Origin of the sequence: Photorhabdus namnaonensis (assembly GCF_001684335.1) — a bacterium.
Classification (GTDB): domain Bacteria; phylum Pseudomonadota; class Gammaproteobacteria; order Enterobacterales; family Enterobacteriaceae; genus Photorhabdus; species Photorhabdus namnaonensis.
This window is the reverse complement of the sequence record NZ_LOIC01000034.1, coordinates 57672-143100: the sequence shown is the minus strand read 5'-3', so window position 1 is coordinate 143100 and position 85429 is coordinate 57672. Positions and strand designations below refer to the sequence as shown.

77 protein-coding genes and 1 riboswitch (1 of these 78 running past the window's edge) are annotated in these 85429 nt (G+C 44.5%); of the genes, 23 read left to right on the top strand and 54 right to left on the bottom strand.

Annotated elements, in window-relative coordinates:
- The first annotated feature begins 364 nt into the window (after window positions 1-364).
- Window positions 365-1954: a bifunctional phosphoribosylaminoimidazolecarboxamide formyltransferase/IMP cyclohydrolase gene (gene purH / locus Phpb_RS07130; protein ID WP_065389752.1), complete on the top strand. Its 1590-nt coding sequence runs from the start codon at window positions 365-367 to the stop codon at window positions 1952-1954.
- Between the two features lie 21 nt (window positions 1955-1975).
- Window positions 1976-3259, top strand: coding sequence for a phosphoribosylamine--glycine ligase (gene purD / locus Phpb_RS07125; protein ID WP_065389751.1), 1284 nt, complete (start codon window positions 1976-1978; stop codon window positions 3257-3259).
- An 18-nt stretch (window positions 3260-3277) separates the two neighbouring features.
- Here the strand turns inward: purD and Phpb_RS07120 are convergent, their stop codons facing one another.
- From Phpb_RS07120 to nudC, 6 genes are all read right to left on the bottom strand, one after another.
- Entirely contained in the window at window positions 3278-3919 is a 642-nt protein-coding gene (locus Phpb_RS07120) for a DUF1481 domain-containing protein (protein WP_065389750.1), read from the bottom strand.
- A gap of 68 nt (window positions 3920-3987) precedes the next feature.
- Window positions 3988-4260, bottom strand: a complete 273-nt coding sequence (gene hupA, locus Phpb_RS07115; RefSeq protein ID WP_012776594.1) for a nucleoid-associated protein HU-alpha — start codon at window positions 4258-4260, stop codon at window positions 3988-3990.
- Between the two features lie 186 nt (window positions 4261-4446).
- Entirely contained in the window at window positions 4447-5037 is a 591-nt protein-coding gene (locus Phpb_RS07110) for a YjaG family protein (RefSeq protein WP_036814772.1), read from the bottom strand.
- 76 nt (window positions 5038-5113) lie between these two features.
- Window positions 5114-5782 (bottom strand): deoxyribonuclease V, encoded by a 669-nt coding sequence (gene nfi / locus Phpb_RS07105; RefSeq protein WP_065389749.1) that lies wholly within the window; start codon window positions 5780-5782, stop codon window positions 5114-5116.
- A 4-nt stretch (window positions 5783-5786) separates the two neighbouring features.
- Window positions 5787-6851 (bottom strand): uroporphyrinogen decarboxylase, encoded by a 1065-nt coding sequence (hemE, locus tag Phpb_RS07100; RefSeq protein WP_065389748.1) that lies wholly within the window; start codon window positions 6849-6851, stop codon window positions 5787-5789.
- Window positions 6852-6960: 109 nt separating this feature from the next.
- A complete protein-coding gene (nudC, locus tag Phpb_RS07095) occupies window positions 6961-7728 on the bottom strand; it encodes an NAD(+) diphosphatase (RefSeq protein WP_065389747.1) in 768 nt (255 codons plus the stop codon).
- Window positions 7729-7889: 161 nt separating this feature from the next.
- On the opposite strand from nudC, the gene Phpb_RS07090 reads away from it, so the two are divergent.
- A complete protein-coding gene (locus Phpb_RS07090; RefSeq protein WP_065389746.1) occupies window positions 7890-8552 on the top strand; it encodes an HAD family hydrolase in 663 nt (220 codons plus the stop codon).
- A gap of 265 nt (window positions 8553-8817) precedes the next feature.
- Here Phpb_RS07090 and Phpb_RS07085 read toward each other — a convergent pair whose 3' ends face one another.
- Together Phpb_RS07085 and Phpb_RS07080 are read right to left on the bottom strand one after the other, a co-directional pair.
- On the bottom strand, window positions 8818-9732 hold the full coding sequence (locus Phpb_RS07085; RefSeq protein WP_065389745.1) for an Rpn family recombination-promoting nuclease/putative transposase: 915 nt from the start codon (window positions 9730-9732) through the stop codon (window positions 8818-8820).
- A gap of 281 nt (window positions 9733-10013) precedes the next feature.
- On the bottom strand, window positions 10014-10307 hold the full coding sequence (locus Phpb_RS07080) for a hypothetical protein (protein ID WP_065389744.1): 294 nt from the start codon (window positions 10305-10307) through the stop codon (window positions 10014-10016).
- 158 nt (window positions 10308-10465) lie between these two features.
- Window positions 10466-10591: riboswitch (TPP riboswitch) on the top strand.
- 104 nt (window positions 10592-10695) lie between these two features.
- Between Phpb_RS07080 and thiC the strand changes: the two genes are divergently transcribed.
- The 8 genes from thiC (at window position 10696) to Phpb_RS07040 (ending at window position 18025) form a co-directional block, all read left to right on the top strand.
- Window positions 10696-12633: a phosphomethylpyrimidine synthase ThiC gene (gene thiC / locus Phpb_RS07075; protein ID WP_065389743.1), complete on the top strand. Its 1938-nt coding sequence runs from the start codon at window positions 10696-10698 to the stop codon at window positions 12631-12633.
- A complete protein-coding gene (gene thiE / locus Phpb_RS07070; RefSeq protein WP_065389742.1) occupies window positions 12617-13267 on the top strand; it encodes a thiamine phosphate synthase in 651 nt (216 codons plus the stop codon). Before thiC ends, thiE begins: the two co-directional genes overlap by 17 nt.
- A 10-nt stretch (window positions 13268-13277) precedes the next feature.
- The gene (locus tag Phpb_RS07065; protein ID WP_065389741.1) at window positions 13278-14027 is read left to right on the top strand and encodes a HesA/MoeB/ThiF family protein; all 750 of its coding nucleotides are present in this window, start codon (window positions 13278-13280) and stop codon (window positions 14025-14027) included.
- Window positions 14024-14224 carry a sulfur carrier protein ThiS gene (gene thiS / locus Phpb_RS07060; protein WP_065389740.1) on the top strand — a complete coding sequence of 67 codons (201 nt, stop codon included), beginning with the start codon at window positions 14024-14026 and terminating at the stop codon, window positions 14222-14224. Before Phpb_RS07065 ends, thiS begins: the two co-directional genes overlap by 4 nt.
- Before the next feature lies 1 nt (window position 14225).
- Window positions 14226-14993 carry a thiazole synthase gene (locus Phpb_RS07055; protein WP_065389739.1) on the top strand — a complete coding sequence of 256 codons (768 nt, stop codon included), beginning with the start codon at window positions 14226-14228 and terminating at the stop codon, window positions 14991-14993.
- Entirely contained in the window at window positions 14993-16132 is a 1140-nt protein-coding gene (gene thiH, locus Phpb_RS07050; RefSeq protein ID WP_065389738.1) for a 2-iminoacetate synthase ThiH, read from the top strand. The genes Phpb_RS07055 and thiH overlap by 1 nt, the downstream gene beginning before the upstream one ends.
- A gap of 617 nt (window positions 16133-16749) precedes the next feature.
- On the top strand, window positions 16750-17226 hold the full coding sequence (locus tag Phpb_RS07045; RefSeq protein ID WP_036814783.1) for a carbohydrate binding domain-containing protein: 477 nt from the start codon (window positions 16750-16752) through the stop codon (window positions 17224-17226).
- Between the two features lie 313 nt (window positions 17227-17539).
- Window positions 17540-18025 (top strand): hypothetical protein, encoded by a 486-nt coding sequence (locus tag Phpb_RS07040; RefSeq protein WP_065389737.1) that lies wholly within the window; start codon window positions 17540-17542, stop codon window positions 18023-18025.
- A 62-nt stretch (window positions 18026-18087) separates the two neighbouring features.
- On the opposite strand, the gene Phpb_RS07035 is transcribed toward Phpb_RS07040, so the two are convergent.
- From Phpb_RS07035 to Phpb_RS07015, 5 genes are read right to left on the bottom strand one after another with little or no spacing between them, the layout of a single operon-like run.
- Window positions 18088-18669, bottom strand: coding sequence for a DUF1349 domain-containing protein (locus Phpb_RS07035; RefSeq protein ID WP_065389736.1), 582 nt, complete (start codon window positions 18667-18669; stop codon window positions 18088-18090).
- A gap of 14 nt (window positions 18670-18683) precedes the next feature.
- Entirely contained in the window at window positions 18684-19835 is a 1152-nt protein-coding gene (locus Phpb_RS07030; RefSeq protein WP_065389735.1) for an MFS transporter, read from the bottom strand.
- Between the two features lie 59 nt (window positions 19836-19894).
- Window positions 19895-20527, bottom strand: a complete 633-nt coding sequence (locus Phpb_RS07025; protein WP_065389734.1) for an HAD family hydrolase — start codon at window positions 20525-20527, stop codon at window positions 19895-19897.
- 13 nt (window positions 20528-20540) lie between these two features.
- Entirely contained in the window at window positions 20541-21602 is a 1062-nt protein-coding gene (locus Phpb_RS07020) for a zinc-dependent alcohol dehydrogenase (RefSeq protein WP_065389733.1), read from the bottom strand.
- Entirely contained in the window at window positions 21602-22852 is a 1251-nt protein-coding gene (locus Phpb_RS07015) for a class-III pyridoxal-phosphate-dependent aminotransferase (protein WP_065389760.1), read from the bottom strand. Before Phpb_RS07015 ends, Phpb_RS07020 begins: the two co-directional genes overlap by 1 nt.
- A 660-nt stretch (window positions 22853-23512) precedes the next feature.
- Between Phpb_RS07015 and Phpb_RS07010 the strand changes: the two genes are divergently transcribed.
- Entirely contained in the window at window positions 23513-24706 is a 1194-nt protein-coding gene (locus tag Phpb_RS07010) for a multidrug effflux MFS transporter (protein ID WP_065389732.1), read from the top strand.
- A gap of 8 nt (window positions 24707-24714) precedes the next feature.
- Here the strand turns inward: Phpb_RS07010 and malT are convergent, their stop codons facing one another.
- Window positions 24715-27429: an HTH-type transcriptional regulator MalT gene (gene malT / locus Phpb_RS07005; RefSeq protein WP_065389731.1), complete on the bottom strand. Its 2715-nt coding sequence runs from the start codon at window positions 27427-27429 to the stop codon at window positions 24715-24717.
- 423 nt (window positions 27430-27852) lie between these two features.
- Between malT and malP the strand changes: the two genes are divergently transcribed.
- Both malP and malQ read left to right on the top strand, forming a co-directional pair.
- Complete coding sequence (gene malP, locus Phpb_RS07000; protein ID WP_065389730.1) at window positions 27853-30255, top strand: maltodextrin phosphorylase; 2403 nt, start codon at window positions 27853-27855, stop codon at window positions 30253-30255.
- Between the two features lie 9 nt (window positions 30256-30264).
- Entirely contained in the window at window positions 30265-32352 is a 2088-nt protein-coding gene (malQ, locus tag Phpb_RS06995) for a 4-alpha-glucanotransferase (RefSeq protein ID WP_065389729.1), read from the top strand.
- 1651 nt (window positions 32353-34003) lie between these two features.
- Here malQ and Phpb_RS06990 read toward each other — a convergent pair.
- The 6 genes from Phpb_RS06990 to Phpb_RS06965 form a co-directional block, all read right to left on the bottom strand.
- Window positions 34004-34276, bottom strand: a complete 273-nt coding sequence (locus Phpb_RS06990; RefSeq protein WP_065389728.1) for a PAAR domain-containing protein — start codon at window positions 34274-34276, stop codon at window positions 34004-34006.
- Between the two features lie 5 nt (window positions 34277-34281).
- Window positions 34282-35427, bottom strand: a complete 1146-nt coding sequence (locus Phpb_RS06985) for a DUF3396 domain-containing protein (RefSeq protein WP_065389727.1) — start codon at window positions 35425-35427, stop codon at window positions 34282-34284.
- Window positions 35428-35464: 37 nt separating this feature from the next.
- The gene (locus Phpb_RS06980; RefSeq protein ID WP_065389726.1) at window positions 35465-36610 is read right to left on the bottom strand and encodes a DUF3396 domain-containing protein; all 1146 of its coding nucleotides are present in this window, start codon (window positions 36608-36610) and stop codon (window positions 35465-35467) included.
- 14 nt (window positions 36611-36624) lie between these two features.
- Complete coding sequence (locus Phpb_RS06975; RefSeq protein ID WP_065389725.1) at window positions 36625-37983, bottom strand: VRR-NUC domain-containing protein; 1359 nt, start codon at window positions 37981-37983, stop codon at window positions 36625-36627.
- A gap of 2 nt (window positions 37984-37985) precedes the next feature.
- Window positions 37986-40100 carry a type VI secretion system Vgr family protein gene (locus Phpb_RS06970; RefSeq protein ID WP_240492431.1) on the bottom strand — a complete coding sequence of 705 codons (2115 nt, stop codon included), beginning with the start codon at window positions 40098-40100 and terminating at the stop codon, window positions 37986-37988.
- A 651-nt stretch (window positions 40101-40751) separates the two neighbouring features.
- Window positions 40752-41627, bottom strand: a complete 876-nt coding sequence (locus tag Phpb_RS06965) for an arginase family protein (RefSeq protein ID WP_065389723.1) — start codon at window positions 41625-41627, stop codon at window positions 40752-40754.
- Between the two features lie 289 nt (window positions 41628-41916).
- Between Phpb_RS06965 and Phpb_RS06960 the strand changes: the two genes are divergently transcribed.
- Window positions 41917-43932 (top strand): LTA synthase family protein, encoded by a 2016-nt coding sequence (locus Phpb_RS06960; protein ID WP_065389722.1) that lies wholly within the window; start codon window positions 41917-41919, stop codon window positions 43930-43932.
- A gap of 55 nt (window positions 43933-43987) precedes the next feature.
- Here the strand turns inward: Phpb_RS06960 and malG are convergent, their stop codons facing one another.
- The 3 genes from malG to malE all read right to left on the bottom strand — a co-directional run bounded on the left by malG (window position 43988) and on the right by malE (window position 47769).
- Complete coding sequence (malG, locus tag Phpb_RS06955; RefSeq protein ID WP_065389721.1) at window positions 43988-44878, bottom strand: maltose ABC transporter permease MalG; 891 nt, start codon at window positions 44876-44878, stop codon at window positions 43988-43990.
- A 12-nt stretch (window positions 44879-44890) separates the two neighbouring features.
- On the bottom strand, window positions 44891-46447 hold the full coding sequence (gene malF, locus Phpb_RS06950) for a maltose ABC transporter permease MalF (protein WP_065389720.1): 1557 nt from the start codon (window positions 46445-46447) through the stop codon (window positions 44891-44893).
- Between the two features lie 122 nt (window positions 46448-46569).
- Window positions 46570-47769: a maltose/maltodextrin ABC transporter substrate-binding protein MalE gene (gene malE, locus Phpb_RS06945; RefSeq protein WP_065389719.1), complete on the bottom strand. Its 1200-nt coding sequence runs from the start codon at window positions 47767-47769 to the stop codon at window positions 46570-46572.
- Window positions 47770-48146: 377 nt separating this feature from the next.
- On the opposite strand from malE, the gene malK reads away from it, so the two are divergent.
- The 4 genes from malK (at window position 48147) to abiEi (ending at window position 52324) form a co-directional block, all read left to right on the top strand.
- A complete protein-coding gene (malK, locus tag Phpb_RS06940; RefSeq protein ID WP_065389718.1) occupies window positions 48147-49256 on the top strand; it encodes a maltose/maltodextrin ABC transporter ATP-binding protein MalK in 1110 nt (369 codons plus the stop codon).
- A 36-nt stretch (window positions 49257-49292) separates the two neighbouring features.
- Complete coding sequence (locus Phpb_RS06935; RefSeq protein ID WP_065389717.1) at window positions 49293-50579, top strand: maltoporin; 1287 nt, start codon at window positions 49293-49295, stop codon at window positions 50577-50579.
- Window positions 50580-50706: 127 nt separating this feature from the next.
- A complete protein-coding gene (gene malM, locus Phpb_RS06930) occupies window positions 50707-51639 on the top strand; it encodes a maltose operon protein MalM (RefSeq protein WP_065389716.1) in 933 nt (310 codons plus the stop codon).
- A 151-nt stretch (window positions 51640-51790) separates the two neighbouring features.
- Window positions 51791-52324, top strand: a complete 534-nt coding sequence (gene abiEi, locus Phpb_RS06925; protein ID WP_065389715.1) for a type IV toxin-antitoxin system AbiEi family antitoxin — start codon at window positions 51791-51793, stop codon at window positions 52322-52324.
- Window positions 52325-52335: 11 nt separating this feature from the next.
- On the opposite strand, the gene Phpb_RS06920 is transcribed toward abiEi, so the two are convergent.
- From Phpb_RS06920 to Phpb_RS06885, 8 genes are all read right to left on the bottom strand, one after another.
- A complete protein-coding gene (locus Phpb_RS06920; RefSeq protein ID WP_131817499.1) occupies window positions 52336-52533 on the bottom strand; it encodes a hypothetical protein in 198 nt (65 codons plus the stop codon).
- A 71-nt stretch (window positions 52534-52604) separates the two neighbouring features.
- Window positions 52605-53684: a lipopolysaccharide 1,6-galactosyltransferase gene (gene waaB, locus Phpb_RS06915; protein ID WP_065389713.1), complete on the bottom strand. Its 1080-nt coding sequence runs from the start codon at window positions 53682-53684 to the stop codon at window positions 52605-52607.
- A 10-nt stretch (window positions 53685-53694) separates the two neighbouring features.
- Complete coding sequence (locus tag Phpb_RS06910) at window positions 53695-54474, bottom strand: PIG-L family deacetylase (protein WP_065389712.1); 780 nt, start codon at window positions 54472-54474, stop codon at window positions 53695-53697.
- A 1-nt stretch (window position 54475) separates the two neighbouring features.
- Window positions 54476-55222, bottom strand: coding sequence for a hypothetical protein (locus Phpb_RS06905; protein ID WP_065389711.1), 747 nt, complete (start codon window positions 55220-55222; stop codon window positions 54476-54478).
- Window positions 55215-55859 (bottom strand): nucleotidyl transferase family protein, encoded by a 645-nt coding sequence (locus Phpb_RS06900; protein WP_065389759.1) that lies wholly within the window; start codon window positions 55857-55859, stop codon window positions 55215-55217. Before Phpb_RS06900 ends, Phpb_RS06905 begins: the two co-directional genes overlap by 8 nt.
- Window positions 55860-56124: 265 nt before the next feature.
- Complete coding sequence (locus tag Phpb_RS06895) at window positions 56125-57285, bottom strand: aminotransferase class V-fold PLP-dependent enzyme (protein WP_065389710.1); 1161 nt, start codon at window positions 57283-57285, stop codon at window positions 56125-56127.
- On the bottom strand, window positions 57267-57941 hold the full coding sequence (locus Phpb_RS06890; protein ID WP_065389709.1) for a hypothetical protein: 675 nt from the start codon (window positions 57939-57941) through the stop codon (window positions 57267-57269). Before Phpb_RS06890 ends, Phpb_RS06895 begins: the two co-directional genes overlap by 19 nt.
- Window positions 57942-57952: 11 nt before the next feature.
- Window positions 57953-58831, bottom strand: a complete 879-nt coding sequence (locus Phpb_RS06885; RefSeq protein WP_065389708.1) for a hypothetical protein — start codon at window positions 58829-58831, stop codon at window positions 57953-57955.
- A 294-nt stretch (window positions 58832-59125) separates the two neighbouring features.
- On the opposite strand from Phpb_RS06885, the gene Phpb_RS25700 reads away from it, so the two are divergent.
- Window positions 59126-59347 carry a hypothetical protein gene (locus tag Phpb_RS25700; RefSeq protein WP_131817498.1) on the top strand — a complete coding sequence of 74 codons (222 nt, stop codon included), beginning with the start codon at window positions 59126-59128 and terminating at the stop codon, window positions 59345-59347.
- 90 nt (window positions 59348-59437) lie between these two features.
- On the opposite strand, the gene Phpb_RS06880 is transcribed toward Phpb_RS25700, so the two are convergent.
- Together Phpb_RS06880 and Phpb_RS06875 are read right to left on the bottom strand one after the other, a co-directional pair.
- The gene (locus Phpb_RS06880; protein ID WP_205634745.1) at window positions 59438-59722 is read right to left on the bottom strand and encodes a helix-turn-helix domain-containing protein; all 285 of its coding nucleotides are present in this window, start codon (window positions 59720-59722) and stop codon (window positions 59438-59440) included.
- Window positions 59706-60032, bottom strand: coding sequence for a type II toxin-antitoxin system RelE/ParE family toxin (locus Phpb_RS06875; RefSeq protein ID WP_065389707.1), 327 nt, complete (start codon window positions 60030-60032; stop codon window positions 59706-59708). The genes Phpb_RS06880 and Phpb_RS06875 overlap by 17 nt, the downstream gene beginning before the upstream one ends.
- 291 nt (window positions 60033-60323) lie before the next feature.
- Between Phpb_RS06875 and Phpb_RS06870 the strand changes: the two genes are divergently transcribed.
- A complete protein-coding gene (locus tag Phpb_RS06870) occupies window positions 60324-60626 on the top strand; it encodes a transcriptional regulator ProR (RefSeq protein WP_065389706.1) in 303 nt (100 codons plus the stop codon).
- 269 nt (window positions 60627-60895) lie between these two features.
- Here the strand turns inward: Phpb_RS06870 and rpoC are convergent, their stop codons facing one another.
- The 17 genes from rpoC to fkpA form a co-directional block, all read right to left on the bottom strand.
- Complete coding sequence (gene rpoC, locus Phpb_RS06865; protein WP_065389705.1) at window positions 60896-65116, bottom strand: DNA-directed RNA polymerase subunit beta'; 4221 nt, start codon at window positions 65114-65116, stop codon at window positions 60896-60898.
- Window positions 65117-65246: 130 nt separating this feature from the next.
- Complete coding sequence (gene rpoB, locus Phpb_RS06860; RefSeq protein ID WP_046397661.1) at window positions 65247-69275, bottom strand: DNA-directed RNA polymerase subunit beta; 4029 nt, start codon at window positions 69273-69275, stop codon at window positions 65247-65249.
- 339 nt (window positions 69276-69614) lie between these two features.
- Window positions 69615-69980 carry a 50S ribosomal protein L7/L12 gene (gene rplL / locus Phpb_RS06855; protein ID WP_065389704.1) on the bottom strand — a complete coding sequence of 122 codons (366 nt, stop codon included), beginning with the start codon at window positions 69978-69980 and terminating at the stop codon, window positions 69615-69617.
- A gap of 63 nt (window positions 69981-70043) precedes the next feature.
- Window positions 70044-70541 (bottom strand): 50S ribosomal protein L10, encoded by a 498-nt coding sequence (gene rplJ, locus Phpb_RS06850; protein WP_065389703.1) that lies wholly within the window; start codon window positions 70539-70541, stop codon window positions 70044-70046.
- Between the two features lie 307 nt (window positions 70542-70848).
- Entirely contained in the window at window positions 70849-71550 is a 702-nt protein-coding gene (rplA, locus tag Phpb_RS06845) for a 50S ribosomal protein L1 (RefSeq protein ID WP_065389702.1), read from the bottom strand.
- A 3-nt stretch (window positions 71551-71553) separates the two neighbouring features.
- Window positions 71554-71982: a 50S ribosomal protein L11 gene (gene rplK, locus Phpb_RS06840; protein ID WP_036771650.1), complete on the bottom strand. Its 429-nt coding sequence runs from the start codon at window positions 71980-71982 to the stop codon at window positions 71554-71556.
- A 159-nt stretch (window positions 71983-72141) separates the two neighbouring features.
- On the bottom strand, window positions 72142-72687 hold the full coding sequence (nusG, locus tag Phpb_RS06835; protein ID WP_011144820.1) for a transcription termination/antitermination protein NusG: 546 nt from the start codon (window positions 72685-72687) through the stop codon (window positions 72142-72144).
- Between the two features lies 1 nt (window position 72688).
- Window positions 72689-73072, bottom strand: coding sequence for a preprotein translocase subunit SecE (gene secE, locus Phpb_RS06830; protein ID WP_036771654.1), 384 nt, complete (start codon window positions 73070-73072; stop codon window positions 72689-72691).
- 274 nt (window positions 73073-73346) lie between these two features.
- Window positions 73347-74531, bottom strand: coding sequence for an elongation factor Tu (tuf, locus tag Phpb_RS06825; RefSeq protein WP_049584863.1), 1185 nt, complete (start codon window positions 74529-74531; stop codon window positions 73347-73349).
- A gap of 71 nt (window positions 74532-74602) precedes the next feature.
- Window positions 74603-76711 (bottom strand): elongation factor G, encoded by a 2109-nt coding sequence (gene fusA, locus Phpb_RS06820; RefSeq protein WP_065389701.1) that lies wholly within the window; start codon window positions 76709-76711, stop codon window positions 74603-74605.
- 81 nt (window positions 76712-76792) lie between these two features.
- Window positions 76793-77263, bottom strand: coding sequence for a 30S ribosomal protein S7 (gene rpsG, locus Phpb_RS06815; RefSeq protein WP_011144816.1), 471 nt, complete (start codon window positions 77261-77263; stop codon window positions 76793-76795).
- Window positions 77264-77360: 97 nt separating this feature from the next.
- Complete coding sequence (gene rpsL, locus Phpb_RS06810; protein WP_011144815.1) at window positions 77361-77735, bottom strand: 30S ribosomal protein S12; 375 nt, start codon at window positions 77733-77735, stop codon at window positions 77361-77363.
- Window positions 77736-77870: 135 nt separating this feature from the next.
- Complete coding sequence (gene tusB / locus Phpb_RS06805) at window positions 77871-78158, bottom strand: sulfurtransferase complex subunit TusB (protein WP_065389700.1); 288 nt, start codon at window positions 78156-78158, stop codon at window positions 77871-77873.
- Between the two features lie 20 nt (window positions 78159-78178).
- Window positions 78179-78538: a sulfurtransferase complex subunit TusC gene (gene tusC / locus Phpb_RS06800; RefSeq protein ID WP_065389699.1), complete on the bottom strand. Its 360-nt coding sequence runs from the start codon at window positions 78536-78538 to the stop codon at window positions 78179-78181.
- A gap of 9 nt (window positions 78539-78547) precedes the next feature.
- Complete coding sequence (gene tusD / locus Phpb_RS06795) at window positions 78548-78943, bottom strand: sulfurtransferase complex subunit TusD (protein WP_065389698.1); 396 nt, start codon at window positions 78941-78943, stop codon at window positions 78548-78550.
- Window positions 78943-79665, bottom strand: a complete 723-nt coding sequence (locus tag Phpb_RS06790) for a helix-turn-helix transcriptional regulator (RefSeq protein ID WP_036779966.1) — start codon at window positions 79663-79665, stop codon at window positions 78943-78945. The genes tusD and Phpb_RS06790 overlap by 1 nt, the downstream gene beginning before the upstream one ends.
- Window positions 79666-79950: 285 nt before the next feature.
- Window positions 79951-80715, bottom strand: coding sequence for an FKBP-type peptidyl-prolyl cis-trans isomerase (fkpA, locus tag Phpb_RS06785; RefSeq protein WP_065389697.1), 765 nt, complete (start codon window positions 80713-80715; stop codon window positions 79951-79953).
- A gap of 296 nt (window positions 80716-81011) precedes the next feature.
- Between fkpA and Phpb_RS06780 the strand changes: the two genes are divergently transcribed.
- Entirely contained in the window at window positions 81012-81230 is a 219-nt protein-coding gene (locus tag Phpb_RS06780; RefSeq protein ID WP_036779968.1) for a protein SlyX, read from the top strand.
- 102 nt (window positions 81231-81332) lie between these two features.
- Here the strand turns inward: Phpb_RS06780 and slyD are convergent, their stop codons facing one another.
- The 4 genes from slyD to kefG form a co-directional block, all read right to left on the bottom strand.
- Window positions 81333-81911, bottom strand: coding sequence for a peptidylprolyl isomerase (gene slyD / locus Phpb_RS06775; protein ID WP_036813525.1), 579 nt, complete (start codon window positions 81909-81911; stop codon window positions 81333-81335).
- 88 nt (window positions 81912-81999) lie between these two features.
- Window positions 82000-82203, bottom strand: coding sequence for a YheV family putative zinc ribbon protein (locus tag Phpb_RS06770; RefSeq protein ID WP_036813523.1), 204 nt, complete (start codon window positions 82201-82203; stop codon window positions 82000-82002).
- Entirely contained in the window at window positions 82187-84031 is a 1845-nt protein-coding gene (gene kefB / locus Phpb_RS06765) for a glutathione-regulated potassium-efflux system protein KefB (protein ID WP_065389696.1), read from the bottom strand. The genes Phpb_RS06770 and kefB overlap by 17 nt, the downstream gene beginning before the upstream one ends.
- Window positions 84032-84034: 3 nt before the next feature.
- Window positions 84035-84586 carry a glutathione-regulated potassium-efflux system ancillary protein KefG gene (gene kefG / locus Phpb_RS06760; RefSeq protein ID WP_036813521.1) on the bottom strand — a complete coding sequence of 184 codons (552 nt, stop codon included), beginning with the start codon at window positions 84584-84586 and terminating at the stop codon, window positions 84035-84037.
- Between the two features lie 119 nt (window positions 84587-84705).
- On the opposite strand from kefG, the gene Phpb_RS06755 reads away from it, so the two are divergent.
- Window positions 84706-85429, top strand: the start of a protein-coding gene (locus Phpb_RS06755; RefSeq protein ID WP_065389695.1) for an ABC transporter ATP-binding protein. Its footprint extends 1202 nt past the window's final position; only the first 724 of its 1926 coding nucleotides appear in the window; the start codon lies at window positions 84706-84708; the stop codon falls past the right edge of the window.

Below are 85429 nucleotides of genomic sequence, written 5' to 3'. Positions count from 1 at the left end.
CGCTTTTTCTCTGCCTGACCTCACAATGTTTATCAGCGTTGTGTCGGTCAGTGGTGGCGCATTATAGGGAGTTCTTTGACGCTGGCAATAATTATTTTGAAAAAAATTGATCGTTTGATTAATTCCACAGCAACACACCACCTTATACCTACTTACCAACAGATTTATCCACAAATGGCTAGTTGGATGAAAATTTATCGAGCATCACGCAAACGTTTTCGTTACAATCCGGTGGTTAAAATCATCAAGCGATTTTATCTGACTATATTGAAATGTTATTGCAGTGCCCATTTTTTATGTCCTGATATAGTGGGTTCTTTCCAATAACATGTTACTGCCTTACAAAATCCAAGGGATCAAATCAATGCAACAGCTTCGTCCAATCCGTCGTGCCCTGCTTAGCGTTTCCGATAAATCAGGGGTTGTTGAATTTGCAAAAGCCTTATCTCAACGCGGTGTCGAATTGCTTTCCACTGGTGGCACAGCTCGTTTACTCGCTGAATCAGATCTAAAGGTTACTGAAGTTTCAGATTACACCGGCTTTCCTGAAATGATGGATGGCCGTGTTAAGACGTTGCATCCTAAAGTACATGGCGGAATCCTTGGCCGCCGTGGACAAGATGATAAAATCATGGCACAACACCAAATCTCACCGATCGATATGGTGGTTGTGAATCTATATCCATTCGCCCAGACCGTAGCTAAACCCGATTGCACTTTAGCAGATGCTGTTGAAAACATTGATATCGGCGGCCCAACTATGGTTCGTTCTGCGGCTAAGAACCATAAAGATGTAGCAATTGTGGTTAATAGTAATGATTATGAAAAAATCATTGAAGAGATGGACAACAATCAGGGTTCATTAACACAATCGACTCGCTTCGATTTAGCCATTCAGGCTTTTGAACACACCGCCGCTTATGACAGCATGATTGCTAACTATTTTGGCAAGCTAGTTCCTCCTTATTATGGCGATACTACTCAGCCATCAGGGCGTTTCCCCCGTACTCTGAATTTGAATTTTATTAAAAAGCAAGATATGCGCTACGGTGAGAACAGTCATCAGGATGCTGCTTTCTATATAGAAGAGAATCTCTCTGAATCATCTATTGCAACTGCAACTCAGTTACAAGGTAAAGCTCTTTCCTATAATAACATTGCAGATACAGATGCAGCCTTGGAATGCGTTAAAGAATTCACCGAGTCCGCATGCGTTATTGTTAAGCACGCTAATCCATGCGGTGTAGCAATTGGGAAAGACATTTACGAAGCTTATGATCGCGCATTCAAGACAGATCCAACCTCCGCTTTCGGCGGCATTATTGCTTTCAACCGTGAACTTGATGCTAAGACCGCTCAAACCATTATCGACCGCCAATTTGTAGAGGTGATTATCGCCCCCTCAGTGGATGAAGAGGCATTGCCGATATTGGCTACTAAGCAAAATGTCCGCGTTCTGGTATGTGGTGAATGGGAAACCCGAATTGCTGGCCTTGATTTTAAACGAGTTAATGGAGGTCTGTTGGTACAAGATCGCGATCTTGGGATGGTAGCAGCAACTAACTTACGTGTAGTTTCCAAACGTCAACCTACTGAGCAAGAAATGAAAGATGCTCTGTTCTGCTGGAAGGTTGCTAAGTTTGTCAAATCCAATGCCATTGTTTACGCAAAAAATGATATGACCATCGGTATTGGCGCAGGCCAAATGAGCCGTGTCTATTCCGCAAAAATTGCAGGGATCAAAGCAGCCGATGAAGGCTTGGAAGTTCAGGGATGTGCAATGGCGTCTGACGCATTTTTCCCATTCCGTGACGGTATTGATGCCGCCGCAGTTGTCGGCGTGAGTTGCATTATCCAACCCGGCGGTTCAATCCGTGACGACGAAGTGATTGCCGCGGCTGATGAACACGGTATTGCTATGATTTTCACCGGCATGCGCCACTTTCGCCACTAATCAATAACAGGAGTTAATCTGATGAATATTTTAATTGTTGGTGGCGGTGGACGCGAACATGCTCTGGCATGGAAAACAGCTCAATCTCCTTTAGCTGATCAAGTCTATGTTGCTCCAGGAAATGCGGGAACGGCTTTAGAAAGCAATCTCGAAAATATCGCCATCTCAGCGACAGATATCAACGGCTTGTTGGTATTTGCACAAAGCCATAATATTGGGCTGACTATCGTTGGTCCTGAAGCGCCATTGGTGATGGGTATTGTCGATGCATTCCAAAAAGCCGGGTTAACTATTTTTGGCCCAACTCAGGCGGCCGCTCAATTAGAAGGTTCAAAAGCCTTCACCAAAGATTTTCTGGCGCGCCATCAAATCCCAACTGCGGCTTACCAGAATTTCACAGAAATCGAACCGGCTCTTGCTTACCTGGATAAAGTCGGCGTCCCTATTGTTATAAAAGCTGACGGGCTGGCTGCGGGTAAAGGTGTGATTGTTGCGATGACACTGGAAGAAGCCCAAGCCGCCATAAAAGATATGCTAGCAGGAAATGCGTTTGGTGATGCAGGCCATCGTATTGTTATTGAAGAATTTTTAACGGGTGAAGAAGCTAGTTTTATCGTTATGGTCGATGGCAAAAATGTTATTCCAATGGCGACCAGTCAGGATCATAAACGCATAGGTGACGGTGACACGGGCCCAAATACCGGCGGTATGGGAGCCTATTCTCCCGCTCCGGTCGTCACCGATGAAACCCACCAGCGTATTATGGAAGAGATTATTTATCCTACCGTTAATGGTATGGCGGCTGAGAATCATGTCTATACTGGTTTTCTTTATGCCGGCTTGATGATCAACGAAAATGGCGAGCCAAAAGTCATCGAATTTAATTGTCGCTTTGGCGATCCGGAAACTCAACCCATCATGATGCGTATGCGCTCTGATCTTGTTGAACTCTGTTTAGCTGGTGCAAAAGGAGAACTCGCAGGTAAAACCTCTCATTGGGATGAACGCCCTGCTCTGGGTGTGGTACTCGCTGCCGGCGGGTATCCTGCTGATTATCACAAAGGGGATATTATTCATGGCTTGCCCCAACAAGAAAATGAAAGTAGCAAGGTTTTCCATGCAGGTACGGCAATGAAAGGTAGTGAAGTTATTACCGCCGGTGGACGCGTTCTGTGTGTTACAGCACTGGGCGAAACCATTATAGATGCACAGAAAAATGCCTACCAACAAGCAGAAGAGATTGAATGGAATAGCTATTTTTACCGTAAGGATATCGGATATCGGGCAATTAACCGATTGAAGTAATCATAAAACTGACGAAGGTCAGAGGCTGTCCTTCGTCGGTTCCCAACGACAAAAATCATTATTGGCTACCAACAATAATTCGCGGCCAACAGGCGCTTCCAACCAAGCAATGGTTAATTGGCCGTAGCTGCTTTTTTCGCGCTGTTCAAGCCATAACCTCGCGTAAGATTCAAACTCAACAGAAATCGTTTCACCTGCACAGGTAGTGACTTTACCGTTATTCCAGTGCCCTTGCATCAAACGTACATTTCCCGCGATCAACGCATCACTTAATTCAAGCGTCCGTTTAGCGTCAAACTGCATACGAACAATATCATCGCTGGAGAGGAGTTCACGCCGCGCTTTCGACTGCTTTTGCATAAAAATCACATCACCGGATTTATCCAAACGAAGCTGTTCAGACAGTGGATTTTTATCACTCAAAATTTCACGACGAATTTGGCGCAAATCGCCATGCTTATATTCATAAAAAGTCACGACGGTATTGTCATTACGGTAGGGGCTGTAAACTCTCATCAGCACCCGAGGTTTACTATCCTGATCGTTGAGGCGCCACAAGCGGACAACGCCATCATCGGCAATGAATCCACTTGCGCTGAAAGAAGGTTCTTTAAGTTGATTGGTACAGGCGCTGAGCGCGAAGACGAATCCTAGTGTCATCAGCCCCTGACGAACCAACAAAAGGGGATAAATAATACCCCTTCTATTTTTTCTTTTTTGCAATGAAATTATTTAACTGCGTCTTTCAGAGCCTTACCAGCGGAGAAAGCGGGTACGTTTGCAGCCGCGATTGTAATTTCTTTACCGGTTTGCGGGTTACGGCCAGTACGTTCTGCACGATGATTAACTTTGAAAGTACCAAAACCTACCAGTTGTACTGAATCACCCGCTTTCAGGGATTCGGTGATTGCATTCAAAGTTGATTCCAGAGCAGCCTTTGCCTGAGCTTTAGTCAGGTCTGTGCTTTCTGCGATTGCATCAACTAATTCAGTCTTATTCATAGATTATCCTTACAGTGTGTTTATCGTTTGCAAAGCATCGAGTGCGACGGATATGCCGAATGACAGCACCCCTGCATACACGCACCGATAGCCACTTCTTTTCACCCCCCAAATGTAGAACAGAGTGGGGGCAAAAGTGAAGCCTTTGAACATGGCATTTAAAGCATTAAATCACGTTTTTTCACTTTACTGCGTTAAATTTATGCCAATGTTACTCGTTCCTGACTCCCGGAGGTCAGCTTTCAATCCTTTAATCAACTCAATATCCCGCTCTTCGCAGCTAACCAATAAGCGATAAATTTCCCATTGGATATCCCACTCTTGTTCAATAGCAGGTAACATTTTCAGTTCTTCATCGGTCATTTCTTTCCCGGCCTGAGTCATTTCAAGCATAGCAACGGTGCGAATTGAAATTTCACTCACTGCAATTGCATGCTCCAATGTTTCACCACTCAGACGAGCATGAACAGTTTCCCCTAATGCAATACATGCATCAATTGCCGGGTACACACCGTAAATATCGTAATCATCCGCTGAGGGAATAGCTTGTTCCAACTTTTCCAACTGATTATCAAAATTCACTTTGGCATCTTTTACAACTAATATTTCCCACACCAAATCCAGAATACGGCGGTAAATAGCCGGTTCTGCAAACGCTGTCTGAAGACAGAACATCTGGTAATTTGGATACATCCGTTCGCACAGACTTGCCATAAAGGTCAGATGCTGCCAGCTTTCAAGTTTTTCCAGCCGTAAATGTATCGGGTTTCGTAACATTAGTTTTTACTCATTATGCACAATTTGCTCCGCAGTTTACCTGAAATTCAAGAATATCCACACGCTTACACCGAATTTAAGGATTTTTCTGTATCATTTGTTCAAAAAATGGTCTATTTGAGGCTGCGCCATCTGCCCAACGGGTTGTTTCAGGCAGACGATAACCTTTCATACAACGTTCCACCCATAACAATGCACTATCAAGACTGATTCGGTGCCCTGTAGAAATATACAACGGATTACAACGTTTTTTACTCCTCCATACCCAACCAATCTGCTCTTCTTTATCAATCAAAGGTTGACAACTGCCAGGCTGTTCTCCCAATAGTTCACTCTCACCACATAAACGACGTTTTGCCACACCAATTGTAGGTACATTTGCTAATAAACCAAAATGGCTGGCAACACCTAAACGGCGTGGATGAGCAATGCCATGACCATCCACCATCACTAGATCAGGTATGTGTTTCAACAACTGCCAAGCAGCCATTAATGCAGGGTATTCACGGAAAGAGAGTAAACCGGGAATATAAGGCAGAGTAGTTTCAATTCGGGCTATCTGATATTCCACCAGTTCAAGGGCAGGATAAGAGAGAACCGCTATCGCTGCCCGGGTAATCGCTCCTTGCTGTTCAAAGCCTACATCAGCACCAGCAATCAATTTAGGTGGGGGAAAATCATCATAACGGATAACCTGTTGAGCCTTTGCTATTTGCTCCTGACGTAGCGCTTTCGTATTAATCATATTCTTACTGATGATATTTAGTTGAAAGGTTATGTACAGCCTCAACAAATACACCTGCGTGTTCCGGCAGTACATCCTGATGGATACCATGACCAAGGTTAAAGACATGACCAGAACCCGCGCCAAAACCTTGTAAAATTGTCGAAACTTCCTGTTCAATCCGCTCTGGAGAAGCGTATAACATGGATGGGTCCATGTTGCCTTGCAAAGCAACTTTATTTCCCACACGACGACGGGCATCGGCAATATCTGTCGTCCAATCCAGACCAAGCGCATCACAACCGGTTTCAGCCATTGCTTCCAGCCATTGTCCGCCACCTTTAGTAAATAGTGTCACCGGCACACGACGACCTCCATTTTCACGGATCAGGCCATCAACAATCTTATGCATATAATGCAAGGAAAATTCCCGATAATCCCGCCCCGTCAGTACTCCGCCCCAAGTATCAAAAACCATTACAGACTGAGCGCCTGCTTTAATCTGAGCATTGAGATAAAGAATAACGCTGTCTGCCAGCTTATCCAGCAATAGATGCATTACGGCAGGTTCGACATACATCATTTTTTTGATTTTAGTGAATGCCTTACTACTGCCACCTTCCACCATATAAGTCGCCAGTGTCCACGGACTACCGGAAAAGCCAATTAGAGGAACCTGACCCGTCAGTGCCTTACGAATCGCACGTACTGCATCCATCACATAACCCAGCTCCATTTCCGGATCAGGCACCGGCAGTTTCTCCACATCCGCACGATTTAAAATAGGAGATTTAAAACGCGGACCTTCACCTGTTTCAAAATAGAGTCCCAGTCCCATAGCATCAGGGATGGTGAGAATATCAGAGAAGAGAATTGCCGCATCCAGTGGATAACGCCGCAAAGGTTGTAAAGTGACTTCACATGCAAGCTCAGTGTTTTTACACAAAGAAATAAAATCACCGGCTTCAGCGCGAGTAGCTTGATACTCAGGCAAATAACGACCAGCCTGTCTCATCATCCAAACAGGTGTAATATCAACGGGTTGACGTAATAAAGCTCGCAAATAACGGTCATTTTTCAGCTCATTCATGACAGGCTCCATCTATTTATTGGCCGCAATATAATCTGACTACAATTGATTAGGCGTCATTGTAACATGACAGGTAGATCTCTCCCGTTGAATTGCGCCAAACTGTAGATTACGCATTTCGGCACAGAACAATCGTATCTTCAATCAACCGACGAGCAATAGTATTGGGTGGTGGAATCAATGGCAGTTGCTCATAGTGATACCAATTCGCACTAATCAGCTCTTTCGGATCATGACGAATCTCCCCACTGTCATAATCAGCCAGAAATGCCATCATCAATGAATGAGGAAAAGGCCACGGTTGAGAAGCCACATAACGTAAGTTGCGAATTTTAATATTACTCTCTTCCACCACTTCTCGGGCCACAGCTTCTTCGAGTGTTTCACCGACTTCGACAAATCCCGCCAGTACTGTGTAAATGCCTCCACGATGGCGCTGATGTTGAGCCAGCAAAATATGATCATCCCGACGAATACCGACAATAATACAAGGCGCTATCTGCGGATAATAACGTTCTTGGCAGTGATGACACAGACAAACCCATTCACTGACACTATGGTGCATTTCATTACCGCAATAACCACAATATTGATGAGAGCGATAAAACTCCGCCAATTGTACTCCTCGACCAGCTAATTGAAACAAGCCACGATCACTTGCAACAATTTGCCGTAAAGAAACCATATTTGAAGCCATTTTCTGACGAATAAGCCAAACTTTCTCACCTTGCCACTCACCGATAGACAAAGCTATTTTTCCTTGCAGTGACCATTGAGTCGCCATGCCAAAAGGTAATTCGCCTTTAGGGAGCCAAATACGATTTTCATCGCTGATAACCCACCAGCCACGTTCTGTACCTGTAATTTGTTGTCGCATCATCACTATGACATATTAATTTTAATATCTGTATGAATCATACGCTTTTTAATCAAAAAAGCGTGCTTTATTACTATTGTCATAGACCATATTGCCCTCTTTGACAGTAATCAGCATTATTCTCAACTATTAATATGCTTTGGTCCGAGGAGCACAACACCATGTCACAACTGCTTGCCGTATTTGATCTGGATGACACTTTAATCTCCGGTGATTCCAGCGCTATATGGACCGAGTTTTTATGGGAAAAAGGCATCATTACCGATCCAAGCTTTATTGAAGCAGACAAAAAAATGATGGCTGATTACGGCGCAGGCTCACTGGATATGAGTGGTTATCTGGCATTTAGTCTGCAAACACTGCATCAAGTTCCACAAGAACAAATTGATCTTTGGCTGACTGAATTTGTTAACGAAAAAATTAAACCGCGATTTTATCCACAAGCCAAAGCCCTAATTACAGAATATCAACAACAACAAATTCCAATCATTATTATCTCAGCTACTGTCTCTTTTATTGTAAAAAAGATTGCTACCGAATTGGATATTCACACGGTACTGGGCATTGATATGGTAATGGAAAATGGCTGTTATACCGGCAAAATAGATGGCATTGCGACTTTTCGTGAAGGTAAAGTAAAACGGATAAAACAGTGGCTGGAACAGCAAAATAGCCATCCTGAAATTATCCGCTTTTACAGTGATTCGATTAATGATCTTCCAATGTGTCAGTTTGCCGACGAAGTCATTACGGTCAATGCCGATGCCCGTTTAAAAGCCGAAGCACAACAATATGGCTGGAAACAATTAACCTGGTCATTGTAAATATTTTCGATCAATAATGGGTTTATGATTTCCATAATCCCACCTATACCCGTTATCTTTCAACAGGCAACCCAATTGCTGGGGAGAATATTGCAATAAAATTGAGGTTTTGACGAAACAGAACAAATCATTTTTTTCCGCAAACAACCCACCTAATCGCGTTCCCTATGCTCTTAAGGTGTCATTTCGCTCCCTATAAACCATAAATAAAAACAAAAATGCCAATCTTGAATATCGGCATTTTACTGTAAAAGAGAAGATTAATTTAATGCTTTAACGCTTCAATTCTATCCCGGCTCAGTCCGGTACTGGTGACAATAATGTCCAAACTCACGCCATGCCGTAATAAGGCACGAGCCGTTTCCACTTTACCTTCCACTTTACCTTCCTCTCTACCTTCTGTTCGGCCTTGCTCGCGCCCTTTTTGTTCAAGCTGTTCTGCAATAGTCATCAACATCGTTTCATGCTCCGGAGATTGTTCAATCAGTTGATGGACAAATTGGGAGAGATCCAGCGTATGCCCATTCAGTAAAATATAGCGTAACACCACATTGCGCTGCTCGGTTGTATTATACCCTGCATTCAAGAGTTCCACCAATTGGAGGAGCCATTCCTGCATATCCCGGCAGCGAATATGTTTTTGCACCAGTTCCATCAGGGCAACGCCTTTATGTGTCAGGATCTCTTCATCGCTGAGCGCACTGACGTCCACCAACGGAAACGCCTGACGATATAAGCGGGCAGCCTGTTCGGGGAGCGTAAAACAATCCAGCCACCGGTTTGAGTAAGGATATGGCCGAACCTCCCCATGATAAAACAGCAGCGGCGCCACCAAAGGGAGTTCAGTATGGCCTTTCTTCAGGTGGGCCGCCATTGCTAACATGGCATAATACATCAGCCGCCAGGCCATCAGCGGGTCAGGGGTGGACTGATGCTCAATCAGACAATAGATATAGCCCTGTCCCCGGGCCGTTTCAACCGAGTACAGCACATCACTGTGCAGTTGACGTAAATGCCGATCCACAAAACTGCCGGATTCCAGTTTCAATGTGGCTAAATCACACAACAACTGGATCTCTTCGGGCAGATAAAGGGATAAAAATTCCCTGGCCGTTTCGGGCTGCGTTAAAAAATGCTTAAATAACGAATCATGGTGAGGCCGCTTTTTTTTCTTTGCCACAATCTGTTTCTCTGTCTTTATCAGTTAGTCATTACCACTCATTGTCAAGGTATAGTATTTCTACCAAGTTACAAAAAACATTGTCTCAGATTTCCTCAGGCAAATCTTTATCGAATGCATTAATAGAAGAGCCTAAATAATAAAATATCAGAAAAGAAAAAATGATAAAATATTACATTCACAACAACTACTTTATGAAAGCCATTCATTTCAATGAGTTTTAACCTGCATTATCATAATAATATCCCCTCTCATCAAAATATCAATTACTTATCTGTCCGTTAATCTTGGATGTTCAGATCGAAAAAATTGGACTGAATTCCCGCCAGATGATCTATTATCTCTTTTGTATCTAAAAATTTTTTCAATGCAGTATTAAATTGTAATCTAATTTCTTCCTCATAAATATCGAAATATATATTAGACATTTTATATAAAATTTGACAAATACAGTTAAGTACAAAATAGGCGTGAAATATATCGAACATTGGTCCACCATCTTCATGAAACAGCCCAACCCGACAATGGTGAGTTGTAGTTAAAAATTTAATGTTTAGCCAAACATTATTTAACATAAGGAAACTTTTCCATTTATTCACTAAAAAATTAATAAATATGAGAAATTGATCGCAAAACAATCAAGAACATGGCTGGCAACAATTAACCTGGTCACTGTTAATACTTTTAATCAGTAAGGGTTGTAGTTTTCATAATCCCTTCTATACTACTGTTTGCTTTCTTGTCGGAGTGCCTAGCGTAAGCTGTTTTATTGCAGCATACACAGGCTGAGACCGTTAATTCGGGATCCGCGGAACCTGATCGGGTTAATACCCGCGAAGGGAACAAGAGTAATCAACCGCTGTCGGTCCACCCAATTTTTTACGGGCCTGTCCAGCCACCAACCATTACTCCCTGCGAGCTCCAGACAAGCAACTTTCCCAATAACACAGTTAGGAATTTGCTATGTCTCATAATACTGTTATCCCTACAACCGATATTTCACCAAAACCCAATCCGGCACGCCCACGTAAAGCACAGCGCGATGCCGCTCAAGAATTTATTAATTCCATTCAGGGAGTGACGTTCCCAAATTCACGACGAATTTATCTGCAAGGTTCACGCGAAGATATTCAGGTTCCAATGCGCGAAATTCAGTTATCGCCCACGTTAATTGGCGGAACCAAAGAAGAACCTCAGTATGAGGAAAATGAAGCCATTCCGATTTATGATACTTCCGGCGCTTACGGCGATCCTGATGCCATACTGGATGTACATGTTGGGTTAACCAAACTACGCCAACCGTGGATCGATGAACGCCAAGATACTGAACCCGTTGCCACCCTCGGCTCCGATTTTACTCAACAACGCCTGGCTGATGCCGGTCTCGATCATTTACGTTTCAATCCTCGCCCCCATCCATTAAAAGCCCGTAAATGCAAACGCGTTACTCAACTGCACTATGCTCGTCAAGGCATCATCACACCGGAAATGGAATTTATCGCACTGCGGGAAAATATGGGACGCGAACGTATCCGCGGTGATGTGTTACGCCAACAACATGCCGGACAAAGTTTTGGCGCTCAGTTGCCGGAAAATATCACACCAGAATTTGTCCGTCAGGAAGTCGCCGCTGGTCGGGCCATTATTCCTGCCAATATTAATCACCCTGAATCAGAACCGATGATTATTGGCCGCAATTTTCTGGTGAAGGTTAACGCTAATATTGGTAACTCTTCCGTCACCTCTTCTATTGAGGAAGAAGTAGAAAAGTTAATCTGGTCTACTCGTTGGGGCGCGGATACGGTCATGGATCTCTCCACTGGCCGTTATATCCACGAAACCCGCGAATGGATCTTACGTAATAGCCCGGTTCCCATCGGTACAGTCCCTATTTATCAGGCGCTGGAGAAAGTCAATGGCGTCGCGGAAAATCTCACCTGGGAAATGTTCCGCGATACTTTGCTGGAACAAGCGGAACAAGGGGTCGATTACTTCACCATTCATGCCGGTGTATTACTGCGCTATGTACCGATGACAGCCAAACGCCTCACCGGGATTGTCTCCCGCGGTGGTTCAATTATGGCGAAATGGTGTCTGTCTCATCATCAAGAAAACTTCCTCTACCAACATTTCCGTGAAATTTGTGAAATCTGCGCCGCTTATGATGTTTCCCTATCATTGGGAGACGGTCTGCGCCCCGGTTCTATTCAGGATGCTAATGATGAAGCGCAGTTTGCAGAACTGCACACATTAGGTGAACTGACCAAAATTGCCTGGGAATATGATGTTCAGGTGATGATAGAAGGTCCTGGGCATATTCCTATGCAGATGATCCGCCGCAATATGACAGAAGAATTAGAGCATTGTCACGAAGCCCCTTTCTATACTCTTGGCCCACTGACAACAGATATTGCACCGGGTTATGACCATTTTACTTCCGGTATCGGTGCGGCCATGATTGGCTGGTTTGGCTGCGCCATGCTCTGTTATGTGACACCGAAAGAGCATCTCGGTTTGCCAAACAAAGATGATGTTAAGCAAGGGCTGATTACCTACAAAATTGCTGCTCATGCCGCCGATCTCGCCAAAGGCCATCCCGGCGCACAAATCCGCGATAACGCGATGTCCAAAGCACGTTTTGAATTTCGTTGGGAAGATCAATTTAATCTGGCGCTCGATCCCGATACTGCTCGCGCTTATCACGATGAAACTCTGCCACAAGCCTCCGGTAAAATTGCGCATTTCTGTTCTATGTGCGGGCCTAAATTCTGTTCTATGAAGATTTCTCAGGAAGTGCGCGATTACGCCGCCGATATGGAACAGATGTCTGAAGCATTCCGCGCCCACGGTGGCGAGTTGTATCACAGCGTAGAGGATGTATCCCATGAACAATCTGCCTAACGCGCCATTTGCCCCAACTGAATACAAATTGGGCCTGTATCCCGTCGTGGATTCGCTAGAATGGATTTCCCGTTTGTTAAAAGCAGGCGTCACCACAATTCAGTTGAGAATTAAAGATCGACCAGAAGATCAGGTGGAAGAAGATATTCAGCAAGCCATTATGCTCGGTCGCCAATATAACGTTCGTTTGTTTATCAACGACTACTGGCGACTGGCAATAAAGCATGGCGCTTATGGCGTCCATCTTGGGCAGGAAGATTTAGTTATCGCTGATCTGAACGCCATCCAAACAGCGGGATTGCGGTTAGGAATCTCTACCCACGATGAACAAGAGCTGGCACGAGCAAAATCCCTGCGTCCGTCTTATATCGCTCTCGGCCATATTTTCCCAACCACTACCAAAGAGATGCCATCTTCCCCACAAGGACTGGCAGCCCTGAAACGGCAGGTAGAAAGCACTCCAGACTATCCCACTGTCGCCATCGGAGGCATTTCTCTTGAACGCGTACCGGATGTCATTGCAACGGGAGTCGGCAGTGTGGCGCTGGTTAGCGCCATTACCAAAGTAAAAGATTGGCGTCAGGCAACCGCACAACTGCTTCATCTGGTTGAAGGCATTGAGTTGAAGGGATAGAGAGGTTCTTATGCTGAATGATCAAGAATTTATGCGTTACAGCCGACAACTGTTACTCGAAGATATCGGCCCGGAAGGGCAAGAAAAACTGAAATCCAGCCGCGTACTGATTGTCGGACTGGGAGGGCTAGGCGCTCCCGCTTCTCTCTATCTGGCCGGGGCAGGTGCGGGAACAATTTATCTCGCTGATGATGACCAATTGCACATTTCCAATTTACAACGGCAAATACTTTACCGCACCGAAGAGATCCCTGCCGCAAAAGCTGAGCTTGCGGCCAATCAACTCAATGCATTGAATCCGCTGATAAAAACAATGGTCCTTAATCAACGTCAAGATCTGGAATCTCTGACAACAGTCGTGGAGCAAGTCGATCTGGTTCTCGATTGCTGTGACAACATGACAACCCGCCACGCTATCAACACCGCTTGTGTGGCAATGCGAAAGCCATTGATTAGCGGCAGTGCTGTCGGTTTTAGCGGCCAACTTATGGTATTTGAACCCCCTTATCTTCATGGCTGCTATAGCTGTCTCTACCCTGAACAGGAAGAACCACTACGAAATTGCCGGACTGCGGGTGTATTAGGTCCGGTAGTCGGTATCATCGGCACATTACAGGCATTGGAAGCCATCAAAATGTTAACCGGGCTTCCTTCCCCGTTAAGCGGTAAGCTCCGACTGTTTGATGGTAAACAGCAAAGCTGGAGCACACTACAACTTAACCCGTCGCAACAATGCCCGATTTGCAGAGATATCGCATGAAAATTACGGTAAACGACCAGCCGATGGAGCTTATGGCTCCTCTGGCTATACAGCAATTGCTAGAACAACTTGAACAAACACAACCGGGAATAGCGCTGGCTATTAATCAAACCATTATTCCGCGTTCAGAGTGGAATACGCATCAGATCAATGATGGAGACAATATCCTTTTATTTCAGGCTATTGTTGGAGGTTGATATGTTAAAAATTGCTGATACGACTTTTCATTCCCGCCTATTTACCGGTACAGGCAAATTCGCCAATGCAAATGTAATGACTCAGGCCATAGCCGCCTCCGGCAGCCAGCTTGTTACGATGGCAATGAAACGCATTGATTTGCAGAGCGGTAATGACGCTATTTTAGCGCCATTGCAAAAACTTGGCGTCAAATTGCTGCCAAATACTTCCGGGGCCAAAACCGCAGAAGAGGCTCTGTTTGCCGCCCGTCTGGCCCGTGAAGCACTAGCGACCAACTGGATCAAACTAGAGATCCACCCAGATGTGAAATACTTGTTGCCTGACCCGGTTGAAACACTCAAAGGCGCGGAAATGTTGGTCAAGGATGGGTTTGTCGTTCTGCCCTATTGCAGTGCTGATCCCGTTTTGTGCAAACGTCTGGAAGAGGTGGGCTGCGCGGCGGTCATGCCTTTAGGCGCACCGATCGGCTCTAATCAAGGGCTACTAACGCGAGATTTCCTGCAAATTATTATTGAGCAAGCACAAGTGCCGGTGGTCATTGATGCCGGCATCGGCGCACCAAGCCATGCTCTGGAAGCGATTGAACTAGGGGCTGATGCCGTATTAGTCAACACCGCAATTGCCGTTGCACGAGATCCCATAAAAATGGCTCAAGCTTTTAAAATGGCGATTGAAGCAGGCGAATTATCCTCTCAAGCTGGTCTGGCAAGTCCAAAACAACATGCTGTTGCATCCAGTCCGCTGACTGATTTCCTGAGAGTGTTCTGATGACGAATCATCTTACAAACAGCAATTTTAGTTATCGCTGGCAACAATTGGACTGGGATGACATTACCCTTCGCATTAATAGCAAAACCGCGCAGGATGTTGAACGAGCATTAAACAGCAACAAATTAAATCTAGAAGATTTCATGGCCTTGCTCTCTCCGGCAGCGAAATCTTATATCGAACCACTGGCACAACGGGCACAAAAACTGACTCGTCAACGCTTCGGTAACACCGTTGGTTTTTATGTACCGCTTTATCTCTCCAATTTGTGTGCCAATGACTGCACCTACTGCGGGTTCTCAATGAGTAACCGCATCAAACGCAAGACACTCAATAAAGACGAAATTATCGCCGAATGTCAGGCGATTAAAGCGCTGGGCTTCGACAATCTGTTATTAGTCACCGGAGAACATCAGGGCAAGGTCGGTATGGATTATTTCCGTCGTTATTTGCCACTTATCCGCGAATATTTCAGCTCAATAATGATGGAAGTCCAGCCTATGACACAGGAAGAGTACTCAGAATTAAAAACGCTGGGGCTAGATGGTGTAATGGTTTATCAGGAAACCTATCATGAGCCAACTTACCTGTTGCATCATCTACGAGGTAAGAAACGGGATTTTCACTGGCGACTACAAACACCTGATCGCCTTGGTCGGGCAAAAATCGACAAAATCGGTTTAGGAGCACTGATTGGTCTCTCTAGTCATTGGCGGACAGACTGCTATATGGTGGCTGAACATTTATTCTTTCTGCAACGCACATACTGGCAGAACCGTTACTCTATTTCATTCCCACGTTTGCGACCTTGTGCCGGAGGCATTGAACCCGCATCGCTGATGAGTGAAACAGAACTGGTACAATTGATTTGTGCTTTTCGCCTATTTGCGCCAGATGTTGAGCTTTCTATTTCTACCCGCGAATCTCCATTCTTCCGCGATCATGTCATACCACTAGCGATTAATAATGTTAGTGCCGGTTCTAAAACCCAACCCGGTGGTTACGCAGATAATAGCCGCGAAGAATTGGAACAATTTATGCCGCATGATAACCGTTCTGTTTATCAGGTCGCAGACGTATTAATTAAAGCCGGGTTACAACCTGTCTGGAAAGATTGGGATAGTTATTTAGGCCGATAATTTAATTTTCTCTCTTCTCAAATAATTCTATTTTAAGTAAAAACCTTTAATAGGTAATAACTCCAGGAAAATAGGATTTAATATAGAAAACTGTCTGGTGCTAATACCAGACAGTAATATAACCCGATGCTAAAAACAACAAAATAACTTTTATTTAAAATATATTTCCTGAATTTTGAATAAGAACCTCTCAATCGAATTCGCCTATTATTTCAACACAGCCACTTTACGCAAACTTAAATTTAACCTTTAACACACAAATACATTACTTATCAATATACAAATCATCTACATAAAGAAAAAATCCCACATCTTAATATTCATTAAATAGGCAATATATTCTTCATAGATAGATTAATTGCCTATTTACAGAATGGCATTCAACATTAAATTCCAATTAATACCGAAAAATAGCGAGAAAAATAAATAAAATACACCACGTATATTGAAATTCACCCTAATTTATCCCATATTTTTATTAATTTACACAAATTACAATTCACCACCAACAAAAAATACAATTGAGTATTATCCCATTATTGATAAAGTGCCCCCCCGAGAAACAACGCGCTGAAAGAAATTAAATTCATTTCTATTTATTCAAAAAGGACTAATATATGAACGTACAAGAAATCCTGAATAACGAAGATTATTCTGATAGCAAGAAAAACTCTCATAAAGAACTGGTTAACGGCTCATTCGAAGAAGGATATAACGGCTGGAGAATCCCGGCCCCTGAATCAGTAGAAATCTTATCTGAAAATGGCGTTCACTTTATCAGAATCCAAAGCGTTACCGGTTCTGGCGTCATTGATCAAATTATCGAAGGATTAGAACCTAACACTAAATATAAACTGACAGGTACAGCTCGTGTATCAGCAGAATGGGCCTCATCAGCTTATTTTGGTTTACAGAGCCATACCGATGGTCCCAACTCTTTTGCTGTAAACAGCACCGATTTTACAACGGGTTCAGTAGAATTAAGTACAGATCAAAAGGGACTTTTACGCGTTTATTTGTTGAAAGACCAAGTTGGTCCTCGCCCAGATGGAGAAACCGCTGACTTTACCGGTTTTATTTTAGAGAAAGCCTAAGCATTTAACTTAGATATATTTTAACATTTTAAATACCCAGAGTTCACTGCTCTGGGTGTTTTAATATAGGTTGAAAAAAATAAACTTAAAAATCAAAAAGTAATATTTTAACTGAAATATAGCTCAATTATTTAAAAATAAATCCCCATCGTAATAATTTCGTCACCTAATTTATTTCCACACTAATTATCACAGACCTAATCTTCAATTAAAAAACACGATTGAATATTTCCCTATTATTGCTAAAGTACTTACAGAAAAAATTATTAAGAAAAATAAAATTCAATCGTTATTCATTTAACAGGATTCATATATGGATATGAAGAAAATACTAAATCGCGCAGATTATTCTGATACAAAAAAAGCTAATCAAGAACTGGTTAATGGTTCATTTAACGAAGGATATCGTGGCTGGAGAATCCCAACCCCTGAAACTGTAGAAATCTTATCCGAGAATGGAGTTAATTTTATTAACATCCAAAGCTATTCCAGCTCTGGCGTCATTGATCAAATTATAACAGGGTTGGAACCTAACGTTAGATATAGACTGACGGGTACAGCACGCTTATCGATAAAACAAATACCACAAAGGGCGTTGCCAGCTTATTTTGGTTTACAAAATCGCACATTTGGCCCTGAATCCTTTGTTGTAAATAGCTTCAATTTTACGACCGGTTCAGTTGAATTAAACACAGATGAAGAGGGACTTTTACGTGTTTATATGCTGAAAGAACAATTTGTAGAGCTTCCAGAAGAAGCAACTGCTGATTTTACCGGTTTTATTTTAGAAAAAGTTTAAACATCTGACTTAATATATAACACCCGAAGCATATTGCTCCGGGTGCTTTAAAGCATGTCTGGCTAACTTAAATCATGCAATGGTTTTTTTATTGGCGGAGTTAATTGGAAATCAGAAAACCGCACCTGTAATCCGTGCCGTTCTGGAGAACAACACATTGCACCAACAAAGACGGGTTGTTTATCTTCAAAAAAAGGAGCCAACCTCAACAATGGCCACCGTAAACCATCGGTGGAATATTGCAGTCTTAAATATCCCTCTTCACGAGTCAAACGTAACCAGAATTTACTAGAATCACCAGGAAATACGCCCATAGACCAATCAGAATGATGACGTGTCAGCACACTACCAATCGTGGCATGACCATCAGAATATTCAATTCCGCCTTTCAGCCAATGTTTCTCATCGACTAATAGCATGACTCCCGCTTGATCATATAAATGTTCAAAACAACCTTCAATACAGAGTTGAAAGGTGAAATCATCCTCAATATAACGCCCAAAAACATGACCATTATGACGTTCAAAGCCATACCATGTTTTCTGCCAAAAATCGGTCTTATGATCTGTGGTGACATTAAGCCAATCACTGCCACATTGCCAATCAGATGGTTCATTAAGCCAATGATATTGTGACAAACTCATAGGAACTTCCTCTATTATCTTCCGCTCGAATTAATCAATTTATATCCTGCAAATAAGGAAATAGAGAGTAAAGCAATACAAGCGAAAGCGCCGTGTAATGTCACAATATGCGCTAATCCACCAATGATTGCAGGTCCCAGCAAAATCCCTGAATATCCCATTGTAGAAACCGCAGCAACCGCCAGCGAATCAGGCATAATTTTCTGTTGACCAGAAGCGGTAAAAAGCATTGGCGCTATATTGGATAATCCGGCGCCTATCATCAGGAAAGAGAGTCCTAATATCATTGCGGTTGATGCTGAGTAAATAAGAATAAACCCAGAAGTCGCCAATAAAGCACTGCTAATAAAGACTCGTTGATGTCCATAAAGGGTAATGATCTTATCACCCATAAAACGACCCGATGTCATAGCAGTAGCAAACAAGGTATAACCGATACCAGCCTGATGACTACTGATATTATGTACGCTGGTTAATAATATACCGCTCCAGTCCAGCATTGATCCTTCCATGATATAGGCGACAAAACAGAGAAAACCCAATAAAATCACGATGCCATGAGGCACAGCAAAGAATGGCGTATTACCCGCTTCAGCTTCGTTCAATAACCCGCCCCATACCGGCAATAGCAATAAAATAATCAGTAATACCGCCATTACCATCACCTGGAGAGGTGATATTCCCAGAGACAATAATGCACTCACCGATCCTGCACCGGCGATCCCGCCCAAACTGAATAACGCGTGAAAGCCAGACATAATTGGCCTCTGAGCCATTTTCTCGACCATGACGGCGTGGATATTGACCACAACATCCATTGCCCCAATACCTGCGCCAAAGACAAATAAAGCGCAAGCCAGTGTCAGCGGTGTCGGTAATACACTCAACCCTGGCAACATCACTAGCACAACCAAAGCACATAAAGTGAAAATGTTCCGGCAACCGAAACGTGCTGCTAACATGCCCGCTATTGGCATCATGATGAAAGAGCCAATGCCGAATGCCAACATTAGCAACCCCATCGCGCCATTATCAAGTTGTAGCCGTTCTTTAGCTAAAGGAATAAGGGGAGCCCAACTTGCAAGACTAAAGCCAGCAATAAAAAAAGCGGCGCGCGTCGCCATAATGGGTTGTTTTACCAAAGAGATAATATTTTGATCAGACAACTCATGTTCCTTCTATATCAATAAAATGCCCTCCGCTATCACTAACGGAGAGCATTAAGTTACACAAAATTAATTTTAGAAAATTGCGGAATATCGGTCAGTACCCCAATAATACGAGTTGCCTGTTGATACTGTTGTGTAACCGATAAAGCATGGGGCCAAGCATACACATTGGGAATACCTGCCCGCGTTGCTGCGGTAATCCCCAAATCGGTATCTTCAATCACTAATGTCTGATGAATATCCATAGACTTCAATTTCAACATAGCAAGATAGGGATCAGGATGAGGTTTCGTCCTCGCAACATCGTCACCAGAGATTAAAGCCGGACTTTCATTCAACTCCAGTAATCCAATATTCGCCAAACAGACTTCCCTCGACGCAGTGGAAACAAAACCAAAAGAGATACGGTGCTGTTGTAAGGCCGCTATCAACCTGGAAATCCCTGGACGAAGATAACTTTTAGATAGCTTATCTTTGTAAACAGCGACGATTTGGGCAGTGATCTCTTTCTGTCGCTGAGCTGGCACCCCAATGTAATCTAACGTTTCTTCCAAACTCAGGCCAATAAGTTGCTGTGGTTGTACATGCTGTGTGTAGTCAGAAGCCAAATCACAAAGAACATCAAAGTGCAGTTGTTCACTGTCAACAATGACTCCATCGATATCAAAAATCACATTAAATCTATCCATGTGAAACATTCCATTATTTTAGATCGGAAATACGGATCAGCACTTTACAGTTCGGAGTAAACAGTGGTTTTTGAGTTTTGCACGCAATATCACAACCAACCGTGAGAAAAGCCTGCAAATAATCATTAAAATCGAAAACTTGGCTGACCAAGCGACCGGCTGGAATAACACCATCGCGGATCATGGTATAAGCACGCTCAAAACTGTTATTCAGAGAATCGATGGAACCAATCACGGAAAGACTCTTATCAGCAATTTTCAAGATATCAAGATTGGCATGTTTATCTTTAAGCGCGACATTTAACAACTTTCCGCCAGGCGCCAAATGGTCAAAAATGTATTCGGTTAGCTGCCCGGTCGTATCCACACAGAGATCGATAAGCGCTGATTTATCACCATATTGTTGCGCCAATGCCTCATCAAAATCAGTATACAGCTCACATTCCGGCGGCAGATTTTCTTTGGCAAATTGAACACGACTTTCGTTTTTCTCGACCATGAAAGCCTTAACGCCTTTGGCATGTAAAGCCCAAATGTAGAGCATTCCCATTGGACCCGCGCCAGCTACTGCCGCACGAATATTGGTATGAGTAATGCCCAGTTTATCAACCCCGGTCAGTGTGCAACTGAGTGGCTCAGTCAATGATGCCTCTTCCATACTGACATGATCATCCAGCTTTATCAGTGAACTCTCTTTAGCCAAATACTGTTCAGCAAATGCCCCGTCATAGGAAACCCCCGCTTCGGTTCCCAATTTTTTCTCGCAATGATTTGGACTGCCAGTCTGGCACATCCGACAATGACCACAGGAATAGGTCGGATTGATGACAACACGGTCACCCACATTAAAATGAGTGACACTCTTCCCTATTTGCGTAACAACTCCCGTTGTTTCATGGCCCAGAGTGGTACCGGGAATGGCAACAGGATAAGATCCGGTGATAATCCCAACATCCGTACCACAGACGCCACACACCGCAATATCAACGACAACATCATCAGGCGCAACACAGAGTAACGGTTCAACATCCTGGATTTGCACATCCCACACCCGATTAAATTTAAGTGCTTTCATTACGCTACCTCCTTGTTGTCCAACATATTTAATGTCATATCAGCAAAAGTCAGATCAAGCTTATACAGGATTTCGTTTAAGTGTTCCTGAGTACAAATCAACGGTGGACGAACTTTAAGTGCACGACCTTTACCATAACGCGAACCGCGGATGATTAAATTGTGGGAATTCGCTATTGCAATCGCTTGTGCCGCAAATTCCGGTGATGGCGTATCAAAGCCAAACATATAACCTACACCCCTAACACCGGTAATTTCTGGGTATTTATGCTGTAATGCTAATAAACCATCACGTAAATAAGCTTCATTACGCTGCACATTCTCCAGAACTTGTTCGTCTTCAATGATATCGATAATTTCGTTGAGAGCGGTTAATGAAAGAGGGTTGGCGCCGGATGTACTGGAATGCTCGAATGACTCTAATACATCTAATGAACTCCGCATCAGCACGCCGCCGGTAGGAATACCTATGCCACCAGCGCCCTTCGCAAAAACAATAATATCGGGTTCTAATTCTTTAGCGTAACCGGTTGAAGCAAAAAATGTTCCGGTACGGCCAAACCCAGTTTGTACTTCATCAGCGATAATAATAATGTCATGTTTATGGCAGATCTCTCTGATCTTACGGAAAAAATCGACAGGGAAAACGTTATTTCCACCATTTCCTTGAATAGGCTCAATAATAAGACAAGCAATATTGTCATTTGAACCTAATTGAATAAATTGCTCCAAGTCAAAATATTGATTGGGCTCTGTATTCGGTTCAAATTCTGACATGACACTCGCAGGGGTTGGAATTTTTAAAGAACCATCAATATTGACATGGAAATCTTTAATCCTAAAAGCATTACCGGAAATTTGTGCTGTGGCTAAAGACTGACCATGATGAGCCAGAAAGAAAGAGATAACGCCTGAACGCCCTGTCGCTTTTTGCGCGATGCGAATTGCACATTCAACCGCCCCAGAACCGGAAACATCACGCAACCATATACTATCAATACCCTCAGGAGTATGTTTAACTAATTTAGCCAAAATATATTGTGACATTTCATGGGTATAAGCTGAACTTAGATGTGTACATCTATCTATCTGCTGTTTTAATTTTTCTGTTATTCTGCGATTAGTGTACCCAAGTGGAAGGTTAAATGTCCCCGAAGCTGCATCGATATACTTTTCACCATCAATTTCCAAATAAGGACCGTTTCCAACAAAACGAGAAAGCATATCTTCAAACCGTTTGCCATTTTCCATCATTTCATTACCTTAATTAATCTTTTCTATCTATAAGAAAGCACAACAATCTTAAACAGGTAAGAGAATATTTACTAAAAACTAATTTATATCAACAAATAACATATAAAAACCCAAAAAACATTTAAAAAATTAAAGTATTTTATATAAAATACATTATTATTTTGAATGATTGGTTAATGACATGCAGAACTGCTGATCTATCGGCTTATGACAAGAAATTCTGTTCAAAATCCTGCAAAATTGTACCGAAAATCTCTCACTTTACGACTTTGCGCTGATGATAAGAGCATTTCCATCTCTCGTGGCTATTTTCTGACAGGTGATAAAATGTAATAAAAAATTCTCTATTATTTCTGATTTGTCTGAAACGGTGTGTTTTTTCTACACCGAATATAGCCAGACTCTCGACGAACATTAAAATACCCATACAAGCTAGTCGGTTTACACCGGTGAATAGCTCGTATAAAGTTCAGACTTTAAAAAAAGTAAAGGGTTCAGTCTGTGGGTGATCCTTGAACATCCCTATCGCTAGCTTGAAATGACTTGCCAGTAGATTTCTGGTGTATCCAAGATCTTTGGTCGCACTAAAGAATGAATTCCACTGAGCCTATTCACCAATAAAACCACCACCATTATTGAAATATCAAAAGAACACACATGCAAAATTATATTCTTCTACTACTTAGCCTGGCACTTTTTGGACCTTTGGGTGTCGATGTATTCTTGCCTACAGTCCCTGCCATCGCCGAGGATTTTAAAGTTAACAATGAAGTTATTCAGTCAACAATTTCTTTATTTTTATTAATTATGGGGCTAGGCCAGTTAATCGCTGGACCATTGGTAGATAAATTCGGCCGCCGGCCAGTGGCCCTAACGGGTATCATCTTATATATCATCGGTTCTGTGATAGCAGCGCTTGCTACTTTTCCCGAAATTTTTATTGCCGCGCGAATTATTCAAGGATGTGCTGTCTGCTGTACCAGTGTCGTCTGCGTTAGCGGTGTGCGTGATCGCCTAAACGGCGATGAAGCCGCCAAAGCCTATGGATTCATTAACGGTACGCTAAATATTGTTCCCGCTCTCGCCCCATTACTTGGCGGCATTCTGGCCGAAATTTTCAACTGGCGAGCGCCATTTTGGTTTTTGACTTGCTATTCGGTTATTGCACTACTGATCATTGCCGCCTGGTTACCAGAAACGCGCCCCGCTAACACTAAGCCAGTTCGCGGGCTACCGCTAAAGCAATACTTTCAAATTCTTAGTAATGCCCAGTTTATGCATTTTGCCCTGGTTAACGCCGGCATTATGGGAATAGTCATTACCTATGTGTCATTTGCCCCCACCGTGCTGATGACCGAGGGCCATGTATCACCGTTAGCCTTTTCATTGATTTTTGGCGGCAACGGACTCTGGGCGATGATCGCCTTCCTAACCGTAAATAAAATCATCCATCGAATTGGTCGCCCTGGCTGCCTGCTATTAGGGGCAATTCTGATGGCGCTGGCTAGCCTGTCTCTATTTTCTGGCATGCATCTGCCAACTGTCGCCAGCCAGCACTGGCTAAGCTACATGTTGCCGGTTGCTTTCGCTTGTACAGGTATGGCATTTGCTATGGGGCCTGCGACCAGTTATGCACTAGAACCTTATTCTGACGAAGCCGGTGTCGCTTCCGCACTAATAGGATTCGTCCAGATGGCTGTCGGCTCCTCTCTCTCTCTCATCGCGATGGTGTTACCATTTTCGCTCAAACAGTCACTGGTGTTAATCATGCTACTCGGTACCGCGCTAACCCTGTCAGCACACCTACGCAGTCGCAATCTGAAAGGACGGGTAGTTTCGCTGGAATCCTAAAACATCTGTCACACACCTAACCCCATCATCTGCATCAGTTGCTGTGCTTGCTGAATCGCCTCCTGGCGATTCGCAATTCCTAGCTTCTGATACAGATTCCGTATATGCGTCTTGATAGTTGTCGTCGCCACATCCAACTCCGCGGCAATCTGATCATTACTGTAGCCTGAATAAATCAATCCCAACACCTGCCACTCACGTTGTGTCAGCGGACTATTACGAATAAGCTCGGGAACATCGGGATGTGTTAGCAACTGTGTGACAAAACTTTCATCAAAATGGGCGAATTTATGGCGATGTTGACGGTTGATATCCCGCAGAATGCGCTGCGCACGATGCAACTCCAATTCAGACAAGGTATTGAGTTGAATAAGCTGACGTAGCTGTTGGGCCATCAACTCGCCTTCAATGACAAAATGGCTAATAAATCCGGTACGGTTAGCCAGAGCCAATGCCTCGATAAGTGCACTCTGCGCTTCGCTTTTGCGTCCAATATGCCAATAAAGCAGGTTACACAACAGTAAATTACGGTTCAAATCGCTGATTAATTGCAGTTTTCTCGCATGTTGATTCAGTGTATCCAAAATGGACTCAGCCTCATCATACAAACCAAGCAGAATCTGAGCACGAGCAATATTGCGCCACTGCCCCTGATTAAAATGATTACTGACGCTTTCCGGTCGCTCGGTCTGTGTCAACCACCGAATAGCAGCGCTTTTATCTTCCATATTTTGCCAAATGATGACTCGCAATTTGTCCGTATTCGTGCGCCAATCTCTGTGATACTGCCCATTACTTAACAAGTTTTCACAACGCGCCAGATAACGGCGGGCATTATCAATATCTCCCCTAGTCAGAGAACATTTAGACAACTGGGTCAGACACTGCAACTGCTGTTGAGGTTGGAAGTTAGACAACACCTCCAACCCACGGCGCGCAGCCTCTTCGGCTTCATCAAGACGAGACCAGCACCATAAAAGCTGTGAACGGATACGCAACAAAAATTCATGCATTGGCAACTGCTCCAAATGCTGTTCACGGATCAATTCAAACGCCTTGCTCTGCGTTTCATAAGCCGTCTGCAAATATCCCTGAGCTAATAAAATCTCACTTTGCTGCAATAATGCCCACAACGCATAGTGATGAACATGGAAACGACGCGCAAGCTGCTCGGTTTGTTGCATCCGCGCTAACGCATCAGACAACTCACCTCTACAATGTAATACTTCCCCTTCCACGGAAGTCGCAACAATACGACTGTATTCATTCTGAGGAAGCAGTGCCGCCAAAGCCTGTTTCGCCAACTTATCAGCCATCTCCGGCTTACCACTGTTCATCGCCACCTGAGCCCGTAACGCATCGAATTCAGCGAGTAGATCCGGCTCAATAGCAATTTGTTTCTGTTGCAGAGCCTGTTCCGCCTGATTTAACAGTGTATTGACCTCCGAGTAACGATGTTGGCTTTGGGCCAGCCAAGCTTGAAGCAGCACCAGACGCGGACTCTCCAATAGCTGCTCATAAGGCAGCGCATTCATACACTCTTCCAACAGAGATAACTCACTGTGGTTAAACAGCGACCAAGCATGCTGCAACAAAATATCGCGTAACATGGCAGTATCACCCGCCGCCAAGGCATGATGAATCGCCTCGCCCGGATACCCCTGCGCCAACCAACCTTCTGCGGCCGCACGATGCAACTCCGGCAATTGCAACGCCATTTCCCACTGACAGCGTTGACGTAGAAACGAAGCAAAAAGCGGATGAAAGCGAAACCATTCGCCAGAATCATCCATACGCTGAATAAACAGCCCCTGACGTTCGGTTTCCTCAAGGCGCTGCTGACCATTCTCTTCACCGGTCAAACGAACAATCAAACCATCATTCATGGAGCGCAAGATAGAGCTGCGCAACAAAAATTCACGCGTCGAACTATCCACCTGATTGAGTACCTCATCCACCAAATAATCGGAAAGATGGCTGGCGTTAATGCCCGACAAGCGCTTAGCCGACAGTTCAGCGGCATCACACGACTGCCGCGCTGACAACGCGATAAGTTGGAGCGCCGTCGCCCAACCCGCCACTTCATTGCATAGGCGCTTACAATCGTCAGCGTCAAGGGATGTGGTTAAACGCTTATCAAAAAATTGCTGCGTTTCTTGATAATCAAACGCCAGTTGCTGACTGTCAATTTCCAATAATTGCTCACGCACTCGCAGATTAGCAACCCCAAGAAAAGGCAAATTACGCGATAAGATGGTTAACGTCAGATTCTCAGGCTGGTGACGCAGGAAAAACCGCATTGCCTCATGAATAATATTATTTACAATCAGATGATAATCATCAATCACCAGGAAAATGGGCCGCTGCCACTCACTAAGTTCAATAAATAATTGAGCGAAAAGCGCGGGTAAATTGGCATATTGATGTTTTTGGGCCAACACTTCACTTTTAACACAGTGTCCCTGCGTAGCCTGCTGCAACGCCGCGATAAGATAGCTGGCAAAACGTTCCGGCTGATTATCGCTCTCATCCAAAGAATACCACCCCAGATTATCTTGCCCGGCAGCCCACTGAGAGACCAATGTGGTTTTGCCATAACCAGCGGGGCTGGTTATTAGCACAAGACGATAATTAGACGACTCATTCAGTCTGATTAACAGACGCTTACGCAAGACTGTATTATTCAGACGAACAGGACGACTCAGTTTTGATGGGATAAGCATTAATTTCCGTGCCCATTAAGAAGCGATAAGTGAAACCCGCGTCGGAACCCTATGTGATGTTATTAAATAATTTATTTCACGGTCCGTATTGACGTCATTAATCAACCCAACCAAATTTAGTGAAATAGAGGGCTTTTGCAAATATGTTTGCGAACCCCATAGTATTAAGTTGCGCACCCTATCACATTCTTGAACAGCAAATTCCATTTTCTACAGATAAGTTATGGAAGCGATTAGCAAATTACCTTATCGATCCGCTGGAAAAAACGAACTCAATAAATGCAAAAATGATGAGAAATATAGTTACTGGCTACGCCCTTCTACTCCTCCCTGACTAATACCTCTCCAGGATGATGCTTTAGATCCTGAGAGCATTCAGCATAGTGCTTAAATTTTCCTTTTCAGCTACAGGATAAAGACTCCATGCAACAGTCCAGATTAGATAAAGCCCAGTTTCAGGCTGCGCTGACACGTCAATGGCAGCGCTTTGGCCTCGGTTCAGCACAGGAAATGACCCAGCATCAGTGGTGGCAAGCCGTTAGCGCGGCCCTGTCAGAACTGTTGCCCGCATGCCCTATCATCAATCATTCCGACCAACAACGCCATGTGAACTACATCTCTATGGAGTTTCTGATTGGCCGTTTAACCGCAAACAATCTGCTTAACCTTGGTTGGTATGAAGACGTTCAGGCTTACCTGGCAGAAGAAAATATCATTCTCAGTGATCTTCTAGAACAGGAAACCGACCCTGCTTTAGGTAACGGCGGATTGGGACGGCTCGCCGCCTGTTTCCTTGATTCTATGGCAACCGTCGGTCAGTCGGCAATTGGCTATGGTCTGAATTATCAATACGGCCTGTTCCGCCAATCCTTTGAACAAGGGCAACAAATTGAAGCACCAGATAATTGGGACCGAGAATCCTATCCCTGGTTCCGTCACAACACTCAGTTAGATGTTGAAGTGCATTTCGGCGGCAAAGTCGTCATAACCGATGATGGACGCGAAACTTGGGCGCCTGACTTTACCTTGATTGGAGAAGCCTGGGATCTACCCGTCATTGGTTATCGCAATGGTGTTACTCAACCATTACGCCTGTGGCAAGCAACCCATGCCGAGCCATTTGATCTTGACAAATTCAACGCCGGGCAATTTCTGGCAGCGGAACAGCAAGGTGTTGAAGCCGCTAAACTGACAAAAGTTCTCTATCCGAATGATAATCATCAGGAAGGCAAACGCCTGCGTCTGATGCAACAATATTTCCAATGTGCCTGCTCCGTCGCAGATATCTTGCGTCGCCATCAGCTAGCGGGCCGCAAAATGGAAGATCTGCCTAAATATGAAGTTATCCAGCTTAACGATACCCATCCAACGATCGCCATCCCCGAAATGATGCGCATCCTACTGGATAAACACCAAATGAGTTGGGAAACAGCATGGGAGATAACCAGCCATACTTTCGCCTATACCAACCATACCCTGATGCCAGAAGGTTTGGAATGTTGGGACGAGGATCTAGTCAGCCACCTGCTGCCACGCCATTACAGCATCATTAAAGAAATTAACTACCGGTTTAAAAAGTTGGTGGACAAAAACTGGCCCGGCGAGCAAGCCGTATGGGAAAAATTAGCTGTACATTATAACCATCAGATACGCATGGCGAATCTTTGTGTCGTCGCGGGCTTTGCCGTAAACGGGGTAGCGGCGCTACACTCACAGCTCATCGTTAAAGATCTCTTCCCTGAATACCATCAACTATGGCCGAATAAGTTTCTCAACGTGACAAATGGCGTTACCCCACGTCGCTGGCTCAAACAGTGTAACCCGGCACTGTCAGGATTGCTTGACCGTACGCTTAATTGCGAATGGATTAACGATCTTGACGCTCTTAAAACACTTGAACCTTATGCGGATGACGCCGCTTTCCGCGAAGAGTACCGAGCTATCAAACAAAGCAACAAGATCCTGCTAGCCAATTATGTCAATAAAGTAATGGGGCTTAAGCTAGATCCAAACGCCATTTTTGATGTGCAAATCAAACGCTTGCATGAATATAAACGCCAGCATCTGAACCTGTTGCATATCCTATCGCTCTATAAACAAATTCAGGAAAACCCGGCGCTGGATATCGTGCCACGCGTATTCCTGTTTGGCGCGAAAGCCGCGCCTGGCTACTATTTGGCAAAAAACATTATCTCTGCCATCAATCAGGCTGCGGAGAAAATCAATAACGATCCAATCGTCCGTGATCGCATTAAGATCGCTTTTATCCCCGATTACAAAGTTTCTATCGCAGAACTCATGATCCCGGCTGCCGATGTTTCAGAGCAAATCTCCACTGCCGGTAAGGAAGCTTCCGGTACCGGCAACATGAAACTGGCACTGAATGGCGCACTGACCATCGGAACACTGGATGGAGCGAACGTCGAAATTGCCGAACAGGTCGGAGATGACCATATCTTCATTTTCGGGCATACCGTAGAAGAAGTGAAAGCGCTGAAAGCCGCTGGTTATGACCCGCTAAAACTACTCAAGGAAGATCAGCATCTGGACAACATACTCAAGGCGCTGGCTAGCGGCGAGTTCAGTTATAGCGACAAGCGAGCGTTCGATATGCTGCTACATAGTCTGATTGAAGGTGGCGATCCTTATCTGGTACTAGCTGATTTTGCCTCCTATTGTGATGCGCATAAACGGATCGATACCTTGTACCGCGATACTCAAAGCTGGACGCGTAGCGCCACTCTAAATACCGCCCGGATGGGAATGTTCAGCTCTGACCGAACAATCCGTGATTATCAACAGCGTATCTGGCAAGCAAAGAGATAAGGAAAAATCATGGAGGAGAAAAGCCTCGATCATTTAGCGACCGAGGCTGGCATTGTCGCCAGCTATATTAATGCTTATGGTAAACCGCAAGCGATTCCGGCAGAAACCCGGCACTACTTGTTGGATGCGATAAGTGAAAACAAACCGGCCAGCGAGCCGGTTTCACCCCTACCGACAGTAAAAGTTTTTACTCAAGGCGAGCACTTCACCATCACCCTGAAAGATGAAGAGCACTACCAATGGCAAATACAGACAGAACAAGGAGAGGAATTTCAGGGGCATTGCCGCCGTATATTGACGCTACCTGACACGCTTGTTCTGGGCTACCATCACCTCACGTTGACACAAGAAACCCAATGCTGGTCCATGCAGATTATCGTGGCGCCCAAACGCTGCTATGAACCAGACGCTCTGCTAAAGGGAGAAAAACTTTGGGGTGCCTGTGTGCAACTCTACACCTTGCGTTCAGAAAACAACTGGGGAATCGGCGATTTTGGCGACCTGAAACACATGCTGAAAGAGATAGCGGCGCGCGGAGGCGCTTTCATCGGGCTGAATCCGTTGCATGCACTGCATCCAGCCATGCCAGAAAGCGCTAGTCCCTACAGCCCCTCTTCACGCAACTGGCTTAATGTAATTTACATTGATGTTAATCAAGTTGAGGATTTCAAACTCAGTGAAGAGGCGCAGAGTTGGTGGCAAGCACCAGAGACTCAACGCACGTTACAGTATTCCCGCAGCACAAAATGGGTGAATTACACTACAGTGATGGCGTTGAAAATGGCGGCACTGCGTCTGGCACATCAACAATTCGGTACGCGCCCAGAACATGATTCCCTCCAAACCACTTTCCGCCAATTTGTCATTCAGGGTGGTGAATGTCTCTACTATCAAGCCGCCTATGACGCTCTACATTGCCGACTATACGCCGAAGACAACTCCTATTGGGGCTGGCCGGTATGGCCGGAAAAGTACCACGATCCGCACAGCGAAGCCGTACAAACATTTTGCCAGTCTCACCCGCAGGAAGTGGAATTTTTCCTCTGGTTACAGTGGCTGGCCGATACGCAACTTGCAGACTGCTTTACACAAAGCCAAACAAGTGACATGCAGATTGGGCTTTACCGTGATTTGGCCGTTGGTGTAGCCGAAGGCGGATCGGAAACCTGGTGCAACCGGGTTGTCTACTGCACCAAAGCGTCAGTGGGAGCGCCGCCGGACGCCCTTGGACCACTGGGTCAAAACTGGGGCCTCCCCCCCATGAATCCTCATGTTTTACAAGCTCAGGCTTACCAACCGTTCATTAATCTGCTGCGCACAAATATGACCCACTGCGGTGCGCTACGCATTGACCACGTGATGTCGATGCTCAGGCTTTGGTGGATTCCCTATGGCGAAACCGCTGACAAAGGAGCATATGTACACTACCCGGTTGATGATCTGATGGCAATTCTGGCACTAGAGAGTCAACGTCATCGCTGTCTGGTCATTGGTGAAGATTTGGGGATTGTACCGGAAGAGATTGTGGGCAAACTGCGCGATAGCGGTGTCTATTCTTATAAAGTGCTCTACTTTGAGCGTCATGGCAATGGGGCATATCGTGCACCTGAGGATTACCCGATACAAGCAATGGCGACCATCACCACCCATGATTTACCGACCTTGAGTGGATTTTGGCAAAGCAACGATTTGACACTTGGGGAATCACTCAAACTCTACCCTGATAAAGACCTGCTTCAAGGGTTACATACTGATCGTCAAGCGAGCAAACAAGGGTTATTAGAAGGCTTACATCGCTACGGCTGTGTCCCGGAACATATCGGTCACATGGCAAAAGAGGTAGACATGTCACCGATAATAAACCAAGGGCTACATCGTTATATCGCCCACAGTGCCTGCGCACTACTGGGACTGCAACCCGAAGATTGGCTGGATATGGATAAACCGGTCAATATTCCAGGTACGGTAATGGAATATCCTAACTGGCGACGTAAATTGAATACCACTCTGGAAACCCTGTTTGGTGATGATCATGTCAATCAATTGCTGAAAGATGTAGATAGATGCCGTAAAAAAACGGGAATAGCCAGAGGTTAAATGCCGTAACGTCTATTTCTCCTCCGAAAGCATTATCCTGTCCAGTTTAAAGGATGGTTTTAATCTATAAACCATCCTTCATATTGCTGACTGTTAACACCTTGATTACCAACGTTGAGTTTTCATCAATGATAAAACAGGCATTCAGAAAAGCCTTTTTTATCTGTCAGTGTGGTTTTAAAAGCTGGATAAAGAGGCCAAGCGTACCCCGGAAAAAACAGGTAAAAACTTTAATCATCAAAAGTAAAAAGCAGTGATTAAGGATTTTTAAAAGCGGGTAAAAACTCCGATGTCATTCGGACATTGGAAGAGAAAACATCAGAAAAAACGGGTTTTAAATTGATTAAACAAGGTGAAAAGATGACAGTGTTAACCTAATAACAATAATATATCCTATCAAAACATTTAACCGTATTAACCACATTACCCCCCCTTCTTAAATAAAAGATTTCGCCTGACTGCAACAAGTTTGCGAAAAATCAGAGACTATAATTGTAGAAAACCGGGCGGCTTTTAGATTAACCCCAGAAAAGCAAGAATGTTTAGCAACATTAAAAATGATTAAAGAAATGGGCGTTAATCTTAATACCGTTAACAGTTCCGCCATCCTCACTGGTTTTAAACCTAAAAAACCAAACACTGAAAAAGAAGAAAACCTGAATATCAGTTTAATGAAAACAAGGAGGTTAAATACGATTCAGAAAATGTAAAAACCATTAAACCCACTATAATTAATCAATAAAAATCATTTATTAAGCAGATTTAAAATTAAAAACAGACAACCCCTCAGAATGAAAACTACTGCTCAAGCTTATCATATCTTTAATGTTGTTCTTTTACTTACATTTCCGTTTTACTGGTGATTAATCAACTAAGTATTAAGAAATAGGCGCCTCATTGATACCAACTTTTTAAAAGGTATAGGATGACTAAAAACAAGCTATTCATTACTGTGTTTAAACATTTATCGACAATACTACCCTTCACTTATTTTATATTTACCTAACCAACTATAACTATTTAAAAACACAAAAGAATAGAGATTAAACATTTCATTCAACAGACTGATTTAACCCAATAAATCAAAACTTTCAGTAACGTGATTAATGACATTTAGTCGCAATTCACTCACCATTAACCAAGAGTTGAAAAGCAATAATCAGGTAAAACAACATTAATAGAATAGATTAACGCTCAAGTGTTTTCTCACCATTATTTTACGAGTAAATCAATAAAAAAGAGATAAAACGATCAATTTAACCGAATTTAAATGCTAGAAAAGAGTTATCTTAAAAAACATTAACGGTGTTTTTATTCTATCAAGGTATTGATTAATGATTTATAAAGAAAAGATAAAGGGTAATGATTTATAAAAACCCGCAGAATGGCCAGTAAAGCAATATTAGTAAAACAATATTGGTAAAAACCATGTCAGTTAAAATAAATCGGATATGATTAACGTTCATTTAAACGTAAAACCACGATATATCATAATATTTAAATTTAGCAAAAAGCATATATCCAAAAGATAAAAAACGGTTAAAACCAGATACCGATTAAAATCAGACGTTAAAAAAATAACTTTTAATCACAGTTTAAAACCTGCTCTGGTTTTATGGGTATCTCAACTAAAGGTTTTAGCATTGGATGGTTATGACCGTACCTGTAATCGACAAGCGCCGGTCGGGCAATCACAATTAACAAGATGTCCCTCCAGCGCGACCGGTATTCCTTGTATATTGAACAAGTCAGAACCTTCCGCAATCGCGCCCGTCTGTTTACAGGCGGGACAAAACACCGGGGCACCTTTACAGGCAACCGAGAGTTGTTGGTTTACTAAATCGGAACCATTTAACACCTCGCCTCCGGTTGTTGTGGTATCACCTTTAAGGATAATTTTTTTACTTTCCACGACACTTCGCATTATTTTTACTCCGTTATATTTTCCGCTTCTCGCATTAAATGCCAGACAGTTGTGCCCTTCTCGGCACCTTCAACATCAAAAGCCATCGTACCCTGAGCAAAGAAGTACTGCTTGCCCGGCAGGCTATCGGTTCGCCAGATCCCGCTGACCAGTGCAGGGTGGTTGCCTCTCATAGGAGTCACTTGCAGCGGCCCCTGATCATAACGGGCATACCAGGCCAGTGTCGAAATATCATCAAAATGACCGTTACCATAGAAGTGCAATGAATGGCCTTCACGAGGTATCACCCGTATCGGACGTATTAGCTGATTAATGGCAAAATAACTCTCCGGGACACTGCCCGGTAATGGCGTCAAGTCCGGGTATTGACCGGCCCGGATAATCAGGCCATCACGGTAAGAACTCATCACCACATCCCGGTAGGGGCGCAGCACCTGACGTATCCAGTATTCCCCACCCAGTCGGTTTACAAATCGTTTGGACAACAGGGTGATCCAGTTAATGCCACGGATGGAATGTCCATACTGTAATTTTGCTGTATGAACCGCAGAATTAACCTGCAATGCAGGGTAACGCTGAGCTAACTGGTACTCTAAGGGAAAGTAGTCATGGTAATCTCTGGGCAGGACCAGACAATAACCGCAGTCCCCACTGTCCGGTTCGAGTTGTTCGCACAGAAACTCCAACCAGGCCATAAACCGGGTCATGCCCTCTTGTTCTTTCAGATAATCCCAAGGCAGCACCAGACTCAGGTAAGAGCTACTGTCGTCACCATCAGCTTCATCGGAATCCAAGTAATGCATCAGATAGCGAGGGGCTTCATAGATATTTTTGGCGTCACTGATATCCCAGGTAGAAAGCTGGTTTTTTTTCTGATTAAGAATACCTTCTTCCACTTTGGCAATATTTTCTGGGGAATATTTTTTTAGTCCTTTCAGTGAATGACGATGAAAACGCAGATGAGTACCAAACTCTTCACGAAAGCGGCTATAACAGGCCAGAATGCGTTGTTTTTTCTCCCGGGTGTAGCCTTGTTTAAAAAACAGGGTGATAGAAATTCCAAGACGAGAAACGGTCAGCCCATCGCCATTGAGGAAGGTAAACGCGGTCAGTTGTGATTTCAACTGGGCAAAGTAATCTACAGTTTCCATCATTTTCTCCGTGAGTTATGAGGCGGTGGATAATCAGTTATTCCCACATATTTGCTGCTTCCCGTACCAGATGCCAGAGGGTTGTGCCCGTCTCTGCACCTTCAACATCAAAAGCCATCGCCCCCTGAGCAAAGAAGTACTGCTGGCCAGGCAGGCTGTCGGTTTGCCAGATCCCGCTGACCAGTGCAGGATGGTCGCCTCTCAGAGGGGTGACTTGCAGCGGGCCACGGTCATAACGGGCATACCAGGCTTGTGTGGAAATATCATCAAAATGCCCCTCTCCATAAAAATGCAGGGAATCACCTTCTCCCGGAACAAAACGTATCGGACGTATCAACTGGTTAATGGCAAAATAACTCTCCGGGACACTGCCCGGGAGTGGCGTTAAGTCCGGGTATTGACCGGCCCGGATTATCAGACCATTGGAATAAGAAGTAATCACCACATCCCGGTAGGGGCGCAGCACCTGACGTATCCAGTATTCCCCACCCAGTCGGTTTACAAAGCGTTTGGACAGCAGGGTGATCCAGTTAATGCTTCGGATGGAATGGGCATAATCGTCCAGCGTGGTGTGAACAGTGGAGTTGACTTGCAGGGCAGGGTAACGCAGGGCCAGTTGGTACTCCAGAGGAAAATAGTCATGATAATCTCTGGGTAAGACCAGACAGTAACCACAGTCTCCCCAGTCAGGTTCAAGCTGTTCACATAGAAAATCCAGCCAGGCCATAAACTGGGTCATGCCCTCTTGTTCCTTTAGATAATCCCAGGGCAATACCAGACTGAGGTAAGAGCTACTGTCGTCACTATCGATTTCTCGAGAATCCAGATAACGCATCAGATAGCGAGGGGCTTCATAGAGATTTTTAGCATCACTGACGACCCAACTAGAAGGCTGATTCTTTTTCTGATTAAGAATGCCTTCTTCCACTTTGGCAATATTTTCCGGCGAATATTTTTTTAACCCTTCCAGTTCATGACGATGAAAACGCAGGTGAGTGCCAAACTCTTCGCGAAAGCGCCGGTAGCAGGCCAGAATGCGTTGCTTTTTCTCCTGAGTGTAGCCCTGTTTAAAAAACAGGGTAATCGAGAGACCCAGACGGGAAACAGTCAGTTCATCAGCATTGCTAAAAAGAAAAGAGGTCAGTTGTGATCTCAACTGGGTAAAATAATCTAAAGTATCCATATTCTCTCCGTTAATTATGAAGCAGTGGCGAATGTCACACTCGCCAATATTGCCAGTACAGCGGCTAACGCAGCAGCGCTGACTGCGGCGGCGGCAGCTAAAATTTCCACCAGTGCAATCAGCGCCGCAGCGACAGCCAAGGTGACCAGGATAACAACGGCAACACCGGCAATAATCACCACCACTTCCAGCATGCCTTCCCCCACCTCTTTTAATATTTGCATCCAGCTAATGTTTTTGAGCTCTTCCAGGGTGATATCTGAGTCCTGTTGCACGATTTGCCACTGGGCTTTTATCTCACTCTCCGTCCAAGTCACGATTTTCCCCGTTTGTTCACTGACCCAGGAAAACGCGTAGCTGACCTGATGGCTTATCGGGTCAATAACCTCTTCACACACCCACTTGCCGGCCTGATTGAGCCAGACTCCAAACTGGGCAAGGAGCTCCCGGGTACTGTCGCGGACATAATTCAACCCATTTTCGGCCAGACCCGCCACCTCTTGCCCGAGGATAACCCAGTCTTCATAGCTGGGTAAGAAAGACCACGGGGAGGTACTGACCAGCGGGAGTTTTTTGGTCAACGGCTGCGGAATAGTCCCCGGTGCACCCTCTGCGGGAGGAGCGGGTAAAGCTTCCTCATCAGGCGGCGAACCGGGGGGTAGCGGGGCCAGTGGTATCGGATTTTTATAGTGTTGAGAACCGGGCTGATAAAGTTTTCGCCACGCTTCATCGTACTGTTTTTGCTCCTCTGTGCGGCTATCGTCGACACGCATCACGCCAAAGCGGTCACGGGTAGCAATTCGGATATAATCTTTTTCCTGACTATCAGAGAGTTCATCCCCCGGAAATTTCACCTCAATCAACATCTTTAGGTTATCAGGATGCACAGAACCATCAAAGTAGGTGGCATTTCTGCCCGGCCACCGGAGAGTTTCATCTTTAACCAGAATAATATCGGGGCGCCGAATACCAACAATTTCAAATTTCTCCATATCGTCGGCAGAAGGCCGGGCAAACGGATTACTGGATTGCGGCAAATTACCACCATAACGCTGCTTAGAGACTTGACTGGTCGCCAGCATGGGCAGAGGAACGTCTTTAGTCGCTCTGATAGCAAACACCACTTCTGCTTTATAAGGCCACAGAAAATCGTGTTTATACTCTTCCACTTTGATTAATCCGCTCATGACAATCTGTTTAAGAAAGCGAATAGCCCCCAGTTTGGTGATAATCATTGCCGGCAGCCGCTGGGCATATTCAGCTTTCCTCGCCAGATAACAGGGATCTTCATCGGCGGGAAAGACGCCTATTTCCATCGTGCAGTTAATTGAGGTGACAGCCGGGCACATCTTGCCGCTATTGGATATTGCCATATTTATTTCTCCGTAAATTCCATCACATACTCTACCGGCGTGTTATCACTGACTTCGTATAAGGTTTGCTTCGGTTTCGGTGGGGTTTCCGGTGAACGCAGTTGCAGATTGTCTTCGGCCGCACTCTGCACAGTCACCGTTCTGCCCAGCCCATCAGTTTTACCCGGGATGACCTGACCATCGCTGGTGGTGATGGTGTAGGGGACATTCACCAGCGGCTTATCGCTTTGCTCACTCAGCAAGGTATAGCGGGCTGAATAATCAAACAGCGCGCCGGCGGATTTCTTGCCGGTGATATGGTCGGTCATGGTGATGCTGACCCCTTCGATACGGATATTCCCCATCGGGTCAATCACTATCTGCCCGCCGGCGTTCCCAATGGTGATTTGCCCGCTTTCCGAGTGCACCGTGAGATGTTTACCCACGGTAATTTGCTGGTTATCTTCGATGTTTAATTGATGGCTTTTACCAACGGAAATGACTTGCTGGCCTTTAATGGTCACGGTTTGATTTTGACCGACGTCAAGAGTCTGGCAGCCCTGAACGGTTTCATCATCATCGTTTTTAATGATCGCCGCGCGGTTATGCGCCACGTCTGTTTGCTGGTCATGGCCTATCTGCGTGGTTTTATCCCAGAGGATCTGCGTTTTCATATTCCGTTGAGCATGAATAAACACCTCTTCGCTGCCTCTTTCATCCTCAAAACGCAGTTCATTAAATCCCTGCCCGCCGCGAGTCTGGGTTTTAAAGGTGGTCCGGGTTTTCTCCAGCGGTAAATCAAGAGGCGGACGATTAAGGCCATTGTAGGTACACCCCGTCACAATCGGGCGGTCGATATCGCCGTTGAGATAGCTGACTATCACCTCCTGCCCGACACGCGGTATCGCCATAAAACCAAAACCGTTGCCGCTCCAGCCCTGAGCCACCCGGACCCAGCAGGACGCGAGGTCGTCCGCTTTATCGTAACGGTTCCAGTGAAAATGGATGCGTATCGCGCCATGTTCGTTCACATAAATCTCTTCGCTTCCCGGCCCGACCACCGTGGCGACTTCATCCCCGTCCGCCAGCGGTTTATAGCGGTAAGGGGGCCGCCAGTCCTGTCGCCCGGGAATAAAGGCGACCTCGTTGGTCAGGGTGGTTCCTTCGCCCCCGTCGTTCGACGCGACAGGTTGCTGCCCATAATGCGTGACAGACAGCACCTGCCAGCAGTCGTTCATGGCCTCTATGGGATGGGATTGCAGGGTAAAAATTTTGCCCGGACGCAGCCGGATACAGTTAGTTTTGGCGGTGCCGACTTTACTGTAGTTGCGTAACTGTTCCAGCCGCAATTGAGTAAACGGTTTTCCTTCCTCGTCCCACTGGAAACGGCCGTAACTTTCAAACACTGAATGGTGCCCGCTATCGTCAGACTGCTTCCGGTGTTCAAGTGCGTATTTGGGGTTAAGAAAGTTATGGTCTTTCTGGACCGTGCTGTTCGAACACAGGTATTCGCCATAACTCCACTGGTACGCGGTGGTGTCTGTCTCGTCCGTTTCAGGGTGCGTATTGTAAGTCAGTTCGATATCCGCCTGCATGCCCAGGCGGCAATCACAGAACAACGTCTGTTTTTCCTCAAACCAGAAGACAATGCCCTCTTCCGCCGCCAGCCGACACCAGAAATCATAGGCGGATTCGCGTTTTTGCGTGGTGTATTCCCGTTCGACATGGCGTTTATAAAGCGTATCGCGGGTAAATAAAATACGATGCTCTTTCAGCAGGATCGCTAAGATTTCCGGTACCGACTGTCGATGGAAAATACGGCTGTCCTGATTGAGCGTCATCAGCCACATTGTGGGGCGGACAGTGAAAATATAAACAGTGCGACGGCCATCGGTATTATCCTGTTCAACCCCGGTGATTAAACCATTAATAGTCCGTTCGGTGACGCCATTGCGGGTAATGGTCAGTGATGCGCAATCCCCCAGCAGTTCATTCAGGGGAATGTCATCACGTGAGCTCACCACCTTTAACGTCAGGCGATAAAGCTGTGACAGCTCTTCCTGTAAAGTAAATTGCGAGACCTGAAAGGTGGTTTGGGGCAGTATGCCAATTCGGCAGGTGAAAACTAATCCATCCATATTTGAAACCTTACATAACTGAACCATTATCCTGAGATGGGGATAACGCAGGAAGCCATTAAACGAGCCATGACATGCGGCTCTTTTAAATAGCGCCGGTCTGTTCCGCGGTAAAAAAATGACAGCATAAAATAGCCATCATTTAATACGTGGCGTTAGAGAGAACAACAGACCGCTTCCAGCTAAGTAGGATGGAGTGGAGACAAATAACAAAGAATTTCGCTCTCTCAATATTATGACCCCAAGATCACGATATTTATTAGATGAATATGAGGAAAATGTGATGAGCACCACACAAAATAGCTCATTAATTGCTCTCAATATCTGGAATAAATAAAAATCGCCGTAAATTTTTACCTGATGCGGAGGCAATATAAAACCCCAAAAGCGTCAAGATATTAATCCGATATATTGGGGCTAGCGATAAATAAGCTTTCATCTTGGCAGTACACGCATTTTTTCATTCCAGGCCGTTGTTGTAACGAAAACGCCTTCATGAACTCTTTCACATATTTAAGTCACTACCACATTTTGCTGCTCTTTAAAGCACCAGTCAGCGCCGATTTTGGGGTTAAGGTCAATATCCACTTCGATGACTTTTCGTATAAAACCGCCAATATTGACCCCAGATAAAATAATTCGATATTTCAACTAATCTGAACGCCCTATTAAAGGAAGCTGTTCCAGCATATCTTTAAGATTCATTGCATCCCAAGGAAGATGTTCTGCAATCCCAAGCCCAACCACTTTAGCCCGAGAAGCTGCCTTTTGGATCAGAGCCAGCACATCGGGAATGTTAAGTTTACCTTTAGCGATACCACCGAAATCATGCTCACAGGCACCCGGACGAGCGAATAATACGGAACGGAAGTTATTTTCATCCAGTACATCCAAATCGATATGAATTGCCAGACATTCGATTTTCTCTTCTTCAATCCACTTCATTACTGACTCTCCTCCCGCCCTGACATCATCCGGAGAGCAGGTTCTGATTGCGTTATCAGCAATGAATTTTTTCTCATATTCCAGCGGGCTGTGTATTCCTGCGATCATGACTCTCCGGGAAGGTACCGGGCAAGCCACGGTGGTTGTCAGATCAGGATCGCCATTGCCCATCAGTGCGCCAAGAACATGAGCGTGAGCATGCTGAAATTGAGCGGGAGTCATAACATCAGGATGCGAATCAATCCACAGTATCCCTAGCTTTTCTCCCCAGCGCTCACTCAGCCAGGCAAAAGGAGCGAGATCAACAAGACAGTCACCACCAAACGTGACGATATTATCTGGCTTATATTCACGAATAATTTTCCAGACGCTACTAAGCTGAGTTTTAAGCGCTTCCCTGCCGATAATGCCATTTTCTACCGAGAGAGGCCCGGCGGGTTCCTGAATGGGTACATGAATAACAGGCGCATCCGTTTCCGGTGCAAGCCAGTTCAGCATTTCCGCACCAAATTTATATGCTGGGTTATTTCCCCCTTGCCACTGCGGCATAACCAGCCTGATAGTATTTGAGCAGTTAGTCATTACGATACTCCTTTGCATATATGTAAAGTGTATTCAAAATCAGCTAGGCTGACGCTTCATCGATATTCCTCTTTCGCCTTATGTCGGCTGGAGTACATCTTCGAGGTAAAGATGGTGTGTAGTCTGAACCACCCTTCAATCGCTTCTATCTGACCAATGACTACTCTACCGCAAAAAACAGCAAATAAAATAACCTAATGGGATAGGCAGTAACTTGCTGAATAAGATAGGATCTTGACCTACTAAACACTAAATTAACCTTATCAATCATTAATAATAAGAAGGCATTATGTGGTTCTCCAGATTCAAACTGGCTTTTATCGCACTTTTACTTCCCTGGTTGCTAACGGTAGCAACACAAATGGCGGGAAGAATCTATCTTCTCTTAACTTATGGCAGTTATCAGCTCTTCATTGACTCTACTCAAGACGTAGAACGCATGTTCTGGATCGGCGGACTGTTTGATATTCGGATTGCCAGTTTGCTGTTTGTGCCTTGTCTGCTGATTGCGAGCTTATTCGCCATTAATAAAAATAGCTTCAACATATGGCAACACGCCTATCCGTGGTTGGCAACAACACTCAGTACCGTGGTCGGGGCTTTGACGGTAAGTAATGTTTACTACTATGCCACCTATGAACGATCGTTCGATATTTTCATCTTCGGCTTAGTGGAAGATGATACGCAAGCCGTGCTGCACACCCTATGGAATGACTATCCTGTTATCGAAAGTTTGCTCTGTTTAGCACTGTTCGCAGTGGCTGTTTTCTGGCTCTGTCTGCTCTGGCAACGCTACCTTATCTCACGCACAGAGCGCAAAACCAGCTTACCCATTTCCGCTATCGCGACGCTGGTTATTTTATCCGCCTGCTTCGTTGGCATGCGTGGCTCCATCGGTACTTTTCCACTACGTCAGGCCAATACACAGGTTTCAGAAGTCAAAATGCTTAATATGTTGACACCTAATGGCCCAATGGCACTGAACTGGGCGTTTAATGATCACTACAAAAATAGCGACTTCCCAGAAGCGACAGATGAACAAGGTAGCTGGTTATTAAACCATTTTCTGGAGAAACCAACCCCCGTAAATCTGTCACTGTTTATGGCTAAAACTGCCGACAACCCTACCGCTCAAAAAAATCCGCCTCACGTAATATTTAACGTCATGGAGAGTATGGGTTATCACCTACAAAGCTTGGATCGCCCAGATCTTGATGTTTTTGGCGCCCTACGCCAGCACTGGCAAAACGACTGGCGTTTTGAACGTTTCGTTTCCGAAGGCGATGGCACCATTGATAGTTTAAGCCGTTTCTTGATCCGCAGCCCAAACAGCGCAATCAGTCAATCCATCGCGCAGGATCTCGATTTCACCAGCAATATGTTCAAACCCTATCTGGCGAATGGTTACAAAATTATCTTCGTCACATCCGGTAACGGCGCATGGCGTAATTTGAATCAGTTCTTGCCAAACTTGGGCGTTAGTGAATTTATCGATCAGAATGGGCTGAAAAAACGCTATCCAGAAGCCCAATTTGGTACTTGGGGCGTGCCTGATGAGTTTATGTTCCGTTATATTAAAGATCGCCTGATTCAGGCAGAAAAGAATGGGGAACATGTTCTGATTATGTCGTTGTCTACTACCCATCACCCACCGTATAAATCGCCGGCAGGTTATCAGAAAACCAACATCAAGCTGAGTGATATCGAGAAACAACGTTTAAGTCATTTGGCTAGTGGTAATGAGTTACAAGAGGTTTTCCATACTCTGCGTTATGCCAATGATCAATTAGGACAGTTTATCAGTTGGGTAAAATCTCAGTCATTGGCTTCCCATACCATTATTGCGGCAACCGGTGACCATAATATTCGAGGTATCAGTTATCCAGATGCTCATGAACTGGCAATCGGCCACGGTGTACCGTTTTATCTCTACGTGCCGCCCGCTTATCGCCAAAACGCAATTTTTGACGCGACCAGAGTCGGCAGCCATAAAGACATTTGGCCAACCCTCTACCATTTGAGCTTGTCACATACCGCTTATTACCGTACCGGCTGTAATCTGCTGGCTGAACGTCTAGACCCTATCTGGTGTCAAGGCTATAACCCGGAAGTCACTATTACATCACAAGGGGCTTATATCATGGTAGGCAAAGGTGAATTTCGACCGTGGGCAAATCAAACGGGATTATTACTCGGTGAACCTCAACCCATGACAGCAGACCAAACCAAACAGTTCCAACGTTGGCAGGTATTCACCGATCTCCTGTCATGGCAATTAAATCGTCAAGTTCACCACCAGCAATAATTGATACTTCCGTGAATCCCTTTAATCTCGATGTATTAAAGGGACTTACATGTAATCAACCTTTAACTCCCCCGGCGGTCAAACCATTGACCAACCAGCGTTGAGCAACCAGGAAAACGATGGTAATAGGGAGTGCTGAGAGCACAGCGGCAGCGGCAAAATCTCCCCAAAGATAGTTCTGTGGGTTAAGGTATTGCTGCATGCCCACCGCCAAAGTGTAATTGTTCACATCTCGCAGAAGCAGTGAGGCAACAGGCACTTCCGTAATCACACCAATGAAGGAAAGAATAAATACCACTGCCAGAATCGGTACCGAAAGCGGTAGCAGCACCATACGGAAAGCTTGCCACGGTGTCGCGCCATCAAGCGCAGCCGCCTCTTCCAAGGAGCCATCAATGGTTTCGAAATAGCCTTTAATCGTCCAGACATGCAACGCAATCCCCCCCAGGTAGGCAAAAATCACACCACCGTGGGTATTAAGGCCGATAAACGGTACATATTCTCCTAGTCGATCAAACAAGGCATATAGCGCTACCAGAAAGAGCACCGCCGGGAACATCTGAAAAATTAGCATACCTTTCAGCACGATACTTTTACCGCGAAAACGCATACGGGCAAAGGCATAAGCGCAAGTCGTTGATAATGTCACGATACCTACGGCGGTAATAAAGGCAACCTTAACAGAGTTCCAAAGCCATAGCATCACGGGGAAAGGCGGCGGTGTAACACGACCATCCGGTGACACCACACTGTAACCAAGCGCCAATTTCCAATGCTCCCAAGAGATGCTTTCCGGGATCAAACTCCCCGTGGCAAAGTTCCCTGGCCGCAAGGAGATAGTAATAACCATCAACAACGGGAATAAGATCATGGCAATAAAGGTTAACATCAACAAATGTGTCGCCAACAAACGCCATTTCTGCGATTTGGATTGAACCATCGCCATTGCATTCCCTCCTTAGTCAAATTTAATGCGGGTGGCTTTCAGGTTAATAATCGCCAGTGCGCCAACCAGCAAAAAGATCGCCGTTGCAATCGTCGCAGCTAAACCAAAATCCTGACCGCTACCACCATCGAAAGCAATACGGTAGGTATAGTTCACTAATAAATCGGTATAGCCTGCCGGCGTCGTGGTACCAATCCGATCTGGCCTGCCATTGGTCAACAATTGAATCAGAACAAAGTTGTTAAAGTTAAAGGCAAAACTGGCAATCATTAGCGGCGTCAATGGCTTAATCAGCAATGGGAAAGTGATCTTAAAAAAGTTCTGAAACGGCCCTGCGCCATCCATTGCCGATGCTTCATATAGATCATCTGGTATTGCCTTCAACAACCCCATACAGAGGATCATCATGTAGGGATAACCCAACCAAGTATTTACTATAATCAGCATGGTTCGGGCCAACGTAGGATCGGTAAGCCAAGCGGGCTTAAGACCAAACAAACCATTAAGTAACAGATTAATCTCGCCGAAACTCTGATTAAACAATCCCTTAAAAATCAAAATGGAAATAAATGATGGCACGGCATAAGGCAGAATAAGTAGCATACGATAAATGCCACGGCCTTTCAGCGCTTCCCACTGCACGATGCAAGCCAAAACCATGCCAACAGCGACCGTCAACACCACAGTGATCAGAGAGAACACAACCGTCCAAACAAAAATAGAGAAAAACGGCTTCTGAATACCTTCATCCTGTATCACACGCAGGAAATTTTTCCAGCCGATGGAAACCGTAAATCCAGGTGTCAAAGTCTCATTTCCCCATTGTCCCTCAGCATTGACAGACTGATAGAAACCGGTATCGGTATTGGGGCGATAAAGTGTGCCTGTTTGATTGTCGGTGAGGGTTTTACCATCTTCCCCAAGCAAGTATTGGAGATGTACGCCAGAGAATTGACGTAGAGAACTCATTTTAAGTCGGCTGCCATCCGGTAAAACGGCAACCAACTGGTTCAGCGCCTGTCGATTTTGGGTGATAGTGCGCAATGCCGCCGCTTCACCGTGCTGAATGTTATCCTGCTCATACAAATGCAGAGCCGTCTCTTTCGTTGCCGACAGCGAGAACGGTTCGGACACCAGTTGCTTAGTCTGACCCGGTACATTCAGTGCTAAAACCCACTGTTCTGATTTTGGGTAGAGTTTGAAAGCCAATGTTTGCCCTGACTGATACTGACGACTCATCAAGACAGATTGCGCACGTTCAAAAGTCAATTGATTGGTACTGCTATAGTTAGTAAAGGCGATAGCAATGGTGCAAATAAGCGGAAACAGTACAAACAATCCCATTCCGGCTATACCCGGATAAACATAGCGCCAGGCATAAGTATTGCGGTTAGCGAAAACGTAAACCCCTGTTCCCAACAATACCAGCGTCAGCATTGCAAACAGATACTCTCCCTGGGAATACATCAGTACCACCAGATAACCGGTAAAGAGTATACACAGGCTTACTGCAAACCATTTCAGAGCAGAATGCTGCCACCATGATGTTTTTTCGAGCGTCGCTGACATAATGCTCTTCCTTTTTACTACGACGTAACAGCTTTACGGATAGCTTAATCAATCTTCCTGCAAACAGGCATCCATACTGGTTGCAGGAAAGAGGCACCCTTCAAAAGAAGAGCGCCCACAAGTTACTTAGTCATACGGGCTTCCGCATCACTTAATGCGGCATCAACGGTTTGACGACCAGTCACCGCATTAACAACAGCGCTGCGCATGGCGTACCAGAAACTACTCATTTGTGAGACGTTCGGCATGATTTCGCCTTTTTGAGCATTTTCCATTGTGGCGGCAATACGTGGGTCCTTAGCTAAAATATCCTGATAGGATTTCAGTGACACAGCCCCCAACGGCTTATCCCGATTCACCATCTCCAGACCTTCATTGGTCAGTAGGTAATTTTCCAAGAACTCCTTCGCTAACTCTTTATTCGGGCTAGCAGCATTGATGCCTGCCGTTAATACGCCGACAAACGGCTTAGACGGATGGCCTTTAAACGTCGGCAACAACGCCACGCCGTAATTTATCTTGCTCTTTTCAATGTTAGTCCACGTCCACGGACCATTAATGGTCATCGCCGTTTCACCTTTGTTGAACGCGGCTTCGGCAATGGAATAATCAGCATCTGCGTTCAAATGCTTATTTTTCACCAAATCTATAATAAAATTCAGCCCTGCTTTGGAACCTGCATTATTCACTCCGACGTTCTTCACATCATATGCGCCGTTTTCCATCTTGAACGCATACCCCCCGGCCGCAGCAATCAGCGACCAAGAGAAATATGGCTCTTGCAGATTAAACATAATGGCACTCTTGCCTTTGCTCTTGAGTTCCTTATCCAGAGCCGGGATCTCTTCCCAAGTTTTTGGTGGTGTCTTCACCAAATCTTTGTTGTAGATAAGAGAGAGGGCTTCAACTGCGATAGGATAACCGACTAGTTTACCGTCGTAGCGCACGGCATCCCAAGTAAACGGGAATAGCTTATCTTTGAAGTTCTGATCCGGCGTGATTTCTGCCACCAAACCAGACTGTGCGTAGCCGCCAAAGCGGTCATGGGCCCAGAAAATAATATCCGGCCCATCACCGCTTGCTGCGACTTGTACATATTTCTCTTCAAACTTATTTGGATGTTCAACGGTAACATTGACGCCCGTATCTTTTTCAAACTTCTCACCAACTTGTGCCAGACCATTGTAGCCTTTATCACCGTTGATCCAGATAACCAGCTTACCTTCTTCAATTTTTGCAAAAGCGGAGGCAGATAACGCTAGCGTGGCTAAGGCAGAAAGCGCTAAGGTACGAGCGCTCGCTTTTAAAGTTGTTTTTATCATCATTCCGTCCTCATAGTTTGAAAGGTTCAGAGCGAACTGTTTGGTTACATTGGCGGAGGGTATTGAGCTAGTGTGCGATCAACAATGGAAAGACTCATCCTCCCCTACTCTACGCCCTACCCGGGATGCGTGTGATCTCTATTCCAAAAACAGAAGAACCGTGCTACTGACCACAAAAAGGGACTTCTTTTTTTGCGATAAGTATCACAAATTATCCATTAGCTCATACCTCACCACCTCAGTAACGCTTATCTCATCCTCCTAACTCCTCCCCCATAAAAAACTTCGGTATGGAGGATTTACTCCCCCGTTATCTTAAACACACTCTGGTTTATTATTTTTCACCGCGAATTGCGGTGATAAGTCCGGGGGAACACATGTCGAGCGTCACACTACACAATGTATCGAAGGCTTATGGTGAAACTATTATTTCCAAGAGCATCAACCTTGAGATACAAGAAGGAGAATTTATCGTTTTTGTCGGTCCATCCGGTTGTGGAAAATCGACAATATTAAGGATGATTGCGGGTCTGGAAGATGTAACTTCCGGTGATTTGCTGATCAATAACATCCGAATGAACGATGTGCCCCCCGCCAAACGCGGCGTTGGGATGGTTTTTCAGTCTTATGCGCTGTATCCCCATCTGTCCGTTGCAGACAATATGTCATTCGGCATGAAACTGGCGGGCGCTAAAAAAAGTGATATTCAGCAACGGGTAAAGCAAATTGCCGAGATGCTTCAACTCGCTCACCTGCTTGATCGCCGCCCTAAAGCCCTATCAGGCGGGCAACGTCAACGTGTTGCCATTGGCCGTACTCTGGTCGCTGAACCCAGTGTTTTTCTATTGGATGAACCTCTTTCCAACCTGGACGCCGCGCTGCGCGTCCAAATGCGCATTGAAATCTCACGTCTGCATAAGCGTCTGAAATGTACGATGATTTATGTCACTCACGATCAGGTTGAAGCGATGACGCTAGCCGACAGAATCGTGGTGCTGGATGCCGGGGATGTCGCTCAGATCGGCAAACCACTTGAACTATACCACTATCCGGTTAACCGCTTTGTCGCCAGCTTTATTGGCTCACCCAAAATGAATTTCCTGCCAGTTAAAGTCACGGCTACCGCTATTGATCAGGTGCAGATTACTCTGCCTAACCGGCAGCAAATCTGGCTGCCCGTAGAAAGCAAGGGAGTAAAAGTAGGCAGTAATGTCTCTCTGGGAATACGTCCTGAACACCTCCTGCCAAGTGATATCGCTGATGTCACGTTGGAAGGCGTAGTGCAGGTTGTCGAGCAGTTAGGCAATGAAACCCAAGTTCATATTGAAATCCCGGCCATTCATCAAAATCTGGTTTACCGCCAACCTGATGTTGTGCTGGTGGAAGAAGGATCTACCTTCACCATCGGGCTACCCCCTCACCGCTGCCATTTATTCCGGGAAGACGGAACGGCATGTCAGCGTCTGCATCAAGAACCCGGTGTTTGAGCCTGAGCTAATCAAAAAACGACAGGAGAAAAATTGATGAAATCAATGCGTATATTACCTATCTCACTAACCATTATGGCCGGATTACTGTCTATTCAGGCATCAGCCGTAGAATTCCACGGTTACGCCCGTTCTGGTATTGGTTGGACCGGCAGCGGCGGTGAGCAACAGTGTTTCAAAAGCACCGGCGCACAGAGCAAATACCGTTTAGGTAATGAATGTGAAACCTATGCTGAACTTAAGCTAGGTCAAGAGCTATGGAAGGACGGTAATAAGAGTTTCTACTTCGATACCAACGTGGCTTATTCCGTGGCGCAACAAAATGACTGGGAATCCACCGATCCCGCGTTCCGTGAGGTCAATGTTCAAGCGAAGAACGTCATCGATTGGTTACCCGGCTCAACACTGTGGGCAGGTAAACGCTTTTACCAGCGCCATGACGTACATATGATCGATTTCTACTATTGGGATATCTCAGGTCCGGGCGCTGGTCTGCAAGATATTGATCTCGGCTTTAGCAAGCTCTCTCTGGCTGTTACCCGTAATACCGAATCTGGCGGTTCTCATGGTTGGATTGCCGGTCAACGCGATCAAATACCCACCTCCAATGATGTCTACGATATACGTCTATCCGGCTTGGAAGTTAACCCAGGCGGCAATCTGGAGCTTGGTTTTGACTATGGACGCGCCAACGCGCGAGATCACTACAAACTTGACCGTAATGCCTCCAAAGATGGTTTCATGTTTACCGCCGAGCATACACAGAGCATGCTAGGAGGCTTTAACAAATTTGTCGTACAGTACGCGACCGATTCCATGACCTCCTACAACAGCGGTCATTCCGAAGGTGCCAGCGTAAACAATGACGGTTATATGTTACGTATCCTGAATCATGGCGCGATTAATCTCGCGGAAAAATGGGACCTCATGTACGTGGCGATGTATCAGGATACTGACCGTGATAACAACAATGGCAACACATGGTATACGGTTGGAGTACGTCCAATGTACAAATGGACACCGACGATGAGCACTCTGCTGGACATTGGTTATGATAACGTCAAATCCCAACGTACCAATGACACCAATGATCAGTACAAAATCACCCTGGCCCAACAATGGCAGGCCGGTGACAGCATTTGGTCCCGCCCGGCTATTCGCCTGTTCGTCACCTATGCAAAATGGGATGAAAAATGGGGTAATGCGAACAAAAAAGACGGTTACATCGATGGCATGGCCTACCGTGATACCGCAACGCATAAATTCAGCCGTGGCGACGATGATGAATTTACCTTTGGCGCACAATTCGAAGCTTGGTGGTAATCCGGTTACAACGATTTGATCTCAGATCAATCAAATGATTTGTAATGGTTAACGCCTTTTGGACTGATATACCTCCTAACAGTGGGGTGGGTATCAGTCTCTTTTTTCAACCGAACAAGGGTAACAGATGAAAACTAAACTGCTTTCATGTTGTCTTAGCGCTGTACTCTGTAGCGCATTTCCTCTTATAGGGTATACAACGCCCATTACCGCGACTCAAACACCTATAACAACTCAAGCAACCACGACACAGGATATTGTCGCCCCTTCCCTCTCGATAACAGCATTGCAAAAACTGAGCTGGCAACCGATTAATACCAGCGATACTCAGACCATTATCCTCAATGCCGCATCTCAGCATCTTAATGAGGGAGATATTCAAGGGCCGATAGCAGCATTCGCGCTGCCGGCAAACCGAGGCTCTCTGGATATTACCCTGAGCAGTTTAGTGCAAGATAAACAAGTTTACGTACCAAATGTTTTAGTACTGGATCAAGGGTTACGCCCCGCCGCATTTTACCCGAGCAGTTATTTTTCCTATGAACGTCCGGGGGTTATGTCCACTGATCGGCTGGAAGGCACACTAAAGCTCACACCAGCACTGGGACAACAACAAATTTATATACTGGTCTACACCACTGGTACCGATTTGCAGAAATCCACCCAAATGGTTGATCCCGCCAAAGCTTATGCTCAAGGCGTCGGAAATGCCGTTCCCGCTATTCCCGATCCTGTTGCTCGCCATACGCCAACAGGTACGTTGAAGTTGAAAGTAAAATCAGAACAAAACGCCGGCAACATCACGATTGGTCAAGTTTTCTCAAGTCCAGCACAAGAACCGATCATTGTCGGGCCAACACAAGCCATCGTAACGCCGTCTACGCTGCAAAAAGTCAAACCAGTCCTGAGTGATACAGAACGATATTTCAGTGATGCAATCAAAAAGGAAATTAATAACGGCAATATTGATAAGGCACTCAAATTGCTGGATGAAGCGGAACGCCTTGGATCTTCAACGGCACGAGAAACATTTATCAACAGTATCAAAAACAAAGGGTAAACAAATGCTCTCCGAAAAGGAGCGCATTGGGTCTAACCCCTTTTTACACACATCCCCCAGAAATGGGGTTTTTGTGTATACAAATAATTGTTATGATAGATATCTATACACAAAACACCCTTTAAAGGGGTTTTAGAATAGAGATAATAAAATGGATAGACTCACAGCGATTAACAAATTAGATGAGTTCAGCAAAATGGGAAGAGCCATTTTCCTTTTACAGGATTTGGAAGTCATCTTTGCTGACGAGACTTCTCGGACATTGCAAAAATCTATTGATCGCCTCATCAAAGCCGGACTGTTACTTCGCATTACCAAAGGAGTTTATGTCTATACGCGGGCCAGCATGGGAAGCTATCCCCTGGAGACTATCGTCAAAAATATCCGACGAGGCGAATATAATTACATCAGCCTAGAGTCAGCTTTATCTCAATATGGGTTCATCTCACAAATCCCAATCGACCGCCTGACAATCATGTCTACTGGCAGAGCTGGAGAGTTTAAAACACCGTGGGGAGTCATTGAAATCACCCACACCAACAGAGAGCCTAGCGAAATTCTGAAAGCAACGTTAGAAAGCCGTGGCCCCCTGCGTATCGCAAAAAAAGAGACTGCTCTGCGTGACCAAAAAAGAGTGGGGAGGAACATGCATTTAGTTCAAATGGAGGAACTCAACTATGTCTAGCCAAGTGAACTTTAACGCCATTGTTGCTGCCACTGAGCCGTTTGCCATGAATGCGACTTAAGGGTTCCTTCTATTTCCTCTGTTTGTTGAATCAGTATCAGCCAGTCTTCATAGAGTTGTTTCAAAACCCTGCGGGCAATAGCAGTTAATCCATTATCTACGTCCTCAAGTGCTTCAAGCAGCGGAGCGTTGCGGAAAAACGATGCCATATTCTGCTGCCAATCCTCCAATTTGACTAGAGATAGATAACAACGCGTTTTTAAACTATAACTGTCGTACATTAGATCTGAGCTAATACAGGTAAAGCCTTAGTGATTCTTAACAGGAAATTATTTTCGTAAAGAAAGGCAATAGAATTTTTTATTGCTTGATGATCTCTGATTTTATATTCGTCAATAATGAGTTGTAATTTTTCAGACAACTCAATAATACTACCTGATTTATAAAGTTCACCATTTAAATTATTAATAATATCGCTCGGACCACACTGGCAATCTGAACTTATACAATAGATACCATAAGATATTGCTTCCGCTAATACCATACCAAAACCTTCATATTTTGATGTTAAAATAAAAGCGGATACTTCTTTTATGTTATCCATCACAAACTCCCAAGGCTGATCTCTCCAACCGTGCCAAATAATATTATTATTTATATTGAGTTGTGAAGATAATTCTCTTAAATAACCCTCATCATCACCAGAACCTACCATATGTAACTCCCAATGACCATGCAATTGTGAAAGAGCTAAAAAGAGTTCAGTTAAATTTTTCGACTTATAGGCAAGAATTCTGCCAACATATAAAAATCTAGCCATGTGTTTTGGTTGAGAAATTATAAAGGGATTCATTTTGATAGGATTGAAAATAAGATGAAGCTTCTCTGGTTTTATTCCAAAGGATAACATTTGATCTCTTAAACCAGAACTGATGACAAGGTGCTCGTCGGCACAGCATAAATCTTTAATTTTCTGTGGAGTAGGATTCCTAATTGAAGTATGCAGCCAAGAATAAGTTTTTACCGGGAAGTTAACATTTTCACAGGAAAGTCGAGTAATATTACAGGATGTCGTATCTAAACTTATTAGAACCTCAGGATGAAACCTTTCTAATATCAAAGATAATTCACATGCAATATTCTGGCGAGATTTATCACTGTTTGACATTAAAGAGATATGTTGAGCATGAGATAACCAAGCAAGATTTTCAATTTTGTTTATCTCATTTAGCGATACAAATATGAAATTAATTTCAATATTGGCACGGCCAATCAAATTTATTAAATTTGAACATACCGTTTCTACCCCGCCATACCCATTCAAAAAAAGATCATGGTATATTATAAATATATTTTTCATTATTAATCCTTTATTGAACTAACCAAAAACGCTCTTGTATTTTTGATTTACTAATAGAGCAATAATATTTCTCCAATGAAATTAAAAGATTTGATTCATTCCCAAACAGAGGTTCTAGTTGAGAATCATAAAACAGGATGTTTTGCATTTTTTCTTTTAAATCGATATCCACCAATATAGCATGCATATCAAATTTATTATTTCGTAATAAAGCACTTTCCAAGCTGTCGGGATCAATAGTAGGGTATTCCCCTAAAACATAGGGAAAATCTTCATAAAGCAATATTTTTAACTTATGGGAGCCTTTTATATTATGGACAAGATTATTTATTATAATGTGGTCTACATGTCGACCTATTCCCAAAGGGGCATAGATATAGTCAGGTTGATAATTTAACAATATTTTGTCGATAAGATCTTGAGCCATATCGGATGCATAATCTGATTTATGTGCCAAGCCACTATAAATCCCGGCAGAATTATTATACATAGGTTCACCGCATTGATCGGTTCTATAAATGCAATCTAAAATTTTACCATGTATCGGAATGGCTGATAATTTATTGCAAAAAGCAATATCCTCATTAGCTCGCTTTGAATAAAGTTTTATAAATGAATTCATATTATCATTACTCTCAGAGCGTAAGTAATAGGATGTAAGATTTTCGTCATATTCAGTAAAAAATGTTAAAACAACCACCTGTTGATTTTCTGAAACCAATTTATGTATTAAACCACCAGCGCTTAAAGCCGCATCATCTAAATGGGGGGATAGAAATAAATGCATCATTTTAAATCTCCATACAAAGGCTGTTATATTTTATTTCCATAAGTACGATATAAATAGCGGCTAAATCAATGCGTATTCCATCTCTGTTTTTTATAAAATCTGAGTTATTAACATTTGGCTTTTCTTTGGACTGGACTCTTTCATCATCGGCATAAAATTCTTTCATTATATCAAACCAACTAGCATGAATTCTTTCTGCCGCAATTTCTATTATACTGTCACTGTGACCTAATATTGTCATTAAATCTGAAAAAATGGCATCGTTTGTAGAAAGTAACATCTCATAATTGAAATTGTCGGATGCAATATTGTCATCGTATAAATAAATATTTTTCATCACTTCCGATATAATACTCAAATCGCTCTTGATTAGCCTCTTTTCGAACTTCTTCTCTTTTTCTGTGAATGCTTGATAAGGTTTTAAAAAATTGACTTGCAAGTTGTACTCAATTTCAAGCTTTGTAATTGAATCTTGCGTAGCAGTTCTATTATCGATTAGATATTTTGCACACCATAAATCATGTATACAAGAGGCAAGCATATCTAAATTACCGTCCTGTTCCAAAAATGAGCATATCTCAGAAAATAATTTAATTTGTGAACCATTTAGCTGGGTATTTAAAGTTATATGGCCAGGATTAAATATAAATGAAGCTTGTTTTAATCTTCTCTGAATCTCTTTGGTTAAATATGTTGAATTCAAATTAACTTCGTTATCCAGCAAGTTTTTTTCATTTTCTTTATTCATGATTCATCTCCTTTTCTTTATTCATTAACCTTATTTCCGTTGATGATATATCTAAGCGAAATAGATTTTCTGGAATAGATTCAAATAAAAAACGGTGTTCCTTACTAATATTTACCAAATCATCAACTGCATGATATTTATTATTAAAAAAACGTCCAGCCACCAGAAATCGACAATCATTACTATTAATTGTCATAAGAGATTTTTTTAACCCTTCTTCACCGCCATAATAAATAGGGTTATTAATTTCTTGACATAAATCAGCGCCAATGACGAAAATTGCTCCTTGATAAATATGCGATTTATCAGTAAAAAACGTAGCGTCACTTAAAATTACCTCACCCTTCTCCTTGAATTGCCCTATCCTCTTGAAAACTTCATCGGTTGAAATGGTAAGTTTTACCGCATTTTTAATTGACAGTTCATAATAGGGTTTTCTTTTAGTCATCGCTGTAGCGATTTCTTTTAATTCTTCATGGCCTTTATGAAGTGGATTGAAAGAGCCAGATAAAATTAAAGCATTTTTCCAGTCTATGTTTGTATTACTAAAATCCCCTTTTCTATCAACATGTATATAATTCAACTTGCCATCAATTAAATCGCTTATATAACGCTCATTATTGTTAGGCATATTCATATATGTTCCCATATGTTATTATTGTTAATAAAATATATATCATTTCCTTACGATTTTATATATTCCTAAAACTCTATCATTATATTATTTACTCATGGTGATTAATAACACATCTTTATTTCCTTAAAATAAATATCAAATTAATTTACTTAGCTATTTGTTAGCAGAGAATCCCTGTGTTTTAACATTAACGCTATGAATTTTAAATATTTTATTCACCGTTCCACTTATTGCTGAATCGTCTAAGTTATCTGAATTATTCTCATTAATTATCACTATTTCCTTCACAACTTCCCTCAGTAATTTCAATCAAGGCAGATTTTATTTTTAAAATATCTTTCGTTGTATGCGACGTATCAAGGCTAACCCGAACAGCACCATCAGGATAAGTGCCAAATTTTTTATGGGCTAATGGCGCGCATTGCAATCCAGGACGGGTAATAATATTGTATTTGTTCTCAAGTATATAAGAGACCTCTCCGGGATGATAACCTTTTATTGTAAAAAGAATTGTTGGTAACCCGACTTTATGTTTACAAATTAATTTTACTTTCTTTAATTGTGATAGTTCATCTATAAGAGTTGCACGCAAAATTTGTAATTGATTTTGAATATTCTCTATGCCAATTTTTTTTAAACGCCTTATAGACGCCAACAATGAAAGTATGCCAATCGTGTTTTGTGTTCCTGATTCATACTTGTATGGCATTCCCATTGGTTGTGTTGTTAATCTTGATAATACACCTGTCCCGCCCTGGATTAATTCATTATGAGAGAATCCATTATCAAGAATAAAATACCCGCCAATACCAGATACTCCTCCTAAGCTTTTATGCCCGCTAAAAACAAGGTAATCAATATTACCTTTAGATAAATCAATTATTTGTGAACCAAAAGATTGTGAACCATCAACTAAAACCATCGCACCGTATAAATGCGCAAGTTTTCCTACCTCATCTATATTACAAAATGTACCAATAGTATTGGAGCAACTATGAACCACTAGTAACTTAGCTTGCTTATTCTTTAATAAAAATTCCAAATGCGACATATCAATTTCACCATCTGTCACATCGATAAATTGACTAGTTACCCCAATATCTTTTAAATGTTCTAAGGGCCTAAGTACTGAATTATGTTCTAAATGAGTAGTAATGACATTATCACCCGGTTTAAGCGTACCTTTCATACACTCGTTGAGTGAATACGTTGCTCCTGAGTTAAAAATGACTGTCCCATGTCCATTTAATTTTGTTTGTTCGATAAATTCGTGTCGGCACTCTTCAACCAGTTCAGTAACCTTTTTAGATTGTTGCGATAAAGATCGCCCTGGAGTTACCCCAAGCGTGTCTAAGTACATATTTATTATGTCTTTCACTTCTTGTGATTTTGGCCATGAGGTAGAAGCTACATCTGCATATAACATTCTTCAATCTCCATATGATCATTAATATATAATTTGAATTTTTTAGCAGTCGCATCCATCTCCTTTATTCCTTCATTATCTCTCCAATCGGATCTCTCAGGCACATTTAAATTCTTTGCCAATACTGTTCTTATCATTCCTCTCTCAATGAAATCTGATTCACCTATCGTAAAAACATATTTATTACCACTATCTTCAACGTAAATATAGGGGCCAGTCTCACCGAACATCTTAAGTTCATCCAGTGAGTCTATTATATGCATTTTAAATTGATCCTTTAATCTATTATGAAGATCAATCTCGGTGGGGAAACAACATAAGTGTGCATGATAACAATACTTTTGATTTGGGTCCATGATGATACAACCACCGGCTCGTCCATTTTCATAGCAAAGAGGATTACTTATATTATAATATTCTCGATAAAAATCATTTATTATATTCTTAAATTCTTTCAGCTCTTTTATTGCTTCTTCATCGTATATCTCTGCAAAGCACCGGTATCCCCCCGCATCAGTCTCACACTTGTTAGTGGCAATAATAATATAGCCCTCAATTATCTGGCCTTTGGGTACGAAAACATAGAAATATTTTCCTCGTAAAAGTATTTTATCTTTTTCAAAGGAAGACTCTGGGTGACAAAAAATACATCCCATTTTAAACTCCTTTATCGTTTGTCTATTCTGCTGATAAATATATTTTCATGACACAAATTGAAATCTTCTTCGGTATGCCAGGCAATCATCATGCTAAATTTATTTATAATGCTATATTTGTTCAGTCTACTTTGCAGTTCAGAATAAATAGGATTTGGTAAAATTATTCTGCATTTCCCCCTAATAGCGAGACAAGAATCAATTATAGCTAGAACTGCATAGGGAGCTGTGTTTGACAAACCTATCACTTCTACCGTGGTATCATCAAAACCTAGTATCGCGACTTCTTCTCCAACAGTTAATAGCTTAATATCTCTATAGCGAGGACATTGCTTTGCGTAAGCAATCCAATTGTTATTTACTTTCCTGCCGAAAAAATTGATTTTATTAATACTATCTATTTCATCAAAATCATTCAGATCTACATCTATTTTGGTAGCTCCTTCCACCACTATTTCTGTAAAATCAAAAACGTTCACTTTGCTACAGATATATTTCTCAAAAATTTTTGCATAACACTTGATCTTTCTTTCATCTGAGTAACAAATCGTCGCATCGATATCATCACGGTGTGTTTGTCTGGCACTTTCTATTACCAAAGTTCGCGATTTTACACTTTCATTTACACCAAAATCGCTAAGTATATTAACGGATACTCGTCTGTATTTAAGACTAAACTCACACTTTCTTGTTATAACAATTGACAAGTATATATCGTTTAACTTATATAAACATGCTTTTATCTCACTAGAAAGATTATATTTCTTTTCTTTCAGATTTTTCCAAATAAAATAATCCAAGCTGCCTATATCACGCTTATAAAAATCATTGATTAAAATATAATTATCTTCCGTTATATCTTCATAGACTAGGGTTACTCCATTCTCCATTATTTTGTCCCATCATTTATATTGGCGACAATTGCTTTTCATTTTTAGTTTATATTCATTTCCGAATAGATGAATCATGAAATATTGTATTTTATGACCTGTATCATAATTTAAAGATACAACAGGATAAAAAACTGCGATTATTTATCCTGAGAAATCAAATTGAAGTCTCCATCAATCATGCAAGAATATGGATAAAAATAAGGTCTTTAAAGAGAATAATCTTTCATAAATTCTATGTGATGGGACTTTAAATGAAATAATCACATTAACAAACCCCCTGAATTAAATACGATGAGCTACTTCTGTATGCCGAATAATATTCTTTACGATAGCCAAGGTGATTTTGCCGGTACTAAGTTCATGGAATACTTAATCATCAGTGTATATTTCAACGTGCATGAGCGCTGCTTGAATCACTGTACACTCAACTATCCTGCAACTATTCCCCTCCCGACTCTACACGAAGATTCCCACTTCATTGGCTGTCGCGTTCATAAGGCGGTGGCGGCCTGAGAAGTGGGAAACCTCGCCGTTTTTTACGGCGGGGAACAGTCACTAATGCTCTAATCCCATCTTTACCTCTAAATGTCAAAGCACAGAGAATTACAACGTAATTTGTGGGTTCTGGATACCACAGGCTTGTGCATAGCGCACTAATGTTTCTATACTAGCTTTTGTTACATTATTTTCCATTTTCGTCACCGTTGGCGGCGTAACCCCCATTCTTTCCGCGACTTGTGAGCGAGTCAGTCCAGCAAACTTACGCCACTCTGCAAGTGTTTCTTGCAATCTTTCCTTACGTTCTTCAGCTTCATAAGCGGCTTTAAATTCAGAGTCTTTCATCATTTCTGCCAGAATCTCTGAATGTGTCTTATATTTCTTCTTCATGTTTCATTTCCTCCAATCTGCGAAATGCTAAAGCTATCTCACTTGGGTCGATTTTTTGTGTCTTCTTTATATAAACTCGCAGCATATATATTTGCTTTCCTGTCTGATATACCCACAATCCGCGTGCTATATCTCCCCCCATTGTTCGAATTTCGTAAAGACCATTTCCCAAATGTTTTGTGTCAGGTTCACGTAGTGAGCGAGGATCTTTTTCCAGCTTTCCAATCAACCTTACAAGTTTTACCCCTACTTTTGCTGGCAAGGACTTAATTTCTTGTTCGGCCTCATCATGGTATTTAACTATAAACACTCTGATTTCCTCCTAATGCAAAAAATTAACCCAAAGGATAATTTTCATCAAGAGGAAAATTGCATTTTAATGAAATGTCACTTCTGACTAGATTTCTTGACTATAGATTCCATCTATATAGCATTTGACCTATATTGAACAATAAGTAATCATGTGGACTATCGAGACGACGGACATCTTTTGATGCGTTGTTCGATGCTTTAGATGGCACCGACAAGGCCAATGTGCTGGCTTCAATAGCTGACCGTAAGTTCACGGCACATCTGGAAAAGTTAAAAAGGAGTAAACACTATGGCAAGAACTCTTGATCAAATATTAGCAAATGAAAAAACCGAAGTTGTCGCCAATGCACAAACTGCGGCAACAGAGATGTTGCTAAACATCCATCTGGCAGAACTCCGTGAGCGGGTACAAAAGACCCAAGGAGAAATAGCTCTGGCTCTTGGTATCAAGCAACCCACGGTTTCTGATATGGAGAAACTTGGCCGCGACTTGAAACTGTCTTCCCTCAAACGTTACGTTGAGGCAACGGGTAGCAAGCTGCGTCTCGATATCGAGTTACCCGACGGTACCCACTACGGATTTTCCGTTTAATCACAAACACTCCGGCAGCCCTCGCGGATATATTCAAGATCAATGTCCGCATCGACTTTACGTGCCAGATGATTGTGAGGAACAAAGTCTCAAGTGAACGCTGTTCGGAAAGAAAAATTTGGGAAGAGGATTCTTAACGTGGCGGCAAGTTCCATTTTGTGAACGAAACTCGATTAAAACAGAACGCCAAGTAAAAAACTGGCACGTTATTAAAAAGTTGAAATGCCCTCTCAAAAGAGGGCATTTAGTTAACTAGCGTGTTCTAAGAATTACTTCTTATCGCCACCAAAACCGGCATTCAATAGTTCTGCCAAGTTTGCAGTTGCTTCATCTACACTCACTTGCGGTGCTTCAGAAGGCTCATTCAACTGACGACGACGCATGCGATCCTGATGGTAAGCATAACCGGTACCGGCAGGAATCAGACGACCAACGATGACGTTTTCTTTCAAGCCACGCAGTTCATCACGTTTACCCGCAACCGCAGCCTCAGTCAGTACGCGGGTCGTTTCCTGGAACGATGCCGCAGAGATGAAGGATTCAGTTGCCAGAGACGCTTTGGTGATACCCAACAGGTCACGGCCATAAGTCGCAGGCACTTTACCTTCTTGTTCCAGCTTACGGTTTGCCACTTTAACGCGGGCGTATTCAACCTGTTCGCCTTCCAGGAACTCGGAACTACCTGCGCTTTCAATGGTCGCTTTACGCAGCATCTGACGAACGATAACCTCAATGTGTTTATCGTTAATCTTAACCCCTTGTAAGCGGTAAACTTCCTGAACTTCGTTGGTGATGTAACGGGTAACCGCATGAACACCACGCAGGCGCAAGATGTCGTGTGGAGATTCTGGACCATCAGAGATCACGTCACCACGTTCAACCACTTCGCCCTCGAACACGTTGAGCTGACGCCATTTAGGGATCATCTCTTCGTAAGCATCACCACCATCTAATGGGGAGATAACCAGACGGCGTTTACCCTTGGTTTCTTTACCGAAGGAGACAATACCGCTGACTTCGGCCAGGATAGCAGGCTCTTTCGGACGACGCGCTTCGAACAAGTCAGCAACACGTGGCAGACCACCGGTAATATCTTTCGTACCGCCGGATTCCTGAGGAATACGTGCTAAAGTGTCACCCGCAGAGATGCTGACGCCATCGTCTAACTGAACAATCGCTTTGCCCGGCAGGAAATATTGAGCAGGCATATCAGTACCTGGAATCAATACATCGTCACCATTGGCATCAACAATTTTCAGTGCTGGACGCAAGTCTTTACCACTACCGGTACGTTCCGCACTATCCAGAACAACCAGTGAAGATAGACCTGTCAGTTCGTCCGTCTGACGGGTAATGGTTTGACCATCTATCATGTCAGCAAAACGGATGATACCAGATACTTCACTGACAACCGGCATAGTATGTGGGTCCCAGTTAGCAACGGTTTCACCGCCATTAACGGTTTCGCCATCACCTTTACCCAGTACCGCACCGTAAGGTACTTTATAGCTCTCTTTAGTACGGCCAAATTCGTCGATCAAGCACAGTTCGGTGTTACGGGAAGTAATCACCAGTTTACCTGCGGAGTTGGTCACGGATTTAGCGCTAAACAGTTTCAGGCTACCTTTGTTACGCACCTGAATGCTGGATTCGGCTGCCGCGCGAGATGCCGCACCACCGATGTGGAACGTACGCATCGTCAACTGTGTACCTGGCTCACCGATGGACTGAGCCGCAATAACACCAACCGCCTCACCTTTGTTGATGATGTGTCCGCGAGCAAGGTCACGACCATAACAGTTCGCACAAACACCAAAGTCAGTTTCACAACTTACAACGGAGCGTACTTTAATGCTGTCAACGGAGCTCTCTTCTAACAGATCACACCATTTCTCATTCAACAAAGTATTACGCGGCACCAGAATGTCGGCAGTACCTGGTTTCAGAACATCTTCCGCTGTCACACGACCCAATACACGCTCACGCAGCGGCTCTTTAACATCACCACCTTCAATAACCGGCGTCATCAGAATACCATCGTGCGTACCACAGTCATCTTCTGTAACAACCAAGTCTTGCGCCACGTCAACCAGACGACGAGTCAGGTAACCGGAGTTCGCTGTTTTCAGAGCGGTATCCGCCAAACCTTTACGAGCGCCGTGGGTTGAAATGAAGTACTGGAGTACGTTCAAACCTTCACGGAAGTTCGCGGTAATTGGGGTTTCGATGATGGAGCCGTCTGGCTTAGCCATCAAGCCACGCATACCCGCCAACTGACGGATCTGAGCGGCAGAACCACGCGCACCAGAGTCAGCCATCATAAAGATGCTGTTGAAGGAAACTTGTTGCTCTTCTTCCCCATCACGATTAGTGACTGTTTCAGTAGACAAGTTTTCCATCATCGCCTTAGCGACACGCTCGTTTGCCGCAGCCCAGATATCGATAACTTTGTTATAACGTTCGCCGGCTGTCACCAGACCAGACTGGAACTGTTCCTGAATTTCAGCAACTTCTGCTTCGGCTTCCGCAATGATGCCCGCTTTTTTCTCTGGGATAACCATGTCATCGATACCAACAGACGCGCCTGAACGTGCAGCGTAGGCAAAGCCGGTATACATGATCTGGTCAGCGAAAATAACCGTTGGTTTCAGGCCCATCACGCGGTAACAGGTGTTCAACATTCTGGAGATAGCTTTTTTACCCAGCGGTTGGTTAACCAGCGAGTAAGGCAGACCTCTTGGTACAATCATCCACAGGATTGCACGACCAATCGTCGTATCAATCAAATTGGTGTTAACTGTGATATTGCCTTCGCCATCTTTCACTTCTTCCGTGATACGCACTTTAACGCGGGCATGCAAAGAAGCCAGCCCTGCGCGGTATACGCGTTCAGCTTCTTTAGGCCCAGTCAGCACCATGCCTTCGCCTTTGGCGTTAACACAGTCACGGGTCATGTAATACAGACCCAGAACAACGTCCTGAGATGGAACGATGATTGGTTCACCGCTCGCCGGAGACAAGATGTTGTTAGTAGACATCATCAGCGCACGCGCTTCTAACTGGGCTTCCAGTGTCAGCGGTACGTGAACAGCCATTTGGTCACCGTCGAAGTCGGCGTTATATGCCGCACACACCAGTGGGTGCAACTGAATCGCTTTACCTTCGATCAGCACCGGTTCGAACGCCTGAATACCCAAACGGTGAAGTGTCGGCGCACGGTTCAGCAGAACCGGGTGTTCACGAATAACTTCATCCAGGATATCCCATACCACCGCCTCTTCACGCTCAACCATCTTTTTAGCGGCTTTAATCGTAGTCGCTAAACCACGCAGTTCCAGCTTGCCGTAGATGAATGGCTTAAACAGCTCCAGCGCCATCTTCTTAGGCAAACCACACTGATGCAGGCGCAGGTAAGGACCTACCGTGATTACAGAACGACCGGAATAGTCAACACGTTTACCTAACAAGTTCTGACGGAAACGACCTTGTTTACCCTTGATCATATCAGCCAAGGATTTCAACGGACGTTTGTTAGAACCAGTAATGGCACGACCGCGACGACCGTTATCCAGCAAGGCGTCAACCGCTTCCTGTAACATACGTTTTTCGTTACGAACGATGATATCTGGCGCAGCCAGATCTAACAGGCGCTTCAAGCGGTTGTTACGGTTAATAACACGACGATAGAGATCGTTCAGATCCGAAGTGGCAAAACGACCGCCATCCAGTGGAACCAATGGACGTAAATCCGGTGGCAAAACTGGCAGAACCGTCAGAACCATCCATTCTGGTTTGTTGCCAGACTGAATAAAGGCTTCTAACAGTTTAATACGTTTGGTCAGTTTCTTACGTTTAGTTTCAGAGTTAGTTTCATTTAACTCTTCACGCAACGTTTCACACTCATTTTCCAGATCGAGATTTTTCAGCAAAGACTGGATAGCTTCCGCGCCCATCTTCGCATCGAATTCATCACCAAACTCTTCCAGTGCATCCAAGTATTGCTCTTCTGTCAGGATCTGACTGCGTTCCAGGCTGGTCATACCGCCTTCTACAACCACATAGGATTCGAAGTACAGTACGCGCTCAATATCACGCAATGGCATATCCAGCAACAAACCGATGCGGGATGGCAATGATTTCAGAAACCAAATGTGCGCCGTTGGAGAAGCCAGTTCAATGTGACCCATACGCTCACGACGAACTTTAGTCTGGGTAACTTCTACGCCACACTTCTCACAAATGACACCGCGGTGTTTCAAGCGCTTATATTTACCACACAAGCACTCATAATCCTTTACTGGCCCGAAAATACGGGCACAGAAAAGGCCGTCACGCTCAGGTTTGAACGTACGGTAGTTAATTGTTTCCGGCTTTTTCACTTCACCGAATGACCACGAACGGATCATATCTGGCGAGGCCAGAGCAATTTTGATCGCATCAAACTCTTCGGTCTTAGTTTGCGCTTTCAGAAACTTCAATAAGTCTTTCACGAAATGGCTCCTGTCGGAGTTAGACCTGTCAGGAGAGCGGCCCATGCCGCTCCCCCCTATGACCAGTGCAACCACTGGCTGGTAAACTGCCCGTCATCTCCATTCAGGGCAGTACCAGCGGGAATACGATTTATTCGTCTTCCAGCTCGATGTTGATACCCAGAGAGCGGATCTCTTTCAACAATACGTTGAAGGATTCCGGCATACCTGGCTCCATCTGGTGGTTGCCATCCACGATGTTTTTATACATCTTGGTACGGCCGTTAACATCGTCGGACTTGACGGTGAGCATTTCCTGCAAGGTGTATGCGGCACCATATGCTTCCAATGCCCACACTTCCATCTCACCGAAGCGTTGACCACCGAACTGCGCCTTACCACCCAGCGGTTGCTGAGTAACCAGGCTGTACGAACCGGTTGAACGGGCGTGCATTTTGTCATCCACCAGGTGGTTCAGCTTCAGCATATACATGTAGCCAACGGTAACCTGACGCTCAAATTGCTCACCGGTACGACCATCAAACAAGGTAATTTGACCAGAAGTTGGCAAGTCACCCAGTTTCAGCAGCTCTTTAATTTCTTTCTCTTTCGCACCATCAAACACCGGTGTCGCAATTGGCATGCCTTTTTTCAAGTTTTCTGCCAAACGCATAACTTCTTCATCAGAGAAAGTGCTCAGATCAACTTTCTGACGGGTTTCATCACCCAAGTCATAAGCTTTCTGGATAAATTCACGCAGTTTGGCAACTTCCTGCTGCTGTTTCAGCATCGCATTGATCTTGTCGCCAATACCTTTCGCAGCCATGCCCAGATGCGTTTCCAGGATCTGACCAATGTTCATACGTGATGGTACGCCCAGTGGGTTCAGTACGATATCTACCGGCGTGCCGTTTTCATCGTAAGGCATATCTTCGATCGGGTTGATTTTGGAGATAACACCCTTGTTACCGTGGCGACCCGCCATCTTATCACCAGGCTGAATCTGGCGTTTAACCGCCAGATAAACTTTGACGATTTTCAGTACACCCGGCGCCAGATCATCACCCTGAGTGATTTTACGGCGTTTAGCATCCAGCTTTTTCTCAAACTCAGCTTTGAGCTCGTCATACTGTTCAGCCAACTGCTCCAACTGATTCTGTTTCTCTTCATCAGCCAGACCCAGCTCTAACCAACGCTCACGAGGCAGTTTATCCAGCTTCTCAGCTTCGATGCCGCCAGCAATCAAAACAGAACGGATACGTGCAAACAGGCCAGCTTCAAAGATTTGCAACTCTTCTGTCAGATCTTTCTTCGCCTGACGCAGTTGCATCTCTTCGATTTCCAAAGCACGTTTATCTTTCTCTACGCCATCACGGGTAAATACTTGTACGTCGATAACCGTACCGGATACGCCATTTGGTACGCGCAGAGAAGAGTCTTTAACATCAGACGCTTTCTCACCGAAAATAGCACGCAGCAATTTTTCTTCCGGCGTTAGCTGAGTTTCACCTTTAGGTGTCACTTTACCAACCAGAATGTCACCGCCGGTCACTTCCGCACCGATATAAACGATGCCAGACTCATCCAGTTTGGAGAGCGCAGCCTCACCCACGTTAGGGATGTCAGCCGTGATCTCTTCAGGCCCTAATTTGGTATCACGCGATACGCAAGCCAGTTCCTGGATGTGAATGGTTGTAAAACGATCTTCCTGGACGACACGCTCAGAAACTAAGATGGAGTCTTCGAAGTTATAACCATTCCACGGCATGAACGCTACGCGCATGTTCTGACCAAGCGCCAGTTCACCCAAGTCAGTGGATGGGCCATCAGCCAGTACGTCGCCGCGTTCCACCGGTTCACCCAGAGAGACGCACGGCATCTGGTTAATACAGGTGTTCTGGTTAGAACGGGTATATTTAGTCAGGTTATAAATATCAATACCTGCTTCACCCGAATACATCTCATCTTCGTTTACTTTAATAACGATACGAGATGCATCAACGTACTGAACCACACCACCGCGTTTAGCAACAGAAGTTACACCGGAGTCAACCGCTACTGCACGTTCCATACCTGTACCAACCAGCGGCTTATCAGCACGCAGCGTAGGAACAGCCTGACGTTGCATGTTTGCACCCATCAATGCACGGTTTGCGTCATCGTGTTCCAAGAATGGGATCAAGGAAGCACCAACGGAAACCACCTGCTGAGTGGAAACGTCCATATATTCAACCTGTTCACGGTTAAATAAGCTGGATTCGCCATAACTACGGCAAGTTATCAGATCTTCAACGAAGTGGCCTTCATCATCCAATACTGTGTTTGCCTGTGCGATAACGAAGTTACCTTCTTCAATCGCAGACAGATAATGAATTTCATCCGTAACAACACCATCACGAACCAGACGATATGGGGTTTCAAGGAAACCATACTCATTAGTCTGCGCATAAACAGACAATGAGTTAATCAGACCGATGTTCGGACCTTCCGGGGTTTCGATTGGACATACGCGACCATAGTGGGTTGGGTGTACGTCACGCACTTCGAAGCCGGCACGCTCACGAGTCAAACCACCTGGGCCCAACGCAGAGATACGACGTTTGTGAGTGATTTCAGAAAGCGGGTTATTTTGGTCCATGAACTGAGACAGCTGGCTGGAACCAAAGAATTCTTTCACTGCGGCTGAAATCGGTTTAGCGTTGATCATGTCCTGAGGCATCAGTGTATCCAGATCACCCAGAGACAGACGCTCTTTAACCGCACGCTCGACACGTACCAGACCAACACGGAACTGGTTTTCCGCCATCTCGCCAACAGAACGGATACGACGGTTGCCTAAGTGGTCAATATCGTCGACTTCGCCTTTACCATTACGGATATCAATGAGTTTCTTCATGACATCAATGATGTCATTTTTACTCAGAATACCAGAACCCTCGACTTCTTCCCGGCTCAATGAGCGGTTGAATTTCATACGACCAACCGCAGAAAGATCATAACGATCTTCTGAGAAGAACAGATTTTCAAATAGATTTTCTGCTGCTTCGCGGGTCGGCGGCTCACCAGGACGCATCATGCGGTAAATCTCAACCAAAGCACCCAAACGGTCATTAGTTGGATCAACACGAAGTGTCTCGGAAATATATGCGCCGTGATCTAAATCGTTGGTGAACAATGTTTCGATAGATTTGTGACCAGCCTGGCTCAAACGTGCCAGTAGATCTAAAGAGAGCTCCATGTTAGCAGCACAGATAATTTCACCTGTATTGACATCAATGTAGTCTCTTGCAACAACTTTACCCGCAATATATTCAACAGGAACCTCAATACGGTTCACTTCGTCTTTTTCTAACTGGCGGATATGACGTGCGGTAATACGACGGCCTTTTTCAACATAAACCTTGCCGTTTGCTTCAATATCAAAAGAAGCGGTTTCACCACGCAAACGTTCTGGCACCAGCGTCATTTGCAGTCTGTTGTCACGAATTTCGAAAATCGTTTTACTAAAGAAAAGGTTCAAAATCTCTTCAGTGCTGTAATCCATTGCACGCAGAATAATTGTTGCCGGCAATTTACGACGGCGGTCAATACGTACAAACAGATTATCTTTTGGATCGAATTCGAAATCTAACCAAGAACCACGGTAAGGAATAATACGCGCGTTATACAGCACCTTACCGGATGAGTGAGTTTTACCCTTATCGCTGTCAAAGAATACACCAGGACTACGATGCAACTGGGAGACAATAACCCGCTCAGTACCATTGATAACAAAGGTACCGTTGTCAGTCATGAGCGGAATTTCACCCATGTAGACTTCTTGCTCTTTGATGTCTTTGACCGTGCCTTCCGGTGCTTCACGTTCATAGATAACCAGACGCAACTTAACGCGTAGAGGCGCAGAATAAGTGACGCCACGAATCTGGCACTCTTTAACATCAAACACTGGCTCACCAAGACGGTAGCTAACGTATTGCAGCTCCGAACTGCCGCTGTAGCTCTGAATTGGGAATACAGAACGGAATGCCGCTTCTAAACCATTCTGGCCTTCTGGATCTTGCTCGATAAACTTCTGGAACGAGTCAAGTTGGATAGAAAGGAGATAAGGTACGTCCAACACTTGGGGACGCTTACCAAAATCCTTACGAATACGTTTTTTCTCGGTATAGGAGTAAACCATAGGGTTCCTCAGCTCGCTGATCAGTGACCCACTCTGCCCGCCCTAAAGGACAGCTCTTTACGACACTGTTTTTTCGAACAGAAAATTGAATTATTTTCCGTAATACTCATTGCTATTACTCTTAAATCATTTCATTGCGTTACCTTACTACCGAGCTACCCGAGTGGATCGTAGCTGAGAACGCAGTATATTAAGTCGTCAATAGGAAAAAGTATTTGGGGGTTAATTAGCAGCCAAACAGTGGAAATGCTACTAATGCCCTACAGCGCAAAAAGGCTGGTGATTAATAAATCACCAGCCGTCAGCCTTTAAAGTCAGGCTGCTAACTCAAAACTGAACTTACTTAATCTCAACAGAAGCACCAGCTTCTTCCAGAGATTTTTTCAGTGCTTCAGCGTCATCTTTGCTGATAGCTTCTTTCAATACAGCTGGAGCGCTTTCAACCAGGTCTTTCGCTTCTTTCAGACCCAAGCCAGTTGCGCCGCGTACTGCTTTGATAACAGCAACTTTGTTGCCGCCAATAGCGGACAGAACAACGTCAAACTCGGTTTTTTCTTCAACAGCTTCAACCGCACCAGCAACAACAGCTACCGCTGCCGCAGCAGAAACGCCGAATTTCTCTTCCATCATGCTGATCAGTTCAACAACGTCCATTACGGACATTTCTGCAACTGCGTCCAGAATTTGTTCTTTAGTGATAGACATAACAAGTGTTCCTAAAATTCAGAAATAATTTATACGTTAAAAAGCAACGAAGGAAATTGGCAATTAAGCTGCTTCTTTCTGATCGCGTAACGCAGCCAGAGTACGAACCAGTTTGCCTGCTGAGGCTTCTTTCATGGTTGACATCAGGCGTGCGATTGCTTCTTCGTAAGTTGGGAGTGTTGCCAAACGGTCAATATCGGCCGCAGAGATAAACTCACCTTCAAAGGCTGCTGCTTTAATCTCGAATGCTGGATTCGCTTTCGCGAACTCTTTGAACAGACGAGCAGCGGCGCCCGGATGTTCGTTAGAGAAAGCAATCAAGGTTGGACCAACAAACGCTTCTTTCAGGCACTCATAAGCAGTACCTTCAACAGCACGGCGGATCAGTGTGTTACGCACAACACGGATATAAACGCCAGCTTCGCGACCTGCTTTACGCAGTTCAGTCATTTTATCTACGGCAACGCCGCGGGAATCCGCAACAACCGCAGACAGCGCGCCTTTGGCTACTTCGCTAACTTCAGCAACAATCGCTTGTTTGTCTTGAAGATTTAGTGCCATTAGCTTCTTGCTCCTGGATTAACCGGGAAAAACCCGGAACTCACATCACTCATAACACTAAAAGTGCCTGAGCTCTAAAACACGGTGAGCAGAATCCAGAAATGAATGTCATTTGGCTCTGTCACCGTCTACGCAGGGATATTAAGTAATTACTTACACCTGCGGTCTTGGACGGGGCTTGGATTAGGCCAAGCTCCAACCGAAAATTTTTTATTTAGCTAATAAAAAACTTACTAACCAAATACAAGGCGCCAAATTTTAGACAAATCTGACGCCAAGGTAAAGCGATAATCACATTCAGCTAAAATTAAGCTGAAGCGTTCAGACCTGACTGGTCAATCGCAACACCTGCGCCCATAGTAGTGGACAGGCTGACTTTCTTAATGTAAATGCCCTTAGCAGAAGATGGTTTGGCTTTTTTCAGCGCAACCAGCAGAGCTTCCAGGTTTTCTTTCAGTTTGTCAGCATCAAAGTCGACTTTACCAATGGTGGTGTGGATAATGCCGTTTTTATCATTACGGTAACGAACCTGACCCGCTTTAGCATTCTGTACAGCTTCAGCAACGTTAGGAGTTACAGTACCTACTTTAGGGTTTGGCATCAGACCGCGTGGACCCAGGATTTGACCTAATTGGCCAACAACGCGCATTGCATCTGGAGAGGCGATAACAACGTCAAAGTCCATTTCGCCTTTTTTAACTTGCTCAGCCAGATCTTCCATACCTACCAGCTCAGCGCCCGCTGCTTTAGCAGCTTCTGCATTTGCGCCTTGGGTAAATACAGCTACGCGAACGGAACGGCCAGTACCGTGAGGCAGTACTGTCGCACCACGTACGTTCTGGTCAGATTTACGAGCGTCGATGCCGAGGTTAACAGCAACGTCAACGCTTTCTACGAATTTAGCAGTAGCCAGCTCTTTCAGCAGAACAAAGGCTTCGTTAATGTCATACTGCTTAGTTGCATCCACTTTCTCGCGGATTGTGCGCATGCGCTTGGTCAGTTTAGCCATCGATTAACCCTCTACTACCAGGCCCATGGAACGAGCAGTACCTTCAATTGAACGCATCATTGCTTCAACGCTAGCACCTGTCATATCCGCAGCTTTAGTTTCAGCAATTTCACGAACCTGCGCGCTGGTTACTTTACCAACTTTGTCTTTGTTCGGTTTGCCGGAACCTGATTTAATGCCCGCTGCTTTCTTCAGCAGAACCGCCGCTGGCGGGGTCTTGGTAACGAAAGTGAAAGAGCGATCTGAATAAACAGTGATCACAACAGGAATTGGCAGACCTTTTTCAATGCTGTCAGTTTTAGCATTGAACGCCTTACAGAATTCCATGATGTTAACACCCTGCTGACCGAGAGCAGGACCTACTGGAGGGCTTGGGTTAGCCATACCAGCTGCAACCTGCAACTTGACATAGGCTTGTACTTTCTTAGCCATTGATAATTTTCCTCTATATGGGTGGTATCGCCTTTATTTAAAAGGCTCCCCTGTTATTTCAGCCCCGCCCTATCCAGGCCAGACTACTAAAAAACAAAAGGCGCGAAATTGTATGTTAATTTCTCACCTATTGCAAGCCAGCAAAAATACGTTCAAAAATTACGCCTTTTCTACCTGGCTGAAATCCAGCTCAACGGGCGTCGCACGACCAAAGATAGAAACCGAAACTTTCAGACGGCTCTTCTCGTAATCGACTTCTTCCACAACACCATTGAAGTCTGCGAATGGACCATCGCTGACACGAACCATTTCGCCTGGTTCGAACAATGTTTTTGGCCGTGGTTTATCACCAACCTGCTGAAGACGATTCATAATCGCATCAACTTCTTTATCACTGATTGGTGCCGGACGGTCAGATGTACCACCGATAAAACCCATGACGCGTGGTACGCTGCGAACGAGATGCCATGTTGCATCGTTCATAATCATTTGTACCAGCACATACCCAGGGAAAAATTTGCGTTCACTTTTGCGACGCTGGCCGCTACGAATCTCAACAACTTCCTCTGTTGGCACCATCACTTCGCCAAAAGAATCTTCCATATCATGTAATTTGATATGCTCACGTAAAGATTGTGCAACGCGACCTTCAAACCCGGAAAATGCCTGTATAACATACCAACGTTTTTTTGGGGAATCTGACATCTTAGAACCTCAGGCCTGTAATAAATGAAACTAAACGCACCAGGATACCGTCAAGACCCCAGAGGATCAAAGACATCAATGCAGTGACTGCCGCAACAATCAAAGTTGTATGCAGCGCTTCCTGGCGAGTTGGCCAAATAACTTTACGCATTTCAATGCGGGCTTCGCGGGCGAAAGCCAGTGTGGTTTTCCCTTTCGCAGTCCAGAGCGCAACTGCTCCCGCAAGAGCAACAATAACAACAACCGCCATCGCGCGTAGAGGAAGGCTATACTCCCGATAAAGGTAGTTTCCAACGATAGCAACCGTTAATAAGGCTGCCACTAATAGCCATTTCATTACCTCAAGACTACGCCTGCTTTCTTGAGCATCGCTATTCGCACTCATAAACCAACCTGTAACTATGATTTAAATAGATAGCCAGCTTGCCTCGCAAGAGCAAAACAAATCAGACCGAACCAAAAGATTTGAGTGATTGTATCTGACTTGGCGCCATAATTCAGTATGACATTGTATATCTGAGAGAGATATAGCCAATTCGTTGCATCAGAGCCTATCTCACCAATAATTAAAAACAACTATTGATGAGATAGGTTCTTATTAAGACAACGTACAAAAAGGGCATCGGTTGATGCCCTTTTTGTGTAATCACATCAAAAAATTACGCGATAATTTTAGCAACAACACCAGCACCTACAGTACGGCCGCCTTCACGGATAGCGAAGCGCAGACCCTGGTCCATTGCGATTGGCGCAATCAGGGTGACTTTCATCTGAATGTTATCACCTGGCATCACCATTTCCACGCCTTCTGGCAGCTCGATTGTGCCGGTTACGTCAGTTGTACGGAAGTAGAACTGTGGACGGTAACCTTTGAAGAATGGCGTATGACGGCCACCTTCGTCTTTGCTCAGAATATAAACTTCTGATTCGAAAGTGGTGTGTGGCTTGATTGAACCCGGTTTTGCCAGTACCTGACCACGCTCGATTTCGTCACGTTTGGTACCACGCAGCAGAACGCCAACGTTCTCACCCGCACGGCCTTCGTCCAGCAGTTTGCGGAACATTTCTACGCCAGTACACGTGGTTTTCGTTGTGTCTTTGATACCAACGATTTCCACTTCTTCACCCACTTTAACAATACCGCGCTCTACACGACCGGTTACCACGGTACCACGACCTGAAATCGAGAATACGTCTTCGATTGGCAGCAGGAATGGCTGGTCAATCGCACGCTCTGGTTCTGGGATGTAGCTGTCCAGCGCTTCTGCCAGCTCCAGGATTTTGCTTTCCCACTCGGCATCGCCTTCCAGCGCTTTCAGCGCAGAACCACGGATAACCGGAGTATCGTCGCCTGGGAAATCGTACTGAGACAGCAGCTCACGCACCTCCATCTCAACCAGTTCCAGCAGCTCTTCATCGTCTACCATGTCACATTTGTTTAGGAATACGATGATGTAAGGAACGCCTACCTGACGACCTAACAGGATGTGCTCACGAGTCTGCGGCATTGGGCCGTCAGTCGCAGCAACTACCAGGATTGCGCCGTCCATCTGAGCCGCACCGGTGATCATGTTTTTCACATAGTCGGCGTGGCCTGGGCAGTCAACGTGCGCATAGTGGCGGCTTGGGGTATCGTATTCTACGTGAGAAGTAGAGATGGTGATACCACGCGCTTTTTCTTCTGGCGCGTTATCGATTTGGTCGAATGCACGAGCGTTACCACCGTAGGTTTTAGCCAGTACAGTAGTGATAGCAGCAGTCAGGGTAGTTTTACCGTGGTCAACGTGGCCGATAGTACCAACGTTAACGTGCGGTTTTGTACGTTCAAATTTTTCTTTAGACACGACTCTATTCCTTAATATCGCTCCCTCATCATAGGGGAGGGAGCTGAATCTAGATATTAAACCCGAAAAACTTATTTAGCTTTACGAGATTCGATAATAGCCTGAGCGACGTTGCTCGGCGCTTCATTGTACTTCAGGAACTCCATAGAGTAAGAAGCACGACCTTGGGTCTGAGAACGCAGGTCAGTAGCATAACCAAACATTTCAGATAATGGTACCTGAGCACGTACGATTTTGCCGGTAGTCATATCTTCCATACCGTCAATCATACCACGGCGGCGGTTTAGGTCACCGATAACGTCACCCATGTAGTCTTCTGGTGTTTCAACTTCAACTTTCATGATAGGCTCCAGCAGAACTGGTTTCGCCTTCATAAAGCCTTCTTTGAAGCCCATAGAACCCGCGATTTTGAACGCCATTTCAGAAGAGTCAACTTCGTGGTAAGAACCATCGAACAGCGCCACTTTAACGTCAACAATCGGATAACCGGCCAGAACACCATTTTTCATTTGTTCCTGAATACCCTTATCTACTGCCGGGATATATTCTTTAGGAACAACACCACCAACGATTTCGTTAGCGAATTCGTAGCCTACGCCACCTGGTTCCATTGGCTCAATACGCAGCCATACGTGACCAAACTGACCACGACCACCAGACTGACGAACAAATTTACCTTCTTGTTCAACAGTAGAACGGATGGTTTCACGGTAAGCAACCTGAGGTTTACCGACGTTCGCTTCAACTTTGAATTCACGACGCATACGGTCAACCAAGACATCCAAGTGAAGCTCACCCATACCAGCGATAATAGTCTGACCAGACTCTTCATCGGTAGACACGCGGAATGATGGGTCTTCCTGAGCCAGACGACCTAAAGCGATACCCATTTTTTCCTGGTCAGCTTTAGTTTTTGGCTCGATAGCAACAGAGATGACCGGCTCTGGGAATTCCATACGCTCCAGAATAATCGGTGAGCTGATATCACACAGCGTATCACCAGTAGTCACGTCTTTCAGGCCAATCGCAGCGGCGATGTCACCTGCACGAACTTCTTTAATCTCTTCACGTTTATTAGCATGCATCTGAACGATACGGCCAAAACGCTCTTTTTTGTCTTTCACTGGGTTAAGAACGGTATCACCGGAATTAACTACGCCAGAGTAGACGCGGAAGAAGGTCAAGTTACCAACGAATGGGTCAGTCGCGATTTTAAACGCCAGCGCTGAGAATGGTTCGTTGTCGTCAGAATGACGTTCTGCCGGCGTATCTTTACCGTCTGGCAGAATACCTTTAATAGACTCAACATCCGTTGGTGCTGGCAGGTACTCAACAACCGCATCCAGCATCGCCTGAACACCTTTGTTCTTAAATGCAGAACCACAGGTAACCAGGATGATTTCGTTAGTCAGAACACGATGACGCAGACCAGCTTTGATCTCTTGTTCCGTCAGTTCTTCACCGCCAAGGTATTTTTCCATCAGCTCTTCTGATGCTTCCGCAGCGGCTTCAATCAAATTGTTACGCCATTCTTCCGCCAGATCTTGCATCTCAGCCGGGATATCTTCATAAGTGAAGGTAGTTCCCTGATCTTCATCGTTCCAGTTGATGGCTTTCATTTTCACCAGGTCAACAACACCGGTGAAAGCATCTTCTGCACCAATGGCTAATTGCAGAGGTACTGGGTTTGCCGCCAAGCGAGTTTTGATCTGCTCGACAACGCGTAAGAAATTCGCTCCCATACGGTCCATTTTGTTAACGAACGCGATACGTGGAACTCTATATTTATTTGCCTGACGCCATACGGTTTCGGACTGTGGCTGAACACCACCAACCGCACAATAAACCATTACCGCACCGTCAAGAACACGCATGGAACGTTCTACTTCAATGGTGAAGTCAACGTGCCCTGGGGTGTCGATGATGTTGATACGGTGCGCGTCAAACTGCTTAGCCATACCTGACCAGAAAGCAGTTGTTGCTGCGGAGGTGATGGTAATACCACGCTCCTGCTCCTGTTCCATCCAGTCCATAGTAGCAGCGCCATCATGAACTTCACCGATCTTATGGTTTACACCAGTGTAGAACAGAATACGTTCGGTAGTGGTGGTTTTACCGGCGTCGATGTGTGCACTGATACCGATGTTACGGTAACGTGCAATGGGTGTTGTACGAGCCATTTGATTCCTCTATATCCTAGGACGTTCAATGTAAATCTGGGTGGCAGAACAGCCACCCAGGGCATCATCACTACGATGGGATTACCAGCGGTAGTGTGCGAACGCCTTGTTAGCTTCTGCCATACGGTGAACGTCTTCACGTTTCTTAACGGCAGTGCCTTTATTTTCGGCTGCATCAGATAATTCGTTCGCCAGGCGCAGAGCCATAGATTTATCACCGCGTTTACGAGCAGCTTCAACGATCCAGCGCATTGCCAACGCATTGCGACGAACCGGACGAACTTCAACTGGTACCTGATAAGTAGAACCACCAACACGGCGGGACTTAACTTCCACGGTTGGACGCACATTATCCAATGCAAGTTCAAACGCTTCCAGATGTTCTTTACCAGAACGCTGAGCCAGGGTCTCAAGCGCACTATATACAATTGCTTCCGCAGTAGATTTTTTACCGTCTACCATCAGGATATTGACAAATTTGGCCAGTAATTCAGATCCGAACTTTGGATCTGGCAGAATTTTACGCTGACCAATTACACGACGACGTGGCATGGAAATACTCCGTTTCGAATTCAGGGTTGTCCAAAACTCTACGAGTTTATTTTGACATTAAAGTAAATAATGTTTGGCCTTACTTAACGGAGAACCATTAAGCTTTTGGCTTCTTCACACCGTACTTAGAACGACCTTGTTTACGGTCTTTAACACCGGAACAGTCCAGTGCGCCGCGAACAGTGTGGTAACGCACGCCTGGCAAGTCTTTAACACGACCGCCACGGATCAGAATTACGGAGTGCTCTTGCAAGTTGTGGCCTTCACCACCGATGTAAGAAGAAACTTCGTAACCGTTAGTCAAACGCACACGACATACTTTACGCAGTGCGGAGTTTGGTTTTTTAGGAGTGGTGGTATATACGCGAGTACATACGCCACGCTTCTGCGGGCAAGCTTCCAGAGCAGGAACGTTGCTTTTTGCAACCTTCATGCTACGGGGTTTGCGCACCAGCTGGTTAATAGTTGCCATTATTAAAAAAACTCCTGGTTTTTTTGCTTCGTAAACACGGATTAAATCTCTTGTCTGCCCAATGGCAAAACACGAGGACGCGGAATTTTATGGCTGACTCGTCAGGGTGTCAAGAAATATACAGCGTTTTCTCAACTACCAGGCGAATTGTTGATGGTGTTTTACCGTCAGATTAACAAAGTCAGTATAGTCGATCACTTTCACTTTGTCTGAAACCTGTTCGTTCAAGCCTCGCGCCTCAATATCTTCTTTCAGCGCATACAAGGCAGCACCACAACTGATCAGAGTCGGCAGATAACAATTACCTTCAATTCCTGCTAGTACACCATCCTGAATAAACAGGATGTCATCACCACGGGCAAGCAACTTGAATATCGCATTGAAATCACATTGATAAGGCGATCGGCCAACAGTATATAGCATATTATTGTCCTTCCAATAGCTCAGAATGTCAGCACAACATCATAATCAACCAACTTCTCACGGATTGTTTCTGCGGGTATCACTTCCGTATCCAGAACAAAACGATTGATTGAGCTTAACCCACGCATCATAAGGTCTTCCTGGCACAAATAACATTCTTCAATATCGTACAAAGGCAACACCTTAAAAGTAGCGATATAGTTTCTGGCAAGGATTTTGTCAGGCTGCTGATTCGGTAGTAGTTGGAGTACGCCGTCAGAAATAAAAAATACGCCTATCTTTTCTGTTAATGCCGAAGTTGCCAGCAATGCGTCTAAACCTTCTCTACCCCCTGCGTCGCCATGAGGCGCTTTAGTGAAGACAAAAGCAATTTTTTTCATTTTCGCCTCTCAGAATTGCACTACACGGTCGCAAGTCAACATAGCCTCAGCCAGTGTTCCCAATCCACTTAATTCAAACCCTTCAGCCAGGTTCGCTACCGGTAAATTCAACTCATTCGCCTGCTGAGCATCAAGAACACCACGACGCAGGGCAGCGGCAATACAAATATGCATGCCAAACCGATGCTCCTTTGCCATCACTTGCCATGCAGTAACCAAGTTAAACTCATCACCGGCTGGTGCAGTCAACTGATTGCCGTTATAAACCCCTTCCCGATAAAAAAATACGGTATTAAGTTTATGCCCCATCGTAATCAAGGCTTGCGCGAATTGGTAAGCGCTGCTGGCTTGCTGGGCGCCATATGTAGGCCCCGTCACCAGCAGACAATAAGACAACGAAGACATTACCGCTCAGGCCCTAAACATTCACCATTTTTAAACTGACGAATATAGAGATAAACAGTATGTTTAGAAATATTTAAACGCTCAGCAACCTGATTGATTGCATCTTTAATATCAAAAATGCCTTTCTCATAGAGATTCAAAACCACCTGCCTATTCTTGGCATTATTGGATACACTGCGATCAATATTGACTTCTTCAATAGTATATTCCAGCGTTTGCGCGACCAAATCATCCACGGATGAGGCAAAATTTACATTTGGCGCGACATCATGTGTTTCTTCTGGAATAAATGTCTGAATAATTTCAGAGAAAGGAACATCAAGATTCATATTAATGCACAGGAGGCCGATCACTCGGCGATTCCGATTGCGGATCGCAATCGTGACTGATTTCATCAATGAACCGCTTTTCGCGCGAGTAAAATAGGCTTTGGACGCACTACAATCTTCGTCTGTAATATCATGCAGCATGCGCAACGCAAGATCAGTAATAGGTGAACCTATTTTACGACCTGTATGTTCTCCGTTAGCTATTCTGACGGCTGAACATTTAAGATCTTCCAATGAGTGAAGGACAATCTCGCAATGCCCACCAATCAGCATAGCCAAGCCATCAACCGCGGCTTCATAAGATTTTAAAATTTCGTGGTCCGTTTCAGTAAACGGTTGGTTTTCCAGTAAATCGACATCACTGATATCACCAGATAATAACGGGTTAGACATTCAATACACCATCCTTCAAACGCAGACAAGGTCTTGCTAAAAACACAACGTGATAAACCTATAAAAATTTCTTGTGAAAACTCAATTGTTGCAGCTTAACAGAGATCCTAATCAAAGATCTTTGCATTCACATGAAATATTGACGTTAAAACCACATGACATCATCGTCAAGCCATTGCAGCTCAGACATTTGGTCTCTATCACAGCTTTCAGTAACAAAAAACCGTTGACAGAATCTCTACCAACGGTTTTATCCGTATTGATCAAAGATATTTAGCGGACAGCTTACTTAGCTTTGGTATCCGCTTTAATATCCAACAACTCAATATCAAATACTAATGTAGAATTTGCAGGAATACCCGGCAGATCCGCTTTACCATAAGCCAGCTCTGGTGGAATAACCAGTTTAATTTTTCCACCTTTTTTCACATTCTGTAAACCTTCTGTCCAACCTGGAATAACGCCATCCAGGCGAATAGAAAGCGGCTCATTACGCTTATAGGAACTATCGAACTCTTTACCATCAATCAATGTTCCCCGGTAGTTCACAACTATCGTGTCGCTTGCCACAGGTTTCTTACCACTGCCGTCCTTCTCTATTTTATACAAAAGGCCGGTTTTGCTCTTAACGACGCCTTTTTCCTTAGCAAATTCTTCACGATATTTAGCGCCTTTAGCTTCATTTTCGCGAGCTTCTTTTTCCATCTTAGCTTCAGCGGCAGACTTCACTTTCCCTTCAAATGCACGCAGCGTATTTTCAATTTCGCTGTCAGTCAGTTTGCTTTTGTTATTAAAAGCATCCTGCACACCCGATAACAATTGATCTTTATCCAATGGGATACCCAGAGATTTCTGTTCTTTCAGGGTGTTTTGCATATAACGCCCTAAAGATGCACCCAGAGCATAAGCATTTTGCTGATCTTCTGTTTTAAATGCGCTGTTCAATTCTGTGCTACTCTGACTCTCCGCTTTAGCCGCCAACACCTGAGGGGCGCTGAAAGCCATCGCTAATGTGGTAGCAAGCAGGGTAACTTTAAACAATGATTTCATCTGTTTCTCCAATAGCTTTGGGGGATTTTACCGTCAGCAAAAGTTATGCAATCAAGTCACTATAACTGCCTACAGGAGCACAACACAATATTTGTTGAACACAATGTTTGTTGAACATAATGTTTATTGAACACAATATTTGATGTTTTAGTGCCCCAAACCTATTAGGACAACACAAATGGCAAGAGGTTTCATAATAACCGCATTTCACAGAATATTCTGGGCATAGTAGGCTACTCTTAATTAATATGGGGCATTTAACACTGGCAATACAGGGCCTGAAATGGGAGGAGATCATGGATCTGTCAGAATTTGAGCAACGGCTTGAACATTTGGAAAGTCGAATTGCCTTTCAAGATATAACTATCGAAGAATTAAATCAGGTAGTAACTGAGCAACAAAGGGAGATCGCCAGATTAAAAGAGCATTTGCGGTTGATGACAGAACGATTAAAAGCCACTCAACCCTCAATGGTCGCTTCACCATCTGAGGAGACGCCTCCGCCTCATTACTAGAAAAACATTAAATTACAATAAATCAGGGCAAGCATCGAAACTGAATTCTCCGAACTTGCCCCGCTTTTTTAAATATTAAAATGCACTATCCGCTTTAGCTTATCAGTGACAACTGCCGCCACCGCAACATCCGTGCCCTTCATCATGATGGTGATGATGACCGTCGTCATGACCATGACCACCACAGCAACCTCCCTCGCCATGCTCGTGACCATGAGCGCCATGAACATGACCATGAGCCAATTCTTCTTCAGTCGCTTCACGAATGGCAATGACTTCAACATTGAATTTCAGATTCTGACCCGCCAGCATATGGTTACCATCAACCACAACATGCTCATCTTCAACCGCTGTAATTTCTACGGGTACTGGCCCCATATCGGTATCAGCCAGGAAACGCATGCCAACTTCCAGCTCATCAACACCAACAAAGACATCTTTTGGCACACGCTGAACCAGATTGTCATCATACTGACCATAGGCGTCATCAGCCTGTACGCTAACATCAAAACTCTCACCAGCCTCACGGCCTTCTAGCGCCTTTTCCAAACCGCTAATCAATGAACCACGGCCATGCAGATAGTCCAACGGCGCACTCGCTGGTGACTCATCAACTAAAACACCCTCTTCTGTTCTTACTTGATAAGCCAGGCTGACTACCAAGTCTTTTGCTACTTTCATGACATCTCCTACCCGTGGGTCTAAAAATTTTTACCGATTGTAGCGGAATTTTCAGTCTCTGTACTCACTCGCGCTAATATTCACATAATTATTGTGGGGTAAAAATACCAATAACCTGCTCTTGCTTTCTGACATGAGAGGTCACTTTCTCATCAGTCTGGCGTTGTTGGTGACCACAATGGACACATTCCACCACATCCACCTGATCTTCTTGCCACATTGCTAGTGTGTCCTGAGAGTGACATTCTGGGCAGACAGCACCAGCAATAAATCTTTTACGACTTACTGACATGATTTGCTCCGCTATTATTCATGTATTCATGCTCATTCCAACCATCCGGTTGGCGGCGTTCATTGAGCATTTCCCGTTCGAACAACTCTTCCAGTTCCCGTCGCGCCTCTTTTATACGAGATATGTGAGCCACATCACCCTGTAGCTGCGGCATAAGTTCTCTCAGCATCCGCATATCTAACCGCTGGAAATGTTGTTTTGCACGATTAGCTTTATGCGGATGCATTCCTAATTCGACTAAGGTTTTACGTCCTAGCTCCAGAGCACTGGAAAAAGTTTCACGGGTGAAATTTGTTACTCCATTTTGCAGCAGTTCATGCGCTTCCAGGCGTCCTCTGGCCCGCGCCATGATATGCAGATTCGGGAAATGTTTCTGGCATAAATGAACGATCATCATGGTATCTTCCGGCTCATTACAAGTGATGACTATCGCTTTGGCTTTATCCGCACCCGCCGAACGTAGCAACTCCAATTCAGCCGCGTCACCATAATAAACTTTATAGCCATAACGCCGCATAGTACTCACAGCGCTGACATCACGCTCTAACACCGTTATACGGATTTTATTCACCATCAGAAGACGACCGATTACCTGTCCGAACCGGCCGAAGCCCACTAAAATCACCTGCGGATCATCATTTTCCACAAAGGGCTGTTCATCAGTCTCCTCTTGGGCATTAAAACGGCGTGCCAGAATAGCATCTATCAATTGCATGACAAGCGGCGTTGTCATCATCGATATTGTCACCACGACCAGCAGCAAAGCCATCTGCCCGCTGTTAAGCACATTCTGGCTCAGCGCGGCGGAAAACAGAACAAAGGCGAATTCTCCCCCCTGACTGAGTACGCCGGAAAATTGCAGACAGGATGAACCCCGTAAGCCAGCGCTCATTGCGATAAGATAAAGAACAATGCCTTTCACAATCACCAAAACCAGCACACCAAGTAACACTTCGGGCAAATGTATCAGTAACACCCCCAAATTCAGCGACATACCGACCGAAATAAAAAACAGCCCCAACAGTAATCCTTTGAACGGTTCTATGGATATCTCCAGTTCATGGCGATATTCACTATCTGCCAATAATACTCCGGCGATAAAGGTTCCCAGCGCCATAGAAAAACCGAGCGCCTCCATAAACAACGCCGAACTGAGTACCACCAGTAACGCCGCCGCCGTAAATAACTCACTAACTCCAGCTCTAACAACCAAACGAAACAGAGGACGTAACAGATAACGGCCACCGAGCAACATGCCAGCAAAAGCAGCAATTTTTAATGCTATTCGATACCAGTCGCCGGATGCCGTTCCGCCGGCCAACAGCGGAATCAACGCCAAAGCCGGAATTACCGCCATATCTTGAAATAGCAAAACCGAGAAACCAAGCTGCCCGCCTTCATTGCGGTTCATCCCCTTCTCTTTCATGAGTTGCAGGGCCATTGCCGTTGAGGACATCGCCATGCCGATACCACCAATAACCGCCGCTTGCCATGAAAAATCGGTCAGATAAAGCAGCACCGCCAGCACACTCGCCGTGAAAATAACTTGAGCCGCACCGACACCAAAAATAGATCGCCTGAGTTGCCAGAGTTTAGCCGGATTAAGTTCAAGCCCGATGATAAACATCAGGAAAACAATCCCCAACTCAGAGAAATGAAGAATATCATCAACATCCCTGATAAAGCTCAGCCCCCACGGCCCCAGGACAATCCCTGCCAACAAATAACCTAATACGGCCCCAATCTTACATTTCTGTGCGATTGGCACTGCCACAACGGCAGCGAATAAAAACAATACACTGGCGCTCAATTGCGCTGAATGCTCCATAACTTATAGCCCTCCTAATGACAATGGCGATTTGAGCCATTCACGATAATCATTAGCATGGATGGCGAGAAGTTCAGGTTTTTGACGGCGTGCCCAATAAACAATAATTGGTGATAACCAATGCATACGACACATCGCCGCGGTGAGTTCAAAAGGACGAAGGATCTCTTCCATTGGATAGAGATTATACCCATCGGCCCGGAACGTGCTTTCCGGTTCCCCTGTAGTAATCACTGAACGCCAATATTTTCCCTGTAATGCCAATCCGGTAATACCACTGGCAAACCCCCGAGTCAGTACACGATCCATCCACTCCTTTAATAAAGCGGGACAACTGTAGGTATACAGTGGGTGTTGAAAAACAATCACCTGATGTTCTCGAAGCAGTTGTTGCTCATAATGAACATCAATAAAAAAATCTGGATAAGCTCCATATAAGTCGTGAACCGTAACATGCTCTAAACCCTGCACAGGTTGTAACAAAACACGATTTGCTACTGAATCCTGTGGCTCAGGATGGGCATACAGCAGCAGGACTTTTGGCGGCTGTAACATCGTTCCCTCCTCAAGAACGTGTCAGGACACGTATTTTCCGTTAACATGCATACAAAGTTATAAAATAAGACTCTTAATCTGTTACTGCTAATTTAACATATTTTATACAAACGATACTTATGATTGTTTTCTCTTCATTACAAATTCGTCGCGGAACCCGTGTCTTGCTGGATAATGCCGGCGCCACTATCAATCCCGGACAGAAAGTGGGTCTGGTAGGGAAAAATGGCTGTGGCAAATCTACCCTACTTGCATTATTAAAAAAGGAGCTTCAAGCGGAAGCCGGCACATTCACTTTTCCCAGTAACTGGGCGCTGTCTTGGGTGAATCAAGAAACGCCCGCCCTAGAAATACCGGCTCTGGAGTATGTTATTGATGGTGATCGTGAATTCCGCCAACTGGAACAACAACTGCGGATAGCCAATGAAAAAAATGACGGCAATCTGATTGCTCACCTGCATAGTCAACTGGACACGGTTCAAGCCTGGACAATCCGTTCAAGAGCATCAAGTTTGTTGCACGGCTTAGGTTTCTCTCAGGAACAACTTGATCAACCGGTACGTGCATTTTCCGGTGGATGGCGCATGCGCCTCAATCTAGCTCAGGCGCTACTCTGCCGTTCCGACTTGCTGTTGCTTGACGAACCGACTAACCACCTTGATTTGGACGCGGTTATCTGGTTGGAAAAATGGCTGAAAAGCTACCCCGGAACATTAATCCTTATCTCCCATGATCGGGATTTTCTCGACCCGATTGCCGATAAGATTCTCCATATAGAGCAACAGTCTCTGTTTGAGTACAGCGGCAACTACTCATCTTTCGAGCGCCAACGCGCGACCAAAC

Excerpts from the sequence above, each read along its gene's own strand:
- waaB (WP_065389713.1), bottom strand. The coding sequence starts at position 53,684 with ATGAAAAATATATTTATAATATACCATGATCTTTTTTTGAATGGGTAT.
- malE (WP_065389719.1), bottom strand. The coding sequence starts at position 47,769 with ATGATAAAAACAACTTTAAAAGCGAGCGCTCGTACCTTAGCGCTTTCT.
- malK (WP_065389718.1), top strand. The coding sequence starts at position 48,147 with ATGTCGAGCGTCACACTACACAATGTATCGAAGGCTTATGGTGAAACT.
- Phpb_RS06975 (WP_065389725.1), bottom strand. The coding sequence starts at position 37,983 with ATGGCAATATCCAATAGCGGCAAGATGTGCCCGGCTGTCACCTCAATT.
- rpoB (WP_046397661.1), bottom strand. The coding sequence starts at position 69,275 with ATGGTTTACTCCTATACCGAGAAAAAACGTATTCGTAAGGATTTTGGT.
- secE (WP_036771654.1), bottom strand. The coding sequence starts at position 73,072 with ATGAGTGCGAATAGCGATGCTCAAGAAAGCAGGCGTAGTCTTGAGGTA.
- rplL (WP_065389704.1), bottom strand. The coding sequence starts at position 69,980 with ATGTCTATCACTAAAGAACAAATTCTGGACGCAGTTGCAGAAATGTCC.
- rplA (WP_065389702.1), bottom strand. The coding sequence starts at position 71,550 with ATGGCTAAACTGACCAAGCGCATGCGCACAATCCGCGAGAAAGTGGAT.
- tusD (WP_065389698.1), bottom strand. The coding sequence starts at position 78,943 with ATGTCTTCGTTGTCTTATTGTCTGCTGGTGACGGGGCCTACATATGGC.
- fkpA (WP_065389697.1), bottom strand. The coding sequence starts at position 80,715 with ATGAAATCATTGTTTAAAGTTACCCTGCTTGCTACCACATTAGCGATG.
- tusB (WP_065389700.1), bottom strand. The coding sequence starts at position 78,158 with ATGCTATATACTGTTGGCCGATCGCCTTATCAATGTGATTTCAATGCG.
- Phpb_RS06780 (WP_036779968.1), top strand. The coding sequence starts at position 81,012 with ATGGATCTGTCAGAATTTGAGCAACGGCTTGAACATTTGGAAAGTCGA.
- abiEi (WP_065389715.1), top strand. The coding sequence starts at position 51,791 with ATGGATAGACTCACAGCGATTAACAAATTAGATGAGTTCAGCAAAATG.
- nusG (WP_011144820.1), bottom strand. The coding sequence starts at position 72,687 with ATGTCAGATTCCCCAAAAAAACGTTGGTATGTTATACAGGCATTTTCC.
- Phpb_RS06965 (WP_065389723.1), bottom strand. The coding sequence starts at position 41,627 with ATGACTAACTGCTCAAATACTATCAGGCTGGTTATGCCGCAGTGGCAA.
- Phpb_RS06885 (WP_065389708.1), bottom strand. The coding sequence starts at position 58,831 with ATGGAGAATGGAGTAACCCTAGTCTATGAAGATATAACGGAAGATAAT.
- purD (WP_065389751.1), top strand. The coding sequence starts at position 1,976 with ATGAATATTTTAATTGTTGGTGGCGGTGGACGCGAACATGCTCTGGCA.
- slyD (WP_036813525.1), bottom strand. The coding sequence starts at position 81,911 with ATGAAAGTAGCAAAAGACTTGGTAGTCAGCCTGGCTTATCAAGTAAGA.
- Phpb_RS07025 (WP_065389734.1), bottom strand. The coding sequence starts at position 20,527 with ATGGATAGATTTAATGTGATTTTTGATATCGATGGAGTCATTGTTGAC.
- Phpb_RS07065 (WP_065389741.1), top strand. The coding sequence starts at position 13,278 with ATGCTGAATGATCAAGAATTTATGCGTTACAGCCGACAACTGTTACTC.
- Phpb_RS06970 (WP_240492431.1), bottom strand. The coding sequence starts at position 40,100 with ATGGATGGATTAGTTTTCACCTGCCGAATTGGCATACTGCCCCAAACC.
- fusA (WP_065389701.1), bottom strand. The coding sequence starts at position 76,711 with ATGGCTCGTACAACACCCATTGCACGTTACCGTAACATCGGTATCAGT.
- Phpb_RS07035 (WP_065389736.1), bottom strand. The coding sequence starts at position 18,669 with ATGAGTTTGTCACAATATCATTGGCTTAATGAACCATCTGATTGGCAA.
- nudC (WP_065389747.1), bottom strand. The coding sequence starts at position 7,728 with ATGCGACAACAAATTACAGGTACAGAACGTGGCTGGTGGGTTATCAGC.
- hupA (WP_012776594.1), bottom strand. The coding sequence starts at position 4,260 with ATGAATAAGACTGAATTAGTTGATGCAATCGCAGAAAGCACAGACCTG.
- rpsG (WP_011144816.1), bottom strand. The coding sequence starts at position 77,263 with ATGCCACGTCGTCGTGTAATTGGTCAGCGTAAAATTCTGCCAGATCCA.
- Phpb_RS07040 (WP_065389737.1), top strand. The coding sequence starts at position 17,540 with ATGGATATGAAGAAAATACTAAATCGCGCAGATTATTCTGATACAAAA.
- Phpb_RS06900 (WP_065389759.1), bottom strand. The coding sequence starts at position 55,859 with ATGAATATGCCTAACAATAATGAGCGTTATATAAGCGATTTAATTGAT.
- Phpb_RS07045 (WP_036814783.1), top strand. The coding sequence starts at position 16,750 with ATGAACGTACAAGAAATCCTGAATAACGAAGATTATTCTGATAGCAAG.
- Phpb_RS25700 (WP_131817498.1), top strand. The coding sequence starts at position 59,126 with ATGAGCTACTTCTGTATGCCGAATAATATTCTTTACGATAGCCAAGGT.
- malT (WP_065389731.1), bottom strand. The coding sequence starts at position 27,429 with ATGCTTATCCCATCAAAACTGAGTCGTCCTGTTCGTCTGAATAATACA.
- Phpb_RS07015 (WP_065389760.1), bottom strand. The coding sequence starts at position 22,852 with ATGGAAAATGGCAAACGGTTTGAAGATATGCTTTCTCGTTTTGTTGGA.
- rplK (WP_036771650.1), bottom strand. The coding sequence starts at position 71,982 with ATGGCTAAGAAAGTACAAGCCTATGTCAAGTTGCAGGTTGCAGCTGGT.
- Phpb_RS06790 (WP_036779966.1), bottom strand. The coding sequence starts at position 79,665 with ATGTCTAACCCGTTATTATCTGGTGATATCAGTGATGTCGATTTACTG.
- thiH (WP_065389738.1), top strand. The coding sequence starts at position 14,993 with ATGACGAATCATCTTACAAACAGCAATTTTAGTTATCGCTGGCAACAA.
- Phpb_RS07010 (WP_065389732.1), top strand. The coding sequence starts at position 23,513 with ATGCAAAATTATATTCTTCTACTACTTAGCCTGGCACTTTTTGGACCT.
- Phpb_RS07020 (WP_065389733.1), bottom strand. The coding sequence starts at position 21,602 with ATGAAAGCACTTAAATTTAATCGGGTGTGGGATGTGCAAATCCAGGAT.
- Phpb_RS07055 (WP_065389739.1), top strand. The coding sequence starts at position 14,226 with ATGTTAAAAATTGCTGATACGACTTTTCATTCCCGCCTATTTACCGGT.
- Phpb_RS07080 (WP_065389744.1), bottom strand. The coding sequence starts at position 10,307 with ATGTTAAATAATGTTTGGCTAAACATTAAATTTTTAACTACAACTCAC.
- rplJ (WP_065389703.1), bottom strand. The coding sequence starts at position 70,541 with ATGGCACTAAATCTTCAAGACAAACAAGCGATTGTTGCTGAAGTTAGC.
- malM (WP_065389716.1), top strand. The coding sequence starts at position 50,707 with ATGAAAACTAAACTGCTTTCATGTTGTCTTAGCGCTGTACTCTGTAGC.
- Phpb_RS06980 (WP_065389726.1), bottom strand. The coding sequence starts at position 36,610 with ATGGATACTTTAGATTATTTTACCCAGTTGAGATCACAACTGACCTCT.
- Phpb_RS07120 (WP_065389750.1), bottom strand. The coding sequence starts at position 3,919 with ATGACACTAGGATTCGTCTTCGCGCTCAGCGCCTGTACCAATCAACTT.
- Phpb_RS07110 (WP_036814772.1), bottom strand. The coding sequence starts at position 5,037 with ATGTTACGAAACCCGATACATTTACGGCTGGAAAAACTTGAAAGCTGG.
- Phpb_RS06985 (WP_065389727.1), bottom strand. The coding sequence starts at position 35,427 with ATGGAAACTGTAGATTACTTTGCCCAGTTGAAATCACAACTGACCGCG.
- Phpb_RS06990 (WP_065389728.1), bottom strand. The coding sequence starts at position 34,276 with ATGCGAAGTGTCGTGGAAAGTAAAAAAATTATCCTTAAAGGTGATACC.
- Phpb_RS06905 (WP_065389711.1), bottom strand. The coding sequence starts at position 55,222 with ATGAATAAAGAAAATGAAAAAAACTTGCTGGATAACGAAGTTAATTTG.
- kefG (WP_036813521.1), bottom strand. The coding sequence starts at position 84,586 with ATGTTACAGCCGCCAAAAGTCCTGCTGCTGTATGCCCATCCTGAGCCA.
- kefB (WP_065389696.1), bottom strand. The coding sequence starts at position 84,031 with ATGGAGCATTCAGCGCAATTGAGCGCCAGTGTATTGTTTTTATTCGCT.
- nfi (WP_065389749.1), bottom strand. The coding sequence starts at position 5,782 with ATGATTAATACGAAAGCGCTACGTCAGGAGCAAATAGCAAAGGCTCAA.
- thiC (WP_065389743.1), top strand. The coding sequence starts at position 10,696 with ATGTCTCATAATACTGTTATCCCTACAACCGATATTTCACCAAAACCC.
- Phpb_RS06895 (WP_065389710.1), bottom strand. The coding sequence starts at position 57,285 with ATGTTATATGCAGATGTAGCTTCTACCTCATGGCCAAAATCACAAGAA.
- malQ (WP_065389729.1), top strand. The coding sequence starts at position 30,265 with ATGGAGGAGAAAAGCCTCGATCATTTAGCGACCGAGGCTGGCATTGTC.
- Phpb_RS06910 (WP_065389712.1), bottom strand. The coding sequence starts at position 54,474 with ATGATGCATTTATTTCTATCCCCCCATTTAGATGATGCGGCTTTAAGC.
- Phpb_RS07090 (WP_065389746.1), top strand. The coding sequence starts at position 7,890 with ATGTCACAACTGCTTGCCGTATTTGATCTGGATGACACTTTAATCTCC.
- malP (WP_065389730.1), top strand. The coding sequence starts at position 27,853 with ATGCAACAGTCCAGATTAGATAAAGCCCAGTTTCAGGCTGCGCTGACA.
- rpsL (WP_011144815.1), bottom strand. The coding sequence starts at position 77,735 with ATGGCAACTATTAACCAGCTGGTGCGCAAACCCCGTAGCATGAAGGTT.
- purH (WP_065389752.1), top strand. The coding sequence starts at position 365 with ATGCAACAGCTTCGTCCAATCCGTCGTGCCCTGCTTAGCGTTTCCGAT.
- Phpb_RS06890 (WP_065389709.1), bottom strand. The coding sequence starts at position 57,941 with ATGGGATGTATTTTTTGTCACCCAGAGTCTTCCTTTGAAAAAGATAAA.
- Phpb_RS06880 (WP_205634745.1), bottom strand. The coding sequence starts at position 59,722 with ATGAAGAAGAAATATAAGACACATTCAGAGATTCTGGCAGAAATGATG.
- malG (WP_065389721.1), bottom strand. The coding sequence starts at position 44,878 with ATGGCGATGGTTCAATCCAAATCGCAGAAATGGCGTTTGTTGGCGACA.
- Phpb_RS06920 (WP_131817499.1), bottom strand. The coding sequence starts at position 52,533 with ATGGCATCGTTTTTCCGCAACGCTCCGCTGCTTGAAGCACTTGAGGAC.
- hemE (WP_065389748.1), bottom strand. The coding sequence starts at position 6,851 with ATGAATGAGCTGAAAAATGACCGTTATTTGCGAGCTTTATTACGTCAA.
- tusC (WP_065389699.1), bottom strand. The coding sequence starts at position 78,538 with ATGAAAAAAATTGCTTTTGTCTTCACTAAAGCGCCTCATGGCGACGCA.
- Phpb_RS06870 (WP_065389706.1), top strand. The coding sequence starts at position 60,324 with ATGGCAAGAACTCTTGATCAAATATTAGCAAATGAAAAAACCGAAGTT.
- Phpb_RS06770 (WP_036813523.1), bottom strand. The coding sequence starts at position 82,203 with ATGTCAGTAAGTCGTAAAAGATTTATTGCTGGTGCTGTCTGCCCAGAA.
- thiE (WP_065389742.1), top strand. The coding sequence starts at position 12,617 with ATGAACAATCTGCCTAACGCGCCATTTGCCCCAACTGAATACAAATTG.
- Phpb_RS06935 (WP_065389717.1), top strand. The coding sequence starts at position 49,293 with ATGAAATCAATGCGTATATTACCTATCTCACTAACCATTATGGCCGGA.
- malF (WP_065389720.1), bottom strand. The coding sequence starts at position 46,447 with ATGTCAGCGACGCTCGAAAAAACATCATGGTGGCAGCATTCTGCTCTG.
- thiS (WP_065389740.1), top strand. The coding sequence starts at position 14,024 with ATGAAAATTACGGTAAACGACCAGCCGATGGAGCTTATGGCTCCTCTG.
- Phpb_RS06960 (WP_065389722.1), top strand. The coding sequence starts at position 41,917 with ATGTGGTTCTCCAGATTCAAACTGGCTTTTATCGCACTTTTACTTCCC.